This is a genomic window from Delftia sp. DS1230 (assembly GCF_040112715.1).
GTDB lineage: Bacteria > Pseudomonadota > Gammaproteobacteria > Burkholderiales > Burkholderiaceae_C > Comamonas > Comamonas tsuruhatensis.
In genome coordinates, this window is record NZ_CP157763.1 from 5,294,532 (window position 1) to 5,408,174 (window position 113,643).

Sequence of the window (113,643 nt, forward strand, 5' to 3'; positions counted from 1 at the left end):
GTGACGGCGATCAGCGGCAGCGCAAAGCGCGCGCGCCAGGCCGTGGCCAGCGCGCCCAGGGCGGCCAGCGAATCGGGCACTTCGATGCCGGACAGGCCTGCAGCCTCCAGGCCGCCATGGGCCAGGGCTGCGGCGGCACCGGCCTCGCGGGCCTGGACCAGGAACTGGTTGGCATCGAAACGCTCGCCCTTCAAGGCGACGAACAGATCCCCGGCCTGCAGCGTGCGAGTGTCGGTGTGCACGCGCGTGAGCACGGTCTGGCCGTTGCCGACCAGCCGTGCCTGGGGGATATGCGACTGGATCAGCTCCAGCGCTTGTTGCAAGGTCATCATGACCGCTTCTTTCCTTCACGGGCCGCCAGCGCCTTGCGCGCCTCGGCCATGTCGGAGAACGGATGGCGCTGGCCTGCCGTCTCCTGGTAGTCCTCATGTCCCTTGCCGGCGATCAGCACCACGTCGCGTTCGCTGGCGTGCGCGATCGCCTGGGCGATGGCCGCCGCGCGATCGGCCTGGGACTGCAGGTTCTCGCCCGGCTGCATGCCGGCCAGGATCTGGTCGATGATGCGGTCGGGCACTTCGCTGCGCGGGTTGTCGCTGGTGACCAGCACGCAGTCGGCATTCTTCTGGGCGGCCTGCCCCATGAGCGGCCGCTTGGTGGCATCGCGGTCTCCACCGCAGCCGAACACGCACCACAGCCGGCCCTGGCGCTGCTCGGCGGCCGGGCGCAAGGCGCGCAGGGCCTTGTCCAGCGCGTCAGGCGTGTGGGCGTAGTCCACGGCCACCAGCGGCTGGCCGGGCTGGACGATCTGCTGCATGCGGCCGGGCACGGGCTCCAGGTGGGCGCAGGCAGCGACGGCCTGGTCCAGGCTCAGGCCCAGGCAGCGCAGCGCTGCCAGCACACCCAGCAGGTTGGATACGTTGTACTGGCCCACCATGCGCGTGTGCATGCGCAGGCTGTGGCCGGCCTCGATCACGGTGAAGCTCAGGCCCTCGGCGCCCAGCGCGATGTCCTTGGCCTGCAGGCGCGCCGCGCCTTCGATGGAAATGCTCCAGACATCGAGCGCGGCAGAGGATGGGCGCGACTGCAGCGTGGCCCACAGGCGCGCGCCGTGCGCGTCGTCCACATTGACGACGGCGGCCTGCAGGCCGGGCCAGTCGAACAGCGCGGCCTTGGCATCCCAGTAGGCCTGCATGCTGCCGTGGTAGTCGAGATGGTCCTGCGTGAAATTGGTGAACATCGCCACGCGGATGCGCGTGCCGTCCAGCCGGTGCTCGACGATGCCGATGGACGAGGCCTCGATGGCGCAGGCCGCCAGGCCCGCATCGGCGTACTCGCGGAATGCGCGCTGCAGCCGCACCGGGTCGGGCGTGGTCATGCCCGTGGATTCCAGGGCGGGCGGGATACCCACGCCCAGCGTACCCACCAGGGCGCAGCCGCTGCGTTCCTGCAGCTTCACCTGGGCCAGCGCATGCGCCAGCCACCAGGCCGTGGTGGTCTTTCCGTTGGTGCCGGTGACGGCCAGCACGTCGATCCGGGCGCTGGGATGCTGGAACCACTGGTCGGCGATCAGGCCCGTGGCGGCCTTGAGGCCAGGCAAGGCCGCGATGTGCTCGCCGGAAAAACCGAAGGGCTCGACGCCCTGCGCTTCGACCAGGCAGGCCACGGCGCCGCGCTCCAGGGCCGAGGCCACATGGGCGCGGCCATCGGTGGCCGCGCCGGGCCAGGCAATGAAGGCATCGCCGGGCCGGACCTTGCGGCTGTCGGTCTGCAGCGTGCCGCTGCCTTGCAGGCGGGCGGCCAGCCATTGGACAGCCTCGGTGGCCGACGACAGCATCAGCAGGGCTTGGGAGGAACTCATAGCGAGGGCTCCTCCACGGGATTGGCGACGATCAAGGGCTTGACTTCCATATCGGGCTGCACGCCCATCAGGCGCAGCGTCTGCTGCACCACTTCGCTGAACACGGGTGCCGCCACGGTGCCGCCGTAGATGGTGCCGGCACTGGGCTCGTCCACCATCACGGCGACGATGATGCGCGGGTTCTCGATGGGCGCCATGCCCGTGAACCAGGCGCGGTACTTGCCGGCGGCATAGCCCTTGCCCTGCTGCTTGCGGGCCGTGCCCGACTTGCCGCCCACCGAGTAGCCGATGGTCTGGGCGCGCTGGCCCGTGCCGCCGGGGCCGGCCGCCAGGGCCAGCATCTTGCGCACCTCGTTGGCCGTGCGCGGAGAGAACACGGGCACGCCCACGGGCGGCTCGTCGGTCTTGACCATGGTGGCCGGGATCACGCGCCCGCCGTTGGCAAAGACGGTGTAGCTGCGCGTCATCTGCAGCAGGCTGGCGGACAGGCCGTAGCCATAGCCCATGGTGGCCTGCTCCACCGGCCTCCAGGTCTTGTAGGGACGCAGGCGACCGCTGGCGGCGCCGGGAAAGGAGATCTGCGGCTTCTGGCCGAAGCCCACGGCCGAGAAGGTTTCCCACATTTCCTTGGCCGGCATCTGCAGCGCGATCTTGGTCGTGCCCACGTTGCTGGACTTCTGGATCACGCCGGCCACGGTGAGCAGGCCGTAGTTGTGGGTGTCGGAAATCGTCGAGCCCGTGACGTTGACGCGGCCCGGCGTGGTGTCGATGGGCGTTTCCGGCTTGAAGCGGCCCGACTCCAGCGCCAGGCCGATGGTGATGGGCTTCATGGTCGAGCCGGGCTCGAAGGTGTCGGTGATGGCGCGGTTGCGCAGCTGCTCGCCCGTCAGGTTCTTGCGCTTGTCGGGCACGTAGCTGGGGTAGTTGGCCAGGGCCAGCAATTCGCCGGTGTGCGCATCCATGACCACCACGCTGCCCGCCTTGGCCTTGTGCGCGATGACCTGCTCCTTGAGCTTCTGGTAGGCGAAGTACTGGACCTTGCTGTCCACGGACAGCTGGATGTCTCGGCCGTCCTGAGGCGGCACTTCCTCGCCCACGCCCTCGACCACGCGGCCCAGGCGGTCCTTGATCACGCGGCGCGAGCCGGGCTTGCCACCCAGCTCCTTGTCGAAGGCCAGCTCCATGCCTTCCTGGCCATGGTCTTCCACATTGGTGAAGCCCACGATGTGGGCAGCCGATTCGCCTTCCGGGTACTGGCGCTTGTATTCCTTGCGCTGGTAGATGCCCTTGATGTTGAGGGCATGGATCTGCTGGCCCACGTCCCAGTCGAGCTGGCGCTTGATCCAGACGAAGGTCTTGTCCTCGTCGGCCAGCTTTTCCATCAGCGCGGGCAGCGGCATCTCCATGAGCGCGGCCAGCTGCTTGAGCTTGGCCTTGACCTCGGGGTCGTCCTGCTCGACATCTTCGGGAATGGCCCAGATGCTGGCGGCGGGAACGCTGGAGGCCAGGATCAGTCCATTGCGGTCCAGCAGGCGGCCGCGGTTGGCCGGCAGCTCCAACGTGCGCGCAAAGCGCACCTGGCCCTGGCGCTGGAAGAAGTCGTTGCCGAACACCTGCACATAGGCCGCGCGTGCACCCAGGCCGACAAAGCCCAGGCCCAGCATGGCCACGATCATCTTGCTGCGCCACAGGGGTGTCTTGGACGCCAGCAAGGGGCTGGAGGTGTAGAGCACGCTGCGCGTCATGGAGCCACTCCCGTGCGCGCATCGTCATTGACGTACTGGGCGATGGCCGGCGTCGCCGGCTTCATCTGCAGGCGCTCGCGCGCCATGACCTCGATGCGCTGCGGCGTGGCCTGGGCGCGCTTTTCCACCTGCAGGCGCTGCTGCTCGGTGGCCAGGCGGCGCGATTCGGCCACGGCGCGGTCCAGTTCGGTGAACAGCCGGCGCGACTCGTACTGGTTGTGCACCAGGAAGATGGCGCTGGCCATCACCGCCAGCAGCAGCACGAGGTTCAGGCGCAGCATGCCACGCCCCCCTCTTGCGCCAGACGGTGCGTGCGCTTCATGCAGGCACCTCGGTGCGGCGGGCCACGCGCATCACGGCCGAGCGCGAACGCGCATTGGCGGCGACCTCGGCCTCGCTGGGCTTGATGCGGCCCAGGGCTTCAAGGCGCATGGGTGTGGGCGCGGCAAAGGGTGCGCGCCGGTCATAGACTTCCTTGGAATGCCTGGCAATGAACTGCTTGACGATGCGGTCTTCCAGCGAGTGGAAGCTGATCACCACCAGGCGCCCGCCCGGCGCGAGCACGCGCAGGCTGGCCTCTAGCGCCTGTTCGAGTTCTTCAAGCTCGGCATTGATGAAAATCCGAAGAGCCTGGAATGTGCGTGTCGCTGGGTTCTGCCCAGCCTCGCGGGTCCGGACCGCGCCAGCCACGAGCTCGGCAAGCTCCGCGGTATTGCGAAGGGGCCCCTGGCTTTCGCGCCGAGCAACAATCGCCTTTGCAATGGGGCCAGCAAACCGTTCTTCGCCGTAGTCACGTATCACCTCCGCAATCTGCTGGGCATCGGCTTCCGCCAGCCAGTCCGCCACGCTCTGACCGCGCGTGGTGTCCATGCGCATGTCCAGCGGACCCTCGAAGCGGAAGCTGAAGCCACGCTCGGGGTTGTCGATCTGGGGAGAGCTCACCCCCAGGTCCATCAGCACGCCCTGCACGCTGCCGGCCGGCAACTCGCCCAGGTGGCGAAACCCTTCGTGCCGAATCGAAAAACGCGCATCGGTGATGCGCGCTGCCTCTTCGATCGCGTCCGGGTCCTTGTCGAACGCCAGCAAGGTCCCGCCCGGCCCTAGCCGCTGGAGGATGCGCCGGGAATGCCCGCCTCGCCCGAACGTCGCGTCCACCCATTGCCCGGCAACGGGCTGCGCGGCGCCGTCCAGCAGCGCATCGACGGCCTCGTCGAGCAAAACGGTGATGTGTTGCAACGGCTGATTCAAGAGAACGCCTCTTTCCTAGAAAGCAAAATCCTGGAAGGCCGCAGGCATCTCTTCCTGCATGGCCTTCGCTTCATGTGCCTCATAAGTGGCCTTGTCCCACAGCTCGAAATGGTTGCCCATTCCCAGCAGCACGACCTCCTTGGTCAGACCCACGGCGTCGCGCAACTCGGGCGACACCAGCACACGGCCGGTGGCATCCATGTCCACGTCCATGGCGTTGCCCAGGAAGATGCGCTTCCACCACTGCGCCGACATGGGCAGCTGCGCGATCCGCTCGCGGAACTGCAGCCACTCCGTGCGCGGGAACAGCATCAGGCAACCATGGGGGTGTTTGGTGAGGGTGACCTGGCCCTGCGCCATGGCCAGGAGGGCGTCACGATGCCGGGTCGGCACAGACAGCCGCCCCTTGCCATCGAGATTCAGCGAGGACGCCCCTTGAAACACGGTCAGTCACCCCGGTCGGTTGGAGCCATCGCGTCCCGGAAATCGGGGCACAAAGGCAACTTTCACCACTTAATTGCACTTTTTTGCACTGTAGCAGCAATTTGGTGTTTCACAACCCGGGAATGGACAATTATTTGCAATGAAATCAACAACTTAGAGATCGAATGCAATGTGAGTGATGACAAAAAACCAAGACTTTACAAGCACTTAGGGGAGTGATTGCAAGTGAACTCTCAATCCCGGCAGGCAATTGCAACGATTCAATTCGCTGGCGACGGGGTGCAACTCGGGCCGGCCTCCTACAAAAAGTGACTGCCCGGCAATGCGGGCAGTCACTTCGATGGCGGCCGCTCGGCCGCCGGGGCAGGCTTCAGAGGATGAAGCGAGACAGGTCTTCGTCCTGGCTCAGGGACTGCAGGCGCTGGTCCACGTAGGCCGCGTCGATGGTGACGGTCTGCCCCGAAAGCTTGGCCGCATCGAAGCTGACCTCGTCGAGCAGCCGCTCCAGCACGGTGGACAGGCGGCGCGCGCCGATGTTCTCGGTGCGCTCGTTGACCTCGAAGGCGATGCCGGCCAGCCGGGTGATGCCTTCGGGCGTGAACTCCAGCGTGACGCCTTCGGTGGCCAGCAGCGCCTGGTACTGCTTGACCAGGGAGGCATGGGTCTGGGTGAGGATGGCCTCGAAGTCCTGGACCGACAGCGAGTCCAGCTCCACGCGGATCGGGAAGCGCCCCTGCAGCTCGGGGATGAGGTCGCTGGGCTTGGACAGGTGAAAGGCGCCCGAGGCGATGAACAGGATGTGGTCGGTCTTGACCACGCCGTACTTGGTGGAGACGCTGGTGCCCTCGACCAGGGGCAGCAGGTCGCGCTGCACGCCCTGGCGCGAGATGTCGGAGCCGCTGCTTTCCTGGCGCGTGGCGACCTTGTCGATCTCGTCGATGAAGACGATGCCGTTTTGCTCCGCATTGGCAATGGCGCGCGTGCGCACGTCTTCCTCGTTGACGAGCTTGGCCGCTTCCTCGTCGGTCAGCAGCTTCATGGCCTCGGCAATGCGCAGCTTGCGCGTCTTGCGCTTTTCCTGGCCCATGTGGCTGAACATGCCGCGCAGCTGCTCGGCCATCTCCTCCATGCCCTGCGGGCCCATGATCTGCACCTGAGGCGGCGCGTCGGCCACGTCGATATCGATTTCCTTGTCGTCGAGCTGGCCTTCGCGCAGCTTCTTGCGAAAGACCTGGCGAGCCGTGCTGTCGGCAGCCACCTCGCCGCTGCGGGCCTGGGGCACGAGCACGTCGAGGATGCGGTCCTCTGCAGCGTCTTCGGCGCGCAGGCGCAGCTTCTTCATGTCGGCCTCGCGCGTCTGCTTGACGGCGACCTCGGCCAGATCGCGGATGATGGCGTCCACGTCCTTGCCCACGTAGCCCACTTCGGTGAACTTGGTGGCCTCGACCTTGATGAAGGGCGCATCGGCCAGCCGCGCCAGGCGGCGCGCGATCTCGGTCTTGCCCACGCCGGTGGGGCCGATCATGAGGATGTTCTTGGGCGTGATTTCCTGGCGCAGGCCGTCGGCCACGTTCTGGCGGCGCCAGCGGTTGCGCAAAGCGATGGCCACGGCGCGCTTGGCACCGGTCTGGCCGACGATGTGGCGGTCCAGTTCGGAGACGATCTCCTGGGGGGTCATGGCAGAGGACATGGTGTGTATTCGAAGCATTGCGCCGCCAGCCCCGCTTCCGTTACCTGGCCGCTGGCGGCTATCCGTTTCAATGGCCGGGCGAGAACCGCCCGCGCCGCGAGGGTCTCAGAGCGTCTCGACCGTGTGATGCATGTTGGTGTAGATGCACAGCTCGCCGGCAATCGCCAGCGACTTGCGCACGATCTCCTCGGCCGACAGCTCGGTGTTGGTCAGCAGCGCCTTGGCCGCCGAGTGCGCGTAGGCGCCACCCGATCCGATGGCCACGATGCCCTGCTCGGGCTCCAGCACATCGCCGTTGCCGGTGATGATCAGCGAGGCCGATGCATCGGCCACGGCCAGCATGGCCTCCAGCCGGCGCAGCACGCGGTCGGTGCGCCAGTCCTTGGTCAGCTCGATGGCCGCGCGCGTCAGATGGCCCTGGTGCTTTTCCAGCTTGGCCTCGAAGCGCTCGAACAGCGTGAAGGCGTCGGCCGTGGCGCCGGCAAAGCCGGCCAGCACCTTGCCGTGGTAGAGCTTGCGCACCTTGCGCGCCGTACCCTTGACGACGATGTTGCCCAATGTGACCTGGCCATCGCCACCGATGGCGACCTGCACGCCTTCGGGGGTCTGCCGGCGCACGCTGATGATGGTGGTGCCGTGATACTGTTCCATAGCGGTTCCAGATGAGGGCGGCTCCCGTCTTCTCAAGAGCCCCTCCAAAGAATGCCGCCGCTCGGCAGGTCAGTCCCGTCTCGGCGTTACCTGCGCATGCTCCTGGATGCCGATCACATTGAAGAATACGGCCACCAGCTGGTGCAGCTGGCCGAACTGCAGCACATGGCCCAGCGACTGCATGTGGGCCGCCCAGTTGAGCACGGAGCCGGCCGCCGCAAAGTCCATGCGCACCAGCTGGGTGCAGTCGATGAACACCGGCTCGCCCAGGCTGGCGCCTTCCTGCACCGGGTCCAGCCAGGTGGAGGCATCGCCTTCGATGGTGCCGGACAGCGCAAATCGCACGGTATCCGCCGGGGCGGCAGCGCCCGGCTGCACAGGGGCTTGTGCACCGCCGGACTCGACGGCTTGCGTCAGGCACTGGCAGACCGGGTCCACCCATGCAGGTGGCGAGACTTCGTAGGTCACGCAGTAGTCCAGGGCCACCAGCTCGAAATCATCCTGCCGGTTCATCAGGCGCAGCACGGCCATGCGCAGGCGCCACCACAGCGTATCCACAGCGGAGTCGCCCGACGGAGCCAGCTCGCCCAGCAGCGCCTGCAGCCGGTCCGCGTTGAGCAGCACGAATACGCCCTGGGAATCGGCCCATTGCTGAAGCAGCGCCTCCAAGGCGGTGGCTGCCGCCTCGTCGATGTGGGTCACGGCAGCCCAGTCCAGGGTCCAGGGACCGGCGGCCTTGGCCTGGGAGGCCTTCAGCGCCGTGACGGCGCTGGGCGTGACCTGGGCGGGAGCGCTCCAGCGCCAGCCGCGCCCTGCCGCTGCGCCGGGAAGAGGCGCCATCGCGGCGGTGCGCTGCTGCGGCATCGCGAACCACTGGGGAGCGGAGCGGCCGAAGCGCGCCGCGAATTCAATGCCGGCCTTGTCGAACTGCAGCGGGCGATCGGCCGCGCGGTACAGGTCCAGCAAGGCCAGCCAGACCGGCAGCTGCGCAGGCACATCGCGCCGCTCGATCAGCTCCAGCATGCCCTGCTCGGCGCCGTCCACGTCGCCATTGGCAAAGAGGATGGCCGGCTCTTCGAGGTCGGGATCGTGCTCGAACACCACGAAGGATGGCGGCACCATGTCCATGGGCTGCGGGGCAGAGACCTCGGTGGCCGCGAAGGCGGGCAGGAAATCGGTCGCCCCCTCCAATGGCCGCAGGGGGCGGGCCATGGGCATGGAATCCATGAGGGGAGCCGTGGAGACGGACGGCACCTGCGGCGCAGGTGCCAGGCTCATGGGCAAGGTGGTGGCAAAGGCCGCCACATCGCCGGCCGAGGCGATGGCCGCAGGCACCACGTCGCTGAGCATGGGGATCTGGCCCGGCGGCGGCTGCTTGCGAAACGACGCCGGCGCGGGGTTGCCGCCAGCGGGCAGCGCCATGGGAATGGTGGTTGCATCGGCCGCCTGCTTGCCCCGCCACCATTGCTGGGACATCTGGGCCTCGATCTCGTCGATCTTCTTGAGCGTGACGGCGCGCTCGCCGGAGGATTTGGAGCTCAGCAGGCTGCTGAGGAATTGCGAGCCCTGCGCAGCCGGTCCGGGCACGCCGACACCGACAGATGCGCTGCCCGGCCGGGAGGCCTGTTGCAACTCGGCCTGGCGCAGGCGGCGCAACTGGTCGAATTCGCGCTTGCGTACGAAGTCGTTGCGGCGCTTGCGCTCGATCATTTCCTTGAGCGCCTGCTTGCTGTACTGGCTCTCCTGGTCAGCGTCGAGGCCGTCGAGATCGGACCAATTGACCGTCGGGTGGCGCACAAAGCGCACCACCTTGGACAACAACCCTCCCGATTTGCTGCTCTCTTCTTTTGCCATGGCGAATCAGGTTAGCACCACCGTTCCGAAGGCCGTTGCCGCAACTCAATCTCCGTACATCTTCTGCTTGAGCTCGCGTCGCTGCTGGGCCTCCAGCGACAGCGTGGCCGTGGGACGGGCCAGCAGGCGGCCCACGCCGATGGGCTCGCCGGTTTCGTCGCAGTAGCCGTAGTCGCCTGCGTCGATGCGTGCAATGGATTGCTCGATCTTCTTGAGCAGCTTGCGCTCGCGGTCGCGGGTGCGCAGTTCCAGCGCGTGCTCTTCCTCGATGGTGGCGCGGTCGGCCGGATCGGGAACCACCACGGTGTCCTCGCGCAGGTTTTCTGCCGTCTCGCCCGCGTTGGTGTGCATGTCGTGCTTGAGAGTGAGCAGCTTCAGGCGGAAAAACGCCATCTGCTTCTCATTCATGTAGTCGTCATCGGACATGGCCAGCACTTCGGCATCCGTCAGCTCCTCCGCCGACTTGGTCTTCCAGGCATTGGCCAGCTTGGGGTCTCGTTTCGTCGATCCCGACGAAGGCGTTTGCGTAGTGGTAGGCATAGTGTTGGTTTCGCTAACTTAGTCCGAGCCGGGGGCATCGGACGGGGCCATGGATGGTACTGTCAATCGAGGCGCCCGGGTCGAATGCCATGTAGGACAGCCGATCGCCGCAGTTGCGGAACCTGCCGGCTTCCCCTTGCGGCGGGGTGCGGCAATCCAGGCCGTGCGGCGGCCGTGCGTGCAAAGAGCCCTTTTCCAGCCGGCGCGGGAGGCCAGGTCGACGACGCCGACCGCAGTGCGGACCGCGGCCTTCTGGCTTGCAGCCGGGGCCTGGGCGGCCACTGACGGCTTCTTGCTGGATTCGGCGCTCACTTGCTGTCTCCTCACGGTATGGGCGACCCCTGCGGGGCAGTCCATTGGGCTTGGGGGCTCTCTTCAGGGGCGCGATTGTATCGATGCTCTACAGGAGCGCAAGCCGTTGCACATACCCCACATGAAAGCAGAGGAACCGCCTGCAGATGCGGGCGGCTCCTGCGTCAATCAGATGTCAGCAAAAACCATGTGATTCCTCACAAAAGTTCACAGACGGCTCAGACCAGGCACTGCTCCAGGCCCTGCAGGAAGATGTCCTGGGGCAGGTCGATGCCGATGAAGACCATCTTGCTCTGGCGCTTTTCGTCTTCGGCCCATTGCGGTCCCAGGTCGCTGCCCATGAGCTGGTGCACGCCCTGGAAAATGACCTTGCGCTCCGTGCCCTGCATGTTCAGCACGCCCTTGTAGCGCAGCATGCGCGGGCCATAGATGTTGACGATGGCGCCCAGGAAGTCCTCCAGGCGGGCAGGGTCGAACGCGCGGTCGGCACGGTAGACGAAGCTCTTGACGTCGTCATCGTGGTGATGGTGGTGAGGATGATTGCAGTGTTCGCCGTGCTCGTGATCATGGGCGTGGCTGTGGGCGTGGTCGTGCCCGCAGTTCTCGTCATGCTCGTGGTCATGGCTGCAGTGCTCGCCATGCTCGTGCTTGTGATCATGGCCGTGGTCGTGATCGTCTTCCTTGAGGAAGTCGGGATCGATGTCCAGCTTGGCATTGAGGTTGAAGCCACGCAGGTCGAAGACTTCGTTCAGGGGTACTTCGCCGAAATGCACGGCGCGGATGGGCGCGCGCGGGTTCATGTGCTTGAGGCGGTGGATGAGCGCGTTCTTCTCGTCCTCGCTGACCAGATCGGTCTTGGACAGGAAGAGCTGGTCGGCAAAGCCGACCTGGCGGCGCGCTTCCTGGCGGTCGTCCAGCTGCTGGTTGGCGTGCTTGGCGTCGACCAGGGTCAGGATGGAGTCGATGAGATAGGTCTCGGCGATCTCGTCGTCCATGAAGAAGGTCTGGGCGACGGGACCGGGATCGGCCAGGCCCGTGGTCTCGATCACGATGCGGTCGAACTCCACCAGGCCCTTGCGGCGCTTGGAGGCCAGCAGCTGCAGGGTCTCGCGCAGGTCTTCGCGGATGGTGCAGCAGATGCAGCCGTTGCTCATCTGCAGGATCTGCTCCTTGGACTCCGTCCTGAGGATGTCGGTGTCGATGTTTTCCTCGCCGAACTCGTTCTCGATCACGGCGATCTTCATGCCGTGGGACTCGCTGAGCACGCGCTTGAGCAGCGTGGTCTTGCCCGAGCCCAGGAAGCCGGTAAGGATGGTGACGGGAATCAGTGCCATGGGATTGCTTTCAGAAAATTCAGCAAAGGGAAGCGGCAAGGCCCGTCCACCATGGACGGGCCTTGTCGAAAAGACGTTCCGAATAAGTTTAGCGAGCCTGTCAAGTGCTGTTTTGCCAGAGGGCTTGGCCTTTTTTATTCGAGGTTGTCCTTTTCAGGGGTTTCGCCGATTTCGCCGACTTGCCTGCTGTCGCCGCTCTTGCGGCGCGCGCGCGGGTGGGCGCTCTCGTAGGCCTGGGCCAGATGCTGGAAATCCAGGCGCGTGTAAATCTGCGTGGTCGAGATGCTGGCGTGGCCCAGCAGCTCCTGCACGGCGCGCAGATCGCCACTGGACTGCAGCATGTGGCTGGCGAACGAATGCCGCAGCACATGGGGATGGACACCGGCCGACAGGCCGGACTGCTGCCCGCGCTGGCGCAGCCGCGCCCAGACCGACTGCGCGCCCAGGCGCTCGCCGCGCCGGCCGATGAAAAGGGCGGGTTCGTGCTGCGCAGCCTGTGCGGCCGCCCCCGCAAGACCCGTTTCCCGAAGGGCCAGCCAGCGCTGCAGCGCCTGCAGCGCGGCCGCTCCCACGGGCACGGTGCGGCGCTTGCCGCCCTTGCCCTGCACGTGGGCGTCGGCGGACTGCAGGTCTATCCAGCCACGGCCCTGGCGCTGCGTGTCCTGGCCGGGCGCCACGTCCAGCCCCACCAGTTCGCCCACGCGCAGGCCGCAGCTGTACAGCAATTCGGTGATGGCGGCGTCGCGCGCCTCGATCCAGGGGTCGGCATCGGCGTTGCTGAAGGCGGCCAGCTGCACGGCGTCATCCACGCCCAATGCCTTGGGCAGGGGTTTGGGGGCCTTGGGGCCGCGCACGCCCTCCACAGGATTGAAAGGCACCAGCGACTGCTGGGCCGCCCAGCGGAAGAAGCTGCGCCAGCCGGACAGGATGAGCGCAATGCCGCGCGGGCTGCGGCCCCGGGAATGCATCCGGGCCACGAAGCGGCGGATATGGGCGGGCTGCAGCGCCAGCAGTTCCAGGCCGGCGTCGCGGGCCATGGCGCACAGCCGGCCCATGTCCAGCGCATAGAGCTCGCAGGTGCGGTCGGCCAGGCGCTTTTGCACGCGCACATGCTCCAGATAGGCATGGACGGCGGAGGGGAGCAGCGCCAGGTCCTCTGCCTCCAGATCCTCTGCCGGAAGGCCGCCTTCCGGGAGCCCGTCCCTGTCCGATGCCCCCGGCATGGGCTTTCAGCCGATCAGCCGCGCGCCAGGGTCAGCGCCACGGGCCGCATGCGCGAGAGGGCCGCGCTGGCCAGGGCCGAGATGCGCGAGAGGAATTCCGTGCCCATGGTGGCCTCGAAGCGCAGCGGATCGGGAGACCCCAGCACCAGCATGCCGAAGGCATTGGCCGGGTTGATGCTGTCCCCGTCATGCAGCGTGAGCAGGGCCAGGGACTGGGCCGCATCGGGATCGACCAGCCAGCCGCCGGGCTCGAAGCCCATGTTGGGACCGCAAAACGGCATGGTCAGCGACGCCGCGAAGGACTTGGCGTCCTCGCTGACGCCCATGGTGTAGATGCTGCTGGTCTGGGCGCCGGAGACGTTCCACAGGCGCAGGGCCACCTGGGGCACCTCGAAGACATGCTGCAGGCTGGCCGTGAGCGCGTGGGGCAGCTCGCGCAGGTCCTGGACCTTGGCCAGTGCGCAGCTCCAGGCATGCAGCTTGTCGCCGATGGAGGCGTTCTCGCTGCTGTGGCGCATCATGTCCATGATGCGGTGCTCCAGGCCCTTGATCTTCTCGCGCAGCATCTCGGCCTGGCGTTCCTGCAGGCTGACGGTGCGCGGACTGTGGCTGCTGACCAGCTGCACACGCGCGAGCATCTCGGCGTGGCGCTCGAAGAATTCCGGATGGTTCAGCAGGTAGTCGGCAATCGTCTCTTCGGTGACGGCGATATCGGTAGTGCTGTTCATGGCTGGTCGGGAACCTCGATCTGTCCTTCAAAAACAAACTCTGCGGGGCCGGTCATGCGCACTGCGCCGCCGTCCCACTCGATGGTCAGCCGGCCGCCGCGGGTGTGCACATCGACGCGCGCGTCGAGCAGCCCCCAGCGGATGCCGGCCACCACGGCCGCGCAGGCGCCCGTGCCGCAGGCCAGCGTCTCGCCGGCACCGCGCTCGTAAACACGCAGCCGGATCTGGCCGCGATCGACGATCTGCATGAATCCCGCATTGACGCGCTGGGGAAAGCGCGCATGGCGCTCGATCAGCGGGCCCCAGGTGGCCACGGGGGCATGGTCCACATCGTCCACCAGTTGCACCGCATGCGGGTTGCCCATGGAAACGGGGGCGATCCAGACCGTGGCCTCGTCGCCCAGCTGCAGGGGCCATTGCTGCGCCGCACCCAGCGGGCGGGACACAAGGTCTGCACTATTGAAGGGCACCAGGGAGGGCTCCAGCACGGGCTGGCCCATGTCCACGGTGACGCGGCCATCGGCATGCAGCTCGGGGGCGATGAGGCCGGCCAGCGTCTGCACGCGGATGACGGACTTGCCGGTCAGGCCCTTGTCGTGCACATAGCGCGCAAAGCAGCGCGCGCCGTTGCCGCACTGCTCGACCTCGCCGCCGTCGGCGTTGTGGATCACATATTCGAAATCGATGCCTTCGGCGGGCGAGGGCCGCACCGTGAGGATCTGGTCGGCGCCCACGCCGAATTGGCGGTGGGCCAGAAAGCGGTACTGGGCTGCGCTCAGGCCCAGCGGGCCGGCGGTTTCGTCAAGGACCACGAAATCGTTGCCAGCGCCCTGCATCTTGGTAAAGCGGATCTGCATCCCGCGATTATCCCCTGCACGGCAGCCTCATGGCGCAATCCGGGGCATGCCCTGGTGCAGAGCGCCATCCAGCCGCCTGCGTCTCCGGCGCAACAGCACGATGCAGGTCCATCCGCATAATGCCCCCATGACCCGCCCCAGCCAGCTCCTGCACCCCCAGCGCCAGCCCGTAGACACGCTCAAGGCCTCCACCGTTTTGCTGATGCGCGACCGCGCCGATGGCAGCGGACTGGAGGTGCTCATGACAAGGCGCTCGCCCAAGGCCAGCTTCGTGCCCAGCGCCTATGTCTTCCCGGGCGGCGGCATCGAGGCCCAGGACTCTGCCGACGCAGCCCATGCCTGCGCCAGCACCCGCCCCGCCCAGGCCGGCGATGGCCTGCGCGTCACCCAGGCCATCGCCGGCCTGCGCGAGACTTTCGAGGAGCTCGGCATTTTGCTGGCCCACGATGCCCAGGGCCGACCGGTATCGGCCGCCGAGCTGGCCACGCTGGACCGCAATGCTCCCCTGGTTCCCCAGTGCGAGGCACGCGGCCTGCGCCTGGCCGTGGATGCGCTGTGGTACCTGGCCCACTGGACGGCCGACCGCGACCTGCCCCGGCGCTTCGATGTGCCCTTCTTCGTGGCGCGCATGCCCGAAGGCCAGGAGCCTGACGCCGACGGATCGGAACAGTTCGAGCCCATCTGGGTGAGCCCCCAGCAAGCGCTGGAGCGCCACCGCGCGGGCAGCTTCCCCATGATCTTCCCCACCATCCGCACGCTGGACCGGCTCAGCCGCTTCGCGGGCACCGATGCCGTGTTCGCCGCCCTGCAAGGCGAGCAGCCGCTGTGGCAGTGCTGCCCGCGCACCGGCTTTCTCAATGGCAAGGAAGCCCGCCACATGGAGGACGAGGCCCCCTTCGGCGAACTGGAAATGGTCTGCCCGGACGGCCAGATCCTGCACACGCTGGACTGGCAGAGCGAGCGCGCCGTGCCACTGCGCAAGAACCTGCTGCGCCTGACGGCACCCAACCCCGGCGTGATGACCGGCCCCGGCACCAACAGCTATCTGGTGGGCGATGCCGCCACGGGCTACGCAGCCATCGACCCCGGCCCGGCCGACGCCCCCCATGTGCAGCGCCTGTTCGATGCGGCGGGCGGCGACATACGCCACATCCTGTGCACGCATTCCCATGCCGACCACTCGCCGGGCGCCGCGCTGCTGCAGGCGCTGGCGGTGCAGGCCGGCAGGCCCAGGCCCGCCATTGGCGGCCTGCCCTCCGCGCCCACGGCCCGGCCGGCCAGCCGCTTCACCCCCGACTACGCACTGACCGACGGCCAGCGCATCGTGCTGCAGGATGCGCAAACTGGCACCACCCACACCCTGCAGGCCGTGTTCACGCCCGGCCATGCGGCCAACCATGTGTGCTTTGTGCTGGAGGAAGACGCCCTGCTGTTCAGCGGCGACCACATCCTCAATGGCAGCACCACCATCATCGATCCGCCTGACGGCAACATGCGCGACTACATCGATTCGCTGGACAGGCTCGACGCGCTGTGCGCCGCGCACGATGTGCGCTTCATCCTGCCGGCCCATGGCTATGTGCTGGGCTTTGCGCGCCAGGCGATCGCCAAGCTCAAGGCCCACCGGCTGGCCCGCGAGGCAAAGGTGCTGGCCGCCATGCAAAAACAGCCCGACGGCAGCGTGCAGGACTGGGTGCGGCTGGCCTATGACGACGCCCCGCCGCAGCTGTGGCCGATTGCCGAGCGCTCGCTGCTGGCCCATGTGGAGCGCATCCGTGCGCTGTGCGGGCGGCAATGACCGGCAATGACCGACGACGCGCGCGGGGCCTGGTATCTGGTTAAGCTGCGCGCATGTCTGAATCTGAAAGCGTTCGCCTGGCCAAGCGCCTGGCCGAACAGGAACAATGCTCGCGCCGCGAGGCCGAACTGCATATCACCGCCGGCAACGTCCAGGTGGACGGCAAGGTCGTGCAACTGCCCGAGACGCGCGTGCGCCCCGAGCAGCAGGTCACGCTGCGCAGCGGCGCCCAGCCCGAGGCCGTGCCGCCCGTCACCCTGCTGATGAACAAGCCTGCGGGCTATACCCAGGGCCGGCCCTATGGCCGGGTGCGCAGCGCCCACTCCCTGCTGGGCGAAGCCAGCATGGCCCAGGTGGACACGCCCATGCCGCTGCTGGTGCTGGCCCAGCACTTCAAGAACCTCGAGTCCTTTTTGCCCCTGCCGCTGCCGGCCAGCGGCCTCATCGTTTACACCCAGGACAAGCGCGTGGCGCGCAAGCTGGGCGAGGAAGGCATGTGGCTGGAGCAGGAATGCATCGTCGGCGTCGAGGGCCAGATCCACGAGGACGGCCTGGAGCTGATGAAGGCCGGCCTGCCGATCGGCAAGCGCCAGCTGCCGCCCTGCCGCGTGAGCTGGCAGAACGAGAACCATCTGCGCTTTGCGCTCAAGGGCATCGCCCCCGACGAGATCGACGCCATGTGCACCGAAGTGGGCCTTCGCGTGGTCAGCCTGCGCCGCCTGCGCATTGGCCGCCTCTCTCTGGCCAAGGTGCCCGAAGGCCAGTGGCGCTACCTGATGCCCTGGGAGCGGTTCTAGGCCGGCATTGCCGGGTGCGCGGCGGGCAGCACATTCGGCAAATGAGAATCATTTCATAGAATGCGGGATTCCCGTGCTGCCTTCGGGCCTCCCGCATGCCTGCGCCCGCCTCTTCCTCTTCTTCCCTGCTGAGCACCTTCCAGGACAGCTACCACGAGCTGGTGCGCTTCGTGGCGCGCCGCGCCGGCCCGCAGGCCGCGCGTGACCTGGTGCATGACGCCTGGATACGCCTGGCCGAACGCCAGCGCGGCGAAAGCAATGCGCCCGCCGCGCCGGACAGTCCGCCAGGCGCCAGCCGCGCCTATCTCTACGCGGTGATGGAGAACATCGCCATCGACCACCTGCGCCATGGCCAGCGCACGGCCGAGCGCTTTGACACCAGCGCGAGGGAAGGCGAGCCGCCCTCCCCCCTCAGCCCCGATGTGGCCGACACCCATTCCTACCGCCAGGCCCTGGCCGGGGTCGAAGGCGCCCTGGCGCAGCTGCCGGCGCGCTGCCGCGACATCTTCCTGGCCGACCGCATCGAGGGCGCCTCGCATGCAGAGCTGGCCGAGCGCCACGGCGTCTCGGTCAAAACCGTGGAACGCGAGGTCATGCGCGCCATGGACAGCGTGGAAGCCTCGCTGCGCCGCTGGCGCGGAGACACCGCCGCACCCGCACCACGCACGGGCCGCCGCCGCGCCCTGTCCACCCTGCTGGGGATGGCGGGCCTGGGTGTCGGCAGCCCGGCGATGTGGCTGGCCTGGCGCCAGTGGATGCCGCAGTACCAGGTGCGACTGGCCACGGCCACCGGCCGCCTGCTGAACCAGCCCCTGCCCGACGGCAGCAGCTTGACGCTGGACGCCGCCAGCCGTGCCGAGGTGGACTTCTACGCCACGCGCCGCCAGGTGCGGCTGCTGGCCGGCAGCGCCTTCTTCGCCGTGGCGCGCGACACGGAACGGCCCTTCGTGGTCCAGGCGGCGGACGTACAGGTCACCGTGCTGGGCACGCGCTTCGAGGTGGCACTGGAGGACGATGCGGTGCTGGTCGCCGTCGATGCGGGCCGCGTGCAGGTGCGCGACGGCAGCGGCGCCCGGCATGCACTGGGCGCAGGCCAGATGCTGCGCCTGGCGCCAGGCCAGACGGCCGCCGTGCAAACGGTTGCGGCTGTGGCCGCCTGGCGCGAAGGCTGGCTGGACTTCCAGAACACGCCGCTGGCCGAGGTGGCCCGGCGCCTGGAGCGCTACAGCCTGCAGCCAGTGCGCGTGGAGCCCGACGCCGCCGCCCTGCCCGTGCTCGGGCGCGTGCGCATTGCGGCGGCCCAGGGCTGGCTGCGCATGCTGCCGCGCACCCTGCCGGTCAGCGTGCAGGAAGAGGTGCAGGAAAAGGAGCAGGGCCCGGGAACCGGGCGCACCCTGGTCATCCGCCGCCGCAGCTGATGCGCCGATGCGCCGATGCGCCCATGGCCCCGGAATGCACGGCGCATGCGCACCAGGCGTGAGGGAATGTCTGCGCCCGTTCGTATAGGCATGAGGACCCGGGAACGCGACGCATTCGCAGCCCGGAAATCGCCATTGCCCAGATCCGCCACGGGACCTTCCATGTCTTCCTTCCCCTCCAAGCCTTCCCGCCTTGCCCGCCACCATGCCGTTGCCGCGGGCATCGCGCTGCTGGCCCTGCAGCTGTCTCCAGCCGCTCTGGCCCAGGCGGCACCGGCCACAGCCACGGCCGCCAGCACCGACTTCCACATTCCCGCCCAGCCGCTGGACCAGGCACTGGCCCAACTGGCCCGCCAGGCTGGCCTGCAGCTGCTGGCCGCGCCTGAACTGGTGCAGGGCCGCCGTGCGCCCGCCGTGGAAGGGCGCCTGAGCACCGCCGCCGCCGTGGCCCGGCTGCTGCGCGGCAGCGGGCTGGAAGGCCATGTGAGCCAGGGCACGCTGGTGGTGGAAAAGCCCGCCGGCACCGTGGCCCTGCCCGAAGTCACGGTCTCCGCCGTGGGCGAGACCACGACCACCGAGGGCTCGGGCTCCTACACCACGGGGCTGATGAGCACCTCGACCAAGCTGCCGCTGTCCATCCGCGAGACGCCCCAGTCCCTCACCGTGGTCACCCGCCAGAAGATGGACGACCAGGGCATGCTGTCCATCGACGACGTGGCCAACAGCACCACCGGCATCACCATCAACCGCTGGAGCGACGACCGGGCGCGCTATTTCTCGCGCGGGTTCGTGATCGGTTCGTTCCTGCAGGACGGCGTGCCCGTCTCGTATGAAACCGACACCTCCACCTACGACACCATGGCCATGTACGACCACGTGGAAGTGGTGCGCGGCCCCACGGGGCTGATGACGGGCGTGGGCGACCCTTCGGGCACGATCAACTTCGTGCGCAAGCGCGCGCCGCGCACCACCCAGCGCTCGGTCACCCTGCGCGGCGGCAGCTGGAACCAGGCCGTGGGCGAGGTCGATGTGGGCGGCGCCCTCAACGAGGACGGCTCGGCGCGCGGGCGTGTGGTGGCCTCGGCCCAGTCGCGTGACCACTTCATCGATGGCTATAGCAGCCGCCGCCAGCTGCTGTACGGCACCGCCGAGTTCGACCTGGGGCGCGACACCACGCTGAGCGTGGGCGGCTCCTATGTGAACGAAGACAACCCCGGCTCGCAATGGATGGGCGTGCCCATGGGCTTCGATGGCTCCTTCCTCGACATTGCGCGATCCAGGCGTTTCTCGCCCTCCTGGAGCAAATGGGACAAGAAGGAGGTCAGCCTGTTCGCCGACCTGGAGCACCGCTTCGACAACGGCTGGAAGGCCAGGCTGGCCGCGCGCGCCCTGCAGGCCCAGTCCGCGCTGGACGGCGCCTACCTGGTCTCGGGCGGCCTGGACGACCAGGGCCGCACGCGCTACGACGTGGCCGGCGGCCTGTACGACTACGACAAGCGCCAGCTCAGCCTCGATGCCTCGGCCCAGGGCCCCGTGCGCCTGTTCGGCCGCGAGCATGACCTGGCCTTCGGCCTCAGCCGCCGCACCATCCGCTGGAGCGACCAGGGCTACAGCTACCTGTCGCCCACGGGGGAATGGCTGATCGCCAATGGCGTCGATCCCTATACCTGGAACCCCGACTCGCTGGACCGCTCCGGCCTGCTGGCCGAAGACCTGTGGACGCGCCGCCAGAAGACCACGCTGACCTCGGCCTACGCCACGGGCCGCTTCCTGCTGGCCGAGCCACTGAACCTGATCGCCGGCGCGCGCCTGGACTGGTACGACTTCACCAACGTCCAGCGCCAGGGCAGCTGGAGCCGGGAGCGCGAATTCAGCGAGAAAGCCCATGCCACGCCCTATGCGGCGCTGACCTATGACATCAGCAAGACCTACTCGGCCTATGCCAGCTACACCAGCATCTTCCGGCCGCAGGATTTTCTGGATGTCTCGGGCAGCATGCTGGCGCCGGTGGAGGGCCGCAACTTCGAGCTGGGCCTCAAGGGCAGCTACCTGGACGAGCGCGTGAACCTGGCCGTTGCCGTGTTCAACACCACGCAGGACAACCTGCCCCAGGCCATCGCGGACATCAACTCCTGCACGGTGAAGACCAATTGCTACCGCTCCGTCGGCAAGGTCAGGAGCAAGGGGCTGGACGTGGACATCAGCGGCGAGATCCTGCCGCGCCTGAACGCCGGCCTTGGCTATACCTTCACCCAGGCCGAGATCGCCAGCGACAGCACCGAAGGCGCCAAGGGCGCGCCCTATGCCAGCTACACGCCGCGCCACCAGCTCAAGCTGTCGGCCATGTACCACCTGGGCGGCGAGCTGGGCGCATGGCGCGTGGGCGGCGGCCTGCGCTACCAGAGCCGCACCACGTCCGAGTCGCTGACCAGTGCCGAAGGCTATGCAATCCGCCAGTCCGCCTATGCCGTGGCCGACCTGGTCATCGGCTATCGGGTGAACCGGCAGCTGGACCTGCAGATGAACGTCAGCAACCTGTTCGACCGCCGCTACTTCGAGACCCTGGGCACGAACAACGGCGGCAACTATTTCGGCGTGCCGCGCAGGCTGCTGCTGACGGCCAAATACCAGTTCTGAACCGCCCATGAAAATGCCCCGCCGGTGGCGGGGCATGGAAAAAAGTGTGAAGCGCGCCGATAAGCCGGATTCTGTGCACGCGGTTGCCCGCATGTGACCGCCATTAATCTGGGCCGGGCGTCGCCGCCCGGCTCGGTGCTACCTACCCGCACACTCCGGGGGCCCCGTCAACGTGTGCCTACTTGGTATTGCTGCGCGTAGAGATTGCCCGTTTCACCCGGGGACGCGTTCCGCGTCCCCGGGTGGCTATGGGGCCCAGGCTTTCGCCTGGGCGTCTGGCTTGCGCCAGCCGTCGCCAGCTTGCGCTGGCACCCCATAGAACACCAAGTTGGCGGCACATGTCCCCGACTCGTCTCTGTTGCTCTGATCCTCACCTCACGGTGGACAGCCGTTAGCTGCTACGCTGCCCTGTGCAGTCCGGACGTTCCTCCAGTGCCGTGTTTCCACGATTGCACCAGCGGCGGTCTGGCGTGCTTCACGGGCGGCATTATCTCGCGGCTGGGGCCAGGCTGCAGACAGATGGCGCAACAGCCTCACGGCGGCATGCAGAACTCGCGGCGGAATTGTTCGGGCGAGGTGCCGGCCTCGCGCTGGAACATGGCGATGAAGGCCGAGGGCGTGCTGTAGCCCAGGTCATAGGCGATCTGCTGCACGCTCAGGCCGGCCTCCAGCGCGTCGATGGCCAGCAGGTAGCGCATGCGCTGGCGCCATTCGCCCAGGCCCATGCCCAGCTCGCGCTGGCAGTGGCGCGCCAGGGTGCGCTCGGTCATGTGCACGCTGGCGGCCCATTGGGCCAGGCTGCGGTGGTCCTCGGGCGCAGCGCGCATGCGGGTCAGCACTTCGACCAGGGCCGGGTGTTCGGCGGCCGGCAGATAGCCGGGCTCCACGGGAACGGCCCGCAACTGGTCGTAGAGCACACGGGCCAGGCGCAGGTCGGCGTCGGTGGCGGGAATGTGCACGTCGCGCACGGCAAAGTCGGCCAGGATGGCCTTGACGATGGCGCCGATGCGCATGGAGCACGGCTGCGCCGGCAGCTCCCTGCACAGCGCAGGCGCCAGGTAGACCGAGCGGTAGACCACGGCGTGCGCCACATGGCAGCTGTGCACCACGCCGGGCGGCACCCAGACGCCGTACTGCGGCGGCGAGACCCAGCGCTGGCCTGCCGTGTCCATGCACATGCTGCCGTGGGGCGTGTAGTTCAGGTGACCCCAGCTGTGGCTGTGCGGCGGCACCTCGGTGTCGGCGCCGAATTCGTCGTAGCGGAAGTAGTACTCGCCCGGCACATCCTCGACGTTCTGGATGCGCATGGGCTTGCTGGGACGGGGCATGGCGGATGGTCCGGGTTGCGCTATCGATTGTCCGAAACCAGGGATGCACTCCAAGTCGGACAGAACGATCATAGGACCAGTCTTAGGAGTCTTCCAATGGGGTCTTACCTTTTCCCTTTGATCGCCGTGCTCATCTGGTCGGTCAATACCGTGGTCAGCAAGATGGCGGCCGACAGCATCGGCGCGGCCGAGATCGGTTTCTACCGCTGGCTGGTGGCAGCCGTGCTGTTCACGCCCTTCCTTTTGCCGTCCATCTGGCGCCAGCGCGCCGACATCCGGCCGCTGCTGCCGCGCCTCATCGTGCTGGGGATGCTGGGCATGGTGATCTACCAGAGCCTGGCCTACTACGCGGCCCATATGACATCGGCCACGCACATGGGCCTGATCGGCTCGCTCACGCCCATGATGGTGCTGGGCCTGTCCACCGCCATGCTGGGCCAGGCGCTGAGCCGGGGCGCCGTGCTGGGCTGCGTGCTGGCGATTGCGGGCGTGGCCCTGGTGGTGTCTTCGGGGCAGCCTGCCACCTTGCTCACCCAGGGCCTCAATGGCGGTGACGCGCTGATGTTCGTGGCCATGCTGGCCTATGCCGTCTACAACATCCTGCTCAAGCGCTGGCCCATGCCGCGCCTGGCCACGGTGCAACTGCTGTACCTGCAGATCCTGGTGGCCGTGATCGCGCAGCTGCCGCTGTTCCTGATGGCGCCGCGCACGGGGCTGAACGCGGCCAACCTGCCGCTGGTGGGCTTTGCGGGCATCATGGCCTCCATCGCCGCGCCGCTGCTGTGGATGATGTCGGTGGCGCGCATCGGGCCGGGCCGCTCCAGCATGTTCTTCAACCTGGTACCCATCTTCACGGCCGTGATCGCCTTCATGGCATTGGGCGAGCCCCTGGCGGCCTACCACGCCGTGGGCGGCGTGCTGACCATCGGCGGCCTGCTGCTGGCCGAGCTGTGGAAGCAGCCCTTGCGTGCGCCGCGTGCCGCCGCCACCGCCTGAAAAAATCAGGGTTTTCCCGAGCGCAAATGGTGCACGCATGCCGCATGCCGGTGCGGCGCCCGCACCATTGCTGCCCATAAGAATTTGCATTCAGGCCTGCTCATAATTTCTTGTTGGACAGCCCTGTCCTGCCTTTCGATACTGCCGCCAAAGGAACCGCTGCAAGCGCCAGACGCCTGAGGTTCCCACGACACACGGGCCCGGTCCCAGCGGCCTGGCCCGTGTGCCCGCTGCACTTTCGAAGACAGGAGACACCCCATGAGCAGCCCGGCATCCGCCGCACATCCCCTCGCACAGAGCACAGGCGCCGGCGAGGCCGCGTCCCTCGACATGGACGCCACCTACCGCAAGATCGCCTGGCGCCTGATCCCCTTTCTGGTCCTGCTCTTCATCCTGGCCTGGATAGACCGCGTCAACGTCGGTTTCGCCAAGCTGCAGATGCTGGACGACCTGCAGTTCAGCGAGGCCATCTACGGCCTGGGCGCAGGCATCTTCTTCATCGGCTACTTTTTGTTCGAAGTGCCCAGCAACCTGCTGCTGGAGAAGATCGGCGCGCGCAAGACGCTGGCGCGCATCACCATCCTGTGGGGCGCGGCCTCCATGGCCATGGCCTACGTGACCACGCCCACCATGTTCTACGTGCTGCGCTTCGTGCTGGGCGTGGTGGAGGCCGGCTTCTTCCCCGGCGTGGTGCTGTACCTGACCTACTGGTTCCCGGCCCGCCACCGGGCGCGCGTCAACGGCCTGTTCATGACCTCGTTCGCCATTGCAGGCGCGGTGGGCGGCCCGATTGCGGGCGCCATCATGAACGGCATGCAGGGCGTGGGCCATCTGTCCAACTGGCAGTGGCTGTTCATCCTGGAAGGCATTCCCTCGGTGATCGCCGGCTTCTTCGTGCTGCTGTACCTGCCCGAGAAGCCCGCCAACGCCAGGTGGCTGAGCGCGGCCGAGCAGCGCGCCGTGACCGCCGCCGTGGAGGCCGAGAACCAGGGCGGCCACAAGCATGTGTCCTTCCTGGATGCCTGCCGCAACTACCGCGTGTGGCTGTGCGCCGCCGTGTATTTCTGCATCGTCAGCGGCAACGCCACCATCGCGTTCTGGTCGCCGTCCATCATCAAGGAGATCGGCATCCAGAACACGCTGCAGATCGGCCTGATCTCGGCCATTCCCTTCCTGGCCGGCACGCTGGCCATGGTCTGGAACGGCATGCATTCGGACAAGACCGGCGAGCGCCGCATGCACTGCGCCCTGTCCGCACTGATCGCGGCGGCGGGCCTGATCCTGACCGGCCTGTTCCTGCACAACGCCGTGCTCGCCCTGTGCGCGCTGACGCTGGCCTCCATCGGCATCCTCGCGGCCTTTCCCGTGTTCTGGTCGATTCCTGCTGCCTTCCTGGCCGGCACGGCGGCGGCCGGCGGCATTGCGCTGATCAACTCCATCGGCAACCTGGCCGGCTTCGTGGCGCCCTACATGATCGGCGCGCTCAAGACCAGCACGGGATCGCTGTCCTCGGGCCTGTACTTCGTGGCAGCCCTCGAATTCCTGGCGGCCTTCCTGGTCGTGCTCTTCGTCAGGAAGCAGTGAGGCCTGCGTGTGCGGTGCCGCTCCACGCCCTCCGCACGCCACAGCCTGACTTCCGCGTTTTCTCACCGGGGCCCGCGGCCCCGAATTCCCCCTGGATCGCCTGCCATGCAACTGCAGTTCACCACCCCCGAAGGCCAGACCTTCGCCCCTGAATTCGACACCCTCATCGTCGCCGGCTGGGCCGGCCGCGACCGCGAGGCCATCGAGCACCACATCGAGGAGCTGGCCGCCATCGGCATCCCGCGCCCCAGCGCCGTGCCGCTGTACTACCGCATCTCCAGCAACCAGCTGAGCCAGCGCAGCGCGCTGCAGGTGCTGGGCCCGGACTCCTCGGGCGAGGTCGAGGTCTTCGTGTTCACGCACGAAGGCGAGATGTTCGTGAGCCTGGCCTCCGACCACACGGACCGCAAGCTGGAAGCCTACAGCGTGGCCTTTTCCAAGCAGGCCTGCGTCAAGCCCGTGGCCACCCAGGCCTGGCGCTTTGCCGACGTGGCCGGCCACTGGGATGAGCTGGTCGTGCGCTCGTGGATCGTGGAAGACGGCCGCGAGGTGCTCTACCAGGAAGGCACGCTGGCCAGCCTGCGCACGCCCCAGGACCTGATCGCAGGCTTCACGGGCGGCAAGGATCTGCTGCCCGCAGGCTGCGGCATGACCTGCGGCACGGTGGGCGCCATCGGTGGCATCCGCCCCTCGACGCAGTTCTCCATGGAGCTGTACGATCCCCGCAGCCAGCGTTCCATCCGCCACAGCTACCGCAGCGAACTGCTGGACGTCGTGGCCTGAGCCGCGACTCCGATCCGCCCACGCCCGCCTTCACCCACAGGACTTCCCACATGACCCAAGCCCTCCCCCTGCCCAGCCTGGAACTGGCATCACAGCGCCTGCATGGCGGCGAAACCACCTCGGTGCAGCTGACCGAGCAGGCCCTGGCCCGCACCATGTCGGGGGAAGGCCCCAAGGTGTTCACGCGCGTGTTCCAGGGCGCGGCCCTGGCCGAGGCCCGCGCCAGCGACGTGCTGCGTGCGGCCGGCCTGGCGCGCTCGCCCATCGAGGGCCTGCCGGTCTCGGTCAAGGACCTGTTCGACATCGCCGGCTTTCCCACGCTGGGCGGCTCGCGCCTGCTGGCCGACGCACCGCCCGCGCAGCGCACGGCCGAAGTGGTGCAGCGCCTGCGCCAGGCCGGCGCCGTCATCGTGGGCACGACCAACATGACCGAGTTCGCCTACTCCGGCCTGGGCATCAACCCGCACTACGGCACGCCGCGCAATCCCTGGCAGCGTGACGAGGGCGACGGCCGCATCCCGGGTGGCTCGTCCTCGGGCGCGGCCATCTCGGTCACCGACGGCATGGCCATGGCGGCCATCGGCTCGGACACGGGCGGCTCGGTGCGCATTCCTTCGGCGCTGTGCGGGCTCACGGGCTTCAAGCCCACGGCGCGCCGCGTGAGCATGGAAGGCGTGCTGCCGCTGTCGGCCAACCTGGACTCCATCGGCCCGCTGGCCCCCAGCGTGCGCTGCTGCGCCACGCTGGATGCCATCCTCAGCGGCGAACCGCTGGGCGAGCTGCATGCCGCGCCGCTGCAGGGCCTGCGCCTGCTGGCACCCACCAACGTGGTGCTGGACGGCATGGACGCCACCGTGGCCGCGGCCTGGGAGCGCACGCTGGCCCGGCTGTCGCAGGCAGGCGCCCACATCACCCATGCCGTGGTCGCGCCCTTCGGCGAGCTGGCCGACATCAATTCCAAGGGCGGCTTCACGGCCGCCGAGGCCTGGGCCTGGCACCGCCACCACATCGCCACGCGCCTGTCCGAGTACGACCCGCGCGTGGGCACGCGCATCCTGCGCGGCAAGGACATCAGCGCGGCCGACTACATCGACCTGCTGGCACGCCGCAGGCAGTGGATTGCCGCCGTCAGTGCGCAGATGGCCGACCATGACCTGATCGTCATGCCCACCGTGCCCGTGGTCGCCCCGAAGATCGCCGACCTCACGCAGAGCGACGAGGCCTACTTCGGCGCCAACGGCCTGATCCTGCGCAACCCCACGCTGATCAACTTCCTCGACGGCTGCGCCATCTCCCTGCCCTGCCACCGCGCAGGCGAGGCGCCCGTGGGCCTGAGCCTGGCCGGCCTCGGCGGGCAGGACCGGCGACTGCTGTCCGTGGCCCTGGCCGTGGAGCAGCTGCTGGCTTCGGCGCAGGGCTGATCGACCAGGCGGCCTCGGGCCTAGCCGCCCAGGCCGCTGCCCGGCAGCCGCGCCACGGCCTGGCCGTGGTTCAGCGCAAAGGCGGCAGCGGTCTCCTCGGCCGCGCGCGCCACCACTTCGGTCAGCGGGTTCTGGTGGTCGTTGCGGTAGCAGGCCACCAGCGGCAGCGAGGGGAACTCACGGTCCACGCGCAGCAGGCGCAGGCGCTGCTCGGCCAGCTCGCGCTGGATGATGGCCGGCGGCACGGCGGCCACGCCCAGGCCGTCGCAGACCACGCGGATCATGGTGGCCACCGAGGCAATGCAGTTCAGGTGCACCGAGGCGCTGCTTTCGGTGGAGAACAGCTGCTCGATCACCGCATAGGGCTCGGAGCCGCGCGCAAAGCACATGATGGGAAAGGCCGCCAGCTCGGCCAGGCTCAGGGTCTCGTCGCCGATGCCCAGCTTGGGGCTGCCCACCCAGGCCATGGGAAATTCACCCAGCGACAGATGGCCCACGCCGGCCGCCGTCACGGGCTTGGCCTGCAGCGACAGGTCCAGCTGCCCCTTCACCAATTGGTCGGACATGTGCAGCGTGGTGTCGCAGGCAATCTCCACCTGCAGGCGCGGATAGCGCTGCTGCAGCAGCGCCAGGAAATCGGGGAACCAGCTGTGCACGATGGACTCGATGGCGCCGATGCGGATCACGCCCGCATAGGCCTGCTTGTCCAGCATGTCCTCGCGCATCTCGCGCATGAGGCGCAGCATGCGCTCGGCATGGACCAGGGCCTTGGCGCCGTCGGCCGTGAGCGTGACCTCGCGCACGCCGCGGTCGAACAGGCGCACGCCGAACTCCTGCTCCAGCGTGGCGATGCGGCTGGAGACGGCGGCCTGCGTGGTGTACAGCCGCTCGGCCGTCATGCGGAAATTGCGCAGCTCGGCCAGCAGCACAAAGGTTTCCAGGAACCGTAGATTCATGCGGCGATGTTAGCCGTCCAGGCCATATCGATATAGCCCATGCATGGAACGCCTGCGTGCACAATGCTCCGTGACCGCGCACGCTGGCTGCGCAACACCCCGACTGTCCAACCACCACCCCAAAATCGCGGAGGTCCGATGAGAGCTGACAACATCCTGCAAACGATTGGCAACACGCCCCACGTGCGCATCAACCGCCTGTTCGGCGCCGGTGCCAATGTGTGGATCAAGTCCGAGCGCGGCAACCCCGGCGGCTCCATCAAGGACCGCATCGCCCTGGCCATGGTCGAGGACGCCGAAAAATCCGGCGCCCTGAAGCCCGGCGGCACCATCATCGAGCCCACCAGCGGCAACACCGGCGTGGGCCTGGCCCTGGTGGCCGCTGTCAAGGGCTACAAGCTGGTGCTGGTCATGCCCGAGAGCATGAGCATCGAGCGCCGCCGCCTGATGCTGGCCTACGGCGCCAGCTTCGACCTCACGCCCAAGGAAAAGGGCATGAAGGGCGCCATCGCCCGCGCCCAGGAACTGGCCAGCCAGACGCCTGGCGCCTGGATTCCGCAGCAGTTCGAGAACCCCGCCAACATCGATGTGCACGTGCGCACCACCGCCCAGGAAATCCTGGCCGACTTCCCCGAAGGCCTGGATGTGCTGATCACCGGCGTGGGCACGGGCGGCCACCTGACCGGCGTGGCGCGGGTGCTCAAGGCCCAATTCCCCCAGCTCAAGGTCTTCGCCGTGGAGCCTGCCGCATCGCCCGTGATCTCGGGCGGCCAGCCCTCGCCCCACCCCATCCAGGGCATTGGCGCAGGCTTCGTGCCCAAGAACCTGGACACCAGCCTGCTGGACGGCGTGATCCAGGTCGAAGCCGAACCCGCGCGCGAGTACGCACGCCGCTCGGCCCGCGAGGAAGGCATCCTGGTCGGCATCTCCTCGGGCGCCACCCTGGCCGCCATCGCGCAGAAGCTGCCCGAGCTGCCCGCAGGCGCCAAGGTGCTGGGCTTCAACTACGACACGGGCGAGCGCTACCTGTCGGTGGAAGGCTTCCTGCCGGCCTGACCGCCCTGCCCCCTGAACAAGCCAAAGGCCCTTCGCGGGCCTTTTGTCATGGCAGAGCCGTTCAGATCGTCAGGCCCTGAGCCAGGTGCCGCAGCAGCGCATCCACCTTGGGCAGCAACTGGCGGCTGCGCGGCCAGACCAGGTGCAGCGGCAGGCCATCGACTTCGGCGCCGGGCAGCAGCCGCAGCAGGTGGCCATCGCGCAGCAGCGCCTCAACCATCCACGTGGCCAGTTGGGCGATGCCGCAGCCCGCCATCACGGCAGCCACCACCGCTTCGCCATCGCCCAGCACCATGCGCGGCTGCACCGCAATGGCGCCGGCACTGCTCTGCCAAGCACTCATGCCTGCATCGGTCCTTCCATAGGCCACGGCATCATGGCCGGCCAGTGCCTGCAGGCTGTCAGGCGCTCCGCGCCGCTCCAGATACGCAGGCGATGCGCAGAACACCAGCCGCTCCCGCCCCAGCAGACGCTGGCCCAGTCCCGCAGGCAGCTGCACGCTGCCGCCTATGCGCACGGCCACGTCGATGCCTTCGTCCACCACGTCCACGAAGCGGTCCGTGAACGACACCTGGGGCTGCACCGCCGCATGGCGCTGTGCAAACTCCAGCAGCAGCGGCATCACCTTGAGCCGTCCGTACAGCGCCGGCAGGTCCACGCGCAGCCTGCCTGCGGGCTCCAGGTGCTCGGCGGCCAGCACCTGCTCGGCCGACTCCAGCTCGCCCAGCACGCGCACACAGGTGCGGTAGAAGGCCTCGCCGGCATCGGTCAGCCGCAGCCGCCGCGTCGTACGTTCAAACAGGCGCGTCGCCAGCCGGGCTTCCAGCCGGGCCACGGCCTTGCCCACGGCCGAGCCCGTCAGGTGCAGCCGCTCGGCAGCAGCCGTGAAACTGCCCGCGTCTGCGGTACAGACAAAGGCCTCGATGCCCTTGAGACGCTCCGAAGGAAACATGGCGATGGCGGCTTTCATTCAAGAATCAATTTCCAGTATCTGCAGAAAATTCATCCGAGATAAGAATTCACATCTTAAATAAGCTCGCGGGCCTGTTGTTTCTTTTCCCCGGAGTCTTTGCGCATGTCCCCTGCCCCATCCCTGAACCGCGATGCCCGCCCCTCCATTCCTGCCACCCAAGGCAAGGCCGCCACCGCCGTGCTGGCGGTGGCGGCTTTCGTCATCGTCACAACGGAGTTCCTGATCGTCGGCCTGCTGCCGGCGCTGGCGCGCGACCTGGGCACCAGCGCGGCGGCGGCCGGCCAGCTGGTCACGCTGTTCGCCCTGGTCGTGGCGCTGGCCGGTCCGCCGCTCACGGCCTGGCTGGCACCGGTGGGCCGCAAGCGCCTGTTCGTGGCCATTGCCCTGCTGTTTGCGGGCTCCAATGCGCTGGCGGCCGTGGCGCCCAGCCTGGGCGTGCTGGCACTGGCGCGCCTGCTGCCGGCCATGGCGCTGCCGGTGTTCTGGGGCACGGCCAGCGAAACCGCTGCGCAACTGGCAGGACCGTCACGCGCAGGCCGTGCCGTGGCCAGCGTCTACCTGGGCATTTCTGCGGCGCTGCTGCTGGGCATTCCCCTGGGCACGCTGGCCGCCGATGCCGTGGGCTGGCGCGGCGCCTTCGGCCTGCTGGCCCTGCTGTCGCTGCTGGTGGCCCTGGCCCTGCAATGGAAGATGCCGGCGCTTGAAGGCGCGCCCCGCATGCCCCTGGCGCAGCAGTTGCGCGTGTTGCGCACTCCCCGGTTCCTGGCGCAGATTGCGCTGTCGGTGCTGGTCTTCACGGCCATGTTCACGGCCTATACCTATCTGGCCGAAATCCTGGAGCGCGCCGCCGGCGTGGCACCCGCACGCGTGGGCTGGTGGCTGATGGGATTTGGCGCCGTCGGCCTGGCCGGCAACTGGCTGGGCGGGCGCTGGGCCGAGCGCCACGCGCTGAGAGTCACAGCGGCCCTGTGCCTGTTACTGGCCCTGGGCATGGCGGCCACCGTGCAGCTGGCCCAGGCCCTGCCCTGGCTGGTGGTCGCGCTGGCCGTCTGGGGCGTGGCCAACACGGCCCTGTACCCGGTCTGCCAGATCCGCGTCATGCAATCCGCACCCCAGGCGCAGGCCCTGGCGGGCACGGCCAATGTCTCGGCCGCCAATGCCGGCATTGCGCTGGGTGCCCTTTTGGGCGGATGGGCACTGCAGACCGCAGGCCCTCTGTCCACGGGCCGGGTTGCCGCCGGCCTGGCCATGCTGGCGGCCGTGGCGGCGCTGTGCATGGCACGCTCGGGGCGAGCAAGGCACGCGCACTGCGCATGATCCACTCCATGAAGAGCCAGGGCCGGCAATCGCAGCGGCGTGCATTGTTGCTGGCCGCTGCATGCTGCGTTGTCTGCTCGCGCACAAAGTGAACAGCCTCGGGCCTGGACAATCCGTACCGGCGCCGCGACCGCATCCCGGACCGCCGCCTGTGTGCAGCGCAGACGTGACGCCCAGCCCGGCGTAAGACAGTTGTGTGGAGATCTCTTACAAAACATGTTGCGCCCAAAGGTCATGCTGAACGCGCATCGGGCAAACCCGACTCTGGCCTACGATGGTCTGACCAAGGAGTAAAAAAATCTTGTTCGGTTTCTTTGAAAAACGCGTTCCGCCCTATCCCAGCGTCGAGCCCACGGTCCCGCCCAAGGGCTTTTTCGCCTTCATCTGGGCCTGCACGCAAGGCATGCGCGGCTGGATCGCGCTGCTGACCTGCACCTCGGCGCTGCTGGCCGTCTACGAGGCGGCGCTGTTCGCCCTGATGGGCCATGTGGTGGACTGGCTGTCCACCGTGTCGCCGGCAGGCTTCTGGGAGCAGCAGCGCGGCACGGTCTGGGGCATTGCCGCCATCCTCTTGTCCAGCGTGCTGCTGCTGGCCTTTCACACGGCAGTGATGCACCAGGTGCTGGCCATCAATTTCCCCATGCGCCTGCGCTGGGTGTTCCACCGGCTGATGCTGGGCCAGAGCATGTCGTTCTATGCGGACGAGTTCGCGGGCCGCATCACCACCAAGATCATGCAGACGGCGCTGTCGGTGCGCGAAGTGGTGTTCATGGTGGTCGATGTGCTGGTGGGCGTGAGCGTCTACATGATCGGCATCCTGGTGCTGGCGGCCAGCTTCGAGTGGCGGCTGATGATTCCGTTCGCGCTGTGGCTGCTGGCCTATATCGGCGCCTGCTTCTACTTTGTTCCGCGCCTGGGCAAGATCGGCAAGGAGCAGGCCGATGCGCGCTCCATGATGACGGGCCGCGTGACCGATGCCTATACCAACATCGCCACCGTCAAGCTGTTCGCCCACACGCGCCGCGAGGCAGAGTACGCGCGCAACGCCATGGACGCCTTCAAGTCCACCGGCTATGCGCAGATGCGGCTGGTCAGCCTGTTCGAGATCACCAACCACCTGATGATCACCCTGCTGCTGGTGGGCTCCACGGGCACGGCGCTGTACCTGTGGTCTGCCGGCCAGGCCAGCGCGGGCGTGGTGGCAGCGGTGATTGCCATGGCGCTGCGGCTGATGGGCTATTCGCACTGGGTGATGTGGCAGATGACGGGCCTGTTCGAGAACGTGGGCACCATCCAGGACGGCATCCTCACGCTGACCAAGCCGCGCACCATCGTGGACGCGCCCGACGCCAGGCCGCTGCAGGTCACGCACGGCGCCATCGCCTTCGAGGACCTGAGCTTTGCCTACAAGGACGGCGGCAAGCAGGTGATCGACCACCTGAACCTGCACATTCGCGCGGGCGAGCGCATCGGCCTGATCGGCCGCTCGGGCGCGGGCAAGTCCACGCTGGTGAACATGCTGCTGCGCTTCCATGAACCCCAGGGCGGGCGCATCACCATCGACGGGCAGGACATCCGCACCGTCACGCAGGACAGCCTGCGCGGCGCCGTGGGCATGGTGACGCAGGACACCTCGCTGCTGCACCGCTCCATGCGCGACAACATCCTCTACGGCCGCCCCGATGCGACCGAGCAGGAGATGCTGGCCGCCGCGGACAAGGCCGAGGCCTCGGACTTCATCGCCACGCTGACCGACCTCAAGGGCCGCAGCGGCTACGATGCCCAGGTGGGCGAGCGCGGCGTCAAGCTGTCGGGTGGCCAGCGCCAGCGCGTGGCGATTGCGCGCGTGATGCTCAAGGACGCGCCCATCCTGCTGCTGGACGAGGCCACCAGCGCGCTGGACAGCGAGGTCGAGGCCGCCATCCAGCAAAGCCTGGACAGCCTCATGCACGGCAAGACCGTGATCGCCATCGCCCACCGCCTGTCGACCATCGCGGCCATGGACCGGCTCATCGTCATGGACCAGGGCCAGATCGTCGAGCAGGGCACGCACCAGCAACTGCTGGAGCTGGGCGGCATCTACGCCAAGCTGTGGTCGCACCAGAGCGGCGGCTTCCTCGCAGAGCAGGGCTCGGAAGCTGCCAACGCCAACGGCTAGACGCTCGCCAGATCCCGGTCCAGCTGCGTATGCAATGTGTAGCGGCTGGCCGGGTGCAAGGTCACGCTGAGGTCCATCAACTCCCCATCGGTATCCAGGTAGCGGCGCACGATCTTCAGCGCCGCTGACCCTGCCGGGGCCTGCAATTCTTCCGACAGCGCATCCGGAATGAGCGCTCCCACCACGGCCTGCCGCACCCGCGCGATGCGCAGGCCGTATTGCTGCTCCAGCAGGCTGCTGACCAGCAACTCGGGCGCGGCGCGCACGCGCTCGGCCAGCTCCTGCGTGTCAAAGCGCTGCGCATCCACATAGACCACGGTCCAGGCAATGGGCAGGTGCGGTGCGGCGCCGTCGCGGCGCAGGCTGCAGATGGCCAGCCAGCGGCTGCCGGCCGGGCAGTCCAGCTCGGCGGCCAGGTCCTGGTCCAGCACCACCTCCTCGATGCGCCGCACTTCGCGCACATGGGTGGCGCCGAACTGCACCAAGTCCTCCAGCGAGGTCAGCGCCTGGCGGTAGTGCGCATGGGGCTGCGCCGCCTCCACGCGCGTGCCGACCTTCTTGCGCCGCGAGACCAGCCCCGACTGCTGCAGCTCGGCAATCGCCGCGCGCACAGTGTGGCGGCTCACGCCATAGCGGTCGCACAGCTCCAGCTCGGTAGGCAGCAGGGCGCCCACGGCGTATTCGCCCGAGGCAATGCGCTCGGACAGGTCGCGCGCCACCTGGGCATAGCGTGTCTCAGCCATGGGCGCAGGCCTTCCCCCCAGGCAAACCCGGATGTTCGTAATGTACGTACATAAATAAAAATATCGATATGTCCGAACTTAATCGCAATTACGCACCATGACCCTTCCGTCCTTCACCGCCAGCACCGCCATCGATTCGCTGCTGTTCCGCGACGCCTTCGGCACCCCCGCCATGCGCGCCATCTTCGCCGACAGCGCGCTGGTGTCGCGCTACATAGAGGTCGAGGTCGCGCTGGCACGCGCCCAGGGCCGCTGCGGCGTGATTCCGGCCGAGGCCGCACACGAGATCGCGCAGCGCTGCAGCCTCGAAGCGCTGGACTTCGAGCTGCTGCGCAAGGAAACCGACATTGTCGGCTACCCCATCCTGCCGCTGGTGCACCAGTTGGTGAAACAGTGCGGCGACGCAGGCCGCTACATCCACTGGGGCGCCACCACCCAGGACATCATGGACACCGCCACCGTGCTGCAGGTGCGCGATGCGCTGGACCTGGTCGATGCCGACATCGCCGCGCTGCGCACCATCCTGGCCGACCTGGCAGAACGCCACCGCGACACGCCCATGGCCGGCCGCACGCACCTGCAGCACGCCCTGCCCATCACCTTCGGCTACAAGGCCGCCATCTGGCTGGCCATGTTCGACCGCCATGCCCAGCGCCTGCAGGAACTGCGCCCGCGCGTGCTGGTGGGCCAGTTCGCGGGGGCGGCAGGCACGCTGGCCTCGCTGAGCGGCCGGGGCCTGGAAGTGCAGCAATTGCTCATGGAAGAACTGGGCCTGGGCGTGCCCGCCACCACCTGGCATGTGGCGCGCGACGGCCTGGCCGAGGCCGTGAATTTCCTGGCCCTGGTCACCGGCTCGCTGGGCAAGATCGCCTACGACGTGATGCTGCTGTCCTCCACCGAGTTCGGCGAGGTGTTCGAGCCCTTCGTCACCGGGCGCGGCGCCAGCAGCACCATGCCGCAAAAGCGCAACGCCATCTCCAGCGAGCTGATGCTGGCCGCCTCCAAGGCCGTGCGCCAGCATGCGGGCCTGATGCTGGACGCCATGGTCCAGGACCTGGAGCGCGCCACCGGCCCCTGGCACGCCGAATGGGTGGCCCTGCCCGAGAGCTTCGTGCTCTCGGCCGGCGCCCTGCACCAGGCGCGCTTCATGCTCGGCGGCCTCATCGTCGATCCCGAACGCATGGCCCGCAACCTGGACATGACCGACGGTCTGATCGTGGCCGAGGCCGTGATGATGGGCCTGGCCCCGCACACGGGCCGCCAGCAGGCGCACGACATCGTCTATGCCGCCTGCCGCAGCGTCAACGCCGAGGGCGGCACGCTGGCCGATGCGCTGGCCCGCCTGCCCGAAGTCACGGCCCATTTCGACCGCGCGGCGCTGCAGCGCCTCACCGACCCGCGCAACTACCTGGGCGAGGCCCCGCAGATGGTGGACCGCGCCCTTGCGCTGTCGCGCGCCCATACAGCCAGCGGCCGCTGACATCCCGGCCCAGGACAGAACACAGCACTACAGGAGACAACACCATGCCTTTCCATCTTCCCCGCCTGCCACGCCTGGCCCTTGCCCTGGCCGCCACCACCTTCGCCCTGGCCGCGCACGCCCAGGGCGGCTACCCCGCCAAGCCGCTGACCTGGATCGTGCCCTTCGCGGCCGGCGGCCCCACGGACGCCATGGCGCGCGACATCGCCCAGCGCACCAGCACCCAGCTGGGCCAGCAGATCATCATCGAGAACGTTCCGGGTGCGGGCGGCACCATCGGCGCGGCCAAGGCGGCGCGCTCGGCGCCCGACGGCTACAGCTTCCTGGTCGGCCACATGGGCTACATGGGCGCGGCGCCGTCGCTGTACAAGAAGCTGGCCTATGACCCGGTCAAGGACTTCGAGGCGGTGTTCCGCTTCCCCGACACGCCGCTGGTGCTTCTGGTGGGCAAGAACTCCCCGTACAAGACAGCCGAGGAGCTGGTGGCCTTCGGCAAGCAGAACCCGGGCCGGCTGAACTTCGGCAACGCGGGCGTGGGATCGACCTCGCACCTGGTGGCAGCGCTGTTCGCCAGCCGCGCGCAGATGGAGATCACCCAGGTGGCCTACAAGGGCGCGGCACCGGCCATGACCGATGTGATCTCGAGCCAGGTCGATGCCATGTTCGACCAGACCAACACCGCCCTGCCCCAGCTGGCCGGCGAGCGCATCCGCGCCATCGCCCTCACCTCGGACAAGCCCATGCCCCAGTTCCCGGGCGCGGCAGCGCTGGGCCAGAAGCTGCTGCCGGGCTTCGAGACCGCCACCTGGTACGGCATCTACGCGCCCAAGGGCACGCCGCGCGACGTGGTGCAAAAGGTCTACCAGGCCTATACCAAGGCCCTGGCCGACAAGGCCTGGACCGACAGGATGGCCGCCCAGGGCATACGCCTGCTGCCCGCAGATCAATACGCGCCCGAAGCCCTGGCACGCCACACGGCCGCCGAGGTGGAGCGCTGGCGCAAGGTGGCAGCCGACGCGAAGATCTCGCTGGACTGAGCCCATGGACCAGACACGCACCCAGGCCCAGGCACAGACCCAAGCTCATACCCGCATCGAGCACGATGCCTTCGGCCCCGTCCACATCCCTGCCGACCGCCTCTGGGGCGCGCAGACCCAGCGCGCGCTGGAGCTGTTCACCATTGGCGAGGAGCGCTTTCCGCAGGGCCTGTACCGCGCATTCGGGCTGCAGAAGCTGGCGGCAGCGCGTGCCAACCGGCGCCTGGGCGTGCTGGACGACGCGCGCGGCGCAGCCATCGAGGCCGCGGCCGCCGAACTGCGCGACGGCCTGCTGGACGCGCATTTCCCGCTGACCATCTGGCAGACGGGCTCGGGCACGCAGACCAACATGAATGCCAACGAGGTCATCGCCAACCGCGCCAACCAGATGCTGGGCCAGCCCCCGGGCACGCGCAGCCCGGTCCACCCCAACGACCACGCCAATGCCTCGCAGTCGTCCAACGACAGTTTTCCCACGGTGATGCACCTGGCCACGGCGCTGGAGCTGCGCGACCACCTGCTGCCCGCCCTGGAGCGGCTGCAGCAGCGCCTGCAGGAACGCGCCCTGGCCTTTGCCGGCGTGCTCAAGGTGGCGCGCACGCACCTGATGGACGCCGTGCCCATGACGCTGGGCCAGAGCTTCGAGACATTCGCCCACCAGGTGGGCCACGGCATCCACCGGCTGCGGGACACCCAGCCCCGGCTGTGGAGCCTGACCCAGGGCGGCACGGCGGCCGGCACGGGGCTCAACGCGCCGGCCGGATTCGACCGGATCTTCTGCGAGGAGATACAGGCGCTCACGGGCCTGGCGGTCACGCCCAATCCCTGCAAGTTCGAAGGCATGGCCGCGCACGATGCGCTCATCGAGGTCTCGGGCGCACTCAATGTGGTGGCCGGTTCGCTGGGCAAGATGGCCAACGACATCCGCCTGCTGGGTTCAGGCCCGCGCTGCGGCCTGGGGGAGCTGGTGTTTCCCGACGATGGGCTGAGCTCCTCCATCATGCCGGGCAAGCGCAACCCGACCGTGGCCGAGGTCGTGGTCCAGGCCGCCTACCAGGCCATGGGCCACCACCTCACCGTCACGCTGGCGGGCTCGGCCGGGCACTTCGAGCTCAACGTGGCCAAGCCCGTGCTGATCCACCACCTGCTGCGCGCCATGCGCGCGCTGGGCGACGCCAGCCGCGTGTTTGCCGAGAAACTGGTGGCCGGCCTGCAGGCACATACGGAGCGGCTGGAGCAGCAGGTCAGCCACTCGCTGCTGCAGGCCACCGCGCTCAACCCGGTACTGGGCTATGACGCCGTGGCACGCATCACGCGCGAGGCCATGGCGCGCGGCATTGCGCCGCGCGAGGCAGCCGTGGCGCTGGGGCTGATCACGGCGGCCGAGTACGACCGGCTGGTGGACCTGCGTGCCATGGCCGGGCTGCCGCCCGCGTAGCGGCCTCAATCCTCCAGGCCTATGTTCTGCACGATCTTCTTCTCGTCCTCGAACGCCTTCCTTGCGAACGCCGTGTACTCCTGGCTGCCGCGGAACTGCGTGCGCACGCCGTAGTTGCCGACGACCTGGCGGAAGGCCGGGTCGTCCATGGCGGCCTTGATGGCGGCTTCGAGCTTGCGCACGATCTCGGGCGGCAGGCCGCGCGGCCCGGCAATGCCCAAGGGCGAGGGCACATCGAAGGCATAACCGGCCTCGCGGAACGTGGGCACGTTGGCAAAGGCCTCGGGCCGCACCTCGGAGGCCGAGGCCAGCGCGCGCAGCTTGCCCGAGCTCAGGTACGGCAGCACCGTGTTGGCGTACACGCCGGACTTGATGTGGCCGGCCATCAGCGAGTTCAGCGCCTCGGCATCGCCCTTGAAGGGCGCATGCGTGAAGCGTGCGCCCGTGGCCTGCTCCAGCAGCGCCATCACCACGTGGTTGGCCGTGAACTTGCCCGGCGTGCCGTAGTCCACGGCGCCCGGATTCTTCTTGGCGAACTCGATCAGGTCCTGCACCGTCTTGAACGGCGAGTCCTGGGGCACGGCCAGCACGAAGTCATAGGTCATGTAGGTGGCGATGTAGCTGAGATCGCGCACCGGGTCGTACTGCACCTTCTGGATGTGCGGCTGGCGGAAGATGCTCACGGGCGCCAGCGTCAGGCGATAGCCGTCCGGCTTGGCCGATCGCATGTCCATCACGCCCATGGACGCGCCTGCGCCGGGCTTGTTCTCGATCACCACGGTCTGCCCCAGCTGCTTGCCCATGCCCTGTGCCAGCGCACGCGCCACCACATCGGTCACGCCGCCCGCGCCGTAGGGCACGACCAGGCTGATGGGGCGGCTGGGATAGCTGTCCTGCGCCCATGCTGCGCCCGTCATCAGGACCGATGCGCACATCCATGCGCCAAACACTCGTCTTTGCATTTCCATCTTCCTCAGAGGCTCACGACCATCGAACTTGCTGCTGTTCAATTTAGATGGATGCATGCCAACCATGGATTCGGGCAAGCCCGTAGCGTTGGGGCGTCTGGGGAAAACGCGCAGCGTGGGTGCGGGACTGATGGCTCTATAGCAGGGGGTGGCGTGGTTGCTTGGTTTGCGGGTGGTGGTGGGGTGTTTTTTTGCGCATTGGGGTGGGTGGGGCATGTCTTTGAGGCGACAGTCATGGGGCGTGTGCCCTCAGAGTGACTGCCATTCAGGGATGCTTTTTTGTCCCTGCCGGGTGGTTGTTTTTCGAGGCCGGGTTTCGGCCCGGCGGCCGACCTACTTTCTTATCGCGCGATAAGAAAGTAGGCAAAGAAACGCGCCCAAATGCCCGCGACCCCTGCGCTTCGCTCCGGGGCAACCTGCGTCGTGGCGGTTGCGGGGTTCGCTGCGGAACTCGCTTTGCGCTTCGCGCGCCGCTCAGACAACCGCAGCGAGTCAGGTCACGAAGCAGTCCTGTCCTTCGGCAGGACTGCAACCCCGCAACCACCACGCCGCAGACGCTGACATACGGGAGGTGGTGCGGGCCTTCGCTTCGCTCGGCCCCGGTTTGAAGCCGAGCGGAGCGATGGCGCCGGCTGTTGGCTGTTGGCTGTTGGCTGTTGGCTGTTGGCTGTTGGCTGTTGGCTGTTGGCTGTTCCCCAGCCTCCCCCTTCTGCCCACGCCTGCGTTGGGCGGGATGCGGGGTGGCAGCCCTGCCGAAGGACAGGGCTGCTTCGTTGTCTAGCTTGCCGCAGTTGTTTGAACGGATTGCGCCGCAGGCGCAAGGAGTGAGTTCTGCGGCACACCCCGCATCCCGCCCAACGCAGGTCGCCCGCAGCGAAGCGAAGGGTCGTGGGCAGTTTGGGGCGCGCTTCTTTGCCCCGCTTTCTTGTCGCGCGACAAGAAAGCGGGTCGGCCGCCGGGCCGAACCCCGGCCTCGAAAAACAACCACCCGGCAGGGTCAAAAAAAGACCCACCAGCAAACCAGCAAAAAAGGCGCCACCAGCATCCCGCCAGCAGCGCCTTCCTCAGTCAATCATCAGACCGAAATCAGCGAACGGTATCGCCCAGAACAAGCCCTTCACGGCGCGGATCAGCCCCACCTTCCAGCTGCGCCTGCCCATTGCGCTGCACCCGCAAGATGGTGCCAATACCGCTGGACTGCGCACTGATGGACACCACATGGCCCAGGGCACGCAGGCCGCTGACCAGCGGATCGTCGTTGCCGCCATTGGCCGTGTTGATGTTGGGGTGCTCGCCGCCCACGTTGGTGGTCGGGCTGTTGGCCGCGCCGAAGTCCACCATCGACGTGGCCTGCTGCGCATCCAGACCCCAGTCCAGCGCGCCGACCAGGGTCTTGGTCACGTACTGGATGATGGTGCTGCCGCCCGGCGAGCCCGTGGCCATCTTGAAGTCGCCGGCGGTGCCGTCGGTCTTCAGGTCGAACACCAGCGTGGGCGCCATGGAGCTGCGCGGGCGCTTGCCCGGCTGCACGCGGTTGGCGACCGGGCCGTCGGCGGTGCTGGGGATGGCCGCGAAGTCGGTCAGCTGGTTGTTGAGCACGAAGCCGCGCGTGACGTGAAAGGACCCCATGCTGGACTCCACCGTGGTCGTCATGCTCAGCGCGTTGCCCTTGGCATCGACGATGCTCATGTGCGTGGTGCCGGCCTCCTTGACATCGACCACGCCCTGCGAAGGCGTGCCGAAGTTGCCTGCCTGGGCCGTGCCCATGCTCTTGGTCGTGGAGATGAGGGCGGCGCGCTGGCGCAGGTAGCTCTTGTCCAGCATCAGGGCCGGCGAGCCGCCGGGCAGGGACACGAAGTCGGTGTCGGCCACGTACTTGTCACGGTCGGCATAGGCCAGGCGCAGGGCTTCGCTGACCAGGTGCACGCCCATCACCGAGGGCTTGCCGCCCTCGCCATCGATGGCCGTGGGCGCATAGGCCTTGAGGTCGAAGTTCTCCAGAATGCCCATGGCCTGTGCCACGGCGATGCCGCCGGACGACGGCGGCGGCATGCTGCAGACCATGTAGCGCGCGCGGTAGGTGGTGCAGACGGCCTCGCGGCGCTTGGCCTCGTAGCTGGCCAGGTCCTGCAGCGTGGTCTTGCCGGGGGTGATGGGCGCACCGTCCGAGACGGTCTGCGTCACGCCCACCTTGCTGACGATGGCCTGGGCCAGGTCGCCACGGTAGAAGGCATCGGCACCGCCCGTGGCGATGCTGCGCAGCGTGTCGGCATAGGGCTGGTTGACGAACTTGGCGCCCAGCGCCAGCGGCTTGCCCTGGGCATCGAAGTACAGCTTGGCAGCATCGGCATCGCGCGCCAGCTCCGTCTTGGAGCCCTCCAGCGCGGCGGCCATGCGGCCGCTGATGGGAAAGCCCTTGCTGGCCAGGTCGATGCCCGAATTGAACAGCTGGGGCCACGCGGTCTTGCCGTAGTCCTTGTGCGCGAGTTCCAGCATGCGCACCACGCCCGGCGTGCCGATGGAGCGGCCGCTGGAGCGCGCCGAAGGCTTGGGCGCGGTCTGGTCGGTGGCATCGTCCACGTAGCGCAGGTAGTTTTCCGTGGCGGCAGCCGGCGCGGTCTCGCGGCCGTCATAGGCCACGACCTTGCCCGTGGCCGCATCGCGGTAGAGCATGAAGGCGCCACCGCCAATGCCGCTGGACTGCGGCTCCACCAGGCCCAGCACCATCTGCACGGCCACGGCCGCATCCACGGCCGAGCCGCCGGACTTGAGCACCTCGCAACCGGCCTTGGACGCCAGCGGGTTGGCCGTGACCACCATGTACTTGGAGGTGTGCAGGGCCTTCTTGCCGAGGCGGTAGCCCGACGAGGGTTCGGGTGCGGCAGGATCACCGGGCAGGCCCGAGCCCACGACCACGCTGCCATCGCCCGAGGTGATGGCGCAGGCCGCCAGGTCGTCCTGGCCCGATCCGCCATTGCCACCACCACCGCCGCACGATGCGAGGAACAGCGGCGTGGCGGCCGCAAGGCCGATCCACTGCCATGCGGGCAGGCGTTGCCTGGAAGGGGGTTGCTTCATGAAATGTCTCCTTGTGGTGCGTGGAATGCGTTGATCTTGTTCACCTGGGGCAGCACCCGCCCGCAGGCTTGCCGCGAGCTTACATCCGTTCCACCACCACTTCGCGCAGATGCAGCCACCCCATCAGAGCGGGACTGAAGGGCCCCGTTCGCGGATGGCCGGCCCTGCATGCAAGGTCCGTGCCCGGATCGGGACGGCACCAGCACCGGAAATATCTGGCGGAAAATCCGAACCCGAGCACACCCCAAGGCTGTGCGGCCCGCAGCCTGTGCGGTCGCCCACTTTGGCTTACCATCGCCGGCCCTCTGCTTGATAGGTACAAGCCATGATCCGCGTCTCTGAACTGAAACTGCCCCTGTCGACGGTGCAATACCACCCCGACAGCCACACCGAATACCTGCCCCTGGAGCCGCTGCGCGCCCTGGCCGCGCGCCAGCTGGGCATTGCCGAGGAGGCCATTGCCTCCGTGCACGTGCACAAGCGCAGCTTCGATGCGCGCAAGGCCGAGCTGCTGGCCGTCTACATCGTCGACCTGACGCTGGCCGACGAGAGCCAGGAAACCGCGCTGCTGGAGCAGTTCTCCAGCCATGCCCATGTGAACCCCACGCCCGACATGCGCTGGCATGCCGTGGGCCAGGCGCCTGCCGACCTGCAGCGCCGGCCCGTGGTGGTGGGCTTCGGGCCCTGCGGCATTTTTGCGGCCCTGGTGCTGGCGCAGATGGGCTTCAGGCCCATCGTGATCGAGCGCGGCCGCTCGGTGCGCGAGCGCACCCAGGACACCTGGGGCCTGTGGCGCAAGCGCGAGCTGGTGCCCGAGTCCAATGTGCAGTTCGGCGAAGGCGGCGCAGGCACCTTCTCCGACGGCAAGCTCTACAGCCAGATCAAGGACCCGCGCCACCTGGGCCGCAAGGTGATGCAGGAATTCGTCACCCACGGCGCGCCGCCCGAGATCCTCTATGCCGCGCATCCGCACATCGGCACCTTCAAGCTGGTGAAGGTGGTCGAGGGAATACGCGAGGAGATCATCCGCCTGGGCGGCGAGATCCGCTTCGGCCAGCGCGTGTGCGACATGCGCATCGAAGGCGAGGGCAAGGACCGCCGTCTCACCGCCCTGGAAGTGCTGGACCAGGACAGCGGCGAGCGCCAGTGGCTGGAGACCGACCATGCCGTGATGGCCCTGGGCCACAGCTCGCGCGACACCTTCGCCATGTTCTACGAGCGCGGCGTGCACATGGAGGCCAAGCCGTTCTCGGTGGGCTTTCGCATCGAGCATCCGCAAAGCGTGATCGACCGCGCGCGCTGGGGCAGGCATGCCGGCCACCCGCTGCTGGGTGCGGCCGACTACAAGCTGGTGCACCACGCCAGCAACGGGCGCGCGGTCTACAGCTTTTGCATGTGCCCGGGCGGCACCGTGGTGGCGGCCACCAGCGAGCCCGAGCGCGTGGTCACCAACGGCATGAGCCAGTACTCGCGCGCCGAGCGCAATGCCAACGCCGGCATGGTCTGCGCCATCGACCCATCCGACTACCCGCGCGATGCCAAGAGCTTTGCCTGGGCCTTCGACGGCAAGACCCATGGCGTGGAAAACCTCAAGGACGGCGAGCTGCACCCGCTGTCGGGCATCGTGCTGCAGCGCCAGCTGGAGACCAAGGCCTACCTGCTGGGCGGGCGCAACTACAACGCGCCGGGCCAGCTGGTGGGCGACTTCATCGCGGGCAAGGAATCGGCCGCGCTGGGCGAGGTCGAGCCCTCCTACAAGCCCGGCATCACGCTGACCAACCTGCACCACGTGCTGCCCGCCTATGCCATCGAGGCCATGCGCGAGGCGCTGCCCGCCTTCGGCAAGAAGATCCGCGGCTACGACATGCACGATGCCGTGCTCACCGGCGTGGAAACGCGCACCTCCTCGCCCGTGAAGATCGAGCGCGGCGCGGACTTCCACAGCCTGAACACGCGCGGCCTGTACCCGGCCGGCGAAGGCGCCAGCTACGCGGGCGGCATCCTGTCGGCCGGCGTGGATGGCGTGAAGGTGGGCGAGGCCGTGGCCTGCGCCATCCTCGGGCTGCCCCTGCCCTCGTCGGGGGCACGCGGCTCCGGTGGCGCAGCATGACACCGCGTCCGCCCCGTTTCGCCGCCCCCTCGCGCGCCCAGATGCTGGCCGCCATTGCGGCCATGGGCGTGGTGGTGCTGTCGTCCAACATCCTGGTGCAGTACGCCATCAACGACTGGCTGACCTGGGGCGCCATCACCTATCCGTTCGCCTTCCTGGTGAGCGAGCTGGTCAACCGCAGCTTCGGCCCGCAGCAGGCCCGGCGCGTGGCCTGGGTGGGCTTTGCCGTGGCCGTGGCCGCCTCGCTGGTGCTGGCGCCGCCGCGCATCGCGCTGGCCTCGGGCGCAGCCTTCATTGCCTCGCAGTGGCTGGACATCGGCGTGTTCCACCGCCTGCGTGCGGGCCGCTGGTGGCGTGCCCCCCTGGTGGCCACGCTGCTGGCCGCCTGCCTGGACACCTTCCTGTTCTGGAGCATCGCCTTCGCGGGCGCCGCCGAGCCCTGGGTGACCTGGGCCCTGGGCGACCTGGGCGTGAAGCTGGTGCTGGGCGTGGCACTGCTGCTGCCCTTCCGGCTCGCCATCGCCCGGTGGTGGAAAGGCCCATCGGCAATCGCCAGCGCCAAATAAAGCCGACGCGGTTCGCACGGACTCGATCTCAAGCCAGGGGCACCGTGCAACGGGAAGCGGCTTCCGCCGCTCAGGGCGAGTCGAATAACTATGGGTTGCGCTGCAGATAGTCCACGGCCAGCGCGGCCAGTGAGCGCGCACCCGTGGGCAGTTGCTTCTCGTCGATATCGAACAGCGGCGAGTGGTTGGACGGCGCCTTCGCGAAATCCTGGCCGGCCGGCGGTGCGCCCAGGAAGTAGAAGAAGCCCGGAACCACCTTCTGGAACTCCGAGAAATCCTCGGAGCCGCTGACCTTGGGAATCACCATGGCCTTGCCGCCCATGGCCAGCTTGAGCGCGGGCAGCGAGGCCTCGGTCAGTGCGGCGGGGTTGGTGGTCACCGGATAGGCCACGGGACCGAAACGCACCTTGGCCTTGGCGCCGCTGGAGGCCGCGATCTGCTCGGCCGTGGCGGTGATGCGCTTGTGCGCCTCCTGGCGCATGTCCTCGTCGAAGGTGCGCAGCGTGCCCTGCATCTCCACGTTGTCCGGGATGATGTTGTAGCGCGTGCCGCCCTGGATGGAGCCGATCGTCAGCACGGCCGGCTCCAGGCTGATGTTGAGCTGGCGGCTGACCACGGTCTGCAGGCCCAGCACCACCTGGCTGGCCGCGACGATGGGATCGACCGCATTCCACGGCGACGAGCCATGGCCGCCCCGGCCCTCGACCTGGATGCTCAGGCTGTCCGAACCCGCCATCAGCGGCCCGCTGCGGTAGCCCACCATGCCCGACGGCAGGTTGGACGTGATGTGCAGGCCGTAGATGGCCTGCACGTCCTTGAGCACGCCGGCCTCCACCATGGCCTTGGCGCCGAAGCTGGGCACATGGCCGTGGGCATCGGCCTCCACGGGAGCGCCTTCCTCGGCGGGCTGGAAGATGAACTTCACCGTGCCGGGCAGCTTGGCGCGCATGCCGGCCAGCGCCTCGGCCGCGCCCATGAGCATAGCCACGTGGGCATCGTGCCCGCAGGCATGCATGACCGAAACCTCCTTGCCCATGTACTGGGCCTTGGCCTTGGAGGCAAAGGGCAGGCCGGTCTTCTCGGCCACGGGCAGCGCATCCATGTCGGCACGCAGCGCCACGGTCTTGCCCGGCTGGCCGCCGCGCAGCACGCCCACCACGCCCGTGCCGCCCACGCCGGTCTGCACCTCCATGCCCAGGCGGCGCAGGTGATCGGCCACCACCTTGGCCGTGCGTTCTTCCTGCCCCGACAGTTCGGGGTGCTGGTGGATGTCGCGGCGCCACTCCACCATCTTGGGCGCCAGCGGCTGGATGGCGGCATCCAGGGCCGCCAGGCCCTGTGCATCGAGCCCCTGGGCGCTGGCCGCCAGTGGCAGGCCGCAGGCCAGCAGCCCTGCCAGGGCGATGGAGCGCAGGCCTGTGCGCGGGAAGGAGGAAGGCTTTGTCTCGGCGCTGGTGTGGAGCATCTTCGTGGTCCTGGAAAGTGGCACAAGCAGCCATGCTAAAAGTGAAGCACGTATGACGGACACGTCAAAATCGCCATTCGAGGAGCCAGAACCGCCATGCCCCGGACCTTTGTCATCGAGCTGCCCTGCCTGGAGCACAGCGCCATCGGCCACGCCGCGCACCTGGTGGAGATGCTGCGCAGCGCCAACCTGGTCGCCAGCCTGCGCCTGGGCCGGCGCGCACCGCGCTTTGGCTGGCGCTGGGTCGACGGCCAGGGCCGGCCCCTGCCCACCATGCCGCACGCGGACGAAGGCGCGGCAGCCGAAGGGCCCGCGCAGGCCGTCTTCGTGAGCGCGCTGCACTGCCCTGACATTCCCTCCATACGCGACATCGTCGCCGCGCATCCGGCCCTCGTGCGCCGCATCACCACGGCCTTCGACCAGGGCCTGGCCGTCTGCACGCTGGGCAGCGCCGCCTGGTTTGCGGCAGCGGGCGGCCGCTGCCAGGGCCGGCTTGTGGCCCTGCCCTGGTATTTCATGGGCGGCTTCGGCCTGGACTTCCCGGGCATCGAACTGGCCGAGGGCCAGCCCTTCGTGGACGACAGGCCCTGGCTCAGCGCCTCCCACCCCGAGGCCCTGGCGCCCATGGCCGTCGCGCTCACACGCCATGCCTTCGGCGACGACCTGGCCGCAGCGCTGGCCGCCGTGCTGCAGCCCGATGCCCAGCGCGAACGCGCCACCCGCGCCGCCCTGCAGGACCGCCGCATTCCCGCCACGCGCAACAGCGTGCTGGCCCATGCCATCGCCTGGCTGGAAGCGCGCGTGGAGCAGCCCTATGACCTGCAGGCCCTCGCGCACGCGGCATCCACCAGCCCGCGCACCCTGCTGCGCCACTTCCAGCAGGAGCTGGGCCACAGCCCGCTGGACCACCTGCACCGCCTGCGCTGCGCACGGGCCCGGGTGCTGCTGGAGATCACGCTGGAGAGCGTGCCGTCCGTGGCGCTGGCCTGCGGGTATGGGGATGCCTCTGCGTTTCGGCGGGTGTTCTTGCGGTATGTGGGGATGGCGCCTGCGGCCTATCGGGAAAGGCATGCGTTGAGGGCGCCGAGGAGGCGGTGGAGGGTGGGGGCTGCTTGATTGTTTTTGCCCCTGCCGGGTCAAAAAACAGACCCGAGAACAAGAAAGACTCAGTCCACCGTCACCTTCGCCTCCCGAATCACCCTCCCCCACTTCTCCGTCTCGGCAGCAATGAACCGATCGCACTCCTCAGGCGTGGACCCCTCCGCAAACGTCCCCATCACCTGCTCCAGCCGCTGCGACACCTCGGCACTGCGGATGATGCGCGACACCTCGGCGGACATGCGCTGCACGATCTCGCGCGGCACGCCGGCCGGCGCGATCATGGCCGCCCAGGTGCTGCCCAGCAGGCCGTCGTAGCCCTGCTCCACGAAGGTGGGCACGTCGGGCAGCGCGGCCAGGCGCTTGTCGCTTGCCACGCCGATGAGGCGGATGCGGCCGGCCTTGGCGGGCTGGATGAGGTTGGGCGGCGGGTCCAGGAACAGCGGGATCTGGCCACCCATGAGGTCGGCCAGCGCGGGCGCGGCGCCCTTGTAGGGCACGTGGACCATGTCCGTCCTGGTGAGCAGCTTCATCAGCTCGGTGGTCAGGTGGGCGCTGGAGCCGCTGCCCGAGGAGCCGAAGCCCACCTTGCCCGGATTGGCCTTGGCATAGGCGATCAGCTCGGGCGTGGTCTTGAAGGGCGCGTTCATGGCCACGGCAGCGACCAGGGGCGAGACGCCCATGAGCGAGACGCCGACCAGGTCCTTCTTCGGGTTGTAGGGCAGCTTGGGATAGAGCGTGGTGTTGGCCGCATAGGCCGCGATGACCACGCCGAAGGTGTGCCCGTCCGGCGCGGCCTTGGCGATCTGGTCCACGCCGATGATGCTGTTGGCGCCGGGCTTGTTCTCCACGATGACGGGCTGGCCCAGGGCCTTTTGCAGGCCGACCTGCAGCAGGCGCGCCATCTGGTCGGTGAAGCCGCCTGCCGTGTACGGAACGATGATGCGGATGGGCTTGGAGGGCCAGGGGCTCTGGGCCCAGGCCGAGGGGGCCAGCACGGTGGTGGCTGCTGCAGCGGCGGCAGCGGTCGATTGCAAAAAGCCGCGGCGGGAAGTCGAAGGCATGGTGTCTCTGGGTTCTTCTCAGTTGAAAAATGGCCCCCACGCTACCCTTGCTGCGCAAGGTCCGCTGCCCCCCAAGGGGGCCGCTTTTCATCTTGGGGCGGCCCGGCGATGAAAAAACGCCACGCAACAGCGCAGCGTCGGATGGAAAAAGGGCTCAGTACCCCCGCGCCACATCCACAAGGTTGAGCAGCGGCTCGCCCGCGCGCAGGCGGCGCAGGTTCTCCAGGCACTGGCGCGCCACGGTGTCGGCCGAGGCCTGGGCCGCGATGTGCGGCGTGACAAAGGCCTTGGGATGGCCCCAGACCTTGTTGCCGGGCTGGGGCGGCTCGTCGCGCAGCACGTCCAGCGCGGCGCCGGCCAGGTGGTCTTCGTCGAGCAGGGCCAGCAGGTCGTCTTCCACCACCTGCTCGCCGCGCCCCACGTTGATGAAGTAGGCGCCGCGCGGCAGCAGGGACAGGGTACGGCGGTCCAGCAGGTCGCGCGTCTCGGGCGTGAGCGGCAAGGCGCAGACCAGGATGTCGCTGGTGGACAGCAGTTGCTTCAGACCTTCGGCACCGCTGTGCGTGGCCAGGCCTGCAATGCTCTTGGCGCTGCGGCTCCAGCCTGCGACGGGGTAGCCGATGGCCTGCATGGCGCCGGCCACGAAGCGGCCGACCTCGCCCAGGCCCAGGATGCCCACGCGGCAGTCTGCGCTGGCGCGTACGGGGCGGCGCAGCCAGTCGCCGGCCTGCTGCTGGCGCGCGAACAGGTCCAGCTCGCGCGTGTGGCGCAGCGCGGTGCCGACCACGTACTGGGCGATCTCCACATGCTGCTGCGGATCGACGGTGCGCGCCACGGGCAGGCCAGCCGGCAGGTCGGGCACGGCCAGCAGCTTGTCCACGCCCGCGCTGGGCGCGCACAGCAGCTTCAGGCCCGGATAGGCCGGCAGCACGCCCGGCTTGAGGCTCCAGGCAAGCATGGCCTCGACCGCGTCGGCCGGCGCCTCCTCGCGGTGGCCCCAGACCTGCACGCCGGGCGCCAGCGCGCGCAGCGAGTCGACGATGGGCGCGCCCATGCTCGGGTGGATATTGACCAGAATTCCCATGGTTTCCTTCAGTCCTTGTAAGAAGGGTCTATGCGGTCCAGACGGCGCAGCAGGCCGGGCCAGGCCAGGCCTGCGCCCTTGCCCTTGGTGACCTGGCGCGACTGGTTGACCGCGTCGGCAATGATGTCCTGCGGGATGCGCGTGAGCTCGCCGCCACCCGACTGCGCCAGGATCTGTATGCGGCAGGCCGACTCCAGCGTGTACATGGCCAGCACGGCCTCGGCCACGTTGCGGCCGCAGGTCAGCAGGCCGTGGTTGCGCAGGATGAGGAAGTTGCTGGCGCCCAGGTCATCGACCAGGCGCGGCTTCTCGTCGTCGCGCAGGGCCACGCCTTCGTAGTCGTGGTAGGCCAGGCGCGCCAGCGGGAAGATGGACTGCTGCGAGATGGGCAGCAGCCCCTCCTTCTGCGCCGAGACGGCCACGCCATAGCGCGTGTGCGTGTGCAGCACGCACTGCACCTCGGGGCGGCCGTCGTGGATGGCGCTGTGGATGACGAAGCCGGCCGGGTTGACGTCGTACTCGGTCTCCATCAGCGGCCGGCCCTCGTGGTCCACCTTGACCAGGCTGGACGCGGTGATCTCGTCGAACAGCATGCCGTAGGGGTTGATCAGGAACTGGTCGGGCTGGCCCGGCACGCGCGCCGAGATGTGGGTGAAGATCAGGTCGTCCCAGCCGAAGTGGGCGACCAGCCGGTAGGCGGCGGCCAGCTCGATGCGGGTCTGCCATTCCTCGGCCGTCACCTGGCGGCGGACCTCGGACATCGTGGTGTCGTTGCTCATGGGGTGTACCTCTTGGTGGACATCGTGGTGGACATCGTTTGGAGAAAGCATCCGCCGGTTCAGCGCCCCGTCGCGTACTGGTCGCGCAGCTCGCGCTTGAGCACCTTGCCGATGGCGCTGCGCGGCAGCTCGGCAATGAAGCGCAGGTCCGCCAGGCGCTGGGTCTTGCCGGCCCGCTGGTTGTACCAGCCCATGATGTCCTCGGGCAGGGCCGGCTGCCCCGCGCGCGACACCACGTAGGCCACGGGCGTCTCGCCCCATTGCTCGGACGGCACGCCGACCACGGCCACGTCGTCCACGGCCGGGTGGGCGCGCAGCTGGGTTTCCAGGTCGCTGGGGTAGATGTTGAAGCCGCCGCTGATGATCATGTCCTTGCGGCGGTCGAACAGGGTGAGGAATCCATCGGCATCGAAGCGGCCCACGTCGCCCGTGCGGATGAAGCGCTTGCCCGTGGGGTCGAACCATTCGGCTTCGCGCGTCTTGGCGGGCTGGCCGTGGTAGCCGGTCATCATGCTGGCAGAGTGGCCCACGACCTCGCCATCCTCGCCCGGGGCGACCTCGCGGCCGTCCTCGTCGATGAGGCGGATGTCATGGCCCTCGGCGGGCCTGCCCACGGTGTGCAGCTTGTCCGGGTGCAGATGGGCTTCGAGGATGCAGGTGCCGCCGCCTTCGGTCATGCCGTAGAACTCGGTCAGGCTGCCGGGCCAGCGCGCCACCACGTCGGCCTTGAGCTCGGCCCGGAACGGCGCGCTGGTGCAGAACTTGGCGCGGAAGCTGGACAGGTCATGCTCGCCGAACTGCGGCAGCGCCATGATGCGCTGGTACTGCACGGGCACCAGCATGGTGTGGGTGACGCGGTGCTGCTGGGCCAGCTGCAGGTAGCGGGCCGCGTCGAATTTGGGCATCAGTACCACGCAGCCGCCGCTGCCCAGCGTGGGGAAGAACACCACCAGCGTGGTGTTGGAGTACAGCGGCGTGGCCAGCAGCGTCGTGCCCTCGGGGCCATAGCCGTAGACGCTGCCCCGGTTGATGTGGGCCCAGCGCATGCCGTGCGACTGCACGATGCCCTTGGGGGTGCCCGTGGTGCCCGAGGAATAGATGATGTTGAACGGCGCGGCCGGCTCCACGCTCACGGGCGCGGGCTGCGCGCCTTCGGGCGCCAGCCAGTCGTCAAAGGCACGGCCGGGCGCGGCGCCGTCCAGCGAGATGCATTGCAGGGCGCCGTCGGCAGGCACCAGGTCCTGGGCCGCCTTGTCGAGGAACAGGTGGTGCGCCTGGGCATCGCGCAGCATGGAGGCCAGGCTGTCGGCCGTGGAGGACGGCGCCAGCGGCGCAACCACCACGCCCGCGCGCAGGGCGCCCAGGAACAGCGCGGCATAGCGCACCGAGTTCAACGCGCAGATGGCAATCGCCTGGCCAGGCTGCACGCCGTCGCGCTGCAGCGCGGCGGCCACGCGGTCCATGAGGGCGTCGAGCTGCGCGTAGCTCAGCGTCTGCTGGTCGTCGCGCAGGGCCGCATGGGCAGGCTGCTGGCGCGCGTGGCTGCGGATCAGCTCGGCCAGCGTGGTGAAGGGCGCATCGGGCGAAGGCAGGGAGACAGTCATGAGGGACTCCGTTTCACGAATTCACGAATCTCAAGCGGACTGCGCCCGCCAGCCCCCTGGCCCTGCGGGCGCATTGGAGGACAGGCCTACTTGGCGGCCAGGCCCAGGCGGTCGATCAGGACCTTGTCCTTGGCATAGGCCTCGCGCACCCACTGCGCATAGTCGGCGCCGGAGCGGTACCAGGCGTCCTGGTTCAGCTGCTTGAGCACCTCGATGTGGCGCGGGTCATCCATGGCTTTCTTGAAGGCGTCGTGCAGCTTGCGCACCACGGCCGGGTCCATGCCCTTGGGGCCGGCCAGTCCGTAGGGCGAGGTGGAGACCACGCCATAGCCCAGCTCCTTGGCCGTGGGCACGTCGGGCCAGCGCTGGGTGCGCTTTTCGCCGAAGGTCATGAGCAGGCGCATCTGGCCGCCGTCCACATAGGTGTCCCAGCCCGAGGCATCGCTTTGCGCGGCCACGTGGCCGCCCAGCAGGGCCTGCTGCAGGTCGGCGTTGCCCTTGAAGGGCACGTGGTTGAGCGTGACCTTGGCGTTCTCGGCCAGCTCCTCCATCAGCAGGTGGGGCGAGGAGCCTATGCCGGTGGAGCCGTACTCGATCTTGCCGGGGCTCTTGCGCGCGGCGGCAATGTATTCGTTGAAGCTCTTGTAGGGCGAGTCCGAGCGCACCGTGAAGCCGAAGGTGTAGCCCGAGACGCCGATGATGTAGGTGAAGTCCGTGACCGGGTTCCAGGCCGTCTTCTGCATGTGCGCCATGCGCAGCATGGACATGGGGAACTGGGTGATGGTGTAGCCATCGGGCTTGGCCGTGCGGGACATGTTGCCCGGGCCCAGCGTGCCGCCCGCGCCGGGCTTGTTCTCCACGATGATGGCCTGGCCCAGCTGCTTGCCCGCGATGTCGGCCAGGGTGCGCATGTGGCGGTCGGTGGAGCCGCCTGCGGGGAAGGGCACGATCAGCGTGATCGGGCGCGTGGGAAAGTCGCTGGCCTGGGCCCATGCCGGCGCGCTGGCGCCCGTGGTGGCCACAAAGACAACAGCCGCAAGCGCAAGGCTGCGGCGGCCAATGGAAATCTGCATGTCTGTCTCCTGCATCTCTGAACCAGGTGGGGCCGGGGCACATGCCTTGTGTGCCGCTCTGGCCAGGGCCCGGATACTTCACCCGGGCCCGTTGGCGCCGCCTCCCGGTGCGGCGCCTTGCATTCTTACAGCGACTGCACCAGCTCGGGCACGGCCTGGAACAGGTCGGCTTCCAGGCCGTAGTCGGCCACCGAGAAGATCGGTGCCTCGGGATCCTTGTTGATCGCCACGATCACCTTGGAGTCCTTCATGCCGGCCAAGTGCTGGATGGCGCCGGAAATACCGGCCGCAATGTACAGCTGGGGCGCCACGATCTTGCCGGTCTGGCCGACCTGCAGGTCATTGGGCGCATAGCCTGCGTCCACCGCTGCGCGGCTGGCGCCGATGGCGGCGCCCAGCTTGTCAGCCAGGGGCGTGATGACTTCCTGGAACTTCTCGCTGCTGCCCAGCGCGCGGCCGCCGGAGACGATGATCTTGGCGGCCGTCAGCTCGGGGCGGTCGCTCTTGGTCACTTCACGGCCCACGAAGCTGCTCTTGCCGCTGTCGCCAGCGGCCGCCAGCTGCTCCACCTGGGCGCTGCCGCCCGTGGTGGCCGCTGCGTCAAAGCCCGTGCCGCGCACGGTGATGACCTTGATCTTGTCGCTGCTTTGCACCGTGGCAATGGCGTTGCCCGCGTAGATGGGGCGCTCGAACGTGTCGGCGCTGTCCACCTTGGTGATGTCGCTGATCTGGGCCACGTCCAGCTTGGCGGCCACGCGCGGCGCGGCGTTCTTGCCGCTGGCGGTGGCGGGGAACAGGATGTGGCTGTAGTTCGAAGCGATTGCCAGCACTTGCGCTGCGATGTTCTCGGCCAGGCCGTCCTTCAGGCTGGCGCCATCGGCGTGGATGACCTTGGCAACGCCGGCGATCTGGGCCGCAGCCTGCGCAGCGGCGCCGGCATTCTCGCCCGCCACCAGCACATGCACGTCGCCGCCGCAGGCCAGGGCCGCAGTGACGGTGTTGAGCGTGGCGCTCTTGATGGAAGCGTTGTCGTGTTCTGCAATAACGAGGGATGTCATGTCTGCGAATTCCTTTAGATGACCTTGGCTTCGTTCCTGAGCTTGCTGACCAGGGTCGCCACATCGGGCACCTTCACGCCAGCGCCGCGCTTGGCGGGCTCGGCCACCTTGAGCGTCTTCAGGCGCGGGGCCACATCGACGCCCAGCTCTTCAGGCTTGACCGTGTCCAGCTGCTTTTTCTTGGCCTTCATGATGTTGGGCAGCGTGACGTAGCGCGGCTCGTTCAGGCGCAGGTCGGTGGTGATGACGGCCGGCAGGCTCAGGGCCAGGGTTTCCAGGCCGCCGTCCACTTCACGCGTGACATTCACCTTGTCGCCAGCGACTTCGACCTTGGAGGCGAAGGTGGCTTGCGGCAGGTCGGCCAGGGCCGCCAGCATCTGGCCGGTCTGGTTGGCATCGTCGTCGATGGCCTGCTTGCCCAGGATGATCAGGCCGGGCTGCTCCTTGTCCACCAGGGCCTTGAGCAGCTTGGCCACGGCCAGGGGCTGCAGCTCCTCGGTGGTCTCCACCAGGATGCCGCGGTCGGCACCGATGGCCATGGCCGTGCGCAGGGTTTCCTGGCACTGGGCCACGCCGCAGGAGACGGCGATGACTTCGGTGGCCACGCCCTTTTCCTTGAGGCGAACGGCTTCTTCGACGGCGATTTCGTCAAAGGGGTTCATGCTCATCTTGACGTTGGCGATGTCCACGCCCGTGCCGTCCGACTTCACGCGGACCTTCACGTTGTAGTCCACGACACGTTTGACGGGTACAAGGATTTTCATGAGAAAGCTCTTTCCTGGTTTTTGAAGTACGACCTACGCAAGAAGGAACAAGGCAAGCGGCTTGCCATGGGGCGCAGCACGTTGTCGCATCCTGTTTGCGTAAGTCCTGTGAAGATGGGCGGTCAGCGGGCCAGGCCGGCCAACCGCTCGTTGATCAGTGCATGGGCCTGGTCCATGATGCCGGAGATCAGCTGCTGGACCGTGGGCACGTCGTTGATCAGGCCGGCCACCATGCCACAGGACCAGACGCCTGCGTCCATGTCGCCGTCATGCATGATGCGTGGATAGACGCCGGCCACCTCGGGCGCGATGTCGGCAAAGGTGATGGCCGCGCCCAGCTCGCGCTCCTTTTGCAGCAGGCGCTCGGTGGCCGGGTTGGTCAGCACGCGCTCGGTGTTGCGCAGCGGGCGCATGACCAGGCGCGTGTCCAGCTCGCTGGCCGCGACGATGGCCTGCTTGACGTTGTCGTGCACGGGCGCTTCCTGGGTGGCGATGAAGCGCGTGCCCATGTTGATGCCCTCGGCGCCCAGCGCCAGCGCAGCCACCAGCGAGCGGCCGTCGGCCATGCCGCCCGAGGCGACGAAGGGGATCTTCAGTTCTTCGGCCGCGCGCGGCAGCAGGATGAAATTGGGGATGTCGTCCTCGCCCGGATGGCCGCCGCATTCGAAGCCGTCCACGCTGATGGCGTCGCAGCCGATGGCCTCGGCCTTGAGCGCATGGCGCACCGAGGTGCACTTGTGGATGACCTTGATGCCGGCTTCCTTGAGCGCGGGCAGCCATTTCTGCGGGTTGTTGCCCGCCGTCTCCACGACCTTGACGCCGCCTTCGATGATGGCCTTGACGTAGCCCGGGTAGTCGGGCGGGTTGACCGAGGGCAGGAAGGTCAGGTTGACGCCGAAGGGCTTGTTCGTCATCTCGCGGCAGCGCGCGATCTCGCGCGCCAGCAGCTCGGGCGTGCGCTGGGTCAGGCCCGTGATCAGCCCCAGGCCGCCCGCGTTGGAGACGGCGGCGGCCAGCTCGGCCAGGCCCACATGGTGCATGCCGCCCTGGATGATGGGGTGCTCGATGCCAAAGAGTTCGGTGATGCGTGTCTTCATGTCGTTGTCACTCCACTGCAATGCCCTTGTCGCGGATCAGCTGGCCCCAGCGTGTGTAGTCCTGCTGGATGCGCTGGCCCAGCTGGGCGGGGTTCTGGTAGGCGGCGATGGCGCCTGCGTTGAGCAGCTTGTCCTGGATGTCCTTGTCGGCCAGGATCTGCTGCACTTCGCTGGCGATGCGGTCGACCACGGCCTTGGGGCTACCCTTGGGCGCCAGCAGGCCGCCCCAGGAGACGGCGTCGTAGCCCTTGATGCCCTGCTCGGCAATGGTCTTGGTATCGGGCAGCATGGCCACGCGCTGGGGCGATCCCACGGCGATGGCGCGCAGCTTGCCGGCCTGGATGTGGGGCAGCGCGGCCACGAGGTCGGCATACATGATGGGCACCTGGCCGCCGATGGTGTCGGTGATGGCGGGCACGCCGCCCTTGTAGGGCACGTGCTGCATGTCGAAGCCGGCCATCTGCTTGAGCAGCTCCATGCTCAGGTGGCCGAAGCTGCCGGCGCCCGAGCTGGTGTAGTTGAGCGCGACCTTCTGCGCCTTGGCGTGGGCGATCAGGCTCTTGAGGTCGGTGACGTCGGGCAGCAGCGTGGGGTTGACCACGATGACGATGGGCAGGTCATAGACCGTGGCCACGGGCGTGAAGTCCTTGACGGTGTCGTAGCCGGCCTTCTTGTACAGGTGCGGCGCCAGCAGCGTGGGCGTGGCCAGCATCATCAGCGTGTAGCCGTCGGCCGGGCTCTTGGCGACCTGCACGGCCGCGATGGAGCCGGAGGCGCCAGGGCGGTTTTCCACCACCACGGTCTGCTTGAGGCGCTCGCCCAGCTTCTGGCCCACGATGCGCGATGCCGTGTCGGTGGGGCCGCCCGCCGGGAAGGGAACGACCAGCCGCAGCATCTTGCTGGGCCAGCCGGTCTCGGCCAGGGCGCCGCCGGCCAGGCCGGCCAGCAGCGGGGCTGCGGCCAGGGCCAGAACGCTGCGCCGCGTGGGGCGTGCCGGGGATGCGGGATTGCGCGTGTACATGAAGTCTCCTCTCAAAGCTGTCTCAGCAGTCGTCGGTGGCGGCCCGCTGCCGCGGGCCGGAAAAATCAATCAAGCTTTGCGCCAGCTTCCTCCACCAGCGCCTTCCAGATGGGCATGTCGCGCTGGTAGTTCTCGCGGAAGGCCTGCGGGCTGTTCATCAGCGGCATGAAGCCTGCGCCCACGGTGCGCTCCAGCACCTTGGGGTCCTTGGCGATTTCGCGCAGGTGGCCGTAGAGCTGGTCCACGATCTCCTTGGGCACGCCGGCCGGCGCGCCCAAGGCCACCCAGCCGTAGATGGCGTAGGCGTCGTCGGTGACGCCCTGTTCATGGATGGTGGGCAGCTTGGGCAGGATTTCCATGCGCTCCTTGCCGGTGACGCCGATGGCCTTGAGCTTGCCCGAGTCGATGAAGGGCTTGGTGTTGAGCGCGCTGGAAAAGCACATCTGCAGCTGGCCGCCGATCAGCTCCTGGATCATGGGCGCCTCGCCCTTGTAGGCGGCGTGGGTCATGTCGGCGTCCATGGTCTTGCTCATGTAGGCACCGGCCAGGTGGGCATACGAGCCCACGCCCCAGGAGCCGTACGAGAGCTTGCCCTTGTTGGCCTTCACGTAGGCCAGCAGTTCCTTCATGTTGTTGGCCGGCACCGAGGGATGGACCACCAGGGTGACGGGCGCCGCCGCGATCTGGGTGACCAGGGCGATGTCCTTTTGCGGGTTGTAGGGCAGCTTGGTGTAGAGGAACTGGTTGATCAGCATGGAGGTGCTGAGCGAGACCAGCAGGGTGTGGCCGTCGGCGGGCGCCTTGACCACGGCGTCCGTGCCCAGGATGCCGGCCGCGCCCGCGCGGTTGTCGATGACCACGGGCTGGCCCACGCGCCTGGCCAGGGCCTCGCCGATGGTGCGCGCAATGATGTCGGTGGCGCCGCCCGCGTTGAAGGGCACGACCACGCGGATGGGCTTGGTGGGCCACGCTGCCGGCTTGCCGGCCTGTGCGAGGGCGCTGGTGGCGCCCGTGGCCAGCAGGCTGGTGCCGCCGATGGCGGCCAGCCCTTGAAGAATGTCGCGGCGTGTGACTTGGTTGCTCATGGCTTTGTCTCCTGGGTGTTGCTGCCTATGGGTGCCGTCTTGGTGCGGCATGCAAACCTGGCGGGTCGGGAGCCGGGCATCAATGGCCCCCGTGGAATCAGTCGCGTGATCGGTCCTCTTATCCCTGTTGCGCGGGGGTCTCGGGCAGGGTCAGCACGCCCTTGGACTGCAGCTGCTGCAGCTGCTCGTCGCTCATGCTCAGCAGCCGGTGCAGCACCTCGCGCGTGCCCTCGCCCAGCGTGGGCGGTGCATGGCGTATGGGCAGGCGCTGGCCGTCCAGGCGGTAGGGCGGCGCGAACACGGGCGTGGTGCCGACCACGGGGTGGGGCATGTCACGCAGCAGGCCGCCACGGCGCGTGCGCTCGCTGGTCAGGGCCTCGTGCAGGCCGGCCACACGGCCGCAGGGAATGCCGGCGGCCGTCAGGCGCTCCAGCAGCAGATCGCGCGGGAAGGAGCGGATCAGCTCCTTGAGCATGGGGCCCAGCTCCAGGCGGTTCTTGGCGCGGTTGACGTTGGTGGAGAAACGCTCGTCCTCGACGATGTCGGGGCGCATCACCACCTGGCGGCAGAACTTGTCGAACTGGGCGTTGTTGCCCACGGCGATGATCAGCGGGCCGTCGGCCGCCTCGTACATGCCGTAGGGAACGATGGAGGGGTGGGCATTGCCGTAGCGCTCGGGGTCATGGCCCAGCTGCATGGCGTCCAGGCCGTAGTAGCCGGTGATCATGATGCCGCTGTCGTACAGCGCCATCTCGATGAGGCGGCCCTTGCCCGTGCGCTCGCGGCGGAACAGCGCGGCCAGGATGGCCTGGGCCGCGTACATGCCGGTCATGAGATCGACCACGGCCACGCCGAACTTGAGCGGCGGCGTGCCGGCCTCGCCGTTGAGCGCCATGAGGCCGGCCTCGCCCTGGATGACCAGGTCGTAGCCGGGGCGCTTGGCCTCGGGGCCGCTGCTGTCATAGCCGGCCACGGCGCAGTAGATGATGCCGGGCTTGATGGCCTTGAGCTGTTCGTAGCCCAGGCCCAGCTTCTCGGCGCCGCCGGTCTTGAAGTTGTGGATGACCACGTCGAACTGGGGCAGCAGGTCGTGGACGATCTTCACGCCCTCGGGGGTCTGCAGGTCCAGCGTGATGGACCGCTTGTTGCGGTTCATGCTGTTGTAGTAGGTGGTCTCGGTCTTGCCGATGCGCAGGCCCCAGTCGCGCGTGTCGTCGCCGCGGCCCGGGTGCTCGACCTTGACCACTTCGGCGCCGAAGTCGGCCAGCACCATGCCGCACAGCGGCCCCGCGAACACGCGCGAGAGGTCGAGCACGCGCACACCCTCCAGCGGGAAGTCGATGTCGCCCGATTTTTCCTTGCTTGCCATCTTGTCTCCTTGAGATTCCTCTATTCAACAACGTCCATACGGCTCATAACCCTTGCAACTGGCGTGGCCCAAACCCGGGGCGCCTAGCAAGGGCCGCCCCGCAGCGAGGGCGCCGTCCCCCTCCCGCGTAGCGAGAGAGGGGGAAGCGGCGCAGCCGCTCAGGGGGTGCTTCATTTCAGCCGCGCAGCTTGGTGAAGTCGGCAGCGCGCTTTTCGAGGAAGGCGCCAATGCCTTCGCGCGATTCCTCGCTCTCCTGCGAGCGCACCATGTACTGCGCCTCCAGCTCCAGCTGCTCTTCCAGCGTGTTGCGCGGCGCCTGGCGGCACAGGTCCTTGATCAGGGCCATGGCCTGGTCGGGGCCGGTGGCCACCTGGGCGGCCAGCGCCACGGCTTCGGCCTGGGCCTGGCCCGGTTCGGACAGGCGGTTGACGGGGCCCAGGGCATGCAGGCGCTCGCCGCTGATGCGCTCGCCGGTCAGGCACAGCTCGGTCAGCACCTGGCGCGAGACGAACTCGGCCAGGAAGGCGGTGGCGCCGCCATCGGGCGTGAGGCCGACCTTGACGTAGGCGACCGAGAACACGGCGTTCTTCGCCGCCACCAGCATGTCGCAGGCCAGGGCCAGCGACAGGCCCGCACCGGCCGCCGCGCCTTCGACCGCGGCGATCACGGGCTTGGGAAAGTCGCGCACGCTGCGGATCAGGTCATGCAGGCCTTCGAGCTTGGCGCGTCGCTCCTGCACCGGCAGCTCGCGGCGCTTGGCCAGCTGGCGCAGGTCGCCGCCCGCGCAGAAGTGGCCGCCCTCGCCCGTGAGCACCACGGCGCCCACGGTGGGGTCGGTCGCCGCGCTCTTGAGCGCCGCCGAGACGGCCGCGTAGAACTCGGGCGACAGCGCATTGCGCGCGGCCACGTTGTTGTTGGACAGCACCAGCACGGCGCCTTCACGGCGGGTCAGCAGGACTTGGTTCGCTTCGGTCATGGCGGCTTTCCTTGGCTCAGTGTTGCGAGCCGAGTGCGATGTAACGCGACAGGTGGTGGTCCTCGTCGCCGAACTGGTGGTCGATCATGACCAGGCGCTTGGCGTAGTGGGCCAGGGGCAGTTCCCAGGTCATGCCGATGCCGCCATGCATCTGGATGCTTTCCTCGGCCACCAGGGTGCCGATGCGGCCGATGCTGTACTTGGCGGCCGACAGGGCCTTCTCGCGCGCCACGCGGTCTTCGTCCGCAATGGCGGCGGCCGCGTTGATCACGGCCGAGCGCGCCTGCTCCACTTCCAGCAGCAGGTCGGCCATGCGGTGCTGCAGGGCCTGGAAGCTGCCGATGGGCACGCCGAACTGCTTGCGCGTGCGCAGGTACTCCAGCGTCTGGTCCTTGGCCACGTCCATGGCGCCCACGGCCTCGGCGGTCAGCGCCAGCACGGCGTAGCCGCTGATACGTTCCAGCAGGGACAGGCCCTGGCCTTCTTCGCCCAGCAGGGCGTCTGCGCCGACCTGCACCTTGTCCAGCACCAGCTCGGCCGCGCGGCCGCCCTCGATGCGGTTGTAGCCGCGCTTTTGGATGCCTGCGGCAGTGCCGGGGACCAGGAACAGGCTGATGCCGGCCTCGTCGTACTGGCTGCCCGAGGTGCGGGCCGAGACCAGCAGCAGGTCGGCCTTCTCGCCGAAGGCGACCACGCCCTTGGCGCCGTTCAGCACCCAGCCGTCGCCGCTGCGCACGGCCGTGGTGGCGACGTTGTTGAGCTCGTAGTGGCTGCCGGGCTCGTCATGGGCCAGGGCCGCGATGGACGTGCCGCCGATGATGGCTGCCAGCTGTTCCTTTTGCGCATCGCTGCCAGCCGCGATCAGGGCCTGGCCCACGACCAGGGCGCCCAGCAGCGGCTCGGCCACCAGGCCGCGGCCCAGGCATTCGAAGACCACGCTGATGTCGAAGCCCTGGCCGCCGAAGCCGCCAGCGTCTTCCGGGAACAGCGCGCCGATGGCGCCGATGTCCGCGAACTGCCCGTACAGCAGCGGGCTGTGGCCTTCCTCGCCATAGGCGACGTGGTTGCGCGCCTCGATGGCGTACTGCTCGGAGACGAAGCGGTTGAGGCTGTCCGCCAGCATGCGGCGGTCTTCGGTGTGTTCGAAGTTCATGTTCCGTTTTCCTTGCCGGATCAGAGGCCGAGGATCATCTTGGAGATGATGTTCTTCTGGATTTCGTTGGAGCCGCCGAAGATCGACAGCTTGCGGTAGTTGAAGTACGCGGCGGCGGCCGTGGCGGCAGCCGCGTCGCCGATGGCGGGCTGGTCGTAGCCGGCCTGCAGGGCCTCTTCGATGAAGGGCGCGGCGTAGGGGCCCATGGCGCGGCGCACCAGGGACAGGATTTCCTGGCGGATCTCGGTGCCGCGGATCTTGAGCATGGAGCTTTCGGCGCCCGGCACGCCGCCGCCGGCCACGGCGGCGATCACGCGCAGGTTGGTGGTCTTCATGTTCTCCAGGTCGATCTCGACCTTGGCCAGGCGGGCCGCGAACAGCGGGTCCTGCGTCAGCGGCTTGCCGTTGCGCAGCATGCGGCCGGCGACGGCCTTGAGCTTTTCCAGGCCGGCCACCGAGAAGCCCACGCCCGCGATGTTGGTGCGCTCGTAGGTCAGCAGGTACTTGGCGTAGGTCCAGCCCTTGTTCTCTTCGCCGACCAGGTTCTCCACGGGCACCTTGACGTCGGTGAAGAAGACTTCGTTGACCTCGTGCTCGCCGTCCAGCGTGATGATGGGGCGCACTTCCACGCCGGGCGAGTTCATGTCCACCAGCAGGAAGCTGATGCCCTGCTGCGCCTTGGCCTCGCGGTTGGTGCGCACCAGGCAGAAGATCATGTTGGCGTGCTGGCCCAGCGTGGTCCAGGTCTTCTGGCCGTTGACGATGTAGTGATCTCCATCGCGCACGGCCGACGTCTTGACCGAGGCCAGGTCCGAGCCCGAACCCGGCTCCGAATAGCCCTGGCACCACCAGTCGGCGCCATTGAGGATGCGCGGCAGCCAGTGGGCCTTCTGCGCCTCGTTGCCGTACTTGATCAGGACGGGGCCCAGCATGCTCAGCCCGAAGGGCACGATGCGCGGCGTGCCCGCCAGCGCGCATTCATGCTCGAAGATGAATTTCTGCACCGCGCTCCAGCCCGGGCCGCCGTGCTGCTCGGGCCAGTGGTTGGCCAGCCAGCCGCGCTCGTTGAGGATGGCGTGCCAGCGCTCCATGTCCTGCTTGGTCAGCTGCAGGCCGTTCTTGACCTTGTGCGACAGGTCCTCGGGCAGCTTGTCCTTGAGGAAGCCGCGAACCTCGTCGCGGAAGGCCAGTTCTTCAGTCGTAAATTGCAAATCCATTGCTATTCCCCAGTAATCCGTGGCGTTGTAAGCCGTTTGCAGCCCTGAAATTGGCGTGCCCTAAGCGAGGGACGCCGAGCAAGGGCCGCCCCGCAGCAAGGGCGTCGTTCCCCTCCCGCGAAGCGAGAGAGGGGGAAGCGGCGCCAGCCGCTCAGGGGGTGCTTATTCAATAAATTTCGAACAGGCCTGCGGCGCCCATTCCACCAGCGATGCACATGGTGACCACGCCCCACTTGACTGACGCGTCCCGGGCCTTGCGGCGCCGGCCTTCCAGCAGGATGTGGCCGGCCAGGCGCGCACCCGTCATGCCGAAGGGATGGCCGATGGAGATGGCGCCGCCGTTGACGTTCAGGCGCTCGTTGGGAATGCCCAGCTTGCGCTGGCAGTACAGGGCCTGTGAGGCGAAGGCCTCGTTGAGTTCCCACAGGTCGATGTCCTCGACCTTGAGGCCGTGGCGCGCCAGCAGCTTGGGGACCGCGAAGACGGGGCCGATGCCCATTTCGTCAGGCTCGCAGCCGGCCACGGCAAAGCCGCGGAAGGCGCCCAGCGGGGACAGGCCCAGGCGCTCGGCCTGCTTGGCCTCCATCAGCACGCATGCCGACGATCCATCGGACAGCTGCGAGGCATTGCCGGCCGTGATGAACTGGTCCGGGCCCTTGACGGGTTCCAGCTTGGCCAGGCCTTCCAACGTGGTGGAGGCGCGGTTGCAGTTGTCCTTGGTGGCGACCACGTCGCGGTAGGTGATCTCGCCCGTGTCCTTGTTCTTCTCGGCCATGCGCGTGGCGCAGGCAATGATTTCGTCCTTGAACAGGTCGGCGGCCTGGGCGGCGGCCGTGCGCTGCTGGCTTTGCAGCGAGAAGGCGTCCTGGTCCTCGCGGCTGATGCCGTAGCGGCGCGCCACGATGTCGGCCGTGTCGATCATGGCCATGTACAGCGCGGGCTTGTGCTCGACCAGCCAGGGGTCCATGTCGGTGGGCAGGTTGTTGCCGGGGCGGATGCCCGAGATGGTCTCGATGCCGCCGGCCAGCATGGCGTCCACGCCCTCGGCCACGATGCGGCCCGCCGCGATGGCGATGGACTGCAGGCCCGAGGCGCAAAAGCGCGTGATGGTCGTGCCCGCGATGGACAGGGGCAGCTCGGCGCGCAGCACGGTCTGGCGGCCCAGGTTGCGGCCCTGGAAGCCGTCGGGGTTGCCGCAGCCCAGGATCAGGTCCTCGATCATGGCCGGGTCGATGCCCGAACGCTCGACCGCGGCCTTGACCGAGAAGGCCGCCAGCTGGGCGGCGGGCGTGACGTTGAACTCGCCGCGGTGCGACTTGGTCAGGGGCGTGCGGGCAGTGGAAACGATGACGGCTTCGCGCATGGTCGGTCCTTGCTTGTCTCTTGGGAATTTCTATTACTTGTTGCCGGCGCGGCTCAGTCGGGGACACCGAGGAAGGGCCTACGCCGGCCGCGCCACCCCACACCGAGGGTGTCGTCCCCCTCCCGCGTAGCGAGAGAGGGGGAAGCAGCGCAGCGGCTCAGGGGGTGATCAGTTACGCTGCCTTGTTCAGGCTTTCGAAATCACGGCCTTCTGCCACGAGCTTTTCGAGCAGGGGAGCGGGCTTCCAGAACAGCGCGTCTTCCTTGGCGAATTCGCGGATGTCGGCCAGCACCTTATCCAGACCTTGCATGTCGGCCCACTTCATGGGGCCGCCACGAAAGCGCGGGAAGCCGTAGCCGGACAGGAAGGTCACGTCCACGTCCAGCGGGCGCAGGGCAATGCCCTCCTCCACCACCTTGGCGCCTTCGTTGACCATGGCGGCCATGTAGCGGCGCATGATTTCCTCAGGGGTGAATTGGCGCGGCGTCACGCCCTTCTTGGCGCGCTCGGCATCGACGATGGCCAGCACTTCGGGGTCGGGCTGGCCGACGCGTGCGCCCTGCGGGTAGAGGTAGAAGCCACGGCCCGTCTTCTGGCCGAACCAGCCGCGCTCGCAGACGCGGTCGGCCACTTCGACGTAGCGGGCCTTGGGATCGCGCGTGGCAGCGCGCCGCTTGCGCGTGGCCCAGCCGATGTCGCCGCCGGCCAGGTCGGTGACCTGGAACGGGCCCATCGGGTAGCCGAAGCCGCGCACGGCCTCGTCGATCTCGTAGGGGCTGGCGCCGTCTTCCATGATGTAGTCGGCAGCCTGCTTGTAGACGGCCAGGATGCGGTTGCCGATGAAGCCATCGCAGACGCCGGCGCGCACGGGCACCTTCTTCATGCGCTTGGCCAGCTCGAAGGCCGTGGTCACCACATCGGGCGCCACCTTGGCGGGCACCACGATCTCCAGCAGCTTCATGATGTTGGCGGGGCTGAAGAAGTGCAGGCCGATCACGTCCTGCGGGCGCGAGGTGGCGGCGGCAATGGCGTCGATGTCCAGGTAGGAGGTGTTGGTGGCCAGCACGGCGCCCGGCTTGCAGACGCGGTCCAGTTCCTTGAACACGGCCTTCTTGACTTCAAGGTCCTCGAACACGGCCTCGATCACCAGGTCCACATCCTTGATGTCGTCATAGGAGGTGCTGGGCGTGTAGCGCGCCATGACGGCGGCCTTGGCCTCCTCGGTCATGCGGCCCTTCGCGATCAGGCCGTTGTAGACCTTCTCCACATTGGCCTGGCCGCGCGCGATGGACTCGGCGTCGCGCTCGATCATGGTCACGGTGAGGCCCGCGTCCAGCGCGGACACCGTGATGCCGGCGCCCATGGTGCCGCCGCCGATGACGGCGATCTTGGCAAAGTGGCGCGGCGCAGCGGCCTTGGCTTCGGGAATCTTGGCGGTTTCGCGCTCGGCGAAGAAGGCGTGGATCAGGCCGGCGCGCTGCGGGCTGTTCAGGCACTCCACGAACAGGGCGCGCTCCTTGGCGATGCCTTCGTCGAAGGGCAGCTCCACGGCGGCGCGCACGCATTCCACGATCTTCAGCGGCGAGAACAGGCCGCGGCTCTTCTTGGCGGTGTCGGCGGCCAGTGCGTCGAGTTCGGCCAGGGCAGCAGCCTTGTCGGCGATTTCAATGTCACGCGTGCGGCGCGGCGCGGTATTGGTTGCCAGCAGCTCGTTGGCGTAGGCCAGGCCTGCGGCCGTGGCGTCGGTGCCGTCCACCAGCTTGTCCACCAGGCCGGCGGCCAGCGCGGCCTTGGCCGACAGGTGCTTGCCGCTGAGCATGAGGTCGGCTGCCGCCTTCACGCCCATCAGGCGCGGTGCGCGCTGCGTGCCGCCGGCGCCGGGCAGCAGGCCCAGGTTGACTTCGGGCAGGCCGAGCTTGGCAGCCGGCAAAGCCAGGCGGTAGTGGGCCGACATGGCCACTTCCAGGCCGCCGCCCAGGGCCGGGCCATGGATGGCGGCGACCACGATCTTGTCGGAGGCTTCGAGACGATTGAGCACCTCGGGCAGCGAGGGCGGCATGGCGGGCTTGCCGAATTCGCGGATGTCTGCTCCGGCGATAAAGGCCTTGCCCTCACCCACGATGAGCACGGCCTTGACGGCGGCATCCGATTCGGCCTTCTCCACGGCGGCCAGCAGGCCGGCGCGCACGGCCTGGCCCAGGGCATTCACGGGGGGGTTGTTGATGCTGACCACCAGCACGGCGCCGTCAAGGCGGGTCTGGACCACGGAAGCCTGGGCTTGTTCGCTCATCTGCATGTCTCCGAACTTGGGTTTTCCACTCAAAACATCCATTCTTGCCACGACAATGGTTCTTTACAATCCCATGAATGATTGACAGACTGTAAAAACGTATTTGACAGTGTTGAACACCCCCCTGAGGCGCTTGCGCGCCTTCCCCCTCTCTGCTTGCTTCGCAAGGGAGGGGACGACAGCCTCGGTGCGGGGCGGCGCGGCCGGCGTAGGCCCTTCCTCGCTGCCCCTGGCTTTGGAGCGCGCCAGTTTCATAGGCTGTGGGCGAAGCAAAGTATCTGGACATACCTATGGATCTGAACTCGCTGACCCTGCTGGTGGAAATCATCGATAGCGGCAATCTGAGCCAGGCGGCGCGCAAGCTGAAGATGACGCGGGCCAATGTGAGCTATCACCTGACGCAGCTCGAAAAATCGGTGGGGGTGCAGCTGGTGCGGCGCACCACGCGGCGCGTGGAGCCGACCGAGGTGGGGATGCGGATGTACGAGCATGGCCGCGCGATCCAGAACGAGATGATGTCGGCGCGCGAGACGATCACGTCGCTGGGCCAGGGGATGGCAGGGCGCGTGGGGCTGAGCGTGCCCAGCGGCTATGGACAGATCGTGATGAGCGACTGGCTGATCGAGTTCAAGCGGCTGTATCCGGCCATCGTGCTGGATGTGCTGTTCGAGAACCGGGCCGACCATTTGCGCGACGAGGTGGACATCGCCATCCGCGTGATCCAGGAGCCGCCGCTGTCGGTGATTGCGCGCAGCCTGGGCAATGTGCACTACGTGGCCTGCGCCTCACGCGAGTATGCGCAGCAGCACGGCCTGCCCGCCACGCTGTACGAGCTGCGCAACAGCCCGCTGATCACGGCCGGCGTGATGGGCCGCCAGCTGCGCCTGTCGGCCTACCAGGGAACGGAGCGCCAGGAGGTGCTGCTGGCGCCGACCATGATCTCCGAGCACTTCCCGTTCCTGCGCCAGGGCATTCTGGCGGGCCTGGGCGTGGGCCTGGTGCCCGACTACGTGGTGCAGGACAAGGTGGCCAGCGGCGAGGTGGTGCTGACCCTGCAGGAGTACCGCCTGAGCATCTTCGGCACCCACATGTACCTGCTGTACCTGCCCGACCGCCACCAGACCCGGGCCGTGCGCACCTGCATCGACTTCCTGCTGGCCAAGGCCGGCCAGGGTGGCAGCGCCGACGCCGCCGCCACCTGACTCAGCGGCGATACCAGCCGCCGGGACGCTGGTACCAGCCGCGCGGCCCATGGTCCCAGCGGTGCGGGCGCCAGGCATAGCCGGGATGCGGCGGCGCCGCCCAATAACCAGGACGCCAGGCATAACGGCCGCCACCCCAGCCCCAGGAGCCGCCGATCCAGACATGGACCGGCGAGGGAGCGACCGGAATGACCTCGGTCTGCACCGGCGGCGGCGCCATGGGCGCATAGACCACCTCGCCCGAAGGACCTACGGGATAGGCAGGCGCCACCACGCAGCCGGTCAACGCCACCACAGCGGCAACCAGGACCAGGGCCGGAACCAGGCGACGGCCCGGCGTTTGAATGAATACAGGCTTCACGATGCACTCCTGGCCGCGCTTAGTACGGCCATGCAGATACAACGAAAAAGCCCCTGCCGGTTGTTGACAGGGGCTTGTGAAGCCTGGGTAAAGATCAAGTCTGGCTGCACGTGGGGTTGAGACGGGCCCTACATCCAAGGGTTCAAGACGCGCACTCCATGAACTTGGAACGGCTCGAAGTCCTTGATGTTGCGGGTGACCACGCACAAGCCATGCACCTTCGCCGTGGCCGCGATCAGGCTGTCGGCCAGCGGCCGCGGCGCAGGCACGTGGTAGGCCGCGTTTTCCATGGCCACCATCGCATCCACTGGCAGCACACGTCCCTGAAAGGCTGTGAACACGCGTTCCACCAGCCAGCGGCGCAGCACCTGCCCGGCAGCCGGGTCTTGCCGGGCTTTCAACTGCACGCCTTTCTCCAGCTCCATCAGCGTGATCGCGCTGATGAAAAGGGACTCGGCCGCGACCGATTGCGCCCAGGCCACAACGCCATCGTTCGCGCGGCCCGACGATGCCTTGCGCAGTTCGGAAACGATGTTGGAGTCCAACAGATACATCAGGACAGGTCCACTGTGCGCGGCAAATCCTTCGCGCGCTCAATGTCGAAATCGATATCGGCGGCCTCGGGCATGGCCAGCAATTGAAGAATGTTCCGAGTCTGCCCCGACAGTTCACGGAATTTCTCAATGCTCATCAGCACGTGGGCAGGTTGCCCCCGGTCCAGGATGTAGACCACGTCATCACCACTGGCCGCTTTCTTGGCAGCGGAAACATGCTGGTTGAATTCACGGCTGCTGAAGGTCGAAATCTGCATGACGCACCTCCGTCAAAGAAAATGCTTGTACGTTACTACATTCGCATAAATGCAGCACCGGACAAGCATTTCTGATGGGGCTTCGGAAAGCGGAGCCCAGTCGATGACCGGGCCCCACTGGACAGGCTCCAGCGTGTCGAACCTGATCCTGAATCAGAGGTTCTGCGCGTTCTGCAGCGCGGCAATGCGCTCTTCGATCGGCGGGTGGGTCGAGAACAGCTTGCCGATGCCACCGGCAATGCCCATGGCGGCCACGCTCTTGGGCAGCTCGCCGGGGTGCATGCCGCCCAGGCGGGCCAGGGCGTTCATCATGGGCTGCTTGCGGCCCATGAGCTGGGCGGCACCCGCGTCGGCACGGAATTCGCGCTGGCGCGAGAACCAGGCCACGATGATGGCGGCCAGGAAGCCCAGCACGATGTCCAGCACGATGGTGGTCACGTAGTAGCCGATGCCGGGGCCCGAGCTGCTTTCGTCGTTCTTGCGCAGGAAGCTGTCCACGGCATAGCCGATGACGCGCGACAGGAAGACCACGAAGGTGTTCATCACGCCCTGGATCAGGGTCATGGTCACCATGTCGCCATTGGCGATGTGGGCGACCTCGTGGCCGATCACGGCCTCCACCTCTTCGCGCGTCATGCCTTCCAGCAGGCCCGTGGACACGGCCACCAGGGCCGAGTTCTTGAAGGCGCCGGTGGCGAAGGCATTGGGCTCGCCCTCGTAGATGCCGACTTCGGGCATGCCGATGCCGGCACGGTCGGCGAAGCCGCGCACGGTGTTGACGATCCAGGCCTCATCGGCGTTGCGCGGCTCATTGATCACGTGCACGCCCGAGCTCCACTTGGCCAGCGGCTTGGAGATCAGCAGCGAGATGATGGCGCCGCCAAAGCCCATGATGAAGGCGAAGCCCAGCAGGGCCCCGAGGTTCAGGCCATTGGAGGTCAGGAAGCGGTTGACGCCCAGCAGGCTGGCGACGATGCCCAGCACCACCACGACGGCGACGTTGGTCAATAGAAAAAGTGCGATGCGTTTCATCAGTGGGTTCTCCACAAAGTGGGGAAAGGGGGAAGGATCTGGGCCCTGCAGCGTTGAAAAGTGAGGGCCGCACCGGCTGTTTTCAAGCCGGGTCCTGCGCCGTTGTCATTCCTTGTTGTGATGCTTGTACGGAACGGGGCGCCCGGAACACGAGAGAGTCATCATAGAAGGAAAAGTTCTCGTTTTCGCGCCACCAGCCGGGCACGCCCAGCACCGGCAAGGGCGCAAAAGGCTTGCACGCCAGGGTGTCGGCCTCCAGCCAGATGCTGCCGGCCAGCCAGGCGTCGATATCCGCTGCGCCAGAAGCCGGCGTGGCGCCTGCACCATCCGTGTGCACGCACAGCACATGGGCCGTGATGGGCTTGCGCGGCTGCACCAGCTTTTCCAGCAGCGCATGGCCTATGGGCAGCAGCCTGGCCTGGCGCCACAGTGCGCGCTGCTCCACGAAGAGCTGGTGCCAGCGCCGGTGGCGCAGCGCCTCGCACAGCGCGGCCGGCGCCAGCAGCAGGGCGCCGTTCTCGTCCAGCACGGTGACGGCATCGCGCAGCGGCCCGCGCTGCGCGCCCACGCCTGCCCGTGCAATGGCGCCGGCCTGCAGGGCGTTGCAGCGCTGCTTGAGCGCGGGCCAGCGCAGCCAGATCAGGCCGTTGAAGAAGTCATGCAGGTTGTCGCGCGTGGGAATGCAGCGCGTCTCGAAGATGAATTGCTCGTAGGCCATGCCTTCGGGCAGATCGTGCTGGGGCACAAAGCGCCAGGGCAGCGCCTGTGCGTCGGCCAGTGACTGCAGGGCCTGCCAGACCGGCCGGCCCTGCGCCACCTGCAGACAAGCCGCCCTGCCCTGCGTTTGCAGCCCCTGCAGCCAGGGCGCATTCCAGTCGATGGGAAACGTCAATTGCCGGACGGCCTGGACTGCGCCTTGGCCAGGCGCTTGTCACGCACGGCCACGCGCGAGGTGCCCTCGTCGCGCATCTCGAAGGCCTGCGTGGCCGCCAGCAGCTTGGTGAGCGTGGCATAGCCGTAGTTGCGCGCATCGAACGAGGCCTTGTTGCCGATCTGCGCGCCCACGGCGCCCACATGGGCCCAGCCGCTTTCGTCCTGCGTGGCGTTGACGGCGCTGCGCAGCATGTTCAGCAGGCGCGTGTCCTGGCGCAGCTCCTGCGAAGGAACGCGCAGGCAGGGGCGCTGCGGCTCGGGAACGGACAAGGAGGCAGGTGCCTGCTCGACCTGGGCCGGCGCGCGTTCCTTGCCGGCACCGTTGGGCGGCTGGGGCGCGGCGGCGGCCGATGCAGCCACGGGCGGCACCGCCGCCTGGCTTGCCTCATGCGCGGCGTCCTGGCCATTGCCGTTGGCTGGCGCCGCCTCGCCCAGCGCTTCCAGGTACAGGAAGCGCGAGCAGGCATTGACGAAGGGCTGGGGTGTCTGCGCCATGCCGAAGCCGTAGACGGCCGCGCCCTTGGAGCGCAGGTGCATCACCAGCGGGGTGAAGTCGGCGTCGGAGGAGACGATGCCGAAGGCGTCGGGCCGCTCGGTGTAGAGCAGCTCCATGGCGTCCACGGTCATCGCCATGTCGGTGGCGTTCTTGTGCTTGGAGTAGTCGAACTGCTGCATCGGCCGCAGTGCGAAATCGAGCAGCTTGCGCTGCCAGCCGCTGAGCGAATGCTTGGTCCAGTTGCCGTAGGCGCGGCGGATGTCGATGACGCCGAAGGTCGACAGCTCGGTCAGGATCTCGTCGATCATCTCGGCCGGCGCGTTGTCGGCGTCGATCAGCAGGGCGATGCGCGGTTGCGGCTCAGGCATGGCAATCCTCTGGCGGGTGGCAGTCCCGCCAGCTTAAACCAGCTTCCAGGGCAGGGCTTCGCCGGAGCGCAGCGGCTTCAGTTGCGCCTCGCCGAAGGCGAAGCTGTCCGGCGGCGTCCAGCTCTCGCGCACCAGGGTGATCTTGCCGGTGTTGCGCGGCAGGCTGTAGAAGTCCGGGCCGTTGAAGCTGGCGAAGGCTTCGAGCTTGTCCAGCGCGCCGGCATTGTCGAAGGCCTCGGCATACATCTCGATGGCGGCATGGGCGCTGTAGCAGCCCGCGCAGCCCGTGGCGTGTTCCTTGAGATGGGCCGCGTGCGGCGCGCTGTCCGTGCCCAGGAAGAATTTGGGCAGGCCGCTGGTGGCTGCCTCGACCAGGGCCAGGCGGTGCGTCTCGCGCTTGAGCACGGGCAGGCAGTAGTAGTGGGGACGGATGCCGCCCGTGAAGATGGCGTTGCGGTTGAACAGCAGATGCTGGGGCGTGATGGTGGCGCCCACGAAGCGGTCGGCCTCGGTCACGTACTGGGCGGCTTCGCGCGTGGTGATGTGCTCGAAGACGATCTTGAGTTCGGGGAAGTCGCGGCGCAGCGGGATGAGGTGCTGGTCGATGAAGGCGGCCTCGCGGTCGAACAGGTCGATGTCGCTGCTGGTGACTTCGCCGTGCACCAGCAGCAGCAGGCCTTCGCGCTGCATGGCTTGCAGCGTGGGGTAGATCTTGCGCAGGTCGGTGACGCCGTGGTCGCTGTTGGTGGTGGCGCCAGCCGGGTAGAGCTTGCAGGCCACGACGCCGGCCGCCTTGGCGCGCACGATTTCCTCGGGCGGCAGGTTGTCGGTGAGGTACAGCGTCATCAGCGGCTCGAAGGCCATGCCCTCGGGCACGGCCGAGAGGATGCGCTGCTTGTACTCCAGCGCCTGCTCGGCAGTGGTCACCGGCGGCTTGAGGTTGGGCATGATGATGGCGCGCGCAAACTGCGCGGCCGTATGCGGCACCACGCTGCGCATGGCTTCGCCATCGCGCACGTGCAGGTGCCAGTCATCGGGACGGGTGATCGTGAGGGTGTCGGTGGAGGCGGTCATGGTGCGCTATTGTCCCATTGCCGGGCCGGCTGCGGCCGCGCGCCCCAGGCCGGCAAGATCGACCAGCGTCAGCCGCCCATAGGCGGCCTGCAGCAGGCCGCGCTGCTCCAGCAGGCGCAGCTCCTTGTTGATGGTCTGGCGCGAGACCGACAGCATGGCGGCCAGGTCGCTCTGCGAGATGCGCAGCACCACGCCCTGCCCGTCGGGCGCGGGCTGGCCATGCGTGGAGGCCAGCCGCGCCAGCAGCTCGGCCACGCGGTTGTCGATGTTGCTGAAGGCGTGGCGCTGCTGGACGACGATCAGCTCGTGCATGCGCGCCAGCACCAGCAGGCAGATGTCCTTCCACAGCGGCGGATGGGCATCGAGCAGGGCGAGGAAGGACTCGCCGGGGATCTCCACCAGCACCGTGGGCTGGTGCGCGTGGTAGTCGTAGACGAATTGCGTGTGCTCCAGCAGCCGCGCCAGGCCGACGATGTCGCCCGCGCTGTGCATGGACAGCACGAAGCGCGAGCCCGTGGCGTCCACGCCGCCCACTTCCACGCAGCCCGAAGCCACCACCAGCACCTCGCGCCGCTTGGGGTCGGCGGCGCGCACCTGCTGGTGGCGCTCGTAGCGGCCCAGGCGGGACAGCGCCGTCAGCTCATCCAGCACCTCGGGCGGCCAGTTGCGCAGCATGCGGCACAGGCCCAGGGCGCGGCGGATCAGCGCCGAAGGGTCGGCCACGGGAGCAGGCTTGGAGCGCATGGTTCTCTCACGAAGTCGAAGGCCCCGGGTTAGTCCGGTGCCCATGTACCGCCATTTGTCAATGGCTTGACAGAGTGCATCCCCTGTAGCTCGGGATAGTAGCAAGCAAGCCACCGGGCAAAGCATCCGGGGCGCTACCAAGGAGACAAGTTCGTGAAGCACAAGCATTGGCTGGCCGCCGGCGGCATGGCGGCCCTGGGCACGTCCGTGTGGGCCCAGAGCAGCGTGGAGATGTTCGGCATCGTCGACGTCCACATCAACAGCGCAAGGTCGGGCGCCACGCGCCTGAGCCGGCTGGAGGACGGGGGCAGCGCGGCATCGCGCATCGGCTTTCGCGGCAGCGAGGACCTGGGCGGCGGCCTGCGCGCCCAGTTCATGCTGGAGGCCGGCGTGGCGCCGGACACGGGCCTGGGCACCATTCCCGGCCCGGGCCTGGCCTTCACGCGCCAGGCCTGGGTAGGACTGAACAGCGGCTGGGGCGCCGTGGAGATGGGCCGCATGTACACGCCCATGTTCGGCGCGCTGTTCCGGGCCGATCCGCTGGGCATGAACGCGCTGTTTTCCTCGCTGAACCTGGTGTCGGCCACCGATGCCCAGGCCGGCCTGCGGCCGTTTGCGGCGCGGGCCAACAACCTGGTGCGCTACCGCACGCCGGCAGGCCAGCCCTGGCTGGCGGACCTGGCCTATTCCTTCGGCGAAGCGGCTTCGCCGAACAGCAGCAACGGCCGCCTCTACGGCGCCACGCTGGGCTGGAACCAGAAGCCCTGGTTCCTGGCCTACAGCTTCCAGAAGTCCGTGGAAGGCAGCGCCGCCGCACCCGTGGCCGCGCCCGCCACCAGCCAGTACCAGGCGTTGTCGGCCAGCTGGGAAGCCCTGGACGGGCTGCGCCTGACGGGCAACTACGTCATCAACCGCGTGGACCGCGCCGGCACACCCAAGGCGAAGCTGGCGCAGCTGGGCGCCGATTGGAGCGTGGATGCGCGCTCCAAGCTGCTGGTCTCGGTGGCGCGGCGCGAGGTGGGCGGCACGGACCGCGCCCAGAACACCTGGACGCTGGGCTACGACTACGCGCTGAGCAAGCGCACCGTGCTCTACGCGCGCTGGCTGCAGCTGGGCAATGCGGCCAATGCCTCGGCCGCCATTGCCAACGTGCCGGTGGCCGCCAACAGCGGCGACGGCGTGCGGTCCCTGGCGCTGGGTGTGCGCCACAACTTCTGAGGGACACACATGACCGACAGCCATTGCTTCGACACTTCCCGGCTCGACGCGCTGTTCGCGCCGCGCTCCATCGCCGTGGTCGGCGCCTCGGACCAGGCCAGCAAGATCGGCGGCATTCCGCTGGACTACCTGCTGCGCTTCGGCTACGGCGGCGCGCTGTATGCGGTGAACCCGCGCGCCAGCCGCGTGCAGGGCCTGCCCGCGCACGAGCGGCTGGCCGCCATCGGCGCGCCGGTGGACCTGGCCATCGTCGCCGTGCCGCAGTCGCAGGTGGCCGGCGTGCTGGAGGATGCGGCCGCCGCGCGCGTGCAGTCCATGGTGCTGTTTTCCTCGGGCTATGCCGAGACCGGCTCCGACGGCACGGCCGCCCAGCAGGCGCTGGCGCGGCGCGCGCAGGAGGCGGGCATACGCCTCATCGGCCCGAACTGCCTGGGCTTCATGCGCCCCGGCCACCAGGTCTACGCCACGTTCTCGCCCGCGCCGGGCGGCGGCCTCGTGCGGCCCGGGCGCATCGGCATGGTCAGCCAGTCGGGCGCCTTCGGTGCCTATGCCTACAGCCTGGCGCGCGAGCGTGGGCTGGGCCTGTCGCTGTGGGCCACCACGGGCAACGAGGCCGATGTGCAGCTGGCCGATGGCCTGGCCTGGCTGGCCCAGGACCCCGAGACCGACGTGATCATGGCCTACATGGAAGGCTGCCGCGACGGCCCCCGGCTGCGCGCGGCCCTGGCCCTGGCGCAGGAGCGCGGCAAGCCCGTGGTCATGTGCAAGGTGGGCACCAGCGCCCTGGGCGCGGCCGCCGCCGCATCGCACACCGCCTCGCTGGCGGGCAACGATGCCGTCTATGACGCGGTGTTCCGCCGCTACGGCGTGCTGCGCGCGCATTCCATCACCGACTTCTTCGCGCTGGCGGCCAGTGCCTCCATCGCCCGGGCCCCCAAGGGGCGGTCCATCGGACTGTTCACGGTCTCGGGCGGCGTGGGCGCCATGATGGCCGACGACGCCAGCGCAGCCGGCCTGGACGTGGCACCGCTGTCCGATGCGGCCCAGCGCCAGCTGCGCGAATGGGTGCCGTTTGCCGCGCCGCGCAACCCCGTGGACATCACGGGCCAGGTCACCAACGACATGACGCTGCTGGAGCGCAGCGCCCGCCTGATGCTGGCCGACCGGCAGTTCGACAGCTGGCTCGGCTTCTTCGCGGCAGGCGGCCTGTCCGACGCCTTCTGGCCCGTGCTGCAAAGCCTGGTGCAGACGCTGCGCACCCACCATCCGGACACCCTGCTGGCCGTCAGCACACTGTGCCCGCCCGAGCGCCGCGATGCGCTGGAGGCGCTGGGCTGCCTGGTGTTCGCCGACCCGGGCGCGGCCATACGCTGCATTGGCGCGCTGGCCCGCCTGCATGAAACACCGCAGGCTCTGCCCGCGATGGCAGATGCAGGCAGCGCACTGCACCTGGCGGCGGGCACGCTGTCGGAGCAGCGCAGCATGGCCCTGCTGGCCGAGGCCGGAGTGCCCGTGGTGCCGCACCGGCTGGTGCGCACGGCGGCCGAGGCAGCGCAGGCCGTGCAGGCCGCGCAGGAGATGGGCGGACGCATTGCCCTCAAGGTCTGCAGCGATGCCATCGCCCACAAGTCCGACGTGGGCGGCGTGGCACTGAACCTGGCGGATGCGGCCGGCGCCCAGGCCGCCTTCGACCGCATCCTGGCCAATGCGCGCCAGGCCCGGCCCGATGCGCACATCGACGGCGCGCTGGCCGCCCCCATGGTGCAGGGCGGCGTGGAGTGCATCGCCGGCGTGCACCGCGACCCGGTGTTCGGCCCGGTGCTGATGTTCGGGCTGGGCGGCATCCATGCCGAGATCCTGCGCGATGTCTCGCTGCGCCTGCTGCCCATCACGCGCGACGACGCGCTGGCCATGGTGCGCGAGCTGCGGGCCTTCGCCGTGCTGGACGGCGCGCGCGGCCGCCCCCGCGTGGACCTGGACAGCATTGCCGACACGCTGTGCGCCCTGGCCGGCTTTGCGCAGCGCGCAGGCGCCACGCTGGAAAGCGCCGAGATCAACCCCCTGATCGCCCGCCCGCGCGCAGACGGCGGCTGCGTGGCCGTCGATGCGCTGGTCATCGGCAGGGAGGCTGCATGAAAGCCAATGCCCATTCCATCTCCCACCAGGAGGCCACCATGAACACACCCCTGCTGCGCACCACCGCGCTGACCTGCCTTGCCCTGGCCTGCAGCGCCGCGCTGGCCCAGGACGGCTATCCCGCCCGGCCCGTTCGCATCGTCGTGCAATACCAGGCCGGCGGCTCCACCGACACCGTGGCGCGCATCCTGGCCGAGGGCCTGGCCAAGCGCCTGGGCCAGCCCGTGGTGGTGGACAACCGCAGCGGCGCCGGCGGCATCATCGGCACCGAGCATGTGGCCAAGAGCGCGCCCGACGGCCACACCCTGCTGCTGACCGTGCCCGGGCCCATCACGGCCAACCTGGTGCTCTACAAGAAGCTGCCCTACGACCCGCGCACAGAGCTGCGCATGGTCTCGGACGTGGTCTCGCCCTCCATGGTGATGGCCGTCAACCCGGCCGTGCCGGCCAAGGACTTCAAGGGACTGGTCGAGGCCGTGCGCCAGTCGCCGGGCAAGTACGCCATGGGTTCCTGGGGCGCGGGCACGCAGCCGCACCAGGTCCAGGTCTTCATGGACAAGGCCTACGGCCTGCAGTCGCTGCACGTGGCCTACAAGGGCGAGGGGCCCATGTCCATCGACCTGATCAGCGGCGTGATCCAGATGACGCTGGGCTCGGCCGCCACGCTCAAGCCCTTCATCGACGCCGGCAAGCTGCGCGCCCTGGCCGTGGCCGGACCGCGCCGCAGCAAGGTACTGCCCGATGCGCCCACCTTTGCCGAGCAGGGCTACCGCGAGCCCGTGTATGCCATCACGGGATCGATCTCGCTGATGGCGCCCGCGCGCACGCCCGACGCCATCGTCGAACGCCTGGGCCGCGAGGTCGCCGCCGTGATGCGCGAGCCCCAGGTGCGCCAGCGTGTCGAGGCGCTGGGCCTGGAGGCCCAGGGCAACAGCCCGGCCGAGGCCAGCGCCGCCTACGCCGCCTTTTTGCCCGTGGCGCTGGACCTGGCGCGCTCCACGGGCGTGACCCTCGACTGACCCCCCTCCTGCCCTGAAGAAAACAATGGACATGAACCCGACCCCTCCCTCCCTGCCCGAAGTCCGCCGCGCCCTGGCGCGCTCCATCGGCCTGGCCGCCTTTGTCTATGGCTATCCGCTGATAGAGACCTACCGCACCTGCCGCCTGCAGACCGATGCCGGCGCCGCACGTGCCACCGGCCTGGGCCTGGACATGCGCGGCGACTTCGACACGCTGCACCACAGCCAGCGCCCCTCCACCCATGAGGACCGCGACGTGGTCACGCCCGCCAACGACCTGCTGTACTCGCTGGCCTGGATCCACCTGGCCGACGGCCCGCGCCTGCTGACCGTGCCCTCCAGCGCCGCACATCCGGGCCGCTACTTCGTGCTGGCCCTGTACGACGCCTATACCGAGAATTTCGAGAACCTGGGACCGCGCAACTGTGCGCCCGAAGGAGAGACCGTGGTCCTGGTCGGGCCGGGCGGCCAGGTGCCGGAACACCTGGCCGGCCACCGTCTGGTGCACTGCCCCAGCAACCTGGTCTGGCTGATCGGCCGCACCGTGGTGGGCGATGCGCCCGACTGGCCTGCAGCCCGCGCACTGCAGGCCGACATCCGACTGGAGCCCGCGCCAGGCACGCCGAAAGGAGGCCGCCCGGCCGCCGTCGCGAACTGGGTCGGCCCGCCCGTGGACGCCATGGCGGCCGCCTTCGAGAACCAGGAGCCTGCGGCCGAGGTTGCACCGCGATTTTTTGCCAACCTCTGCCATGCGCTGGCCGAGGCGCCTGGCCGCAAGGAGGACCAGGGGCTGCTGGCCTGGTTCGGCCAGGCCGGCCTGGTGGCCAGCGCCCACATGGCGTGGGAGCAGCTGGAGGAGCACTTGCGCGAAGGCCTGACCGAGGGCTTTGCCGACGGCGTGCGCACCGTGGCCGCCATGGGGCGCAACCGCCGTCCCCGGCCCTGGACCATGACGCCGTCCACCGGCCGCTACGGCAGCGAGTACCTGGGCCGCGCACGCACCGCCTACCTGGGCCTGGGCGCGCTGGCCACCAGCGAGGCCATCTACGCGGCCGCCCACCACGACGCAGGCCTGCAGCCGCTGGACGGCAGCCAGCGCTATGTGCTGCGCTTCAATGCCGCCGACATGCCGCCGGCCGATGCCTTCTGGTCCGTCACCCTGTATGACGCCGACCGCTTTCTCTACGGCAACGAGATCGGCCGCCACTCCATCGGCGACCGCACGCCGGGACTGCTGCGCGAGGCCGACGGCAGCCTGCAGATCGACCTGGGCCATGCCCGGCCGGCACAGGGCGCCGCCAACTGGCTTCCCACGCCGCACGGGCGCTTCTACCTCATCCTGCGCATGTACCACCCGCAGGCAGGCGCGCACCAATGGCCTGTTCCACCCCTGCAGCCCGTGGCCGCATGAGACACGCCATGGACCTGAGCACCCTGGCCGAAGAGGCCGTCATCCACACCTGCCCGCTGTACGAGATGCGCCGCATGCGCGCGGCCACCTCGCCCCGGCGCAATGCGGCGGGCGAGGCCGCGCCCGCACCGCTGCGCTGGTGCAACCAGTTCGTGCATGCGCGCCAGCTGCTGCGCGCCGGCACCAGCCGCGTGGTCACGCCCAACAACGACACGCTCTACACCAACGCCTGGCTGGACCTGGGCGCCGGGCCGCTGGTGATCGACGTGCCCGACACGGCGGGCCGCTACTACGTGCTGGGCCTGCTGGACTTCTTCACCAACCCCTTCGCCCACCTGGGCCAGCGCCTGACGGGCACGGCAGCGCGCTCCTTCCTTGTCACGCCGCCCGGCTGGCAGGGGGCGCTACCGCCACCGTTCGATGCGCCCGGCGCACACATTGCCGCGCCCACGCCCTGGCTGTGGGTGATAGGCCGCATCCTGGTCGATGGCGAGCACGACCTGCCCGCCGTGCACGCGCTGCAGGACGGCTTTGCGGTGCGCCCGCTGGCCGACTGGCAGGCGGGCACGCCCTCGCAGGCCCGTGCCTTCGACCCGGACTGCGATCCCCAGGCCCCGCCAAATGCCGAGCACTATGCAGCCCAGGTGAATGCCGCCTTGCGCGACAACCCGCCGCCGGCGGGGCATGCCGCACGGGTCGCACGCTTTGCTGCCGTGGGCCTGGGCGCCGGGCTGGGCGCACCCGATGCGCAACAGCAAGCCGCACTGCAGCGCGCCCTGGACAGCGTGCTGCCCCGGCTGCGCGCGGCCAGCACGGGCCGGCGCCTGGACTCGGGCTGGGAACTCCCCGCCCTGGTCGAAGGCAGTTTTGGCGATGACTTCCAGGCCCGCGCCGAAATTGCGCTCAAGTACATCGGCATGCTGGAAAGCCGCGAGGCCATCTACCCGCTGGCCTGGCATGACGCCCAGGGCCGGCCCCTGCACGGCAGCCGCCGCTACCGGCTTCGCTTTGCACCAGGCGCGCTGCCGCCCGTGCAGGCCTTCTGGTCCCTGACCCTCTACGGCGCCCACGACTGCATGCTGGTGGACAACCCCATCGACCGCCATGCCATCGGCGACCGCACGCCGGGCCTGCGCCCCGACTCTGATGGCGATGGCGGGTTGACTATCCACATCAGCCACGCGCCACCGGCCAGCGAAGACCACCGCGCCAACTGGCTGCCCGCGCCGCGCGAAGGCTTCTACCTGTGCCTGCGCGCCTACATGCCCCAGCCCGAACTGCTGGACGGCCGCTACGCCCTGCCCCCCATCGAACCAGACCCGGAGACCCCATGAACGCCAGAGACGACGACAAGCCCTTCTTGCTGGTGGGCACCGGCAGCGAAACCGTGGCGCCGGGCCTGCACATACTGCGCGGCCAGGGCCAGTCCTTCGTGGCCGAGACCGACGCGGGCCTGGTGGTGATCGACGCCGGCCCCGGCGGCAAGGTCAGCCAGGACATGATCGCCAGCCTGCGCCAGCTCAGCGACGCGCCCGTGCATGCGCTGTGCTACAGCCACGGCCACATCGGCTACAACGCGGGCGTGCCCGCATGGCTGGAGCATGCGGCCGCGCGCGGAGAGCCTGTGCCGCGCCTCATCGCGCACCGCAACCTGCCGCGCCGCCAGGCACGCTACCGCGAGACCCGGGCGCTGCAGCACCGCATGGCCGAGATCCAGTTCAACCGCAGCGCGGGCTTTTTCGAGCACCGGCTGGACATGCACGAGCCCACCGAAACCTTCGACACGCGGCTGGAGATAGGCAGCGGAGACAGCCGCATCGAGCTGTTCTGGGCGCCGTCCGAGACCGACGACGCCATCGCGCTGTGGAGCCCCGGCCAGCGCGTGCTGTACGGCGGCGCGGCGCTGCTGGACTCCATCCCCAACATCGGCACGCCCTTTCGCACGCTGCGCGACACCGTGCGCTGGGCCGACACGCTGCAGGCCATGGCCGCGCTGCGCCCGCTCAAGGCCGTGCGCGAGTTCGGTCCCGTGATCGAGGGCGAGCAGGCCGTGCAGCAGGTGCTGCTGCACACCGCACAGGCGCTGCGCTGGCTGCGCGCCGAAGTCGTGCGCCTGATGAACGAGGGCCTGAACGAGCAGCAGGTGCTCGCGGCCATGGACTATCCGCAGGAGCTGTTCGGCGTGGAGTGGATGAAGCCCACCTATGGCGACCCCAGCTACATCGTGCGCGACATCTACCGCTCGGAAAACGGCTGGTGGGACCGCAACCCGACCACGCTGCACCCGGCCCCGCCCGAGGCTGCGGGCGCCGCCATTGCCGATGCCATCACCGACAAGCCCGGCCTGGTGGCCAGCGCCCAGGCGCTAGCCGACGCGGGCCAGTGGCAGCTGGCCCTGCATGTGATCGACGTGCTGGCCACGGCGGCCGGCGACGCGCCCGAGATCGGCCAGGCCCGCAGCCTCAAGGCCGCCTGGCTGCGCGAGCGTGCGCGCGAGGTGGACAGCTATGTCTCGCGCAACCTCTACCGCGTGGGGGCCGACATGATCGAGCAGGGCACGCAGGCGCGCCTGGGGCTACGCTGACGGGGCCGCGCACAGGCAAGGCGACTCAAGGCGACACAAGGAGACAAGTGCATGAAGACGATGAAGAAGCACGGCATGGCCTGGGCCCTGCTGCTGGCCATGGCCTGCACAGGCCACGCCCAGCCGGCGCAGGATGCCGGCAACTACCCCGCCCGCCCCGTCACGCTGATCGTGCCCACGGCCGCCGCCGGCGGCACGGACACCATCGCGCGGGTGTTTGCCGAAGGCCTGACCCGGCTGCTCAGGCAGCCCTTCGTGGTGGACAACCGGCCCGGCGCCAACGGCCTGGTCGGCGTGGAGCAGGCCGCACGCAGTGCGCCGGACGGCTACCGGCTGCTGTTCACCTACACGGCGTCCATGGCCGTGAATCCCAGCCTCTACCGCAAGGTTCCGTATGACCCGATCAAGGACTTCACGCCCATTGCGCAGATAGGGCGCGCCGGCAATCTGCTGCTGGTCTCGCGCGATCTGCCCGTGCATTCGCTCAAGGAGTTCGTGGAGCATGTGCGCGCCCGGCCCGGCCAGCTCAGCTACTGCTCCTGGGGCCAGGGCTCGGGCGGGCACCTGACCATGGAATTCCTGCTCAAGCAGGCAGGCCTGCAGATGCAGCATGTGCCCTACAAGGGCAGCAGCCCCTGTGTGCAGGGCCTGCTGGGCGGGCAGGTGCAAGCGGCGTTTGCGGACACCTCTTCCACCGTGGAGCTGGTGCGTGCGGGCCGCGTGCGCGCCATTGCGCACAGCGGCGACAAGCGCATTCCCAGCCAGCCGGACCTGCCCAGCCTGACCGAGGCGGGCTACCCGTTCCACAACTATTCCTGGTACGGCGTCTTCGCGCCCGCCAAAACGCCGCAGCCCATCGTGGACAAGCTCAACGCCGCCATCAACCAGTTGCTGCAGGACCCGGCCACGGCCAAAAAGCTGGGCGAGCTCAACCTGACCGATCTGCCCCGGACCACGCCTGCGCAATTCGCCGACACGCTGCGCCAGGACCTGGCGGACTGGGGGCGGCTGGTGCGCGAGGTGGGTGTGCAGTTGGACTAGCAGCTCACTCGGCGACGATGCCCGTCCTGCGCACCACCTCGCCAAAGCGCTTGAGGCGCTCGGACATCATGGCCTCGAAAGCCGCGGGGCTCATTTCCTCGGGCGGGGTCACGCCCCGGTCCTGCAGGCTGGCCACCATGGCCGGCGCCGTGGCGGCCTGGCGCACGGCCTTGAAGAGGGCCTGCACCACGGGCGCGGGCGTGCCGGCCGGCGCGGCCAGGCCGGTCCATGAGCTCATGTTCAGCTGCGGGTAGCCGACCTCGGCCAGCGTGGGCACATCGGGAATTTGTGCCACGCGCTGCTCGGAGGCCACGGCCAGGGCGCGCACCTTGCCCGCCTGGATGTGGGGCAGCATGGAGATGAGGTTGTCGAAGAACACCTGCACCTCGCCCGCCAGCACCGAGGTGACCAGCAGCGTGCCGCCCCGGTAGGGAACATGGGTGATGTCCAGGCCCGCATCGGCCTTGAAAATCTCCATGTTGAGCTGGCCCATGCTGCCCGTGCCGCCGCTGCCGTAGTTGAGCTGGCCAGGGTGCTTTTTGGCATAGGCGATGAACTCCGCAAAGCTGCGGATGGGCAGGCTCGCGGGCACGACCAGCACATTGGGCAGGCGGCCCAGGATGGCGATGTTCTCGAAGTCCTTGATGGGGTCGTAGCCCACCTTGGGCTGGGTCAGAGGATTGGCCAGATGGCTGCTCTGCGAGGACACGACCAGGGTGTAGCCGTCCGGCTTGGCGCGCGCCACGGCCAGCGCGGCCACCGAGCCGCCCGCGCCGGGCCGGTTCTCCACGACGATGGGCACGCCCAGGATGCGTGCCATGGGCTCGGCGTACTGGCGTGCCATGGCATCCACCGAACCGCCCGGAGGGAACGGCACGATGAAGCTGATCTGGCGCGAGGGGTAGCCAGCGGCCTTGCCTTCGGCGGCCAGCGCCGCAAGCGGCGCCAGCATACCCAGGCCCAGCCCCGCGCCAAGCACGCGGCGGCGGGAAGGGTGGCTGGCAGCCTGGCGGGCGATAGGGGTCATGCTCATGTCTCCTCCTTATGGAAATACCTCGGCTGCGCCCGGCCATCCGGGGCGCCCTGGGGGCGCCCTGGGCGTGCCCTGCTTACTCGGCCACGATATGGGCCTTGCGCACCACCTCGCCGAAGAGCTTCAGGCGCTCGGCCATCATCTTCTCGAACGCGGCAGGGCTCATCTCCTCGGGCGCGACCACGCCGCGCTCCTTGAGGCTGGCCACCATGGCCGGCGCCGTGGCCGCCTGGCGGATGGCCTTGTGCAGCGTCTGCACGATGGCGTCGGGCGTGCCCGCAGGCGCCGCGATGCCGGTCCAGGAACTCATGTTGAGCTGGGGATAGCCGACCTCGGCCATGGTGGGCACGTCGGGCAGCATGGGCAGGCGCTGCTCCGAGGCCACGACCAGGGCGCGCACCTTGCCCGACTGCACGTGGGGCAGCATGAAGACCAGGTTGTCGAGGATGAACTGCACCTCGTTGCCGATGGCGGCCGTGACCAGCGGCGAGCCGCCACGGTAGGGAATGTGGGTGGCGAAGATGCCCGTGGCGGCCTTGAGCATTTCCACATTGAGCTGGCCCATGCTGCCGATGCCGCCGCTGCCGTAGTTGACCTGGCCGGGGCGCTTCTTCACGTACTCGATGAACTCCTGGAAGTTCTTCACGGGCAGGCTGGAATGCACCATCAGCGCATTGGGCTGGCGGCCCAGGATGGCAATGTTCTCGAAGTCCTTGATGGGGTCGTAGCCGATCTTGGGCTGGGTCAGCGGATTGGCCAGGTGGCTGCTTTGCGAGGACACGACCAGGGTGTAGCCGTCCGGCTTGGCGCGCGACACGTACTGCGTGGCCACCGAGCCGCCCGCGCCGGGCCGGTTCTCCACCACGATGGGCGCGCCCAGGATGCGCGACAGGGGCTCGGCGTACTGTCGGCCCATGATGTCCACCGAACCGCCGGGCGGAAACGGCACGACCAGCGTGATCGGGCGCGAGGGGTACTTGTCATCGGCGCGTGCGGCCAGCGGCGCCAGCGCGGACAGGCCCGCCAGGCCAAGGCCTGCGCCCAGCAGCTTGCGGCGGGTGTTCAGGGAGGGGTTCACGGACAGGTTTTTCATGGGTATCAGCGCAATCAGGGGTGATCAAAGATGGCGAGGGCCACGGCCTGCGCACGCGGAACGAAGGTGGCCAGCTCGCAGTACTCGCGCTCGGTATGGGCATGGCCGCCCACGGGGCCGGTGGCACACAGCGTGGGCACGCCCACCGAGGCGGTCAGACCGCTGTCGGCCGCGCCGCCCGTGAACTCGCCCTGCACATCGAAGCCCAGCGACTGCGCGCCGCGCCGGTACAGCTGCAGCAGCGCATCGGGCGTGGGCGCCATGGGCAGGGTGCGGCGCACGGCGGTGACGCGGCCCTGGGTGCGGGGCACGGATTCTTCCTCCACGATGGCGCGGATGCGCTCCATCAGCGCATCGGGATCGGTCTGAGCCGTGTAGCGCACATCGAGCTCGGCCTTGGCGTGGGGCGCCACCATGTTCGGCACGATGCCGCCCTGCAGCACGCCCACATTGGTGGTCGTGCCCGTGGCGGGATCGGTCAGCGCATGCAGGGCCAGCAGCTTGCGCGCCATGGCCTCCAGCGCGCTGGCGCCGGCCGCGTGGTTGATGCCCGCATGGGCGGCCACGCCCTGCACCTCGAACTCCACGGCCATCGATCCCTTGCGGCTGGTCACCAGGTTGCCGCTGACGCGGCCGGGCTCGGCATTGAAGACGGCGCGCGCACCGCGCACCGTGTCCATGATGGTCTGGCGCGTGGCGGGCGAGCCGATCTCCTCATCGCACGAGAAGAACAGCTTGAGCGGCGCGCCCAGGCCGCCGCAGCGCGCAAAGGCCTCGGCCACGAAGACGTTGAGCACCAGGCCCGACTTCATGTCGGCCACGCCGGGACCGTAGGCCCGGCCTTCTTCCACGCGGAAGGGGCGGCGCGCCACGGTGCCGGCCGGAAAAACCGTGTCCATGTGACCCATCAGATAGATGGGCGCGCCCTCGCCGGGCCCGGGCACGTCGGCATGCAGCAGCACGCCGTAGCCGGGCACGTCCTCGAAACGCACGGCCACGCCGGCCGCCTCCAGCCGCTCGCGCAGCGCCTGGGCCACGGCCAGGATGCCGGCTTCATCGCGGCTGCCGCTGTCGATATCGACAATCCTGTGCAACAGGTCTTGCATGGCCTGCTGCTGGCCGCCCAGCCAGTCCAGCAGTCTCGCGCGCTGCTGCACGCGGCTTTGTTCGAGGGTATCGTGCATGGTGGAATCTCCAGAGTGCATGCAGTGTTGCACGCTACCCCCTATTTTGCAACACACGTTGCATATACAAGAAAAACATGAAATCACCATTGCAAAAAGCCGCACTGCTGCTGCCGCAGCGCCTGGCGCAGCAGGGCGCGGAGCTGACGGCCAGCGAGCTGACGCTGGCCCAGACCCTGGGCAGCAACTACCCGCATGCGCTGCTGGAATCGGCCACCGCCCTGGCAGCGCGCACAGGCACCAGCGCCTCGACCGTGGTGCGCCTGTTCGCCAAGCTCGGCTATGCCAGCTATGCCGAGGCCCAGCGCGAGGCGCGCGGCGAGGTGACGGCGCTGCTGCAGACGGCTGCCCAGCGCGCGCCCGTGCTGCTGGGCGCGCAGCGCAGCCTGAGCGAGTGCGTGGACGATGCACTGCTGCACGACCAGCACAACATCCAGTCCACGCGCGAAGGGCTGGACATGGCGGCCTTCGAGGCCATGGCCCGGCAGCTCGCGCAGGACGAGGGCCGGGTGTTCTTGCTGGCCCAGTTCAACAGCTCGCCGGTCTCCGCCTGGCTGGCCCTGCACCTGAACATGTGCCGCCCCGGCGTGCAGCAGCTGGATGCAGGCGCCATCGCCCCGGCCGACCAGCTGCTGTGGGTAGGCCCCACCGACACGCTGCTGGCCTTCAGCGTGAGCCAGTATTCACGCGGCACCTACGAGGTGGCGCAGCGATTTTCGGAAGCCGGCGCCCGGGTGCTGGCCATCACCGACAGCCCCACGGCCCCCCTGGTCACCGTGGCCCACCACTGGCTGCAGGTGCGCACGGCCAATGCCTCGCCCTTTCACTCCTACACGGCCGCCTTCTACCTGTGCAATGCCCTGGTCTCGGCCGTGGCCCAGTTGCGCCATGCCGATGTGTCCGAGGCGCTGGCCCGGCGCGACGCGCTGTGGAGTGAGTTCAACCACCAGCTGATCAGGACGCCCGAGCCGCGCGGGCCGGCTCGCGCCGCGCGCAAGCCAACCGCGCGCAGGTCTTCTACATAGACCAGTAGTACTTGAAGCTCAGCGTGGCCTCGCGATCCACGCCGCGGAAGATGCCTGCGAAGTACTTGCGGTTGAACAGGTTGTTGATGTTCAGCGCGATGCGGTACTGCGGCGTCTCGTAGGCCAGCGCCAGGTCGGCCAGCGTGGCGGAGTCGTTGATGTTCAGCGTGCCGTCCGCCGCCACGTTGTAGGGAGAGCGACCCTTGTAGCGCAGGCCGCCGGCCACCATCAGGCCCGGCACCGCGCGCGGGCGGTAGTCCAGCCACAGGCTGGCCATGTGGCGTGTGGTCTGTATGGTCTGGCGGCCGATTTCGGCGGGCCGGTTGCTCTGCGTGGTGCGCGGGTCCAGGTAGGTGTAGCTGGCCAGCGCGTTCAGCTCGCGCGTGAGCGCGAAGCGGCCTTCCAGCTCCAGCCCCGTGGAGCGCACCTCGCCCGTCTGGATGCTGAAGCGCGGGTGGTCGGGGTCCAGCGTGGTGACGTTGGTCTGGCGCAGGTCGAAGACCGAGGCCGTGATCAGCGAGGTGCTTCCCGGAGGCTGGTACTTCACGCCCGCCTCGTACTGCTTGCCGCGCCGGGGCTCGAACGGATTGCCGTCGTACTGCAGGCCCGTGACCGGATCGAAGGAGGTCGCATAGCTCGCATAGGGCGCCCAGCCGCTGTCGAACAGGTAGAGCAGGCCCGCGCTGCCGGTGGTGGCGCTGTCGCTCATGCGCGGCTGGGTGCTGCTGTTCTGCGTGGTGCGCGCCTGGTCATGGCGCAGGCTGAGATTGGCCACCCAGCGGTCCCACTTGAACTGGTTGAGGGTGTAGATGCCGGTCTGGCGCAGGTCCGTGCGGCTGTCCTCCAGCTCTGGATAGGCGATGGACTGGCCATAGACAGGGTCGAGCATGTCCAGGTCGGGCACATCCCAGCCAAAGCCCAGGCCGCCGCGCTCCTTGTACTTCACATGGTCCATGCCGAAGGCCAGCCGGTGCTGCAGCCCGCCCCAGCGCAGGTCCTTGTGCAGGCGGGTGTCCAGCGCCAGCGTGCGGCCCTTGGTGCGCTGGGCCAGGCTGGCGCGCGAGACGCTTCGGCCGTCGGCCAGCACGTCCATGGCGTAGATATGGCGGTAATCGATGTCGATGGTGGAGTAGCGCAGGTTCTGCGTGAGCTGCCAGCCGCTGTCGGTCTGGTGCGAGAACTCGTAGCCCAGCGATCGCGTGTCGCGGTCGAAGCGGTCGAAGGACGGGTCGCCGGCGGTCAGGTGCGCGGGCAGGTCCTTGATCTGCGGGTAGGTGAACAGGCTGGGCCACCAGGACTTGGGCGTGCCGCGCTCGCGCGAGTAGCTGCCCAGCACGGTCAGGTGGGTGCGGCCGGAGAGGTTCCAGCGCAGCGAGGGCGCGATGGAGATGCGGTCATCGCGCGAGCCCACGGTGCGTCCGTCGCTGTCACGCGCCTTGAGGTTGAGCCGGTACAGCAGGTCGCCCGAGGCATCCAGCGCGCCGCCCAGATCGGCCGTGGCCTGGGCGCGCTGGTAGCGGCCATAGGACAGGCCCACGCTGTTCACATGGTCGGCCTCGGGTTTCTTGGAGACCACGTTGATCACGCCGCCCGGCCGCCCCTGGCCAAAGAGCACGGAGGCCGGGCCCTTGATGACCTCGATGCTGTCCAGCTCGTCGATCTCGTCGTTCCACGAACCATAGGTGCCGGCCGAGAACTGCCGCAGCCCGTCCTTGTAGTAGGAGCTGCCATCGCTGAAACCCCGGATGATGGCGCCCGTCATGCGCAGGTCCGCGCCCGTGACTTCGGTGGACACGCCGGCCGTGTACGACAGGGCCTGCTCGATGCTCTTGGGCGCCTGGTTCTGCAGCTGTTCCTGGGTGACGATGGAGATGGAGCGCGGCGTCTCGATCAGCGGCGTGTCCAGCTTGGTGCTGGCGCTCCTGCCGCTGCCCACGTAGCTGCCCGGCGCGGCCATGCGCTGCGAGGTCACGTTGACCGTGGACAGCGTGGTGCCCGCCGACGCCTGCGGCGCAGGCTCAGGCGCAGGCGCAGGCGCCTTTCGCAGCGTGAACGTGCCCTGCTCGGTGCTGTGCGCGGTCACGCCGGTGCCGGCCAACAGCCGGTCCATGGCCTCCTGCGGCGTGAAGCTGCCCCGGAGGGCCGGCGCCTGGCGGCCGCCCAGCACGGCTTCGTCGTACAGCACCTGGAACTGGGTCTGGCGGCCAAAGGCGCGCAGCGCGTTGATCAGCGGCTGGGCCGGCTGGTCAAAGGCCAGCCGCTGTCCGGATGACGGCATCGGTGAAGAGGCGGCCGGCTGCTGAAGCTGTTGCGCACGGGCGGACGGCGCGGCGCCCATGCCGGCCACGGCACCGGCCACCAGCCACGCCAGCAGGCGCGGACTGGCCTGCGGGCCGGCGCCCTGCTCCTTCATGTTCCTGCGTCGGGCATGTGTGCCCCTGCCTGCGAATTCCCTGCCTGCTGCTTCTTGCGCTCTCATTGCCACTCCGTTGCTGTGCCGTTGCACGGGCACGCGACGGGCAGGCCGCAGGCAGCCGTCGCGGGCGATCAGGAACCGCGCCGGACAAGCCATGCCAGCCCACCCGCGCATGCGCGTCAGGTGTTGCGGCCGTTGGCTGGGGCGTGAGGGACGAGCGCCCTCGGTGGTCCTTGGCTGGCAGCCGTGCGGGCCTGGAAAATCCACGCCCCTGCCCCTATAGAAGCCAAAACCGGTGCAAAGCTGGAACCTGGGGTTGGCCGTCAGTTTGAAACAAATTGTTTCTCAACCTTCGATTCATCCCCGCACGATCAGCCAACCTCCGCCGCTGCGCGGCTGCACGCGCACCGCAATCAAGGCCGGCAGCGCGCGCACAAAGCGCTCGGGCGCGGCCGTGGCCAGCAGGCCCGAGACACGCAGGCGGCCCAGCGACTCGTCGCCCAGCTCCACGGGCGCACCCAGATAGCGCGACAGCTCCTGCGCCACCTCCGCCAGCGGCGTGCCGCTGAAGCGCACCTGGCCCGTGCGCCAGTCGCCCACGCTGTCCGCATCGGCCACCACGGTGCTGTGCCGGCCGGCGCCGTCCACAGCCACGCCCGCGCCTGCCGCCAGCAGCAGGACATCGCCCCCAGCCCGGTCACGCTCGGGCCGCAGCTGCACCTTGCCCTCCAGCACCTTCACCACCAGCCGCGGCGGCCCGGCGCGCACATTGAACGCGGTGCCCACCACCCGGACGCGGCTGGCGCCGGAGTCCACAGTGAAGGGCCTGTCCGGGCCGGGCGTGACCTCGAAGAAGGCCTCGCCCCGATCCAGCACCACCTCGCGGCGGCGCGGGTAGTAGCGCACCTGGAGTTCGCTGTCCACGTTGAGGGCCACGCGCGAGCCATCGGGCAGCTCGATGCTCTGCGTCTGCCCGGGCGCCGTGCGGGCCTGCAGCGTATAGCCTGGCGTGTGGTCCCAGCGGTACCAGCCACCCCAGGCCAGCAGCGAGACCACCGCCAGCACGGACAGGGCCGCCGCAGGGCGGCCGGGCCAGCGGGCAAGAACGCGCTGGCGCGGCGGCGCGGCCACTGGTGCAGCGCAGACGGCAGGCGCGGCGGGCGGCACCGCTGCGCCGAACTCATCGGGAAACAATTCCCTAAGCTGTGGCGCGCCATGCCAGTGGCGCGACATGCCTTCGAAGATGCTGCGGTGCAGCGGGTGGGCGCCCAGCCACGCATCCAGCGCGCGCTCATCGGCGCCCGTCCAGTCCGGCTGCTGGCGGCGCACGAACCAGTCGGCCGCCCTGTCATGCAGCCCCACCAGCTCCTGCGGCGAAACGCCCGGGGGAAGTTCGTTGCTCATCGTGTGTTCTCTGCGGCGCCCGGCCGCTGCTCGTCTGCGCGCAGCAGGGCACGCATTTGCTCGGCGCTGGCGTAGCGTACGCGGATCTCGCAATAGGACAGTGCCCGGCTCAGGTGGCGCGAGACCATGCGCACGGTGATGTCCATGCGCTCGGCCGTCTGCTCCAGCGTCAGTTCCTGCACGCGGTGCAGCACGAAGGCCTGGCGCTGGCGCTCGGGCAGCTCGTTCAGGGCATCGCGCAGCCGGGCCAGGCGCTGGCGGCGCTCATCGTCCAGCGCATGGTCGGCTCCGTCGCGGGCCGGCAGGGCCTCGACCTCGTCGCGGCAATCCTCCACGGACACCAGCCGCACACCGGCCTGCTGCGGCGCCGTGCGGTGCGCGAAGGCCGCCACGCTGCGCACGACCTGATGCAGATAGGGCCGCTCTTCGTCCACAGGCAGGCGCTTGTCGGCCGACAGCATGCGCACGAAGACTTCCTGGGAGGCATCCTCGATATCGGCCGGGCTCTTGAAGTACCGCGCCAGCATGCGCTGCAGCGGCTTGCGCCAGCGGGTGTAGAGACTGCGGGAATGGCCACCGGGCTCTCCCGGGGCGTCGTCGCGCTTCATGGCAGGCATGGCACGGCGGACGTGGAAATTGTCCGGTGGCGGGGAAATGGGGGCGGGATCTGGAGCACGGTGCAAACAGCTGAGCCGGCGATTGTATCGAGAACGATTCTCATCATCGTCTCGCCGCGGCCACAAAAAAGGGGCGCCGAAGCGCCCCCTTGATTGCCGTGCCCGCAAGGGCCGCACCGGTTCAGTGCTGCAGGATCTTGTTGAGGAATTCCTTGGTCCGGGGCTGGCGCGCTTCCGGGTTGCCGAAGAATTCGTCCTTGGAGCAGTCCTCCAGGATCTTGCCGCCCACGTCCATGAAGATCACGCGGCTGGCCACCTTGCGCGCAAAGCCCATTTCGTGGGTCACGCACATCATGGTCATGCCTTCGTTGGCCAGGCCGATCATCACGTCCAGCACTTCGCCGACCATTTCGGGGTCCAGCGCGGAGGTGGGTTCGTCGAACAGCATCACGATGGGGTCCATGGACAGCGCGCGCGCAATGGCCACGCGCTGCTGCTGGCCGCCCGACAGCTGGCCCGGGAACTTGTCCTTGTGCGCCGTCAGGCCCACGCGGTCCAGCATCTTGAGGCCGCGCTTCCTGGCGTCGTCCGCGCTGCGGCCCAGCACCTTGACCTGGGCAATGGTCAGGTTCTCGGTCACCGACAGGTGCGGGAACAGCTCGAAGTGCTGGAACACCATGCCCACGCGGCTGCGCAGCTTGGGCAGGTTGGTCTTGGGATCGTGCACGGCCACGCCGTCCACGAAGATCTCGCCCTTCTGGAAGGGCTCCAGCGCGTTGATGGTCTTGATCAGCGTGGACTTGCCCGAGCCCGACGGGCCGCAGACCACCACGACCTCACCCTTCTGGATGTTGGTGGAGCAGTCGGTCAGCACTTGAAAGCTGCCGTACCACTTGGAAACGTTCTTGAGTTCAATCATTGCAATTCCTCAATGGGGTGCTGGCTCATCGAATGATGGCAATCTTTTTGTGCAGGCGCTTCACTGCCCAGGACAGCGAATAGCACAGCACGAAGTAGGTCACGCCAGCGGCCAGATAGGATTCGATGGGACGGCCGTAGTTCTTGCCGGCCACTTCGAAGCCCTTGAGCATGTCGTAGGCACCGATGGCGTAGACCAGCGAGGTGTCCTGGAACAGGATGATGGTCTGCGTCAGCAGCACGGGCAGCATGTTGCGGAAGGCCTGGGGCAGCACCACGAGGCGCATGTTCTGCCCATAGGTCATGCCCATGGCCTGGCCCGCGAAGACCTGGCCGCGCGGGATGGACTGGATGCCCGCGCGCATGATCTCGCTGAAGTAGGCCGCCTCGAAGGCGATGAAGGTGATGATGGCCGAGACCTCGGCGCCGATGGGCCGCCCGATGATCAGCGGCATCAGCAGAAAGAACCACAGGATCACCATCACCAGCGGCACGGAGCGCATGCCGTTGACGTAGAGCGTGGCGGGCACATCGAGCCATTTCTTGCCCGACAGGCGCATCAGCGCCAGCAGCGTGCCGAAGAGCACACCGCCGATGGTGGCGATGACGGTCAGCGTCAGGCTGAAGTACAGGCCCTTCAGCACGAAGTTGCTGAACAGGTCCCAGGTGAAGAACGACCAGTCGATTTGCAGGTTCATGTCAGTGTCCTCCGCCGCTGGCAGCGATCAGGCCCGGGACGCGCGAGCGCTTCTCGATGAAGGCCATGATGCGGTTGATGGCAAAGGCGGAGACCACGTACAGGCCGGTGACGGCCAGGTAGATCTCGATGCCGCGCGAAGTCTCTTCCTGCGCCTGCATGGCGAACATGGTCAGTTCGGCCACGGACACGGCAAACGCCACGGACGAGTTCTTGAACACGTTCATGGTCTCGCTGGTCAGCGGCGGAATGATGATGCGAAACGCCATGGGCAGCAGCACGTAGCGGTAGTACTGGAACGTGGTGAAACCCAGCGCCATGCCCGCATAGCGCTGGCCGCGCGGCAGCGCCTGGATGCCGGAACGCACCTGCTCGGCGATACGGGCCGAGGTGAAGAAGCCCAGCGCCAGCACCACGAGCACGAAGCCCGGCAGGGACTTCAGCGCGGGGAAGATGGACGGCACCACGTGGTACCACATGAAGATGTGGACCAGCAGCGGAATATTGCGGAACAGTTCGACCCAGGCATTGCCCAGCCGCACGATCCACGGCCGGTCGGGCAGCGTGCGCAGCGTGCCGATCAGCGAGCCGACGATCAATGCGATCAACAGCGACAGCAGCGACACGGAAATGGTCCAGCCCCAGGCCGACAGCATCCAGTCGAGGTAGGTGATGTCGCCGTTCTTGCCGAAGCAGCTTTGACCGACCTCTTGGGTAATGGTGTCCTGGCAGAACACCTGCCAATCCCAACTCATAGGAGCACCTCTTTATTCAGATTCTTGAAAAATGCACTACCGGCAAAAACGGCGCCGCAACAAAAAACGCCCCTTCCAACCGCATGGCAGAAGGGGCGGCATTCAGCTGGTGCTTACTTGACTTCGTACGACTCCATGGGCTTGTCGTTGGGGTTGGCCCATGCGTCCTTGGTGGCGTCGGACAGCGGCAGGCCGACCTTCACGTTGGCCGGGGGAATCGGCTGCATGAACCACTTGTCATAGAGCTTGGCCAGGGAGCCGTCGGCGATCTGGCGCTTGATGGAGTCGTCCACGGCCTTCTTGAAGGCGGGGTCGTCCTTGCGCAGCATACAGGCGATGGGCTCGACCGACAGGGTTTCGCCGACGATCTTGTAGTCGGCAGGTGCCTTGGACTTGGAGATGTTGGCGGCCAGGATGGAGCCGTCCATGATGAAGGCGTCGGCACGGCCGGTTTCCAGCATCAGGAAGCTGTCGGCGTGGTCCTTGCCCATGACTTCCTTGAAGGTCAGGCCGTCGGCGCGCTTGTTCTTGCGCAGGGTCTGCACCGAGGTGGTGCCCGTCGTCGTGACGATGGTCTTGCCGTTCAGGTCCTTGATGCCGGTGATGCCGGAGTTGCCCTTGACGGCGATGCGCACTTCTTCCACATAGGTGGTCACGGCGAAGGCCACATCCTTTTGGCGGGCCTGGCTGTTGGTGGTGGAGCCGCACTCGATGTCCACGGTGCCATTGGTCACCAGGGGGATGCGGTTCTGCGAGGTGACGGGCTGGTACTTGATGTCCAGCTTGGCCAGGCCCAGCTGCTTCTGGATGTCGGCCAGCACGCGCTCGCCCATCTCGGTGTGGAAGCCCACGTACTTGCCATTGCCCAGCGTGTAGCCCAGGCCGGAGGATTCACGCACGCCCAGCGTCACGGCGCCGGAGGACTTGATCTTGGCCAGGGTGTCGCCAGCCTGCGCAAAAGCGCTGCCTGCAGCCAGGGCGGTCACGGCGATGGCCAACAAATGCTTCTTCATACGGGTCTCCTGAGATGAGAACGAAAACGGTCTTGATGAGAACGGTCGAGTCGCCTTGTGGGCTGGCTCGAACTATCAACGATGTGACACATATTGTGCAATCACGCACGGTGCTGGAGCACCGACACGTGCTAGGGCTTTCCAGCACGTCAGCCAGATTCAGGTAAGCAACTGCCGTGCCATGGCACGCGTTTTTTGCCCGATCCAGCGCGCCTGCGGGCCTGCACACGGCGTGGCTGCTGTGCGCGCACTCTAATGCCAGGCGTGGCAGCACAGCCAATGCCGTTTGCAGAAACCCTTATGCATGCCATGCATAATAGGTGTTTACCCTAGGCATAACCCATGCACCAAGTCGGTCTCTTGACGGGCTTTGCCGTGCACCAGCGTGCAGCAAAAAGGGGCTCGAGAGCCCCTTTGTCTTCATGAGTGCCGCCTGGCGTGTCAGCCGATGGTCTCGCCCTGCTCCAGCAGGAAGTTCCACAGCGCGCCGGCCACGCCCTGGGGCGCATCCTTGCTGGTGGGTTTTTCGCGGTAGGCGCGCACTTCCATGTCCATGCGGAAACCGTCGTCACCGGCAGGTGCGGCGCTGACCAGGCGGCCGGCCTCCAGCTCGTTGCGCACGGCGCTGAATGGCAAAAAGGCCACGCCATGGCCTTCCAGCGCCATGGCCTTGAGGCCTTCGGCCATGTCGGTCTCGTAGACGCGCTCCAGGTGCACGGCCTCGGCCGCTTCCTTGAGGATGAGTTCCGTCACGCGGCCCAGGTAGGCGCCCGGCGCATAGCCCAGGTAGGGCAGCGGCTGGCCCTGGCGGCCCGGCAACTGGTGCAGCGGCAGGCCGTCGGCGTCGGGCCTGGCGTAGGGGGCGAGCACCTCATGGCCCAGGCTGACCATCTCGTAGCGCGCCGGGTCAAGCTGGAAGGGCTGGGACGGATGGAAGTAGGCGATCAGCAGGTCGCAGCCGCCCTCGACCAGGCGCATCACGGCGTCGTGCACGTTGAGCGCGAACAGCCGGCTGCGGAACGGCCCGAACTTGGCCTGCACGCTGGAGACCCAGTTCGGGAAGAAGGTGAAGGCCAGCGTGTGCGGCACGGCAAACCCCACCATGCCCTTGCCCGCGCTGACATGGGCCCGCAGCATGGTGCGCGTGCTCTGCAGCGACTGCAGCATCTCCAGCGCCTGGTCATACATGGTCTTGCCGGCCGGCGTGAGCCGGGTCGGGTAGGAGCTGCGGTCCACAAGGTCTGTGCCGGCCCAGGCCTCCAGTGCCTGGATGCGGCGCGAGAACGCAGGTTGCGTCACATGCCGCAGTTGGGCGGAGCGGCTGAAACTGCGTGTTTCAGCCAGGCTGACGAAATCTTCTAGCCATTTGGTTTCCATGGGCCTCATTATCCGCCGGGCCGTGACGGGTGCCTGACAGGGCAGGGATGGTCCCTCTGGCACACCGCATGGATGCGCACATAATGGCGCTGCGCCGCATTTACCCAATGTGACATTTTTTCCTCACGGCCCCCGGCACACGACGCCGAGGAAGCTCAGTGACTGCATCTGCCCCGCCATGTGTAATTTTCTGACTCCCCGCGTCCATGTCATCCCCTCCCACCGAAAACGGCGCCGCTGAGACGCCTTCCCAGCCGGACGAGCCGCGTTCGCTGCGCATCGAGGACTGGCTCACCGTGGTCATCATGGCCCTGCTGGCCCTGATCACCTTCGCCAATGTGCTGGTGCGCTACTTCACCTCCTCGTCCTTCGCGTGGACCGAGGAAATCTCGGTCTTCCTGATGATCCTGCTGGCCATGGTCGCGGGCTCGGCGGCCGTGGCGCGCAACGCCCACATCCGCATCGAATACTTCGCCGAAGGCGGCAGCGCCCTGCGCAGGAAGCGCCTGGCGCGCTTCGGCACGCTGATGGTGGCCCTGCTGTTCGCGGTGATCGCCGCACTGAGCGTGCGCGTGGTCTGGGACGACTACCGTTTCGAGGAAACCTCGCCCGGCATCGGCGTGCCGCAGTGGTGGTATTCGATGTGGCTGCCCATCTGCTCGGCGCTGATCACGCTGCGCGCGCTGCAACTGTTCCTGCGCCAGGGGCGCCCCGGCGCCTTCGTGGACGAGGAGAAGGCGCCATGATCGCGACCCTGCTCTTCATCGCCTTCCTGGGCCTGATGCTCCTGGGCGTGCCCATCGGCGCGGCCCTGGGCCTGGCAGGGGCGGCCGCCATCGCGCTGGCCAGCCCCGACACGCAGTGGTTCGGCCTGCTGGCCGTGCCGCAGAACTTCTATGCCGGCCTGGGCAAGTACCCGCTGCTGGCGATTCCGATGTTCGTGCTCGTGGGCTCGATCTTCGACCGCTCGGGCGTGGCGCTGCGCCTGGTGAACTTCGCCGTGGCCATCGTGGGCCGCGGCCCCGGCATGCTGCCCCTGGTGGCGATTGCCGTGGCCATGTTCCTGGGCGGCATCTCGGGCTCGGGCCCGGCCAATGCCGCTGCCGTGGGCGGCGTGATGATCGCGGCCATGAGCCGCGCCGGCTATCCCGGCAGCTTCTCGGCCAGCGTGGTGGGCGCGGCCGCGGCCACCGACATCCTGATCCCGCCGTCCGTGGCCTTCATCATCTACTCGGTGCTGGTGCCCGGCGCCTCGGTGCCGGCGCTGTTTGCGGCCGGCATGATCCCCGGCATCCTGGCCGGCGTGGCGCTGATCGTTCCGGCCGTGTGGATGTCGCGCAGGCACAGGATGGGTGCGCTGGAATCGTCCATGCCGCGCCCGCCGTTCTGGCGCAGCCTGCGCGAGGCCTCCTGGGGCCTGGCCGCCCCGGTGCTGATCCTGGGCGGCATGCGCGCCGGCTGGTTCACCCCCACCGAGGCCGCCGTGGTGGCCGTGTTCTACGGCCTGTTCGTGGGCATGGTGATCCACCGCACCATCACGCTGCGCGACCTGTATCCCATCCTGCGCGAGGCCGGCGAGCTGTCGGCCGTGATCCTGCTGGTGGTGTCGCTGGCCGGCATCTTCGCGTTCTCGCTGTCCACGCTGGGCGTGATCGATCCGGTGGCCAAGGCCATCGTGGAATCGGGCCTGGGCGAGTACGGCGTGATGGCGCTGCTGATCCTGCTGCTGATCACCGTGGGCATGTTCCTGGACGGCATCTCCATCTTCCTGATCTTCGTGCCGCTGCTGCTGCCGATCATGCAGCACTACCACTGGGACCCGGTGTGGTTCGGCGTCATCCTCACGCTCAAGGTGGCGCTGGGCCAGTTCACGCCGCCGCTGGCCGTGAACCTGATGGTGTCCTGCCGAATCGCCGGCGTGCGCATGGAGTCCACCGTGCGCTGGGTCGGCCCCATGCTGCTGGCCATGTTCCTGGTGATGATCGCCGTGATCGCCTTCCCGCAGCTGGCTCTCTGGCTCCCAGCACGCCTGGGCTACTGATTTCCCAAAAATTCAACAAGGAGACCTTCGCAATGAAACTTCGCACTTTCCTCGCCAGCGGCCTGGCCGCAGCGGCGGCCCTGGCCCTTTCGTCCGCTCCCGCAGTGGCGCAGACTCCGGCCAAGTACAAGAGCGAGTACCGCATGTCGCTGGTGCTGGGCACGGCCTTTCCCTGGGGCAAGGGCGGCGAGATCTGGGCCAACAAGGTGCGCGAGCGCACCAACGGCCGCATCAACATCAAGCTCTACCCGGGCGTGTCCCTGATCCAGGGCGACCAGACGCGCGAATTCAGCGCGCTGCGCCAGGGCGTGATCGACATGGCCGTGGGCTCCACGCTGAACTGGTCGCCCCAGATCAAGGAGCTGAACCTGTTCGCCCTGCCCTTCCTGATGCCCGACTACGCGGCCGCCGACGCGCTCACGCATGGCGAGCCCGGCAAGCGCCTGTTCCAGCGCCTGGACAAGGCCGGCGTGGTGCCGCTGGCCTGGGGAGAGAACGGCTACCGCGAGATCAGCAACTCCAAGCACGCCATCAAGACCCCTGCCGACCTCAAGGGCCTGAAGATCCGTGTCGTGGGCTCGCCGCTGTTCCTGGACACCTTCACCGCGCTGGGCGCCAACCCCACGCAGATGAGCTGGGCCGATGCCCAGCCCGCCATGGCCAGCGGCGCCGTGGACGGCCAGGAAAACCCCGTCTCGGTCTACATGGCCGCCAAGCTGCAGTCCGTGGGCCAGAAGCATCTGACGCTGTGGGGCTACATCAACGATCCGCTGATCTTCGTGGTCAACAAGGACATCTGGGCCACCTGGACCAAGGAAGACCAGGACATCGTGCGCCAGGCCGCCGTGGACGCCGCCAAGGAGCAGGTCGTGATCGCGCGCAAGGGCATGATCGAGGCCGACAAGCCCCTGCTCAAGGACCTGGCCGCCAACGGCGTGACCGTGACCCAGCTCACGCCGGCCGAGCGCGAAGCCTTCGTCAAGGCCACGCGCCCCGTCTACGACAAGTGGAAGCAGCAGGTCGGCGCCGACCTGGTGGATGTGGCGGAGAAAGCCATTGCCGCGCGAACTCGTTAGAATGCTATCGGTTGATCGCACACTCCGGTAGAAGCAAAAGGCCCCGCTCTGCGGGGCCTTTTTTTCGCCATCCTGCTTCGCAAGGACGACCAGGACTTCAGCCCGCCCATCAAGGCATGCCTTGCTGCGAAGCCGGTCCAGCGAAATGGCACAGGCACAGCCCCTGCTGCCTATGGGGCAGGGGCACGGGCAGCGGCTCCCGCGTCCGTCGCGCCACCCAGCAACATATCTGCCCCCATCTCGCACAGCAGCTCCTCCAGTGCGCCCGAGGCGATCAGCGGCGAAGCCTCCAGCGAGGCAAAGCGCACCGTGCCCAGCACGGCCCGCGTGGCCACGTAAAGGCGCGCATAGGACAGCGAGGGGCCGCCCCAGCGCTGCAGGTGGGCGGCCATGCGCTCTGCGGTCTCGCGCATGGACAGGGCAATGCGCTCGTCACCATCCTGGCGCCAGGCAAAGCGCGCCAGCTTGCGCCGCGCAGGCGTGCGGCCCGCAAAGCCCTCGACGATGCAGGCGACCACGCCGCGCGCCACGGCCTCGCGCGGCAGGCGCTGTTCCGACGCCTGCTCCAGCCAGGCCTCGATGGCCGCGACGGCAGCAAGGCGCTGGCCATCGACCATGGCGCGCAAGACGGCCTGCTTGTCGGGGAAGTACTGGTAGAGCGTGCCGATGGAGACGCCTGCGCGCTCGGCAATGCGATTGGTGGTGAGCGCGGCTTCGCCCTCCTTGACCAGAATCTGAGCTGCTGCCTGAACAATGGCCTCCAGCGTGCGCTGCGCACGGGCCTGCATGGGCTGTCTTCTTCTCTGGGATTCAGTGGTAGCGGAGGTATGGGAGGGCATGCGGCAAAACCTGAGCACAAGGCGAGTTTTCTGCCCGGAGTTTAAGCACTACAGTGGCCGGCCATTGCAGCAAATCCCAAGGAATACACCATGAAGAAGCATCAGCACACCGGCGCGTGGGAAGCCCTGCCGTGAAGGGCGTGCAACTGCTGGCCCTGGCCGCCGCCCTGTTCGACACGGCGGCCGCGCTGGCCCACTTCGCCTGCATCGTTTGGGGGGGACGTGGGCTGCGGCTCATGGGTGCCGGCGAGCGCATGGCGCGCATGGCCGAGGCGGGGCACTGGTATCCGCCACTGGTGTCGGCGGCCATCGGCGTGGTGCTGTCGCTGCTGGCGGGGTATGCGCTGGCAGGCGCGGGCCTGCTGGGTCCCCTGCCCTTCATGCGCCCGGTGCTGGCCGGGGCCGGCCTGGTGCTGGTGGCGCGGGCCGTGGCCTATCCGTGGTTGAAACCACGCTTTCCGGACAACAGCGACCGCTTCTGGCATGTGTCCTCGGCCCTCTGCCTGGTCATGGGGCTGCTGCACCTGGCAGCAGCTGCCGGGATGGCACAGGGCTGAATCCAGCCTCAGGCCGTGACCGGCGAGACCAGCGGGCGGCCTTCCAGGTGGCAGCGCATGTTGGCGATGAAGCGGTCCACCGAGGCCTGCACGGCTTCGGGCGACCAGCCGCCCACATGGGGCGTGAGCACCACGGCGTCCAGGTCCAGCAGTTCGGCCGGTGGCGCAGGTTCGCTTTCGTAGACATCCAGGCCCGCGCCGGCAAGGCGGCCTTCGCGCACGGCGGCGGCCAGGGCGGCGGTATCGACCACGCTGCCGCGCGCGATATTGACCAGGTGGCCCTGCGGGCCCAGTGCGTCCAGCACCTGGGCGTTGACGAGATGGCGCGTACCCGGGCCGCCCGGCGTGGCGACCACCAGCACATCGGCCCACTGCGCCAGGGACAGCAGGTCGCCGAAGTAGCGGTGGGGCAGCCCGCTGCGCGGGCTGCGGTTGTGGTAGCCGATCTCCATCTCGAAGCCCAGCGCGCGCTGGGCGATCTTGGCGCCGATGGCGCCCATGCCCAGGATGCCCAGGCGCTTGTGCGAGACATTGGGCGGCAGCGGCATGGCGGTGCGCCAGACGCCGTCGCGCGTGGCGCGGTCCAGGCGCACCAGGCCGCGCACGGAGGCGATCAGCAGGCCCATGGCATGGTCGGCCACGCAGTCGTCATTGGTGCCTGCGCCATTGCCCACGGCAATGCCGTGGGCCTGCGCATGGGCGACATCGATGTTCTCGTAGCCCGCGCCCAGCGCGCAGACCAGCCTGAGGGCGGGCATGCGCTGCATCTGCGCGGCCGACAGGCCGATGGAGCCTATGGTCAGCACGGCCTGTATGCGCGTGCCGTGCTCGGCGATGGCGGCCTCGCACTGGGCGGCGTCGGGCGCGTAGAGCAGTTCGAAGGAGGGAAAGGCCTGGGCCATCTGGCGCAGATGGGCCTCGGTATTGAAGTTGAGGACGAGCAGGGCAGGTTGCATGGCAGGAAGGCGGCGCCCGCCGCCACAGGGCGGGCCTTGGGGGAAAACCTCATTGTGCGCCGGCCGGCCGGGTCCAGCGCTACAGGTCCAGCACCAGCCGGGCGGATTTCGCGCGCGAGCAGCAGGGCAGGAACTGGTCGCAGGCGGCCTGCTCGTCCTCGGTCAGGTACATGTCGCGGTGCTCGGGCTCGCCCGAGAGCACACGCGTGAGGCAGGTGCCGCACACGCCCTGCTCGCACGAGGTCTGCACCTCCACGCCGATGCCGGCCAGGGCCTGGACCACGGTCTGCTCGGGCGCCACGCGCACCACCTGGCCGGTGCTGGCGATCTCGATCTCGAACCCGGCATCGCCCTCGCGCTGCACGGCCTCGCCTGCAAAGAATTCGTAGTGCAGGCGGTCCTCGCTCCAGCCCGATGCGCGAGCCATGCCCAGGGCCGCGTCCATGAAGCCGCGTGGGCCACAGACATACAGGTGCAGGCCCGCCTGCGGGGCGCCCAGCAGCTGCGCCATGTCGAGCGCGCCCTCGCCATCCACATGCAGGTGCACGCGGTCGGCCCAGGGCATGGACTGCAGCAGGGCCGTGAAGGCCATGCGCTCGCGCGAACGCGCGCAGTAGTGCAGTTCGAAGTCGGCACCCTCGCGCGCCAGCTGGCGCGCCATGGCCAGCACGGGCGTGATGCCTATGCCGCCGGCCAGCAGCAGGTGCCGCGCAGGGCCACCCGCATGCAGCGCGAAGTGGTTGCGCGGCGCGCCGATGGCGATCTGCTGGCCTTCCTGCACCTGTTCGTGCACGGCGGCCGAGCCGCCGCGCGAGGCGGCCTCGCGCAGCACGCCGACCACGTAGCGGCCCGTGTCCTGCGGGTCGTTGCACAGCGAGTACTGGCGCACCAGGCCGCCGGGCAGGTGCAGGTCGATGTGCGAGCCGGCCGTGAAGGCGGGCAGGCTCTGGCCGTCCAGCGGCACGAGTTCAAGGCTGCAGATGTCCTGCGCCTCGGCGCATTTGCGCGCGACGCGCACCTGGAGGATGGGGTTGGCTTGCATGGGAAAAACGTGGGAATGGAGGGGTTCGGAAAATCAGGCCGCCGCCAGCGCACGGGCGCTGGCCTCGCGCAGCCGGCTGATCACGCGGCGCGCGCGGTTGGGGCCGGCGTCCACGTGGATGTCGATGACGGGGCGCGCGCCAAAGCGCTGCTGGTTGCGGAACTGGGCCTCGATGACGACCTTGTCCTCCTCGAAGGTGGCAGCCGTCTGGTCGATCACCAGGCGCGTGGTGTCCTGCATGTCGGGATGCGGGTTGGTGGCAATGGTCCAGAAGTAGTGGGCCGAATGCTCGGTCTCCGGCGTCACGCCGTGAAATCCCCGCATGTGAAAGCCCTCGCGCTGCGGATCGTCGAGCCGGCCGCTGCCTGCGTCCATGGCGCCGGTCCAGATGCACACGTGCGAGGGGTGGAACTCCACCTCCTGCCAGCGGTCGATGCGGCCCGCGAACGGCCAGGCCGCCGCATAGGTGGGCGGCGGGTCGGAGTCGGGCATCCAGCGCAGCACGGTGACGCTGTCCCCGTCCTGGCGGACCTGCAGCTCCGCATTCATGTGGATGCCGGCATTGCCGCCAATGGTCTTGAGGTGCACATAGCCCAGGTGGCTGAGGTCCAGCAGGTTGTCGTGGATGAGCTGGTAGGGCGCGTCGTAGTGGTAGACATCGCCGCCGAAGCGGTAGCGCGCATCGCCATGCACGGGATAGGCGGGCGGCTCCTGCGCGGGCACCGAATCGGGCGTGGCGCCCATCCAGATCCAGAGGATCTGGTCACGCTCGCGCAGCTCGAAGGACTTGACGCAGGCCTTGGGCGGTATGCGCTGCTGGCCCGGAATCTCCAGGCACTGGCCGGCGCGGTCGAACAGCAGGCCGTGGTAGCCGCAGCGCAGGCCGCGCGCCTCCACCGTGCCGCAGGACAGCGGCAGCTCGCGGTGGCAGCAGCGGTCCTCCAGCGCGGCGACGCTGCCATCGGGCGTGCGAAACAGCACGACGGGCCGGCCCAGCAGGGTGCGGGCCAGTGGCGCGTCCTGCAGCTCCCAGGCAAAGCCGGCGACATACCACTGGTCCAGCGGGAAGGCCGGCGTGGAGGCGGGCGTGGAGGCAGGTGCAATGGTGGTGCATTCGGTCATGGGGTTCTCCTTCTTGTCTGCAAGTCGCGCTCAATGCGCCGACAGCGTGCGGCCCGTGGCTGCGGGCCTGCCGGCTTCGGGCCCTTGCAGCCGGTGCAGCGACACGATGCAGGCCGCGAACACGAAGGCCGCGCCATAACCCACGTACAGCTGGCTGGCCGACCAGGAGGCGTCGAGCAGCGAGCCCGCGACCATGGGCGAGACGATGGCGCCGATGCGCCCTATGCCTATGCCCCAGCCCACGCCGGTCACGCGCACCTCGCCGCCATAGACCATGGGCGCGATGGCATAGAGCCCCGCCACGCAGCCGTTGACGAAGACGCCGATCAGGAAGGCCAGCGCATACGACAGCAGCAGCGAGCCCGGATTGCTCACGATGAAGCACAGCAGCACGGCCGTAGCCAGCATGAAGCCGGCCAGCGCGCGGTGCACGGGATAGCGCGCCGCCAGCAGGCCCAGCAAGGTGGCACCCAGGATGCCGCCCAGGCTCAGCAGCACGCCGCCGGTCACGCCCTGCTCGGGCGTGAGGCCCGAGGCGGCCAGCAGCTTGGGCGTCCAGCTCATGACGAAGTAAAAGCCGAACATCACCGCGAAGAACGACAGCCAGACCAGCAGCGTGGGCCGGCGCAGGCCTGGCGCGAACAGCTGCAGCGGGCCCCGCCTTGAGCGCTCCGCCGCCGATGGCGCGGCAGGCGGCAGCGCAGCCAATGCGGGCAGGCCCAGCCGCCCGACCAGGGCGTTGAGCCGCTGCAGCGCGCCGGCCGGGCGCCGCGCCAGCAGGAAGTCCATGGACTCGGGCAGTCGCCACCAGGCCAGGACCAGCACGCCCAGCGTCACGCAGCCGCCGAACAGGAAGACCGCGCGCCAGTCATGGCGCCCCAGCAGCCACACCGCGATGGAGCCGCCAATGCTGGCGCCCAGCGCATAGCCCGTGGACTGCAGCGTGACGGCCAGGCTGCGCCAGCGCTGCGAGGCGTATTCGCTGGCGATCACGTTGCTGCAGGCCAGGATGCCGCCCACGCCCAGGCCCGTGAGCACGCGCAGCGCCGCCAGCTGCGTGGCGCTCTGGCTGAAGGCCGAGCCCAGCATGCCCACGCCCGAGAGGGCCAGGCAGGCCAGGATCAGCGGCCGGCGGCCCAGCCGGTCGGCCCAGGGCGCGATCAGCAGCGATCCGCCCGCCATGCCGAACAGGCCCGCGCTGAGCAGAAAGCCCAGCTGGGCGCCGCTGAGCTGCCAGTGCGCCGACACGGCAGAGGCCGTGAAGGCCATGACCAGCACGTCGAAGCCGTCGATCATGTTGAGCACCATGCACAGGGCTATGACCGACCACTGGAAGCGCGTCATCGGCCGCTGGTCGACGCTTGCACGCAGGTCGGTGCTCATGGCCGCAGCTCCCGCAACGGGCAGTTGGACGATGCAGCGGCGCAAGGCCGCTGCAGCCATGGGACAGAGGTAGAGGCAGTCATCGTGGGTCTCCTTGGGTTGAAGCTCTGTGGAAGCTTTCTTGTGTTCTCAGCACATCATTACGTATGCTTAATGTGATTCAGTTTACTGAATGAAAATCTGCGCCAGATACCGGGATTTCCCCGATCAGGCGGGGCCGCGCAGACTCGGACGCGGAGGCGGCCGGGCCGCCGTCAGTCGGATGAGGAAGCGTCGAGGGTGTCGCGTGCGTCGTGCAGCTGCACGAACTTGCGCAGCAGGCGCTTGAACTCGGCCTGCTCTTGGGGTTCGAGCGCGGCCAGCATGCGCTCGTGCAGTTCGTGGACATTGGGCACGAAGCCGGCCAGCATGGTCTCGCCCTCGGCCGTGAGCGTCAGGCGCCGCTGGCGCCGGGGCAGGATCTCGCGCAGCACCCAGCCCTTGGCCTCCAGGCGCGCCGCGATGTCGGCCGTGGTGGAGTTGTCCAGCGCCACCAGCCGCGCCAGCGTCACCTGGTCGATGCCCGGTTTTTCCTGCAGCATGCGCAGGATGGCGTACTGCACGGGCGTCACGTCCGGCCCCAGCACGTCGCGGAACAGCTGCGCCGCGATCTGCTGCGCGCGCCGGATCAGGTGGCCCGGCTGGTCGTAGAGGTCGATGGAAAGCGGATCGGAGGCGGAGTGGACCATCGGTGGCGGCAGGCCTTGCGGCCCTGGGGTTGAAGCCCGCCGAGATTACCCCATCCCCGGCGCCGGTCCTGGATGCGCGCCGGGCCATGGCCGGCCTCAGGCCACCGCGGCGGCAGGCTGGGCCGCTGCTGCGGCCACCGCCGCCGCCTGCTGTTCCTGCGCAATCCATTTGTCGATGACCTTGCGCGACTGCACGCCGCCCGCATCGATGTTGAGCTTGAGCAGCTTGCGGTCGGGGTGGGCACTGAGGTTGCGCTGCTGCAGCTCCAGCATCTGCAGGTCTTCGCTGAAGATCTTGTGCTGGCCCTCGCGTATGCGGTCGGTGACTTCGGCATCGCCCGGATTGAAGCGGCGCGCCATGCCCCAGAAGTACCACATGGACTCCTCGGTCTCCGGCGTGATGAAGTCCACCACCATGCTGTAGACCTTGTGCTCGTCGGGCGCGTCGTAGCCGCCGTGGCCTGCGTGGGCCACGCCGACCTCGATCAGCACATGGCTGGGCGGGGTGAAGCGGCAGACCTGCCAACGGTCCACGGGCACATCGTCGGCCAGGCCGTTGCTGCGCAGCGCCATCTTCCAGAACGGGGGCGCGGGAATGTCGTTCATGAAGCGGCTGGTGACCACCTCGACATCGGCGCCCTCGCCGCGCGTCTCGGTCTTGCAGGGCGTCTCGTCGATCTCGGCCTGGCCGATGGAGCTGGCGTGCACATAGGTCTCGTGCGTCAGGTCCATGAGGTTGTCGATCATCAGCCGGTAGTCGGCCTGGATGTGGAACATGCCGCCGCCATAGGCCCATTCGGGGTTGTCGTGCCAGGGCAGCTTCGGGATGAGCGCGGCATCGGCCAGCGCCTTGTCGCCGGGCCAGACCCAGATGAAGCCATGGCGCTCCTCGACGGGATAGCTGCGGATCTCGGGGAAGCCGCGCACGCGCTGGCCCGGCATGGCAATGGTCTTGCCGTCGCAGCCCATCTCCAGCCCGTGGTAGCCGCAGACCAGCTTGCCCTCGCAGACAAAGCCCAGCGACAGGGGCGCGCCGCGGTGCGGGCAGAAATCCTCCACGGCGGCAATGCCGTGCTGCGCGCGATAGAAGGCGATGCGCTCGCCGCAGATGCGCCGGCCCAGCGGCTTGTCCTGGATCTCGTCGGACGTGGCGGCCACGTACCAGGTGTTCTTGGGGAATGTGCTCATGGGGGGTCTCCTTTATGGGTGGGGTCCGCAGTCCTTGGCGCTGCGGTGGCTGGGGCGCAGGCGGCCGAGGCCGCCGGCGCACATCAAGGGCAGATCAAGCGCAGATCAAGCGCGGATCAGACTCGAATCAGGCTCGGATCAACTGCACGCCAGGAACCGCATGGCTGCCGGGCTCGCTCACGGCTTCGCGCAGGTTGCGGCGCGCGATGCGCGAGTGCTCCTTCATCAGCGCCTCGGCCCGCGCGCCTTCGCGTGCGGCAATGGCGTCCAGCACCTGGCGGTGCTGATCCTGGGCCACCATCAGGCTGTGGCGCGCACGCGGGGATTCGGCCCGCGCCAGCACAAAGCCCGAAGGCGAGGCGAAGGGCATGCGCACCACGCGCTCCAGCTCGCGCTGCATGACGCTGCTGCCGGCCATGGAATGCAGCAGGTCGTGGAATTCGGAGTTCAGCGCCACATAGCGCGAGAAGGCCTCGTCGCCCCAGTCGGCCGTCTCCAGCACACGGTCGATGGCATCCAGGCAGCGCCCGGCCTGCGCCAGCAGCGGCTCGGCCACGCCGCGCTCGGCCGCCCAGCGCGCGGCCAGGCCTTCCAGCGTGCCGCGCAGCTCGATGGCATCGGCCACATCGGCCTCGGAGAACAGCCGCACGCGGTAGCCGCGCCCGCCGGCCATGGCTTCGAGCAGGCCTTCCTGCTCCAGCCGCATCAGCGCGGCGCGCACCGGCGTGCGCGAGATGCCCAGGCGCTGCACCACGGTGAGCTCGGCGATGCGCTCGCCTGCGGGCAGTTCGCCCGCAAGAATCATCTCGCGCAGTTGCAGCTGGGCCTTGATGACCTGGGAGTGGCTTTCCGCTTCGGAGGCGGCGGGGGCAAGCTGGGGGCTCATGGGGCTTTGTCTGGATGGAATGGCGTGAATGTATACATCAAAGGCGATTAATGGTGCATTTTTCCGCAAAAACACGGGAAAACACCAATCAAATGTATACAACCAATCCCATCAAAGACAGTGGCCCGCCTGTTTGTATACGGCGCCATGGCATCATGGCCGGCTCCCTTTTCCCCTGCCGCTGCAACCCAGGAGGTCACCCTTGCCGACGTTTTCCCGACACCCCGCCATGGCCGCCCACATCCTCAACCTGGCACGGGATGCCAGCGCCGATGCGCAGGCTCCGCAGGCCTATCCGATCAAGGACTTCTTCCGCAATCCGGAGCGCGGCTTCTTCCGCCTGGCCGATGACGGAAGCATGCTGGGCTTCATGCAGCCCGTCAGCGTGGACGGCCATCCGGCGCGCATGAACATCCATGTGCAGGCGCTGGCGGGCAGCACCCCTGTGGGCGAGCCGCGCCGCATCACGGCCGAGACCGAGCGCGACATCAGCAACTTCTTCTGGAAGGGCCCGGATGTAGTGCTCTACCAGAAGGACTTCGGCGGCGACGAGAACTTCCACGTGCTGGCGGTCAACGCGCGCAGCGGCGAAGCCACCGACCTGACGCCCTGGGACGGCGTGCGCGCCAGCATCGAGGACGACCTGGAAGACGACCCCGACCATGTGCTGATCAGCCACAACCAGCGCGATGCCGAGGTCTTCGACGTGTACCGCGTGAATGTGCACACGGGCGCGGCGCAACTGGTGGCGCAGAACCCCGGCAACATCGTCGGCTGGCAGACCGACCATGCGGGCCGCGTGCGGGCCGCCGTGGCCAGCGACGGCCTGAACAGCGCCCTGCTCTACCGCGACGACGAGGCCGGCGAGTTCCAGCCCCTGATCACCACCGACTACCGCACCAGCGTCAGCCCGGCCTTCTTCACCTTCGACGACCAAAAGCTCTACGCCCTGTCCAACCGGGGCCGCGACAAGCTGGCCCTGGTGGTCATCGACCCGGCCCGGCCCGACGAGGAAGAGGAAGAGGAAATCTTCGTGCCCGAAGAAGTCGATCTGGGCGCGGCGGCCTATTCACGCAAGCGCCGCGTGCTGACCCTGGCCGCCTACCAGACCGACAAGCCGCAGTACCGCTTCTTCGATGCCGAGACCGAAGCCCTGTACGGCCGGCTGGCCGCGCAGCTGCCGGGCTACGACTTCGCCATCCAGGGCGCCAACCGCGCCGAGGACAAGTTCATCGTCGCCGCCTTCAACGACCGCACGCCGGGCGCGCGCTACATCTACGACGCGGCCGCCGACGCGCTGACCAAGCTGGCCGACATCAACCCTGCCATCCCCGAGTCCGCCATGTCGCGCGTGCAGCCCGTCAGCTACACCAGCCGCGACGGCCTGACCATCCACGGCTACCTGACCTTGCCGGCCGGCCGAGAGCCCCGGAACCTGGCCTGCATCATCAACCCGCACGGCGGCCCCTGGGCCCGCGACGGCTGGGGCTACAACCCCGAGGTGCAGTTCCTCGCCAACCGTGGGTTCTGCGTGCTGCAGGTGAATTTCCGCGGCTCCACGGGCTATGGCCGCGCGTTCTGGGAAGCGGGATTCGGCCAGTGGGGCCTGAAGATGCAGGACGACATCACCGACGGCGTGCACTGGCTGATCGACCAGGGCATTGCCGACCCTGCGCGCATCGGCATCTACGGCGGCAGCTATGGCGGCTATGCCACGCTGGCCGGCGTGGCCTTCACGCCCGACCTGTATGCGGCGGCCGTGGACTATGTGGGCGTGTCCAACCTGTTCACCTTCATGAAGACCATTCCACCCTACTGGAAGCCGCTGCTGGACCAGATGCACGCCATGGTGGGCGATCCCGAGCGCGACAGGGAGCGCCTGGCCGCCACCTCGCCGGCCCTGCATGTGGACCGCATCAAGGCGCCGCTGTTCATCGCCCAGGGCGCGCGCGATCCGCGCGTGAACAAGGACGAGAGCGACCAGGTGGTGAAGGCGCTGCGCGAGCGCGGCGTCGAGGTGCAGTACATGGTCAAGGACAACGAGGGCCACGGCTTTCACAACGACGAGAACAAGTTCGAGTTCTACGAGGCCATGGAGCAGTTCCTGGTCACGCACCTCAAGCCCTGAAGCCGTCCAGGCGCCCGGCCACCCGGCCGCCCGGCCGCCCGGTCGCACCGCGCTACAGCACGGCGGGCTCCCCGCTTTGCTGCAGCGCCCACATGTCCGCATAGCGCCCGCCCGCCGCGACCAGCTGGGCGTGGGTGCCGCGCTCTACGATGCGCCCGGCATCCATGACCAGGATCTCGTGCGCATCGACCACTGTGGACAGGCGGTGGGCAATCACCAGCGCCGTCTTGTTGCGCGCGGCGCTTTGCAGCTCGGCCTGGATGGCGCGCTCGTTGGCCGAGTCCAGCGCCGAGGTCGCCTCGTCAAAGATCAGGATGGGCGGGTCCTTGAGCAGGGTGCGCGCAATCGCCACCCGCTGCTTTTCGCCGCCCGACAGCTTCAGGCCGCGTTCGCCCACGCGCGTGGCATAGCCCTGGGGCGTGGCCTCGATGAAGTCGTGGATGCGCGAGGCGCGCGCGGCCGCCACCACCTGCTCGCGGCTGGCGCCAGGGCGGCCGTAGGCGATGTTGTATTCCACCGTGTCGTTGAACAGCACCGTGTCCTGCGGCACGATGCCCACGGCGCCGCGCACGCTGTCCTGGGTCAGCTCGCGCAGGTCGTGCCCGGCGATGCGCACATGGCCGGACTGCACGTCGTAGAAGCGGAAGATCAGCCGCGCCAGCGTGCTCTTGCCCGAGCCCGAAGGGCCGACCACGGCCACGGTCTTGCCGGCGGGAATGGTGAAGCTCACGTCCTTGAGGATGGGCCGCTCGGGGTCATAGGCGAAGTCCACATGCTCGAAGCGCAGCTCGGGCGGTGCGCCATGGGTCTGCAGCGGCTGGGCGCCGGGCGCGTCGGCCACCTCGCGTTCCTTGTCCATGAGGGTGAACATGCGCTCCAGGTCGGTCAGGCTCTGCTTGATCTCGCGGTAGATCACGCCCAGAAAGCCCAGCGGGATGTAGAGCTGGATCATGAAGGCATTGACCATGACCAGGTCGCCCAGCGACAGCCGCCCGTCCACCACGCCCTGCGTGGCGCGCCAGAGGATGGCGACCAGGGCCGTGGCGATGATCAGCTGCTGCCCGCAGTTGAGCATGCTCAGCGTGGTCTGGCTCTTGAGGCGCACGCGGCGCAGCGCCTCCAGGTTCTCGTCATAGCGCCGCGCCTCGAAGCCCTCGTTGCCGAAGTACTTGACGGTCTCGTAGTTCAGCAGCGAGTCGATGGCCTTGGTGTGGGCCGCCGACTCCTGGGCATTGGCCTCGCGCCGAAAGCGCGTGCGCCACTCGGTCACCGTGACGGTGAACGTGATGTAGAACACAAGCGCCGCCAGCGTGATGACCGCGAACCAGATGTCGAAGCGCAGCGCCAGGATGCCCAGCACCAGCGCCATTTCGATGAAGGTGGGCAGGATGCTGTAGAGCGAATACGAGATCAGCGATTCGGTGCTGCGCACGCCGCGCTCGATGTCGCGCGTCATGCCGCCGGTCTGGCGCTCCAGGTGAAAGCGCAGGCTCAGCGCATGCAGGTGCTCGAAGGTGGACAGCGCAATCGCCCGCGAGGCGCCCTGCGTGGCCTTGGCAAAGACCAGGTCTCGCAACTCGGTGAACAGCGAGCTGGAAAAGCGCAGCAGCCCGTAGGCCAGCAGCAGGGCCACGGGCACGACGAGCACCGCGCGGGCATCGCCGGCCTTCAGATCCAGCGCATCGACCAGGTGCTTGAGCAGCACCGGCACGCCCACGTTGGCCAGCTTGGCCCCGATCATGAAGCCCAGCGCCGCCAGCACGCGCCACTTGTATTGCCACAGGTAGGGCAGCAGGCGCCGCAGCGCGTTCCAGTCCCGCGACGGTGCCGGGGTTGAGACTAAGGGTAAATCCGTAGGGGAAGCGCTCTCGCGTCGCATGAAAGACAATTCTCGGTTGTTATATTGACCCGATTGTGCCCATGCCACCCCGCCCAGACCTCCCGCCCCATCCCTTGCCCGCAGACAAGGAGCTGGTTCTCAAGGTCATTCCCATGCCCGCCGATGTCAACGCCAATGGCGACATCTTCGGCGGCTGGGTCATGGCGCAGGTCGACCTGGCAGGTTCCGTGCTGCCCTCGCGCCTGGGCCAGAGCCGCATGGTCACCGTGGCCGTGAACGAGTTCATCTTCAAGCAGCCCGTGCGCGTGGGCGACATCCTGTCGTTCTACTCCAGCGTGCAGCGCGTGGGCCGCACCTCGGTCACGGTCGATGTCGAGGTCTATGCCGAGCGCTTTGCCGACCAGGGCCGCTTCGTCAAGGTGACCGAAGCCCTGCTGACCTACGTGGCCATCGACGGCCAGGGCAAGCCCCAGTCGCTGCCGGACAACGATCAGGTGCGCTCCTGGCGCGCAGCGGCCGAGCGCAATGCAGAACGCAAGCAGCAGCAGGCCGGCTGAACCCGCCCCGCCTCTGCAGCCATGAAAAAAGCGACCTTCGCAGGTCGCTTTTTCATTTCCGGCAGCAGAGATCGCTCATGCCAGCGACGGCGTGACGCGCGGCTGCAGCGAGGCGGCCGCGCTGGCCGCGGCCAGCGCAGCGGAGCTGCTGGCGGCGCTGTCGCTGGAGGCGGCCGACGAGGAAGACAGGCTGGAGGCGCTGGATGCCACAGCCGAACCCGACGAGGACGAGCGCGGCGAGGAGCCGGCCTCGATCTGGCCCGTGAGCTCGCCGCCCTCTTCGATCACCACCTTGCCGTAGCGGATCTTGCCGCTGACCTTGCCCGTGCCGTAGATGACCAGCTTCTCGCGCACGGTCAGCGTGCCGTCGAACACGCCATGGATCTCGGCGATGTCGATTTCGGCCGTGCCGTGGAAGGCACCCTGCTCGGCGATCTGGATCACGCGCGAGTCCATGGTGGCTTCCACCGTGCCTTCGACGACCAGCGTGTCGCAGTCGGTGATCTCCACGCCCTTGAGCTTGATATTGGGGCCTACGGTGAGCTTGCTGCCCTGGGAGTCCTGCGCCACGGCCGATGCCTGGCGCTGGGCGGTCGACGGACTTGTCACGCTGGAGCTGGGCGTGACGGCACCGGAGGGGCTGCCGCCCGTA

At 68.3% G+C, this 113,643-nt stretch carries 97 protein-coding genes, 1 other RNA gene and 1 pseudogene (2 of these 99 running past the window's edge); 32 read left to right on the plus strand and 67 right to left on the minus strand.

Annotated features, from left to right (window positions below; translation table 11 throughout):
* The 14 genes and pseudogenes from murF to dapF form a co-directional block, all read right to left on the minus strand.
* Positions 1-332: the 5' end (the start) of a UDP-N-acetylmuramoyl-tripeptide--D-alanyl-D-alanine ligase gene (murF, locus tag AAN986_RS23870; protein WP_047217442.1), read on the minus strand. Its footprint begins 1,084 nt before the window's first position; only the first 332 of its 1,416 coding nucleotides appear in the window; its start codon is at positions 330-332; its stop codon lies off the left edge, out of view.
* Complete coding sequence (locus AAN986_RS23875) at positions 329-1,858, minus strand: UDP-N-acetylmuramoyl-L-alanyl-D-glutamate--2,6-diaminopimelate ligase (protein ID WP_016453129.1); 1,530 nt, start codon at positions 1,856-1,858, stop codon at positions 329-331. Before AAN986_RS23875 ends, murF begins: the two co-directional genes overlap by 4 nt.
* The gene (locus AAN986_RS23880) at positions 1,855-3,603 is read right to left on the minus strand and encodes a penicillin-binding protein 2 (RefSeq protein WP_013804112.1); all 1,749 of its coding nucleotides are present in this window, start codon (positions 3,601-3,603) and stop codon (positions 1,855-1,857) included. The genes AAN986_RS23875 and AAN986_RS23880 overlap by 4 nt, the downstream gene beginning before the upstream one ends.
* Positions 3,600-3,884 carry a cell division protein FtsL gene (ftsL, locus tag AAN986_RS23885; protein WP_012203393.1) on the minus strand — a complete coding sequence of 95 codons (285 nt, stop codon included), beginning with the start codon at positions 3,882-3,884 and terminating at the stop codon, positions 3,600-3,602. The genes AAN986_RS23880 and ftsL overlap by 4 nt, the downstream gene beginning before the upstream one ends.
* A 37-nt stretch (positions 3,885-3,921) precedes the next feature.
* Positions 3,922-4,851, minus strand: a complete 930-nt coding sequence (gene rsmH, locus AAN986_RS23890; protein ID WP_016448037.1) for a 16S rRNA (cytosine(1402)-N(4))-methyltransferase RsmH — start codon at positions 4,849-4,851, stop codon at positions 3,922-3,924.
* Between the two features lie 15 nt (positions 4,852-4,866).
* Positions 4,867-5,295 carry a division/cell wall cluster transcriptional repressor MraZ gene (gene mraZ / locus AAN986_RS23895; RefSeq protein WP_026062826.1) on the minus strand — a complete coding sequence of 143 codons (429 nt, stop codon included), beginning with the start codon at positions 5,293-5,295 and terminating at the stop codon, positions 4,867-4,869.
* A 370-nt stretch (positions 5,296-5,665) separates the two neighbouring features.
* Positions 5,666-6,985, minus strand: a complete 1,320-nt coding sequence (gene hslU, locus AAN986_RS23900) for an ATP-dependent protease ATPase subunit HslU (protein ID WP_191625484.1) — start codon at positions 6,983-6,985, stop codon at positions 5,666-5,668.
* Between the two features lie 105 nt (positions 6,986-7,090).
* Positions 7,091-7,636 (minus strand): ATP-dependent protease subunit HslV, encoded by a 546-nt coding sequence (gene hslV / locus AAN986_RS23905; protein WP_016448040.1) that lies wholly within the window; start codon positions 7,634-7,636, stop codon positions 7,091-7,093.
* 69 nt (positions 7,637-7,705) lie between these two features.
* Complete coding sequence (locus AAN986_RS23910; RefSeq protein WP_046240633.1) at positions 7,706-9,490, minus strand: STAS domain-containing protein; 1,785 nt, start codon at positions 9,488-9,490, stop codon at positions 7,706-7,708.
* Positions 9,491-9,535: 45 nt separating this feature from the next.
* Positions 9,536-10,342, minus strand: a pseudogene (gene dksA, locus AAN986_RS23915) (RNA polymerase-binding protein DksA).
* Positions 10,343-10,560: 218 nt separating this feature from the next.
* Complete coding sequence (locus AAN986_RS23920; RefSeq protein ID WP_017407136.1) at positions 10,561-11,676, minus strand: GTP-binding protein; 1,116 nt, start codon at positions 11,674-11,676, stop codon at positions 10,561-10,563.
* Positions 11,677-11,810: 134 nt separating this feature from the next.
* Entirely contained in the window at positions 11,811-12,899 is a 1,089-nt protein-coding gene (locus tag AAN986_RS23925; RefSeq protein ID WP_047217441.1) for a tyrosine recombinase XerC, read from the minus strand.
* 14 nt (positions 12,900-12,913) lie between these two features.
* Positions 12,914-13,627, minus strand: a complete 714-nt coding sequence (locus AAN986_RS23930) for a DUF484 family protein (RefSeq protein ID WP_047217440.1) — start codon at positions 13,625-13,627, stop codon at positions 12,914-12,916.
* Positions 13,624-14,484: a diaminopimelate epimerase gene (gene dapF / locus AAN986_RS23935; RefSeq protein WP_047217439.1), complete on the minus strand. Its 861-nt coding sequence runs from the start codon at positions 14,482-14,484 to the stop codon at positions 13,624-13,626. The genes AAN986_RS23930 and dapF overlap by 4 nt, the downstream gene beginning before the upstream one ends.
* A gap of 127 nt (positions 14,485-14,611) precedes the next feature.
* Here dapF and AAN986_RS23940 point away from each other — a divergent pair, with 127 nt between their 5' ends.
* The 4 genes from AAN986_RS23940 (at position 14,612) to AAN986_RS23955 (ending at position 21,134) form a co-directional block, all read left to right on the plus strand.
* Positions 14,612-16,282 (plus strand): MBL fold metallo-hydrolase, encoded by a 1,671-nt coding sequence (locus tag AAN986_RS23940; RefSeq protein WP_047217438.1) that lies wholly within the window; start codon positions 14,612-14,614, stop codon positions 16,280-16,282.
* 53 nt (positions 16,283-16,335) lie between these two features.
* Positions 16,336-17,079, plus strand: a complete 744-nt coding sequence (locus AAN986_RS23945) for a S4 domain-containing protein (protein WP_012203381.1) — start codon at positions 16,336-16,338, stop codon at positions 17,077-17,079.
* A 95-nt stretch (positions 17,080-17,174) separates the two neighbouring features.
* A complete protein-coding gene (locus AAN986_RS23950) occupies positions 17,175-18,497 on the plus strand; it encodes a sigma-70 family RNA polymerase sigma factor (RefSeq protein ID WP_047217437.1) in 1,323 nt (440 codons plus the stop codon).
* A gap of 162 nt (positions 18,498-18,659) precedes the next feature.
* Positions 18,660-21,134, plus strand: coding sequence for a TonB-dependent siderophore receptor (locus tag AAN986_RS23955; protein WP_047217436.1), 2,475 nt, complete (start codon positions 18,660-18,662; stop codon positions 21,132-21,134).
* A 44-nt stretch (positions 21,135-21,178) separates the two neighbouring features.
* Here the strand turns inward: AAN986_RS23955 and rnpB are convergent.
* Positions 21,179-21,611: RNase P RNA component class A (gene rnpB, locus AAN986_RS23960), an RNA gene on the minus strand.
* 56 nt (positions 21,612-21,667) lie between these two features.
* Positions 21,668-22,462: a helix-turn-helix transcriptional regulator gene (locus AAN986_RS23965; protein ID WP_016453123.1), complete on the minus strand. Its 795-nt coding sequence runs from the start codon at positions 22,460-22,462 to the stop codon at positions 21,668-21,670.
* A 96-nt stretch (positions 22,463-22,558) separates the two neighbouring features.
* Here AAN986_RS23965 and AAN986_RS23970 point away from each other — a divergent pair, with 96 nt between their 5' ends.
* From AAN986_RS23970 to AAN986_RS23985, 4 genes are all read left to right on the plus strand, one after another.
* Positions 22,559-23,458 (plus strand): DMT family transporter, encoded by a 900-nt coding sequence (locus AAN986_RS23970; protein WP_046241200.1) that lies wholly within the window; start codon positions 22,559-22,561, stop codon positions 23,456-23,458.
* A gap of 258 nt (positions 23,459-23,716) precedes the next feature.
* Positions 23,717-25,042: an MFS transporter gene (locus AAN986_RS23975; RefSeq protein ID WP_016448052.1), complete on the plus strand. Its 1,326-nt coding sequence runs from the start codon at positions 23,717-23,719 to the stop codon at positions 25,040-25,042.
* A 105-nt stretch (positions 25,043-25,147) separates the two neighbouring features.
* The gene (locus AAN986_RS23980; protein WP_013804123.1) at positions 25,148-25,825 is read left to right on the plus strand and encodes a DUF2848 domain-containing protein; all 678 of its coding nucleotides are present in this window, start codon (positions 25,148-25,150) and stop codon (positions 25,823-25,825) included.
* 50 nt (positions 25,826-25,875) lie between these two features.
* Entirely contained in the window at positions 25,876-27,246 is a 1,371-nt protein-coding gene (locus tag AAN986_RS23985) for an amidase (protein WP_047217435.1), read from the plus strand.
* Between the two features lie 20 nt (positions 27,247-27,266).
* Here AAN986_RS23985 and AAN986_RS23990 read toward each other — a convergent pair whose 3' ends face one another.
* A complete protein-coding gene (locus AAN986_RS23990; protein WP_017406934.1) occupies positions 27,267-28,202 on the minus strand; it encodes a LysR family transcriptional regulator in 936 nt (311 codons plus the stop codon).
* A 138-nt stretch (positions 28,203-28,340) separates the two neighbouring features.
* Between AAN986_RS23990 and cysK the strand changes: the two genes are divergently transcribed.
* Positions 28,341-29,258, plus strand: a complete 918-nt coding sequence (cysK, locus tag AAN986_RS23995) for a cysteine synthase A (RefSeq protein WP_016448056.1) — start codon at positions 28,341-28,343, stop codon at positions 29,256-29,258.
* A 61-nt stretch (positions 29,259-29,319) separates the two neighbouring features.
* Here cysK and AAN986_RS24000 read toward each other — a convergent pair whose 3' ends face one another.
* A complete protein-coding gene (locus AAN986_RS24000) occupies positions 29,320-30,228 on the minus strand; it encodes a LysR family transcriptional regulator (RefSeq protein WP_047217434.1) in 909 nt (302 codons plus the stop codon).
* Between the two features lie 105 nt (positions 30,229-30,333).
* On the opposite strand from AAN986_RS24000, the gene AAN986_RS24005 reads away from it, so the two are divergent.
* A complete protein-coding gene (locus AAN986_RS24005; protein ID WP_047217433.1) occupies positions 30,334-31,548 on the plus strand; it encodes an MFS transporter in 1,215 nt (404 codons plus the stop codon).
* Between the two features lie 301 nt (positions 31,549-31,849).
* Complete coding sequence (locus AAN986_RS24010; RefSeq protein WP_047217432.1) at positions 31,850-33,706, plus strand: ABC transporter ATP-binding protein; 1,857 nt, start codon at positions 31,850-31,852, stop codon at positions 33,704-33,706.
* Here AAN986_RS24010 and AAN986_RS24015 read toward each other — a convergent pair.
* Entirely contained in the window at positions 33,703-34,449 is a 747-nt protein-coding gene (locus tag AAN986_RS24015) for a GntR family transcriptional regulator (RefSeq protein ID WP_013804129.1), read from the minus strand. The genes AAN986_RS24010 and AAN986_RS24015 overlap by 4 nt on opposite strands.
* A gap of 97 nt (positions 34,450-34,546) precedes the next feature.
* On the opposite strand from AAN986_RS24015, the gene pcaB reads away from it, so the two are divergent.
* Genes pcaB through AAN986_RS24030 form a run of 3 tightly spaced genes read left to right on the plus strand, consistent with a single transcriptional unit; the run spans position 34,547 to position 38,404 of the window.
* Complete coding sequence (gene pcaB / locus AAN986_RS24020) at positions 34,547-35,929, plus strand: 3-carboxy-cis,cis-muconate cycloisomerase (protein WP_034366257.1); 1,383 nt, start codon at positions 34,547-34,549, stop codon at positions 35,927-35,929.
* Positions 35,930-35,973: 44 nt separating this feature from the next.
* Positions 35,974-36,966: a tripartite tricarboxylate transporter substrate-binding protein gene (locus tag AAN986_RS24025; RefSeq protein WP_349335499.1), complete on the plus strand. Its 993-nt coding sequence runs from the start codon at positions 35,974-35,976 to the stop codon at positions 36,964-36,966.
* A gap of 4 nt (positions 36,967-36,970) precedes the next feature.
* A complete protein-coding gene (locus AAN986_RS24030) occupies positions 36,971-38,404 on the plus strand; it encodes a class II fumarate hydratase (RefSeq protein WP_047217430.1) in 1,434 nt (477 codons plus the stop codon).
* Between the two features lie 5 nt (positions 38,405-38,409).
* On the opposite strand, the gene AAN986_RS24035 is transcribed toward AAN986_RS24030, so the two are convergent.
* Both AAN986_RS24035 and ggt read right to left on the minus strand, forming a co-directional pair.
* On the minus strand, positions 38,410-39,366 hold the full coding sequence (locus AAN986_RS24035) for a tripartite tricarboxylate transporter substrate binding protein (RefSeq protein ID WP_047217507.1): 957 nt from the start codon (positions 39,364-39,366) through the stop codon (positions 38,410-38,412).
* A gap of 1,092 nt (positions 39,367-40,458) precedes the next feature.
* Positions 40,459-42,450, minus strand: a complete 1,992-nt coding sequence (gene ggt, locus AAN986_RS24040) for a gamma-glutamyltransferase (protein ID WP_016448064.1) — start codon at positions 42,448-42,450, stop codon at positions 40,459-40,461.
* A gap of 325 nt (positions 42,451-42,775) precedes the next feature.
* Between ggt and AAN986_RS24045 the strand changes: the two genes are divergently transcribed.
* Entirely contained in the window at positions 42,776-44,560 is a 1,785-nt protein-coding gene (locus tag AAN986_RS24045; RefSeq protein ID WP_047217429.1) for an FAD-dependent protein, read from the plus strand.
* The gene (locus AAN986_RS24050) at positions 44,557-45,126 is read left to right on the plus strand and encodes a VUT family protein (RefSeq protein WP_047217428.1); all 570 of its coding nucleotides are present in this window, start codon (positions 44,557-44,559) and stop codon (positions 45,124-45,126) included. The genes AAN986_RS24045 and AAN986_RS24050 overlap by 4 nt, the downstream gene beginning before the upstream one ends.
* An 88-nt stretch (positions 45,127-45,214) precedes the next feature.
* On the opposite strand, the gene AAN986_RS24055 is transcribed toward AAN986_RS24050, so the two are convergent.
* Complete coding sequence (locus AAN986_RS24055) at positions 45,215-46,591, minus strand: amidohydrolase (protein WP_017406211.1); 1,377 nt, start codon at positions 46,589-46,591, stop codon at positions 45,215-45,217.
* Positions 46,592-46,687: 96 nt separating this feature from the next.
* Here AAN986_RS24055 and AAN986_RS24060 point away from each other — a divergent pair, with 96 nt between their 5' ends.
* Entirely contained in the window at positions 46,688-47,707 is a 1,020-nt protein-coding gene (locus AAN986_RS24060; protein WP_016454774.1) for a helix-turn-helix domain-containing protein, read from the plus strand.
* Between the two features lie 50 nt (positions 47,708-47,757).
* Here AAN986_RS24060 and AAN986_RS24065 read toward each other — a convergent pair whose 3' ends face one another.
* The 16 genes from AAN986_RS24065 to AAN986_RS24140 form a co-directional block, all read right to left on the minus strand.
* Positions 47,758-48,753, minus strand: a complete 996-nt coding sequence (locus AAN986_RS24065) for a tripartite tricarboxylate transporter substrate binding protein (protein WP_012203338.1) — start codon at positions 48,751-48,753, stop codon at positions 47,758-47,760.
* Between the two features lie 154 nt (positions 48,754-48,907).
* On the minus strand, positions 48,908-49,837 hold the full coding sequence (locus AAN986_RS24070; RefSeq protein ID WP_047217427.1) for a glyoxylate/hydroxypyruvate reductase A: 930 nt from the start codon (positions 49,835-49,837) through the stop codon (positions 48,908-48,910).
* Between the two features lie 8 nt (positions 49,838-49,845).
* Positions 49,846-50,616, minus strand: a complete 771-nt coding sequence (locus AAN986_RS24075; protein WP_012203336.1) for a class II aldolase/adducin family protein — start codon at positions 50,614-50,616, stop codon at positions 49,846-49,848.
* Between the two features lie 59 nt (positions 50,617-50,675).
* A complete protein-coding gene (locus AAN986_RS24080; protein WP_047217426.1) occupies positions 50,676-52,220 on the minus strand; it encodes a class I adenylate-forming enzyme family protein in 1,545 nt (514 codons plus the stop codon).
* Between the two features lie 86 nt (positions 52,221-52,306).
* Positions 52,307-53,293 (minus strand): tripartite tricarboxylate transporter substrate binding protein, encoded by a 987-nt coding sequence (locus AAN986_RS24085; RefSeq protein ID WP_016450812.1) that lies wholly within the window; start codon positions 53,291-53,293, stop codon positions 52,307-52,309.
* Positions 53,294-53,418: 125 nt separating this feature from the next.
* Complete coding sequence (locus AAN986_RS24090; protein WP_349335500.1) at positions 53,419-54,351, minus strand: electron transfer flavoprotein subunit alpha/FixB family protein; 933 nt, start codon at positions 54,349-54,351, stop codon at positions 53,419-53,421.
* Between the two features lie 14 nt (positions 54,352-54,365).
* On the minus strand, positions 54,366-55,115 hold the full coding sequence (locus tag AAN986_RS24095; RefSeq protein WP_198129290.1) for an electron transfer flavoprotein subunit beta/FixA family protein: 750 nt from the start codon (positions 55,113-55,115) through the stop codon (positions 54,366-54,368).
* 122 nt (positions 55,116-55,237) lie between these two features.
* Entirely contained in the window at positions 55,238-56,212 is a 975-nt protein-coding gene (locus tag AAN986_RS24100) for a nitronate monooxygenase family protein (protein ID WP_047217682.1), read from the minus strand.
* A 7-nt stretch (positions 56,213-56,219) separates the two neighbouring features.
* The gene (locus AAN986_RS24105) at positions 56,220-57,233 is read right to left on the minus strand and encodes a tripartite tricarboxylate transporter substrate binding protein (protein WP_017407911.1); all 1,014 of its coding nucleotides are present in this window, start codon (positions 57,231-57,233) and stop codon (positions 56,220-56,222) included.
* A gap of 65 nt (positions 57,234-57,298) precedes the next feature.
* The gene (locus AAN986_RS24110) at positions 57,299-58,318 is read right to left on the minus strand and encodes a tripartite tricarboxylate transporter substrate binding protein (RefSeq protein WP_047217683.1); all 1,020 of its coding nucleotides are present in this window, start codon (positions 58,316-58,318) and stop codon (positions 57,299-57,301) included.
* A 118-nt stretch (positions 58,319-58,436) separates the two neighbouring features.
* Positions 58,437-59,687, minus strand: coding sequence for a CoA transferase (locus AAN986_RS24115; protein ID WP_016450302.1), 1,251 nt, complete (start codon positions 59,685-59,687; stop codon positions 58,437-58,439).
* A gap of 175 nt (positions 59,688-59,862) precedes the next feature.
* Positions 59,863-60,663: an enoyl-CoA hydratase gene (locus AAN986_RS24120; RefSeq protein ID WP_047217684.1), complete on the minus strand. Its 801-nt coding sequence runs from the start codon at positions 60,661-60,663 to the stop codon at positions 59,863-59,865.
* A gap of 16 nt (positions 60,664-60,679) precedes the next feature.
* The gene (locus AAN986_RS24125) at positions 60,680-61,816 is read right to left on the minus strand and encodes an acyl-CoA dehydrogenase family protein (RefSeq protein WP_047217685.1); all 1,137 of its coding nucleotides are present in this window, start codon (positions 61,814-61,816) and stop codon (positions 60,680-60,682) included.
* A 20-nt stretch (positions 61,817-61,836) separates the two neighbouring features.
* Positions 61,837-63,033 carry an acyl-CoA dehydrogenase family protein gene (locus AAN986_RS24130; protein WP_016451776.1) on the minus strand — a complete coding sequence of 399 codons (1,197 nt, stop codon included), beginning with the start codon at positions 63,031-63,033 and terminating at the stop codon, positions 61,837-61,839.
* 166 nt (positions 63,034-63,199) lie between these two features.
* A complete protein-coding gene (locus AAN986_RS24135) occupies positions 63,200-64,396 on the minus strand; it encodes an acetyl-CoA C-acyltransferase (protein ID WP_047217686.1) in 1,197 nt (398 codons plus the stop codon).
* 172 nt (positions 64,397-64,568) lie between these two features.
* Complete coding sequence (locus AAN986_RS24140; RefSeq protein WP_016451777.1) at positions 64,569-66,686, minus strand: 3-hydroxyacyl-CoA dehydrogenase NAD-binding domain-containing protein; 2,118 nt, start codon at positions 66,684-66,686, stop codon at positions 64,569-64,571.
* A gap of 290 nt (positions 66,687-66,976) precedes the next feature.
* Between AAN986_RS24140 and AAN986_RS24145 the strand changes: the two genes are divergently transcribed.
* Positions 66,977-67,888: a LysR family transcriptional regulator gene (locus tag AAN986_RS24145; protein ID WP_047217687.1), complete on the plus strand. Its 912-nt coding sequence runs from the start codon at positions 66,977-66,979 to the stop codon at positions 67,886-67,888.
* 1 nt (position 67,889) lies between these two features.
* Here AAN986_RS24145 and AAN986_RS24150 read toward each other — a convergent pair whose 3' ends face one another.
* The 8 genes from AAN986_RS24150 to AAN986_RS24185 all read right to left on the minus strand — a co-directional run bounded on the left by AAN986_RS24150 (position 67,890) and on the right by AAN986_RS24185 (position 73,707).
* Positions 67,890-68,249: a YXWGXW repeat-containing protein gene (locus AAN986_RS24150; protein ID WP_047217688.1), complete on the minus strand. Its 360-nt coding sequence runs from the start codon at positions 68,247-68,249 to the stop codon at positions 67,890-67,892.
* A 128-nt stretch (positions 68,250-68,377) separates the two neighbouring features.
* The gene (locus AAN986_RS24155) at positions 68,378-68,803 is read right to left on the minus strand and encodes a type II toxin-antitoxin system VapC family toxin (protein WP_034365028.1); all 426 of its coding nucleotides are present in this window, start codon (positions 68,801-68,803) and stop codon (positions 68,378-68,380) included.
* The gene (locus AAN986_RS24160) at positions 68,803-69,060 is read right to left on the minus strand and encodes a type II toxin-antitoxin system Phd/YefM family antitoxin (RefSeq protein WP_034365031.1); all 258 of its coding nucleotides are present in this window, start codon (positions 69,058-69,060) and stop codon (positions 68,803-68,805) included. The genes AAN986_RS24155 and AAN986_RS24160 overlap by 1 nt, the downstream gene beginning before the upstream one ends.
* A 153-nt stretch (positions 69,061-69,213) precedes the next feature.
* Positions 69,214-70,092: a protease HtpX gene (htpX, locus tag AAN986_RS24165; RefSeq protein WP_013804154.1), complete on the minus strand. Its 879-nt coding sequence runs from the start codon at positions 70,090-70,092 to the stop codon at positions 69,214-69,216.
* An 82-nt stretch (positions 70,093-70,174) separates the two neighbouring features.
* Positions 70,175-70,984: a DUF3025 domain-containing protein gene (locus tag AAN986_RS24170; protein ID WP_047217689.1), complete on the minus strand. Its 810-nt coding sequence runs from the start codon at positions 70,982-70,984 to the stop codon at positions 70,175-70,177.
* Positions 70,981-71,889, minus strand: a complete 909-nt coding sequence (locus tag AAN986_RS24175) for an NYN domain-containing protein (RefSeq protein ID WP_047217690.1) — start codon at positions 71,887-71,889, stop codon at positions 70,981-70,983. Before AAN986_RS24175 ends, AAN986_RS24170 begins: the two co-directional genes overlap by 4 nt.
* Before the next feature lie 33 nt (positions 71,890-71,922).
* Positions 71,923-72,963, minus strand: coding sequence for a dihydroorotase (gene pyrC, locus AAN986_RS24180; RefSeq protein WP_034365040.1), 1,041 nt, complete (start codon positions 72,961-72,963; stop codon positions 71,923-71,925).
* A gap of 6 nt (positions 72,964-72,969) precedes the next feature.
* Positions 72,970-73,707: a Crp/Fnr family transcriptional regulator gene (locus tag AAN986_RS24185; RefSeq protein ID WP_047217691.1), complete on the minus strand. Its 738-nt coding sequence runs from the start codon at positions 73,705-73,707 to the stop codon at positions 72,970-72,972.
* A gap of 153 nt (positions 73,708-73,860) precedes the next feature.
* On the opposite strand from AAN986_RS24185, the gene AAN986_RS24190 reads away from it, so the two are divergent.
* The 7 genes from AAN986_RS24190 to AAN986_RS24220 are packed head-to-tail and all read left to right on the plus strand — an operon-like array spanning position 73,861 to position 83,116.
* Positions 73,861-74,925 carry a porin gene (locus tag AAN986_RS24190; RefSeq protein WP_047217692.1) on the plus strand — a complete coding sequence of 355 codons (1,065 nt, stop codon included), beginning with the start codon at positions 73,861-73,863 and terminating at the stop codon, positions 74,923-74,925.
* A gap of 9 nt (positions 74,926-74,934) precedes the next feature.
* On the plus strand, positions 74,935-77,061 hold the full coding sequence (locus AAN986_RS24195; RefSeq protein WP_047217693.1) for an acetate--CoA ligase family protein: 2,127 nt from the start codon (positions 74,935-74,937) through the stop codon (positions 77,059-77,061).
* On the plus strand, positions 77,058-78,080 hold the full coding sequence (locus AAN986_RS24200; RefSeq protein WP_047217694.1) for a tripartite tricarboxylate transporter substrate binding protein: 1,023 nt from the start codon (positions 77,058-77,060) through the stop codon (positions 78,078-78,080). Before AAN986_RS24195 ends, AAN986_RS24200 begins: the two co-directional genes overlap by 4 nt.
* 25 nt (positions 78,081-78,105) lie before the next feature.
* The gene (locus AAN986_RS24205) at positions 78,106-79,491 is read left to right on the plus strand and encodes a DUF1254 domain-containing protein (protein WP_047217695.1); all 1,386 of its coding nucleotides are present in this window, start codon (positions 78,106-78,108) and stop codon (positions 79,489-79,491) included.
* A gap of 8 nt (positions 79,492-79,499) precedes the next feature.
* Positions 79,500-80,825, plus strand: coding sequence for a DUF1254 domain-containing protein (locus AAN986_RS24210; protein ID WP_047217696.1), 1,326 nt, complete (start codon positions 79,500-79,502; stop codon positions 80,823-80,825).
* Entirely contained in the window at positions 80,822-82,075 is a 1,254-nt protein-coding gene (locus AAN986_RS24215; RefSeq protein ID WP_047217697.1) for an alkyl sulfatase dimerization domain-containing protein, read from the plus strand. The genes AAN986_RS24210 and AAN986_RS24215 overlap by 4 nt, the downstream gene beginning before the upstream one ends.
* A gap of 51 nt (positions 82,076-82,126) precedes the next feature.
* Entirely contained in the window at positions 82,127-83,116 is a 990-nt protein-coding gene (locus AAN986_RS24220) for a tripartite tricarboxylate transporter substrate binding protein (protein ID WP_047217698.1), read from the plus strand.
* A 4-nt stretch (positions 83,117-83,120) separates the two neighbouring features.
* On the opposite strand, the gene AAN986_RS24225 is transcribed toward AAN986_RS24220, so the two are convergent.
* From AAN986_RS24225 to AAN986_RS24235, 3 genes are all read right to left on the minus strand, one after another.
* Positions 83,121-84,149, minus strand: a complete 1,029-nt coding sequence (locus tag AAN986_RS24225) for a tripartite tricarboxylate transporter substrate binding protein (RefSeq protein WP_047217699.1) — start codon at positions 84,147-84,149, stop codon at positions 83,121-83,123.
* Between the two features lie 76 nt (positions 84,150-84,225).
* A complete protein-coding gene (locus tag AAN986_RS24230; protein WP_047217700.1) occupies positions 84,226-85,242 on the minus strand; it encodes a tripartite tricarboxylate transporter substrate binding protein BugE in 1,017 nt (338 codons plus the stop codon).
* A 14-nt stretch (positions 85,243-85,256) separates the two neighbouring features.
* Entirely contained in the window at positions 85,257-86,426 is a 1,170-nt protein-coding gene (locus AAN986_RS24235) for a M20 family metallopeptidase (RefSeq protein WP_047217701.1), read from the minus strand.
* A gap of 77 nt (positions 86,427-86,503) precedes the next feature.
* Between AAN986_RS24235 and AAN986_RS24240 the strand changes: the two genes are divergently transcribed.
* Entirely contained in the window at positions 86,504-87,451 is a 948-nt protein-coding gene (locus AAN986_RS24240; RefSeq protein ID WP_047217702.1) for a MurR/RpiR family transcriptional regulator, read from the plus strand.
* Here AAN986_RS24240 and AAN986_RS24245 read toward each other — a convergent pair.
* The 8 genes from AAN986_RS24245 to AAN986_RS24280 all read right to left on the minus strand — a co-directional run bounded on the left by AAN986_RS24245 (position 87,444) and on the right by AAN986_RS24280 (position 96,648).
* Positions 87,444-89,864 (minus strand): TonB-dependent siderophore receptor, encoded by a 2,421-nt coding sequence (locus tag AAN986_RS24245; protein ID WP_047217703.1) that lies wholly within the window; start codon positions 89,862-89,864, stop codon positions 87,444-87,446. The genes AAN986_RS24240 and AAN986_RS24245 overlap by 8 nt on opposite strands.
* Positions 89,865-90,224: 360 nt before the next feature.
* The gene (locus AAN986_RS24250; RefSeq protein ID WP_047217704.1) at positions 90,225-91,271 is read right to left on the minus strand and encodes a FecR domain-containing protein; all 1,047 of its coding nucleotides are present in this window, start codon (positions 91,269-91,271) and stop codon (positions 90,225-90,227) included.
* Positions 91,268-91,879 (minus strand): RNA polymerase sigma factor, encoded by a 612-nt coding sequence (locus AAN986_RS24255; RefSeq protein WP_224986090.1) that lies wholly within the window; start codon positions 91,877-91,879, stop codon positions 91,268-91,270. Before AAN986_RS24255 ends, AAN986_RS24250 begins: the two co-directional genes overlap by 4 nt.
* Before the next feature lie 190 nt (positions 91,880-92,069).
* The gene (locus AAN986_RS24260; RefSeq protein ID WP_016450275.1) at positions 92,070-92,807 is read right to left on the minus strand and encodes an amino acid ABC transporter ATP-binding protein; all 738 of its coding nucleotides are present in this window, start codon (positions 92,805-92,807) and stop codon (positions 92,070-92,072) included.
* Between the two features lie 25 nt (positions 92,808-92,832).
* Positions 92,833-93,504 carry an amino acid ABC transporter permease gene (locus AAN986_RS24265; RefSeq protein ID WP_016450274.1) on the minus strand — a complete coding sequence of 224 codons (672 nt, stop codon included), beginning with the start codon at positions 93,502-93,504 and terminating at the stop codon, positions 92,833-92,835.
* Position 93,505: 1 nt separating this feature from the next.
* Complete coding sequence (locus AAN986_RS24270; RefSeq protein WP_016450273.1) at positions 93,506-94,258, minus strand: amino acid ABC transporter permease; 753 nt, start codon at positions 94,256-94,258, stop codon at positions 93,506-93,508.
* Positions 94,259-94,371: 113 nt separating this feature from the next.
* Positions 94,372-95,271 carry a transporter substrate-binding domain-containing protein gene (locus AAN986_RS24275; protein WP_016450272.1) on the minus strand — a complete coding sequence of 300 codons (900 nt, stop codon included), beginning with the start codon at positions 95,269-95,271 and terminating at the stop codon, positions 94,372-94,374.
* Between the two features lie 441 nt (positions 95,272-95,712).
* Positions 95,713-96,648 carry a LysR substrate-binding domain-containing protein gene (locus AAN986_RS24280; protein WP_016450271.1) on the minus strand — a complete coding sequence of 312 codons (936 nt, stop codon included), beginning with the start codon at positions 96,646-96,648 and terminating at the stop codon, positions 95,713-95,715.
* Between the two features lie 206 nt (positions 96,649-96,854).
* Here AAN986_RS24280 and AAN986_RS24285 point away from each other — a divergent pair, with 206 nt between their 5' ends.
* The 3 genes from AAN986_RS24285 to AAN986_RS24295 are packed head-to-tail and all read left to right on the plus strand — an operon-like array spanning position 96,855 to position 99,765.
* Complete coding sequence (locus AAN986_RS24285) at positions 96,855-97,394, plus strand: TRAP transporter small permease (RefSeq protein WP_016450270.1); 540 nt, start codon at positions 96,855-96,857, stop codon at positions 97,392-97,394.
* Positions 97,391-98,689 carry a TRAP transporter large permease gene (locus tag AAN986_RS24290; protein ID WP_016451794.1) on the plus strand — a complete coding sequence of 433 codons (1,299 nt, stop codon included), beginning with the start codon at positions 97,391-97,393 and terminating at the stop codon, positions 98,687-98,689. Before AAN986_RS24285 ends, AAN986_RS24290 begins: the two co-directional genes overlap by 4 nt.
* Before the next feature lie 32 nt (positions 98,690-98,721).
* Positions 98,722-99,765 (plus strand): DctP family TRAP transporter solute-binding subunit, encoded by a 1,044-nt coding sequence (locus AAN986_RS24295; RefSeq protein ID WP_016451795.1) that lies wholly within the window; start codon positions 98,722-98,724, stop codon positions 99,763-99,765.
* Positions 99,766-99,935: 170 nt separating this feature from the next.
* Here AAN986_RS24295 and AAN986_RS24300 read toward each other — a convergent pair whose 3' ends face one another.
* Positions 99,936-100,553 (minus strand): TetR/AcrR family transcriptional regulator, encoded by a 618-nt coding sequence (locus AAN986_RS24300; RefSeq protein WP_241150330.1) that lies wholly within the window; start codon positions 100,551-100,553, stop codon positions 99,936-99,938.
* 167 nt (positions 100,554-100,720) lie between these two features.
* Between AAN986_RS24300 and AAN986_RS24305 the strand changes: the two genes are divergently transcribed.
* A complete protein-coding gene (locus AAN986_RS24305) occupies positions 100,721-101,161 on the plus strand; it encodes a hypothetical protein (RefSeq protein WP_241150331.1) in 441 nt (146 codons plus the stop codon).
* An 8-nt stretch (positions 101,162-101,169) separates the two neighbouring features.
* Here the strand turns inward: AAN986_RS24305 and AAN986_RS24310 are convergent, their stop codons facing one another.
* The 7 genes from AAN986_RS24310 to AAN986_RS24340 form a co-directional block, all read right to left on the minus strand.
* Positions 101,170-102,117 carry a 2-hydroxyacid dehydrogenase gene (locus AAN986_RS24310; RefSeq protein WP_016450265.1) on the minus strand — a complete coding sequence of 316 codons (948 nt, stop codon included), beginning with the start codon at positions 102,115-102,117 and terminating at the stop codon, positions 101,170-101,172.
* A 79-nt stretch (positions 102,118-102,196) separates the two neighbouring features.
* Entirely contained in the window at positions 102,197-103,159 is a 963-nt protein-coding gene (locus tag AAN986_RS24315; RefSeq protein ID WP_016450264.1) for a PDR/VanB family oxidoreductase, read from the minus strand.
* A gap of 33 nt (positions 103,160-103,192) precedes the next feature.
* The gene (locus tag AAN986_RS24320; RefSeq protein WP_047217707.1) at positions 103,193-104,281 is read right to left on the minus strand and encodes a Rieske 2Fe-2S domain-containing protein; all 1,089 of its coding nucleotides are present in this window, start codon (positions 104,279-104,281) and stop codon (positions 103,193-103,195) included.
* Positions 104,282-104,311: 30 nt separating this feature from the next.
* Positions 104,312-105,664, minus strand: coding sequence for an MFS transporter (locus AAN986_RS24325; RefSeq protein ID WP_047217772.1), 1,353 nt, complete (start codon positions 105,662-105,664; stop codon positions 104,312-104,314).
* A gap of 254 nt (positions 105,665-105,918) precedes the next feature.
* The gene (locus AAN986_RS24330; protein WP_012203283.1) at positions 105,919-106,392 is read right to left on the minus strand and encodes a MarR family transcriptional regulator; all 474 of its coding nucleotides are present in this window, start codon (positions 106,390-106,392) and stop codon (positions 105,919-105,921) included.
* A 96-nt stretch (positions 106,393-106,488) separates the two neighbouring features.
* Positions 106,489-107,580: an aromatic ring-hydroxylating dioxygenase subunit alpha gene (locus AAN986_RS24335; protein ID WP_012203282.1), complete on the minus strand. Its 1,092-nt coding sequence runs from the start codon at positions 107,578-107,580 to the stop codon at positions 106,489-106,491.
* Positions 107,581-107,707: 127 nt separating this feature from the next.
* On the minus strand, positions 107,708-108,466 hold the full coding sequence (locus AAN986_RS24340; RefSeq protein WP_012203281.1) for a GntR family transcriptional regulator: 759 nt from the start codon (positions 108,464-108,466) through the stop codon (positions 107,708-107,710).
* A 229-nt stretch (positions 108,467-108,695) separates the two neighbouring features.
* On the opposite strand from AAN986_RS24340, the gene AAN986_RS24345 reads away from it, so the two are divergent.
* A complete protein-coding gene (locus tag AAN986_RS24345) occupies positions 108,696-110,594 on the plus strand; it encodes a S9 family peptidase (protein WP_156179783.1) in 1,899 nt (632 codons plus the stop codon).
* 52 nt (positions 110,595-110,646) lie between these two features.
* Here the strand turns inward: AAN986_RS24345 and AAN986_RS24350 are convergent, their stop codons facing one another.
* Positions 110,647-112,473, minus strand: coding sequence for an ABC transporter ATP-binding protein/permease (locus AAN986_RS24350; protein ID WP_047217709.1), 1,827 nt, complete (start codon positions 112,471-112,473; stop codon positions 110,647-110,649).
* A gap of 41 nt (positions 112,474-112,514) precedes the next feature.
* Here AAN986_RS24350 and AAN986_RS24355 point away from each other — a divergent pair, with 41 nt between their 5' ends.
* A complete protein-coding gene (locus AAN986_RS24355; protein WP_012203278.1) occupies positions 112,515-112,991 on the plus strand; it encodes an acyl-CoA thioesterase in 477 nt (158 codons plus the stop codon).
* Positions 112,992-113,066: 75 nt separating this feature from the next.
* Here the strand turns inward: AAN986_RS24355 and AAN986_RS24360 are convergent, their stop codons facing one another.
* Positions 113,067-113,643: the 3' portion of a polymer-forming cytoskeletal protein gene (locus tag AAN986_RS24360; protein WP_016446423.1), read on the minus strand. It continues 89 nt past the right edge of the window; 577 of the gene's 666 nt are visible here — the last part of the coding sequence; its start codon lies off the right edge, out of view; its stop codon occupies positions 113,067-113,069.

Coding starts and splice junctions, on each gene's coding strand:
- AAN986_RS23945 (WP_012203381.1), top strand. CDS start 16,336: ATGTCTGAATCTGAAAGCGTTCGCCTGGCCAAGCGCCTGGCCGAACAG.
- AAN986_RS24055 (WP_017406211.1), bottom strand. CDS start 46,591: ATGCTCCACACCAGCGCCGAGACAAAGCCTTCCTCCTTCCCGCGCACA.
- AAN986_RS23970 (WP_046241200.1), top strand. CDS start 22,559: ATGGGGTCTTACCTTTTCCCTTTGATCGCCGTGCTCATCTGGTCGGTC.
- AAN986_RS24295 (WP_016451795.1), top strand. CDS start 98,722: ATGAAACTTCGCACTTTCCTCGCCAGCGGCCTGGCCGCAGCGGCGGCC.
- AAN986_RS23955 (WP_047217436.1), top strand. CDS start 18,660: ATGTCTTCCTTCCCCTCCAAGCCTTCCCGCCTTGCCCGCCACCATGCC.
- AAN986_RS24320 (WP_047217707.1), bottom strand. CDS start 104,281: ATGACCGAATGCACCACCATTGCACCTGCCTCCACGCCCGCCTCCACG.
- AAN986_RS24115 (WP_016450302.1), bottom strand. CDS start 59,687: ATGGCAAGCAAGGAAAAATCGGGCGACATCGACTTCCCGCTGGAGGGT.
- AAN986_RS24145 (WP_047217687.1), top strand. CDS start 66,977: ATGGATCTGAACTCGCTGACCCTGCTGGTGGAAATCATCGATAGCGGC.
- hslV (WP_016448040.1), bottom strand. CDS start 7,636: ATGGAACAGTATCACGGCACCACCATCATCAGCGTGCGCCGGCAGACC.
- AAN986_RS24140 (WP_016451777.1), bottom strand. CDS start 66,686: ATGAGCGAACAAGCCCAGGCTTCCGTGGTCCAGACCCGCCTTGACGGC.
- AAN986_RS24340 (WP_012203281.1), bottom strand. CDS start 108,466: ATGAGCCCCCAGCTTGCCCCCGCCGCCTCCGAAGCGGAAAGCCACTCC.
- AAN986_RS24330 (WP_012203283.1), bottom strand. CDS start 106,392: ATGGTCCACTCCGCCTCCGATCCGCTTTCCATCGACCTCTACGACCAG.
- AAN986_RS24285 (WP_016450270.1), top strand. CDS start 96,855: ATGTCATCCCCTCCCACCGAAAACGGCGCCGCTGAGACGCCTTCCCAG.
- AAN986_RS23910 (WP_046240633.1), bottom strand. CDS start 9,490: ATGGCAAAAGAAGAGAGCAGCAAATCGGGAGGGTTGTTGTCCAAGGTG.
- AAN986_RS24120 (WP_047217684.1), bottom strand. CDS start 60,663: ATGACCGAAGCGAACCAAGTCCTGCTGACCCGCCGTGAAGGCGCCGTG.
- AAN986_RS23975 (WP_016448052.1), top strand. CDS start 23,717: ATGAGCAGCCCGGCATCCGCCGCACATCCCCTCGCACAGAGCACAGGC.
- AAN986_RS24130 (WP_016451776.1), bottom strand. CDS start 63,033: ATGGATTTGCAATTTACGACTGAAGAACTGGCCTTCCGCGACGAGGTT.
- AAN986_RS24070 (WP_047217427.1), bottom strand. CDS start 49,837: ATGGGAATTCTGGTCAATATCCACCCGAGCATGGGCGCGCCCATCGTC.
- AAN986_RS24005 (WP_047217433.1), top strand. CDS start 30,334: ATGTCCCCTGCCCCATCCCTGAACCGCGATGCCCGCCCCTCCATTCCT.
- AAN986_RS24280 (WP_016450271.1), bottom strand. CDS start 96,648: ATGGAAACCAAATGGCTAGAAGATTTCGTCAGCCTGGCTGAAACACGC.
- AAN986_RS24155 (WP_034365028.1), bottom strand. CDS start 68,803: ATGTATCTGTTGGACTCCAACATCGTTTCCGAACTGCGCAAGGCATCG.
- AAN986_RS24335 (WP_012203282.1), bottom strand. CDS start 107,580: ATGAGCACATTCCCCAAGAACACCTGGTACGTGGCCGCCACGTCCGAC.
- AAN986_RS24350 (WP_047217709.1), bottom strand. CDS start 112,473: ATGCGACGCGAGAGCGCTTCCCCTACGGATTTACCCTTAGTCTCAACC.
- AAN986_RS24225 (WP_047217699.1), bottom strand. CDS start 84,149: ATGAGCATGACCCCTATCGCCCGCCAGGCTGCCAGCCACCCTTCCCGC.
- AAN986_RS24290 (WP_016451794.1), top strand. CDS start 97,391: ATGATCGCGACCCTGCTCTTCATCGCCTTCCTGGGCCTGATGCTCCTG.
- AAN986_RS24060 (WP_016454774.1), top strand. CDS start 46,688: ATGCCCCGGACCTTTGTCATCGAGCTGCCCTGCCTGGAGCACAGCGCC.
- AAN986_RS24110 (WP_047217683.1), bottom strand. CDS start 58,318: ATGAGCAACCAAGTCACACGCCGCGACATTCTTCAAGGGCTGGCCGCC.
- AAN986_RS24230 (WP_047217700.1), bottom strand. CDS start 85,242: ATGAAAAACCTGTCCGTGAACCCCTCCCTGAACACCCGCCGCAAGCTG.
- AAN986_RS24210 (WP_047217696.1), top strand. CDS start 79,500: ATGGACCTGAGCACCCTGGCCGAAGAGGCCGTCATCCACACCTGCCCG.
- AAN986_RS24105 (WP_017407911.1), bottom strand. CDS start 57,233: ATGTACACGCGCAATCCCGCATCCCCGGCACGCCCCACGCGGCGCAGC.
- AAN986_RS24065 (WP_012203338.1), bottom strand. CDS start 48,753: ATGCCTTCGACTTCCCGCCGCGGCTTTTTGCAATCGACCGCTGCCGCC.
- AAN986_RS24200 (WP_047217694.1), top strand. CDS start 77,058: ATGAAAGCCAATGCCCATTCCATCTCCCACCAGGAGGCCACCATGAAC.
- AAN986_RS24195 (WP_047217693.1), top strand. CDS start 74,935: ATGACCGACAGCCATTGCTTCGACACTTCCCGGCTCGACGCGCTGTTC.
- AAN986_RS24085 (WP_016450812.1), bottom strand. CDS start 53,293: ATGCAGATTTCCATTGGCCGCCGCAGCCTTGCGCTTGCGGCTGTTGTC.
- AAN986_RS24090 (WP_349335500.1), bottom strand. CDS start 54,351: ATGACATCCCTCGTTATTGCAGAACACGACAACGCTTCCATCAAGAGC.
- AAN986_RS24325 (WP_047217772.1), bottom strand. CDS start 105,664: ATGAGCACCGACCTGCGTGCAAGCGTCGACCAGCGGCCGATGACGCGC.
- AAN986_RS24240 (WP_047217702.1), top strand. CDS start 86,504: ATGAAATCACCATTGCAAAAAGCCGCACTGCTGCTGCCGCAGCGCCTG.
- AAN986_RS24080 (WP_047217426.1), bottom strand. CDS start 52,220: ATGACTGTCTCCCTGCCTTCGCCCGATGCGCCCTTCACCACGCTGGCC.
- AAN986_RS24125 (WP_047217685.1), bottom strand. CDS start 61,816: ATGAACTTCGAACACACCGAAGACCGCCGCATGCTGGCGGACAGCCTC.
- AAN986_RS24345 (WP_156179783.1), top strand. CDS start 108,696: ATGGCCGCCCACATCCTCAACCTGGCACGGGATGCCAGCGCCGATGCG.
- AAN986_RS24095 (WP_198129290.1), bottom strand. CDS start 55,115: ATGAAAATCCTTGTACCCGTCAAACGTGTCGTGGACTACAACGTGAAG.
- pcaB (WP_034366257.1), top strand. CDS start 34,547: ATGACCCTTCCGTCCTTCACCGCCAGCACCGCCATCGATTCGCTGCTG.
- ftsL (WP_012203393.1), bottom strand. CDS start 3,884: ATGCTGCGCCTGAACCTCGTGCTGCTGCTGGCGGTGATGGCCAGCGCC.
- AAN986_RS24160 (WP_034365031.1), bottom strand. CDS start 69,060: ATGCAGATTTCGACCTTCAGCAGCCGTGAATTCAACCAGCATGTTTCC.
- AAN986_RS23940 (WP_047217438.1), top strand. CDS start 14,612: ATGACCCGCCCCAGCCAGCTCCTGCACCCCCAGCGCCAGCCCGTAGAC.
- AAN986_RS23925 (WP_047217441.1), bottom strand. CDS start 12,899: ATGCCGGGGGCATCGGACAGGGACGGGCTCCCGGAAGGCGGCCTTCCG.
- AAN986_RS24355 (WP_012203278.1), top strand. CDS start 112,515: ATGCCACCCCGCCCAGACCTCCCGCCCCATCCCTTGCCCGCAGACAAG.
- AAN986_RS24235 (WP_047217701.1), bottom strand. CDS start 86,426: ATGCACGATACCCTCGAACAAAGCCGCGTGCAGCAGCGCGCGAGACTG.
- AAN986_RS23875 (WP_016453129.1), bottom strand. CDS start 1,858: ATGAGTTCCTCCCAAGCCCTGCTGATGCTGTCGTCGGCCACCGAGGCT.
- pyrC (WP_034365040.1), bottom strand. CDS start 72,963: ATGACCGCCTCCACCGACACCCTCACGATCACCCGTCCCGATGACTGG.
- AAN986_RS24270 (WP_016450273.1), bottom strand. CDS start 94,258: ATGAGTTGGGATTGGCAGGTGTTCTGCCAGGACACCATTACCCAAGAG.
- AAN986_RS23930 (WP_047217440.1), bottom strand. CDS start 13,627: ATGAACAGCACTACCGATATCGCCGTCACCGAAGAGACGATTGCCGAC.
- AAN986_RS24275 (WP_016450272.1), bottom strand. CDS start 95,271: ATGAAGAAGCATTTGTTGGCCATCGCCGTGACCGCCCTGGCTGCAGGC.
- hslU (WP_191625484.1), bottom strand. CDS start 6,985: ATGTCCTCTGCCATGACCCCCCAGGAGATCGTCTCCGAACTGGACCGC.
- AAN986_RS24185 (WP_047217691.1), bottom strand. CDS start 73,707: ATGCGCTCCAAGCCTGCTCCCGTGGCCGACCCTTCGGCGCTGATCCGC.
- AAN986_RS24045 (WP_047217429.1), top strand. CDS start 42,776: ATGATCCGCGTCTCTGAACTGAAACTGCCCCTGTCGACGGTGCAATAC.
- AAN986_RS24205 (WP_047217695.1), top strand. CDS start 78,106: ATGGACATGAACCCGACCCCTCCCTCCCTGCCCGAAGTCCGCCGCGCC.
- AAN986_RS24000 (WP_047217434.1), bottom strand. CDS start 30,228: ATGAAAGCCGCCATCGCCATGTTTCCTTCGGAGCGTCTCAAGGGCATC.
- AAN986_RS24135 (WP_047217686.1), bottom strand. CDS start 64,396: ATGCGCGAAGCCGTCATCGTTTCCACTGCCCGCACGCCCCTGACCAAG.
- AAN986_RS24315 (WP_016450264.1), bottom strand. CDS start 103,159: ATGCAAGCCAACCCCATCCTCCAGGTGCGCGTCGCGCGCAAATGCGCC.
- AAN986_RS24220 (WP_047217698.1), top strand. CDS start 82,127: ATGAAGACGATGAAGAAGCACGGCATGGCCTGGGCCCTGCTGCTGGCC.
- AAN986_RS23965 (WP_016453123.1), bottom strand. CDS start 22,462: ATGCCCCGTCCCAGCAAGCCCATGCGCATCCAGAACGTCGAGGATGTG.
- AAN986_RS24175 (WP_047217690.1), bottom strand. CDS start 71,889: ATGCCTGAGCCGCAACCGCGCATCGCCCTGCTGATCGACGCCGACAAC.
- ggt (WP_016448064.1), bottom strand. CDS start 42,450: ATGAAGCAACCCCCTTCCAGGCAACGCCTGCCCGCATGGCAGTGGATC.
- AAN986_RS24050 (WP_047217428.1), top strand. CDS start 44,557: ATGACACCGCGTCCGCCCCGTTTCGCCGCCCCCTCGCGCGCCCAGATG.
- AAN986_RS23980 (WP_013804123.1), top strand. CDS start 25,148: ATGCAACTGCAGTTCACCACCCCCGAAGGCCAGACCTTCGCCCCTGAA.
- dapF (WP_047217439.1), bottom strand. CDS start 14,484: ATGCAGATCCGCTTTACCAAGATGCAGGGCGCTGGCAACGATTTCGTG.
- AAN986_RS23950 (WP_047217437.1), top strand. CDS start 17,175: ATGCCTGCGCCCGCCTCTTCCTCTTCTTCCCTGCTGAGCACCTTCCAG.
- AAN986_RS23880 (WP_013804112.1), bottom strand. CDS start 3,603: ATGACGCGCAGCGTGCTCTACACCTCCAGCCCCTTGCTGGCGTCCAAG.
- AAN986_RS24215 (WP_047217697.1), top strand. CDS start 80,822: ATGAACGCCAGAGACGACGACAAGCCCTTCTTGCTGGTGGGCACCGGC.
- AAN986_RS24300 (WP_241150330.1), bottom strand. CDS start 100,553: ATGCAGGCCCGTGCGCAGCGCACGCTGGAGGCCATTGTTCAGGCAGCA.
- AAN986_RS24250 (WP_047217704.1), bottom strand. CDS start 91,271: ATGAGCAACGAACTTCCCCCGGGCGTTTCGCCGCAGGAGCTGGTGGGG.
- htpX (WP_013804154.1), bottom strand. CDS start 70,092: ATGAAACGCATCGCACTTTTTCTATTGACCAACGTCGCCGTCGTGGTG.
- AAN986_RS23990 (WP_017406934.1), bottom strand. CDS start 28,202: ATGAATCTACGGTTCCTGGAAACCTTTGTGCTGCTGGCCGAGCTGCGC.
- AAN986_RS24310 (WP_016450265.1), bottom strand. CDS start 102,117: ATGCAACCTGCCCTGCTCGTCCTCAACTTCAATACCGAGGCCCATCTG.
- AAN986_RS24025 (WP_349335499.1), top strand. CDS start 35,974: ATGCCTTTCCATCTTCCCCGCCTGCCACGCCTGGCCCTTGCCCTGGCC.
- AAN986_RS24030 (WP_047217430.1), top strand. CDS start 36,971: ATGGACCAGACACGCACCCAGGCCCAGGCACAGACCCAAGCTCATACC.
- AAN986_RS24015 (WP_013804129.1), bottom strand. CDS start 34,449: ATGGCTGAGACACGCTATGCCCAGGTGGCGCGCGACCTGTCCGAGCGC.
- AAN986_RS24035 (WP_047217507.1), bottom strand. CDS start 39,366: ATGCAAAGACGAGTGTTTGGCGCATGGATGTGCGCATCGGTCCTGATG.
- cysK (WP_016448056.1), top strand. CDS start 28,341: ATGAGAGCTGACAACATCCTGCAAACGATTGGCAACACGCCCCACGTG.
- AAN986_RS24075 (WP_012203336.1), bottom strand. CDS start 50,616: ATGAGCAACGACACCACGATGTCCGAGGTCCGCCGCCAGGTGACGGCC.
- AAN986_RS24245 (WP_047217703.1), bottom strand. CDS start 89,864: ATGAAGGAGCAGGGCGCCGGCCCGCAGGCCAGTCCGCGCCTGCTGGCG.
- AAN986_RS24265 (WP_016450274.1), bottom strand. CDS start 93,504: ATGAACCTGCAAATCGACTGGTCGTTCTTCACCTGGGACCTGTTCAGC.
- AAN986_RS24260 (WP_016450275.1), bottom strand. CDS start 92,807: ATGATTGAACTCAAGAACGTTTCCAAGTGGTACGGCAGCTTTCAAGTG.
- AAN986_RS23920 (WP_017407136.1), bottom strand. CDS start 11,676: ATGGCACTGATTCCCGTCACCATCCTTACCGGCTTCCTGGGCTCGGGC.
- AAN986_RS23985 (WP_047217435.1), top strand. CDS start 25,876: ATGACCCAAGCCCTCCCCCTGCCCAGCCTGGAACTGGCATCACAGCGC.
- AAN986_RS24255 (WP_224986090.1), bottom strand. CDS start 91,879: ATGAAGCGCGACGACGCCCCGGGAGAGCCCGGTGGCCATTCCCGCAGT.
- AAN986_RS24100 (WP_047217682.1), bottom strand. CDS start 56,212: ATGAAGACACGCATCACCGAACTCTTTGGCATCGAGCACCCCATCATC.